This window comes from Treponema bryantii (genome assembly GCF_900111035.1).
GTDB lineage: Bacteria > Spirochaetota > Spirochaetia > Treponematales > Treponemataceae > Treponema_D > Treponema_D bryantii_C.
Genome location: NZ_FOFU01000003.1, coordinates 1 through 115,343, shown reverse-complemented (window position 1 = coordinate 115,343; position 115,343 = coordinate 1). Strand labels below are relative to the sequence as shown.

Here is a 115,343-nt window from a genome sequence, read left to right as displayed (position 1 = left end):
TCTTGTAGTAACACTTATAAACAACGGAATAAGTGCTGCAAAAAAATATTTAATTAAATGGAATTATTGATTCTAAAGGAGGTAAATTATGAATCGATTATCTAAAAGAAGAAAGACTGGCTTTATTATCTGCTTGATTACAATGGCAATGTTATTGTGCTCTTGTTCGAAAGAAAAAAAAGATTCTGAATACCTTTCTCTATTAATAGGAAAGGATGCTTCTTCTAACACAATCGTTCCAATAAACGAGCTTGCAGTAGCAAGAGGCTACATTGATAAATATGGTCTTAAAGTTAAATTTCAGCCGGTTGCCCGCAGTGGTCTTTTTGAATCTGTTGCCTTAGGAAAACTCGACGCTTCTACACAAGACGTAATGGCAAACCTTAGTCTTGGAGCCCGGGGTGGAGACATTGTTCTTTACGGAGGAACAATGGCCGGTGGACAGGCTGTTATGGCCTACAAAGATTTTGCAGCCGTAGCAGGTGATGTAAATAACTGGAAAGGCAGAACAGTTGGCTGTTTGATGGGCGGAACTGCAGAAATGATTTCTAAACGCGCACTGCTTGAAATCTATGGTCTTGATCCGGAAAAAGATGTTCATATTAAACTTTTTGATTCTTATGAATCATTACTTGCAGGAGCAAGCAAAGGCGTTGTTGATATTGCCCTTATGTACAACTCTTATGTAGACACAGCTAAAAAGCTTGGACTTGTATACCTCTTCCCTGTAACAGATTGGAAAGAAGATTTTGTTTGCTGCCGTCAGATGGCTTATGGAAAAAAATTCCGCGAAAATACTGAACCTTATAAAAGATGGCTTAAAGCATTAATTCTAAGTTACAAGGATTACCGTTATGACGAAGAAGGAACTAAGAAGCTTTTGAATAAAGTTACAGGACAGGATGAAGCCTGGCTTAATGCAACAATCTATGACAAAGAGACAACTCAAAATCTTTCATATAATCCTGACCCTAACTTCAACGGTGTTAATGAGTATTATGACACTATGATTAAATATGGAATTCTAAAATCTGACCGTCCGCTTACAGACTTCTTTAATATTTCTCTTTACGCTCAAGCATTAAAAGAAGTAATTCAGGAATTCCCGGATGAGCAGATTTACAAAGATATGTGGACATATTTTAGAAAGCATAATAATCAATATCCAGGTTTTGAATCTGACTATCCTGAAAAAATCTAAATAAGAAATTCTAAAAAGGAAAGAAAAATGGGAAATATCAATTTAAATACAACCAGTGTAGAAGTTCGAGATCACCGTATAGGAACAATTATTTCTTACCACGGAAGTGCTTCCCAGCTTGTTGAAGAATCTCGCGGTAAGTCAGTAAGAGAGCCTAAAAGAACTTTTACTCAGTGCAGCGACTGTTCCCAGGGCTGTGCAGAAACTCTTACTTACATGATTCGCGGAGCTGCTGTTGTAATTCACTCTCCACTTGGATGCTGTAACCCGGCTGTGCAGTATGTTGCAGGACAGGCAGGAACGCAGGTAAGAAATCTGCCTCCTCAAAAAGTTCAGGCAATCTCTACAAACATTTCGATAAAAGAAACAGTTTACGGTGGTGTTGCAAAACTAAGAACAGCAGTACTTGAAGCTTACAAAAGATTTTCACCTTCTGCAATTTTTGTTCAGTCATCATGTGCTGCAGGTATTATTGGAGATGACATTGAAAGCGTAGCTGATGAACTTGAACCGGAGCTTAATATTCCAATTATTCCGATTTATTGTGAAGGCTTTAAATCTAAAACCTGGGCCTCTGGTTTTGATGCTGTTTTCCACGGTGTTTTACGTAAGATTGTTAAAGAACCAAAAACAAAAGACAAAGACCTTGTAAATGTTTTCAACTTCCAGGGTTGCGATGCCTTTACCCCATTTTTTGAAAAACTTGGATTAAAGCCAAATCTTGTTGTTCCACTTTCAACTGTAGAAATGCTTGCACGCATGTCAGAAGCAGTCTGCTCTACACATATTTGTGAGACACTTGGAACCTATGTTTCAGAAGCGCTGGAAAAGAAATATGGAGTCGTTCAGGTAAAAGCTCCTTCCCCATATGGAATCGACTGGACAGACCAGTGGGTACGAGCCCTTTGCGAAGCTACAGGCAGAAAAGAAGCCGGCGAAAAACTGATTGCTGCAGAACATGAAAGAATTAAAGAGCCATTAAAAAAGTTGCGTGAAAAATTAAGCGGAAAGAAAGCCTACATTTTTGCAGGCCATTCTTACGCCCATAATCTTGCAAATATCGCAAGAGATTTAGGAATGGAAGTTATTGGTGTAACTACCCTTCACCACGACCAGATTACAGACTCAGATTCCGAAGAATTAAACACTCTCGATAAACTGGTAAAATCTGGTGGAGACATTAAGAACTTTTCAGTCTGCAACCGTCAGCCTTACATCATGGTAAAGTTATTAAAGAAAATTAAACCAGATGTACTGCTCACAAGACACAATAATATTGCCGTTGTTGGAACAAAGGTTGGAATTGCATCTATTCGAGCAACTGATGCAAATGTCATTGCCTTATATGACGGAGTAATAAATCTTGGAAACAGAATCCTTGAAGGACTTTCTTCACAAAAGTTTTATGACAATGTAGCAGCCCATGTAAAACTGCCTTATACACAGTGGTGGCTGCAAAACGAAGATCCTTTCCTTTTTGAAACACGATAATTCAGGAGTATAAAAGTGAGTCAAATAATTGAACAACCACGATTTTCTTGTGCATTAGCAGCACAGCAAACAGTACATGCAATTCCGGGTGCCCTCCCAATTGCACATGCAGGACCAGGCTGTATTTCTAAAACCTTTGCATATCTTGGAGAAGAAGCCGGAAATCAGGGAGAAGGTTTTGGAGGCGGCGGACAGGTTGCCTGCACAAACACCAGCGAAAAAGAAGTTGTATTTGGTGGCGAAGATAAACTGCGTGCTTTAATTAAAAATTCTTTTAAGGTTCTTAATGCAGATCTCTTTGTTGTACTGGCCGGCTGTACATCTGGAATTGTCGGAGATGATGTTGTAACTGTTGCAAAAGAATTCCGGGACCAGGGCTTTCCAATTGTCGGAGTAGAAACTTCGGGCTTTAAGGGCAATAACTATTATGGACATGAACTTGTTGTAAATGCAATTATTAATCAGTTTTTGCCTGCTGAAAAAGTTGAAGTAGAAAAAGGTCTTGTAAATGTCTTTTCTGTAGTGCCTAACCAGGATCCGTTATGGAGAGGCGACCTTGAAGAAATCAAAAGAATTCTTTCCCTCCTTGGCTTGAAAGTGAACATTCTTTTTGGAAAAGGTTCTAAAGGAATTGAAGAGTGGAAAAGCATTCCTAAGGCAGAATACAATCTTGTTATTTCGCCTTGGGTTGGCCTCAGTATTGCTGAAAATCTAAAGAAGAAATACGGTACACCATATCTCCACTACCCTGAGCTTCCTGTTGGAGCAAAATCCACAAGTGCATTTTTGAAAACAGTAGGAGAAACATTAAAACTGGATAAAAGCCTTGTTGAAAAGGTAATCAAAGAAGAAGAAGAACGCTTCTATTCTTATTTTCTTTCTGTTGTAGATTTTACCAGCGACTTTAGAACAAATCTGCCAAATGAACATTACATTGTTGGAGATGCATCATATACACTCGGAATTACAAACTTTCTTGTGAACGAACTTGGCTTTACAACAAAAGGAATTTACATCGATGATGATCCTCCAACCCAGCAGATTCAGGAAAAGCTTATCAGCTATGGAGAAAAAATTCAGGAGGGAACAGGAAGTCTGATTCACATAGAGTCAGATGGAGGTCTGATTCAAAAACATATAAAAGAAAACCTAAAAGGGTCAAAACGAGCAGTTATTTTTGGAAGCACATGGGAAGGCCTTATAGCAAATGAAAACAAAAATCTTTTGATTTACATCAGTATGCCTATAACTGATGACGTAATAATCACAAGAAGCTATGTTGGTTACAACGGTGGTCTTCGCCTGCTTGAAGAAATATACTCCGGAATGTTTAAAAAAGTAAAAATTACTCGCTCAACACAAACCTTATAAAATGCCATATTTTCCTCTTTAAGTTTTTAGGTGACTGCCGACAACAGTCACCTTTTTTAGTTATAACTTTTTCCTATACCTATTATAAAAAAAATATATTTGTGAAAAAGGCCAAAAACATATATAACCTAGTAAGATACTAGGTTATATATAAGAGGTAATTAATGAAATCATCGGCAAAAATTAAATACACCATAAAATCACTTCTCTACAGGGCATTTCCAATTCTTGGAGTTATTATTGCCCTTGCAGTTCATAACCTTATTCCAAACAGCAGTCTTCATCCAGTAGCAAAAGTTTCATATTATAACAGGCTTCTGCTTATCCTCCTGGCGCTGGCTTCAATCTTTTTTATTCTTTCTTTTTTCGTAAAAAAACTTCGCTCTTCTCTTGAATACAAGGGGCCTTTCCTTTTAGGAACAGCAGGCCTTGTAATTGTCATCAATTTAATAACTGCAAAGTTTGCTCTGCTTCCTGTAATCTTTTTTCCAAGCTTCGACAACATTCTTGCAGTCTTTATAGAGCAGACAGCCCTTCTTGGAAAATGTATCTGGTATTCCTTCCGCCTGCTTTTACTTGGAGTTTTCTGGGGGGTTCTTATTGGCTTTATTACAGGAGTTCTTCTTGGTTTTTCAAAGAAAGTTTATTACTGGATCAATCCATATATCAAACTGATAGGTCCAATTCCGGCAACAGCCTGGATCCCACTTGTTCTTACAACCTTCCCTACTCCTTTTGGAGCAAGCGTTTTTATCATCGCTCTGGCAGTATGGTTCCCGGTTCAGTTGATGACAAGCTCGGGTATTCAGAATACAAGCAAGGTTTATTTTGAAGTCGGCAAAACCCTTGGAGCAAGAACCTTCTTTCAGGTTTTCCGAATTGCAGTTCCGGCCGCCCTGCCAAATATTTTCCAGGGAACTTTCAACGGAATCTGTGCCGCATTTATTGCCCTTATGACTGCCGAAATGTTCGGTGCAAAATATGGAATCGGCTGGTACATCAGTTACCAGAAAGCAATGATGCTTTACAGCGGAGTTTACGCCGGCCTGCTTATGATTGCAGTTTTCTGTACTGTGATTATTACAGTGCTCTTTAAGGTAAGAGGTAAGCTGCTCAACTGGCAGAAGGGATTAATAAAGTGGTAATCAGGTTATAGGTACTAGGTTATAGGTTATAGGTTTTAGGAGGAGGGGGAAGCATCCCCCTCGCTTCAGCCTCCTCGGCTTCGCCTGCGGTGGCTTCCGCTACCCCTTCTCCTAGGGGCTTTGCCCCTAAAACCCTCTAACCTAAAACCTATCACCTAAAACCTTACTAAAGGAGGAAACAATGTCTGGAGAAATTAAATTAAACAATATAACAAAAATCTTTAATCAGGGAGAAGCCGAAGAAGTAACTGCGCTCAATGGAGTTGACTTTACAATTCCTGCAGGAAGCTTTGTTTCACTTATCGGCCCATCAGGCTGTGGAAAGACTACCCTGCTCCGCTGTATCGCAGGACTCGAAACACCAACTTCAGGAGAAGTCAGCGTAGACGGCACAAAAATAACAAAACCTGGCAGCGACCGTGGCTTTGCTTTTCAGCAGGCAAATCTTTTTCCCTGGCTCACAATCCGCGACAACGTGGCCTTTGGCTTAAAGGCGCGTCACATATATAAAGAGCGTAAAAAGGACGTTGATGAGTTCATAAAACTTGTTGGTCTCGAAGGTTTTGAAAAATCCTATCCCCATCAGCTTTCGGGCGGTATGAATCAGAGAGCAAGTCTTGCCCGAGCCCTTGTAGGTCACCCAAAAATTCTTTTGCTGGACGAGCCTCTTGGAGCCCTCGATGCCTTTACCCGCATGACCATGCAGGACGAAATTATCCGCCTTTGGAAAGAGCACAACACAACAATGGTTATGGTAACCCATGATGTTGACGAAGCTGTTTATCTGAGCGATTATGTAGTAGTAATGTCACCACGCCCGGCAAAGGTTGAAAAAATCATTAAGATTGATTTGAGCCATCCTCGCGCACGTGGACAAGACGTGTTCTTAAAATATAGAACACAGATTCTTGAGATTCTGAACTATGCAGGAAAGGTTCAGGAAGCAGAATACGCAATTTAAATTTACCTACCTTTTTGTAGGTATAAAAAATAAAAGAGGTGTTATATGGCAGATAACAAAGGAAAATCAGTTATTCGTCAGGTTGTAGCAATCGGTATTGGTGCTGCAATTTTTGTTGCTTTAACAACAGTTCAGATTCCAATCGGATTCGTTCCTAATACAGCTTTGCAGGTACGTGCCGCTGTTTTGACTTTCTTTGCAGCAGTATTCGGCCCTATAGCAGGCTTTGCAATAGGTTTGATTGGACATGCTTTAGGAGATGCACTTTTCTATGGAAGTGTATGGTGGTCATGGGTTTTTCCGGATGCAATCTTTGGTTTGCTCGTTGGTCTTTTTGCAAAAAAATATGCAATTGAAGAAGGTGGATTCGGTTTTAAACAGTGCCTCGGATTCAATCTTGTTCAAGTTCTTTCAAACTTAATTGCATGGGCTTTGATTGCTCCAGTTCTTGATATTGTAATCTACAAGGAACCTGCAAACAAAGTTTTCATTCAGGGAATCACAGCTGCAATCACAAACCTTGTAATTGTTGCAATTCTCGGAAGCCTTCTTGCTTTTGGTTATTCAAAAATCAAAACAAAATCCGGTTCATTGAAAGAAGAAGAATAGTTTTTTATATACGGTCGTCATCCCGATTTCTGGAAGACGACCTTTTTTTTTCATCTTAATCTTGTTATAATCATTCCAAAATGGAATCCATCATTAGTTTTAGAAACGTAAGTTTCCAATATCGGACTAAATCAACTCCTACTCTAAAAAATATAAATCTCGAAATCAAAAAAGGCGAAAAAATATTAATTATAGGTTCTTCCGGTTCTGGAAAATCAACAATAGCTAAATGTATAAATGGACTCATTCCATCAACTTATACCGGAAAACTCGAAGGCGAAATTTCTGTCTGTGGAGAAAATCCGGCTAAAGCTGGAATTTTTGGAATCTCAAAACATGTAGGAACAGTTTTACAAGATACAGACGGACAATTTATTGGTCTTACCGTTGCAGAAGATATTGCCTTTGCACTTGAAAACGACAACGTTCCTAGCAAAGAAATGCACGAAAAAGTTCTTGAAGCGGCAAAAACTGTTGATGTAGAAAAGCTCTTAAAAGCAGTTCCTGCTACTTTAAGCGGCGGTCAGAAACAGCGTGTTTCACTCGCCGGTATTCTTGTGGACAATGTAGAAGTCCTTCTTTTTGATGAGCCTCTTGCAAATCTTGATCCGGCAGCCGGAAAACGTATTATTTCACTTATAGATAAAATCAATGCCCAAACAGATAAAACTGTAATCATAATTGAACACCGCCTCGAAGATGTTTTATACAAAAAGGTCGACAGGATTATTGTAGTTGAAGACGGTCAGATTGCCATCGATACAACTCCTAACGAACTTTTGAGTACAGACATTCTCCCTCAAAAAGGAATCAGAGAACCTCTATACATTGCCGCCCTCAAACACGCCGGCTGTAAACTTCACGCCCAGGATAATCTTGAAAATATTGAAACAATGAATCTTGAGCCTTATAAAGAAAATCTAAAAAAATGGTTCCAGCAGATTCAGATTCCGGCATCACAACCGTCAGAAGAAATTGCCCTTGAATTAAAAAATGTTTCCTTTGCTTATGATAAATCAAAAACGAATACTGTCGAAAACATCAGTTTTAAAATTCACAAGGGAGAGATGGTCAGCATCGTTGGAACAAATGGTGCCGGCAAATCTACAATAGCATCTTTAATCTGCGGTTTTAACAAACAGGATTCCGGAGAGATTTTCTTAAACGGTCAGGAGATTTCAAATCTTTCTATTAAACAACGCGGCGAAAAAATCGGCTTTGTAATGCAGAACCAGAATCAAATGATCTGCAAATCTATAATATATGATGAAACTGCCCTTGGTCTTGCCGTGCGAAAAGTACCGAAAGACAAAATTAAAGAAGAAGTTTATAAGGCTTTGAAAATCTGCGGAATGTATCCTTACAGAAACTGGCCGGTAAATGCAGTGAGTTTCGGTCAGAAAAAGCGTGTCACAATTGCATCAATTCTTGTTATGAATCCGGAAGTGATTATTCTTGATGAACCAACTGCCGGCCAGGATTACGCGCATTACACAGAAATCATGGAGTTCCTTCGTAAATTAAACCGCGAGCTCGGAATCACAATCATCATGATTACTCACGACATGCACCTTATGCTCGAATACACAGACCGCGCAATTGTGCTTTCAAACGGTCACATAATTGCAGATGATAAAAGTTCTAAAATTCTTACAGACGAAAAAATTACAGAACAGGCCAGTCTTAAAAAAACAAGCCTTTATGATTTAGCAGTAAAATGTGATTTTGAAAATCCTTTCAGTCTGGTCGACGCCTTTATTTATTATGAACGAGGAGGCATAAGTTCATGGCAAAAATAATTTCTTACGTTGAAAAAGATTGCTTTATTCACCGGCTCAGCGGCCTTACAAAACTGATTTTCTTTCTTCTGTGGACAATTACCAGCATGCTCACTTATGACACCAGAGTTCTGGCGGCAATGCTTGTAATCAGCATAATCTGTTTTAAGCTTTCAAAAACAGACTGGAAACAGGTGCGCTCAATTTTTATTTTTATTCTTGTCTTTTTGATTTTAAATGTACTTGCAATTTTTCTTTTTTCACCTTATGAGGGCTGTAAGATTTATGGAAGCAGAACAGAGCTTTTTCATATTGCAGGAAATTACACTCTGACTTTCGAACAGCTCTTTTATGAACTGAATATAATCTTAAAATACTTAACGATTGTGCCTTCTGTTTTTATGTTTATTACCTCTACAAATCCAAGTGAATTTGCGGCAAGCCTGAACAGAATAAAACTCCCCTACACAATCTGCTATTCAGTTGCAATTTCTTTACGATATGTTCCTGACGTTCAGTCTGATTTCAACAAAATCAAAAATGCCCAGGAAGCACGCGGTATTGAAATGTCTTCTAAGGCTAATATTTTTTCAAGACTCTTCAATATGAGTGCAATTTTATTTCCCCTGATTTTCAGCAGCATGGAGAAAATAGATTCTGTAAGCAATGCCATGGAGCTTCGTGGTTTTGGAAAAGAAAAAAAACGCAGCTGGTATTCTGCAAAAGAACTTAAGTCTTCGGATTGGATTATTATAATTCTTACAATTCTTTTATCAGGTCTTGCTTTATTTGTCACCTATTTTGATGGCAGCAGATTCTGGTATCCTTCTACATTTTGGTAATCGGATATAGATTTTTCCTATAGTTAAGATAAGAAATAAATATTACTCAGCCTCCTTTCTTTCTGTTATAACATACTAAGATAGTAGGTAATTAAGTTATTATTGTCCATTTTATGCGAACAATAATACTGGAGGTATTTATGAAACATCTATCAAAAATTGCGGGAATGACACTTGCAGCACTCGCATTAGCAGGCGCATTAACATCATGCTCAAAAAAACAGGTAGCAAACAGCGCACCTGAACAGAAGGTTGTAAGAATCAACTATCAGACAGGTAACCTTTGTGGTGCCCCTGTTCATGTGGCATGGAAACTTGGTCTTTTTGATGAAGAACTGGCAAAAATCGGACAGAAGGCAGAGTATGTTGTTGTAGTTGAAGGTGGAGCAACTCTTGCAGAAATGATTGCTTCTGGTAAAGTAGATGCAGGTTACGGTCTTTATGCAACTCAATTGCAGGCGATTGAAAACGGTCTTCCAATTTCCTTTACATCTGGAATCCATATCGGTTGTACAAAGTATTATGTTCGCGCAGACAGCGATATTCAGTCGGTTGCAGACCTTCGCGGAAAAACAATCGGTGTTCCAGGACTTGCAGACTCTGCAGTTATGAATCTTAAACGTAAACTGATGGACGTAGGAATTGGTGTTACTGCAGAAAATAATGAAGTTGAATTTGTTGCTTATGCATCTGCCGACCTTGCAATTGCCCTTAATAATGGAGCAGTAGATGTAATAGGAGCTCATGATCCTGTTGCGACAAAAGGCGAACTTGCATACGGCTTTAGAAAGATTCTGGATACCGGCACTGATGAAAAGTTTGTAAAAGAATATTGCTGCCAGCAGTTTGTAACTCACAAATTACTCAGTGAAAACCCAGCGGGTGCTGCAGCTGTTACCCGCGCTTTGCAAAAGGCAGCTGCTTATGTTGAAGCAGAACCTCGGGCAGCCGCACAGCTTCAGATTGAAAACGATTTGGTTGCGGGCGATCTCGACTTTAATGCAGCCCTTCTCGAAGAACTGAACTATCAGCCAAGCCGCTCACTCGGAAAGAAAACCTTTGATGCTGCAGCACGTCAGTTGCAGACAGCTGGAATCCTGAAAAAGACAACTGATATTGAAAAATTAATTGAACAGGGCTACATCGAACTCTTTGGAGTTCCAGACGGCTACATCTACGATAGCGCGACAAAAACTTATAAGGAAATTAACGGCTCAAGAGCCTAGGAGAAACATCATGAAAAACATCAACATTATTTTATCATCACTCATTGCATTGCTCGGTTTACTCGTTGGCATTGCACCTTACACATTCGCTAAGGTTTGCGGCATGGCCAGCATGCACTGCCACAAGGTAACAGCACCTGTAGTATTAGTTTTTGGAATTGTGATTTTCGTTATCTCGTTAGCACAGACTATCATCTTATGGAAAAAGCGATAACAACAAAAATACTTGCGCTTGAAAATATCAGGCGCAAGCCTTTCCGAACGGCAGCCCTCATCACACTGACTTCACTTTCAGCAGCCGTACTTTTTGGAAGTCTGATTATAACCTCAAGCCTAAAAGGCGGCATCAAGGGATTCAAAAATCGTCTTGGCGCAGACCTTATGATTGTTCCAAAAGGTTATGAAGGTCAGATGGAAAATATTCTTCTGAATGGAGAACCAAATTATTTTTACATGGATAAAAGTGCCGAAGAAATTGTCCGCACTGTCCAAGGAGTAAAAGAAGCAAGCGGTCAGTTTTATCTGACAAGCCTGAGTGAAAGCTGCTGCGATTTCCCGATTCAGATTATCGGCTTTGAGCCAGATACAGACTTTTTAATTCAAAACTGGGCCAGAACAAAAGTCCGACCTCAGAAAGGAAGCGAATATATTTTCGCAGGAAGCAATATCTCAACTCCAAATAAAGAAGTAAAGTTTTTCGGACAGCAGCACAAAATAACCTCCCGCCTTTCTAAAAGCAGCACAGGTATGGATAACGCAATCTACACCGACCTCAATACCCTGCAGAATATTTTTGAGGATGCAAAAAGCAAGGGCTTTGGTTTTATTTCTGATGGAGACACAAACACAAAAATCTCTTCTATTTTTGTAAAGTTGCAGCCAGATGCAAAACCAGACAGTACTGCCCTTCGCATAAAAACAGCTCTACCAGACGTTCAGGTAATTACAGGTTCATCTTTCATTTCAAATCTTGCAGAACGAATTTCAGCCTTTGTGATTTTTCCTCAGGCATTAAGTTTATTTATTCTTTTAGTTACAATTTTTACACTGGGAGTTGTTTTCTCCCTAATTGCAAATGAACGCTTCAAGGAATATTCCATTTTGAGAGTTCTTGGAGCCGACAGTGACACTCTTAAAAAGCTTCTTTTATTTGAAGCAGGCAGCATAGGATTTTTTGGAGCAATAATCGGAATCTTTATTTCGGCCCTTATAGTCCTGCCATTTAACCTTTTGATTTCAGAAAAAATCGGATTACCATTTTCACTGTCAAATCCGCTTGTAATTACAGGCTTTGCCTTAATCAGCTTTGCAATAATAGTTTTAGCAGCATTAATTTCTGCCCTTTACAGCGCAATTAAAATTTCGAAAAAGGAAGTGATTTTCAAATGATAGATATAAAGCATCTTACAAAAAGTTTTCAAACCCCAGGAGGAAAAATTACAGTCCTGAATGATTTTTCCCTCACAGCTCTAAACGGCACTTTTCTTGGAATTGCCGGAAAATCTGGAGCTGGAAAAAGCACTCTCCTTTCTTTAATTGCAGGTCTGCAAAAACCAGACAGCGGTTCCATTAAAATTGATACAAATGAATACGAAAACTCCCCTACAGAAATCACTTCCCTTTCAGAAAAAGAACTGTCTGCCTTCAGAAATAAAAACATAGGCTTTGTTTCTCAGGAACAGAGCTTCCTTGAAAATCTTACCGTGCTGGATAATGTAAGGCTGCCGTCTTATCTTTCAAAAGGAAAAGCTAGTTCTGACACCGATACAAAAATCACCGAACATGCCCGCAGTCTGCTTGAGGCATTTGATATCGCCCATCTTGCAGATCAATACCCGCAAAATCTTTCCGGTGGCGAAAATCACCGGGTTCTCATAGCCCGAGCCCTCATTAATAATCCACAGATTATTCTCGCTGATGAACCGACTGATTCCGTAGACTCCGAACGAACAGAAGAAATAATCCACATCTTCCGCAGTCTGGCAAATCAAGGAAAAATCGTAATCCTCGTGAGCCACGATAAGGAAGCACTCAAACTTTGTGATAAGATAATAACTATATAAATTAAATACTTAAAAAGTTCTGCAAAGCTTCTTAAAAAGCTCTTTATCACTTTTTATTGAAGTCCCGGTGGTAGTAAGCATATTCCCGGTGATTGTAGCATTTGCGCCGGCATTAAAAGCTCTTTCTCCACCATTAGAAAGATGGCAACGCCCGGCTGCCAGTCTTATCATAGCAGTTGGATTAAAATAACGGAAAACTGCCACAGTACGCAACACTTCATCTTCTGCTAAGGCAGGAAGATTTTCCAGAGGACTTCCCTTAATTGGACTAAGAACATTTATCGGGATTGAATCAACAGCGATTTCACTCAAAGAAAGAGCCATATCGATTCTGTCTTCAAACGTTTCTCCCATACCAATAATTCCACCAGAACAGGCACGCAGTCCCACTTCCTTAACAAGCTTAAGAGTATTCAGTTTCATCTCGTAAGTGTGAGTTGTACAGATGTTTGGAAAATTTCTGCGGGAAGTTTCTATATTGTGATGATAATTTCTTACACCTGCGGCCTTCAACTGCAAAAGCTGCTCCTTTGTTAAAAAGCCCATTGAAGCACACAAGTCAATATTTACACTTTCATGCATTTTTTTGTAAGCCGATAAGGCCTTCTGAAACTCTTCTCCACTCAAGGCCTTTCCTGCTGTTACGATAGCAAAACGATGTATACCTTCTTTCTGATTTTCTTTTGCTGCCTGAATTATTTTTTCTTCATTAAGAAAATCATATACTTCGCAATTTGTATGATTAAAGGAACTCTGTGCGCAGAATTTACAGTTTTCGCTGCATCTGCCACTGCGACCATTAATAATTGAACATAAATCAACACGGTCTCCACAAAGCTCTTTTCTTATATAATCTGCACCCTGACAAAGCTGATTGAGATCACAATCCTTAAAAAACGAAAAATCTTCACCGCGCTGTAAACGACGGCCTTTTACAATTTCTTCTGCAAGTGTTTTTAAATCCATGCACACAGTATATTATAATCCGTTTATATTGTAAACCTACATTCAAACATCAGGTTTACAATATAATAAATTATAAAGCCTGTTTCAGATCAGCAATAAGGTCTTCAACATTTTCTATACCAACCGAAAGCCGCAGAGTTTCCGGGGTGATTCCATTCTTAAGACGGAGCTCTTCCGGAACATCTGCGTGTGTCTGGGTTGTCGGATAAGTAATCAGAGTTTCAACGCCGCCAAGACTTTCGGCATATTTTATTAGACGAACTTTTTCCAGAATGCTCAGAGCTTTTTCTGTACTGGACAAGCGGAAAGTTACCATCGATCCAAAACCACGAGACTGTCCCTGCATAATTTTGTGCCCCGGATGTTCTTCAAGCCCCGGATAAATTACTTTTGTAACAACCTTCTGAGTTTTAAGCCAGCGGGCAATTTTATCTGCATTTGACTGAGCTTTTTCCATTCGGATTCCAAGAGTTTTTATTCCGCGAAGAACCAGCCAGCTGTCAAATGGAGCAAGACCAGAACCTGTTGTTTTTATGAGGAAGCGCAGTCTTTCATTGATTTCAGAATTTTTTGTGATTATAAAACCTGCCAGTGTATCGTTGTGGCCGGCAAGAAATTTTGTACCGCTGTGAACAACGACATCTGCTCCAAGAGCAAGCGGGTTCTGGAAATATGGAGACATAAAAGTGTTATCTACAATCAAGAGAAGTTTATGAGCGTGTGCGATTTTTGCCATTGCGGCAATATCGGTTACGTTCATCATCGGGTTGGTTGGAGTTTCGACATAAATTGCTTTTGTAGCCGGAGTGATTATACTTTCCACGTCATCGCCGGAACAATTAGCACGGGTAAACTGAATTCCATTTTTTGAAGAAACATTATCAAAGAGACGGATTGTGCCGCCGTATAAATCTGAATCTACAATCAGGTGATCGCCGGGCTTAAAGAGCTCCATGAGCAGAGTAATTGCCGCCATGCCGGAAGAAAGGGCAAAGGCATCGGTGCCGCCTTCCAGCTGGCAGACAATTTTTTCCAGCTGTTCACGGGTAGGGTTTTGCAGTCTGGAATAATCAAAGCCTGTGCTTTTTCCTACTCCAGGATGGGCATAGGTTGCTGTCTGATAAATAGGGAAGCTGATTGAACCATAGTGATTACAGTTTTCACGACAGGCAGGCTGCCCGTCATTATTCTGACTATCTTCTTCAAGATGAAGACATTTTGTTTCTATTGAAAATGACATACTATTCTCCAAACTTCAAATAATAAGCGGCAAGTTTTTCCAGAGCTTCACTTATCGGCAGCTCTATATCAAATACGCTGATTGCATTACGCTGGAACTGTCGTCCCATTCCCTGGCCTATCTGAGCCGCAACTACCGATCGGCAGTCTAATAGAAGTTCTACGGCCGGTGCGAGTGGACCGGTAGCACCGCCGCCGCAACCACCACCTGAACCGCCGCAGCCCGAGCCGCTTCCGCAGCCAAAGCCACCACCGCCACAGCCGCCGCCGAAGTTTAACTCAGTCGCTGCATCTGGCGATGTCGATTCATTTTCAAGAACCGGCACCTCACGTTTTTCAATAAAACAAAACTTACTTCCCTTCAGTTCATAAATTAAAAAAGACTTAGCCTGACCAAAATGTAAATCAACATTGAGACCGTCGGATGATGCAATTGCAACTTTTATGCTCATTTGTATTCCTTATTAAATGGATTGCTTCGCTTCGCTCGCAATGACAAACTGTACGCTGCACTCCTCGCGATGTTACAAGGGGGGGGGGCGTTGCGGGGGTCTCCCCCGCAGAAGGGGTAGTGAAAGACCGCAAAGCGGGCTGGAACGAGGGGAAGGCCTTCCCCTCCCAACTATTCCCTATTTACTATCCCCTAAAACCTAAAAACTAGATCTTATAATCATCCTCAAGAGCTTCCATGAGACCGTACTCAAGAAGGATTTCCTCGAGGCGTTCCTGGGTCATTGGAGTTGGAATTGTGAAGTTTGTATTATTAATTACGGCTTCTGCAAGGTTGCGGTATTCCTGAGCCTGTGCTGAATCCGGCTTATATTCAATTACAGTTTTGCGGTTGATTTCTGCACGCTGTACGATGTTGTCGCGAGGAACGAAATACAAAAGCTGTGTTCCAAGTTCCTTTGAGAAAGCACGGAGCAGATCAAGCTCACGGTCTACGTTACGGCTGTTACAGATGATTCCACCAAGACGAACACCGCCGGCCTTTGCATAACGGCTGATACCCTTTGCAATATTGTTAGCAGCGTAAAGGGCCATCATTTCACCAGAAGCTACGATATAAATTTCCTTAGCCTTACCTTCGCGGATTGGCATAGCAAAACCACCACAAACTACGTCACCAAGTACATCGTAGAAAACAAAATCAAGGTCGTCTGTGTAAGCGCCAAGATTTTCAAGCATGCTGATAGAAGTGATGATACCACGTCCTGCACAACCTACTCCCGGCTCTGGTCCACCTGATTCAACACAGCGTGTTCCACCAAAACCTGTTCTCATGATACGGTCGAGTTCAACGTTTTCACCCTCGTCGCGGATTGTATCCAAAACTGTTTTCTGTGCCAGTCCTCCAAGCAAAAGTCGTGTAGAGTCTGCTTTAGGGTCACATCCTACAACCATTACTTTTTTTCCATGCTCAACAAGTCCTGCTGTCAAATTCTGTGTGGTGGTTGATTTTCCGATTCCACCCTTTCCATAAATTGCTATCTGTCTGATTTCGCCCATAAGAAGCTCCTCTGCACGGATGTCCGTACCATAAAATAAAAATATTATTGTTATATACCTATCTATTTACTAGGTAATAACAATATACTTTTATTTACCTACTATGTCAATAGGTTTAATTAAAATAATCCCTGAATTCGATTGTATTTCCACACTTTAAGGATGGCGTCGTCAATGCTGCCGGGAAGTTCCATTGCTGTAATTCCTTGTGTAGTAAGAGATTGGATTGCTCCATCGCCGATGCGGCTGGCTATTACGTATTTGCAGTCGGTGAACTGCTGGACGTGGATGTCCATTGCGGACTTGTCGTGTATGCCATCCTGGCACACAGGTTTTAAGCTGCGTTTTTCCAGGAGGTCATAGCCTTCATCATCGTCGACGATATAGATATAGAAGATTTCTGATTTTCCGTAGTGAGTGTTTACTGTTTCGCCGTCTGTGCTGGCTATGGCAACGCGGTATTTATCAGCCATGGGAGAAATTTTCTCCATAACTGCCCGGGCCAATTTTTGCATAAAGCTGGCGGGTAATATCTGATTTTCCCGGTACACCTGCTGCGTCTGCACGACAGTGATTACAATGCAGGAAGAGTTCGATATATTCACCGGCGGCACGGCGTGCTGCCTCGATTTCTGCACAGTTTGGAGCCGGCTCGTCCTTGAGTTTTGCAGAAGGAATTAGCGGTATGATGTTATACTTTTCAGCTCCGGCTTCTGCGACCGCCGCGGCGATCTCGGAAATGTGAGCGCCGTTTATGCGCGGAACTAATACCGTATTTACTTTTACGGTAATTCCCGCTTCGGCAATTTTTCTGATTCCGGCAAGCTGATTTTCTATGAGGATTTTTGCGCCCTCTACCCCGTCGATTTTTTTGCCGTGCCAGATTATGTAATCGTTGAGCTGAGCTTCAATTTCCGGATCTACGGCATTTACGGTAACGGTAAGACTGTCGATTCCGGCAGCAATTACTTCATCGGCACGTTCGTTGAGAAGCAGGCCGTTTGTACTCATACACTTTATGAGCTGCGGATACTGCTGCCCTATCAGATTGAAAGTTTTGAAAGCATTATCGCTGGCAAGGGTATCGCCAGGACCGGCAATTCCTGCCACTTTGATTTCGGGACTGATCTGAATTGCCTTTCCTACAATTTCTGCTGCTTCTTCTGGCTTAAGAACATGAGCTGTTACGCCTGGTCTGTTTTCTGTTGTGTTGATTGAACGCTCGCAGAAGCGGCACGCGATGTTACAGCCTGGACATACAGGAAGATGTATGCGGCCTGTTGTAGCTCCGTGGCTACCAAAACATGGATGTGATTTTTCAAGTTCGGAAAACGATTTTGGCATGGGCAGACTCCTGGGGGTGCTACGGGGGCGAAGCCCCCGTAGAAGGGGTAGCGGAAAACCGCAGGTTTGAAGCGAGGGGAAGGCTTTCCCCTCCTCTATTTTAGTTATCGCTGAACAATGGTGTAGAAAGGTAGCGGTCGCCTGAATCAGGAAGAAGAACTACGATTGTCTTTCCCTTGTTTTCAGGACGCTTTGCAAGAATGCTTGCTGCCTTAAGAGCGGCACCACTTGAGATTCCTACAAGGATACCTTCGCTGCGGGCAAATGCACGGCCCTCTGTGAAAGCATCTTCATTTTCAATTGGAAGAATCTCGTCGTAAATCTTTGTGTTGAGAACGTCTGGAACGAATCCAGCACCGATTCCCTGAATCTTATGTGCACCGGCTGTTCCCTTTGAAAGAACAGGGCTTGTTGCAGGTTCAACTGCTACGATTTTTACGTTTGGATTCTGTGACTTAAGATATTCACCAACACCTGTCAAAGTACCACCTGTACCAACACCAGCTACAAAGATATCAACTTTTCCGTCTGTCTGTTCCCAGATTTCTGGTCCAGTTGTCTTTTTATGAATTGCAGGATTTGCAGGGTTTACGAACTGTCCTGGAATGATGCTGCCTGGTGTTGCTTTCTGTAACTCCTCGGCCTTTGCAATAGCTCCCTTCATTCCTTTTGCGCCTTCTGTAAGAACAAGCTCAGCACCATAAGCTTTAAGAAGATTGCGGCGTTCAACACTCATGGTGTCTGGCAAAGTAAGGATTGCTTTATATCCCTTAGCTGCGGCAACTGCTGCAAGTCCGATTCCTGTATTACCAGAAGTTGGCTCGATAATTGTTGCACCTGGCTTTAAGATTCCTTTTTCTTCTGCATCTTCAATCATTGCAAGAGCGATACGGTCTTTTACGCTTCCTGCCGGATTTAAATATTCGAGTTTAGCAAGAATTGTTGCGTCTTTTACTCCTGCTGTCTTTGAATATCCGTTCAACTGTAAAAGCGGTGTTCCGCCTATCAATTCCAATGCACTCTGTTTAATATTACTCATTTTTGATCTCCTATTACTTTAGTAGGTTTTACAACTTCAATATAAATCCAATTACCTACTCTGTCAATAGGTAATTGCAAAAAAAGAGGATTTTCTTCACGATTTTTGATGTTATTTTTTCCTTATTTAAGAAGCATTTTTTCTTTATATAGGGGGTTTTCCACTTGACAATTTTTGCAAGTGGAAATAACATTTATGCTATGGACTTAAGAACAGTATTAACAACAGACACCGTGAACCTTCATCTGAAAGGCACAACAAAAGAAGAAATCGTTGATGAGATGATTGATGTTTTGTTCAAGGCTGGAAAGGTTACAGACAAGGATGCAGCACGCGAATGTGTTTTGGATCGCGAGCGCAAAATGTCTACAGGTATGAAGCACGGAATCGCTATTCCTCATGGAAAAACTGACACAGTAAAAGATTTGGTTGCTTGCATTGGTATTTCTGATAATCCTGTAGATTTTGATTCTCTGGATCAGGAACCTTGCCGCATTTTTATTATGACTTTGTCTCCAGTAAACAAGACAGGTCCACATCTTCAGTTCCTTGCAGAAGTAAGTCTTTTGTTCAAGAGTCCTGAAAAACGTCAGGAAATTCTTGACACTCAGGATAAGGCTGAAGTAATCCGTATTCTGACTGAATAGAAAAGATCCGGGGTTTACCCCTGATATAACATACTCATCAGATAAAACCGGGTCTTTAAAGCCCGGTTATTTTTTTATTTGAAGGAAAAATATGAAACTTGATCCAATTTTTACAGTAAAGAATAAGAAGCTCTACACTATTTCTGATAACAGCGAGGTTGATACAGCTACCCTTAAACGTATTGATATTCTATGGAGCACTGTAGAACTGGATGAAGAAATCTATAATGAAGAATTCCTCGCTCAACTTAGAGATCAGTTGAAAGCAATGGAAGAAACAAACACATTCGCCGTTCTTGTTCCAGTTGCTGACAAACCTCTTTATACTCCAGAGCAGGAAGAAGCCTTCATAAACACTTATAACCACACTGCCCGCCGCGTAAAAGACTGTACCAGCGTAGCCGGATTTGAACTCATTCCTCAGCTAAAAGATAAACAGGCTTTTATGGACACTCTGGCTAAAAAACACGCGCAGTACGTCTATTTCACAAAGGCAGAAAATCCTCTGTCAGACGACATTGTGTTATACTAACCGCACAATTTTACAACAAACCGCACTATTTGCGAAGAAAATGTAAATTTTTCACAAAAATTCACAAATTTTCTTCAAAATCACTTGCATATATTTATCATTTGTGGCATTATACACCGCGACAACGAGAGAGCAAGAGGGAAAAAAGTATGCAGTCTAAAGAGAATCAGAACAGACTTGCAGGTACGTGGTTCCTCACCGCATTTTTGTGCATCGTTTTAGCTTCTGCAGCCGTTCTAGTTTATTTTTTGCTGCCTAATGCATCGGAACCGGTTCAGCCTGTAACTGAGCCTTTGACTATAATTGATTTGTCAGAAGAAACTGAAGAAGAGCTTTCAGCAGCTTTTCAGGATTATTTTACTGAAGTTTCTCTGAATCGTCTTACAGACGACTACGATAATGGATTGAACTTATATCGTCAGCCATTATCTCGCACAGCAGTAGAGTGGTTTTACTTTCAGATTACTGGAAGTAAAGAGGTAACTCAGGCCATTCTTACAGAAGCTGAGAAAAATGATATTCCGCTTTCTTTGGCATTTTCACTTGCCCACACAGAAAGCAATTATAATACAAGCGCGACCAACAGAAACGCTAACACTACGATTGACCGGGGCTTGTTCCAGTTGAACAGCAACTCCTTTCCCGAGCTTTCGGAGCCAGATTTCTTTGATCCGTTTGTAAGTTCAAAATATGGTATGGCGCACCTTAAGTTTTGCCTGAATACTGCCGGAAACGAAGTTTCTGCACTTGCAATGTACAATGCAGGAACCGGCCGTGTTCGTTCAAATAAGACTCCTTTGTCTACTTTGAACTACGTTGGCAAAATCATGTCATACCAGAAGATGCTTGATCAGCTGTTTGATGAACAGGTTGCGTCTTACTTTGAGACATCAATGACACCTGGAATCGCAGTTGCTTATGCACACTAATTAATTTGCCTCCTAATTTTTTTGAGGATCCGGTTTTTATAGTTTTTCCGGATCCTCTTTTTTTTAAAGATTCCCGGGTTTGACTCGACAACCCATTTTTATTGTTATAATTTTAACAATATTTGCAAATTTCCCCGAATTCTGCTAAAATTCCCCTAAAATTCAACATCTTTTGTTCTAAATTCAATTCCCACTATATAAGAGGAACTTTATAATGCAAGCATTAAATGATCTGCCGCCTGCAACAAGAAAAAGACTTGTCCAGCTGGAAGAACTTTTGAAATCCTGGAGCGGAGAGAAAATTACTTCCGCTAAGATTTGTGAATTGACCGGTTGGAAAGATTCTCTTGTTCGGCATGATTTATGGCTGATTAAAAATACAGCCCGCGGCTGGAAGAACGGGTACGATACGGCTACTCTTCTTCAGACGATTCGCAATGCACTTCATGGAGAAGTTCAGAACGAAAAACAGAACGTCTGCATCGCAGGCCTTGGCCGCCTTGGAGCAGCACTTCTTGATGACGGCTTATTCAGCGACAGTCAGTTTGTAATAAAAGCAGGATTTGATTCAAACGTGAACAGGGTAGAAATCCTTCGTTCAACGTTTCCGCTCTACCCTGCAGCAGAAATGAACTGGGTGATAAAACAGGAAAAAATCACCCTTGCAATTCTGGCAGTTGCAGACAAAGATGCACAGACAATGTGCGACAGGCTTATAAAGGCCGGAATTACAGGAATTGTAAATATGACCCGAATGGTACTGAGTGTACCGGAAGGCATAAAAATAGAAAATTTAAGCGTATTGAATGCGCTGAAAATGATAACTTAAAAAAAAGACAAAGGAGTCGTTGTATGGCAAGAGTGTACAATTTTAGTGCGGGACCTAGCTGCCTGCCGGAAGAAGTTTTGCAGGCATGTGCTGCAGAGATGATGGATTATAATGGAACTGGTCAGTCAGTAATGGAAATGAGTCACCGCTCTAAGGCTTATGAGCCAATCATTCAGGATGCTGAAGCTATGGTTCGCAAGTTGATGAACGTGCCAGACAACTACAAGGTTCTTTTTGTTCAGGGTGGTGGTTCTACTCAGTTCGCAATGGTTGCTGAAAACCTCGGGATCCACACTGGAAAAGCTGCTTACATCGAAACTGGTGTTTGGGCAAAAAAAGCTGCTGCTGAAGCTAAAAAACTTGGCGTAGAAGTTGATATCATCGCTTCTTCAAAAGACAAGAACTACTCTTATATTCCAAAGGTTGAAAAGATTGAAGGCGACTATGATTACGCTTACATCTGCTTCAACAACACAATCATGGGAACACACTACGAGTACATTCCAGATACTGGAAACATTCCACTCGTTGCTGATATTTCTTCATGCGTTTTGAGCGAACCACTCGACGTAAGCAAGTTCGGACTCTTGTTCGCAGGTGCTCAGAAGAACCTCGCTCCAGCTGGTGTTACACTCGTAATCATCCGCGAAGATTTGATTCCTGAAGTTGAAAACTGCCGTGCCGGTACACCAACTATGCTCGCTTACAAGACACATGCAGACAACGATTCTATGTACAATACCCCTCCATGCTACACAATCTACGTACTTGGAAAGGTTCTTCACTGGATCGAAGCAAACGGCGGAGCAGAAGGAATGCTCAAGCGCAATAAGGAAAAGGCTGATTACCTTTACAACTACCTCGACAACAACGAAGGAAACTTCTATCACGCAACAACAGAAATCGGAAGCCGCTCTTTGATGAACGTTCCATTCCTTACAAAATACTCTACAGGAGCAACTGACGAAGCTTCTTTGGCAAAAGAAAAGGAAATCAACGACAAGTTCGTAAAAGAAGCTGCTGCAGCAGGTCTCGTAAACCTCAAGGGCCACAGACTTGTTGGTGGTATGCGCGCATCAATCTACAATGCTATGACTCTCGACGGAGTTAAAGCTCTCGTAGACTTCATGAAGAAATTCGCTAAGGAGAATGCATAATGAGTTTCAAGATTCAGACATTAAATAAGATTGCTTCAGTTGGTCTCAACCAGCTCGACCGCGACAATTATGAAATCGCATCAGAAATCAACAATCCGGATGCTATTCTTGTACGTTCTGCAGATATGCACGAAATGCAGCTTTCAGACAATGTAAAGGCTGTTGCACGCGCAGGTGCAGGTACAAACAACATCCCAATTCCAGAGCTTACAGAAAAAGGTGTTGTTGTATTCAACACTCCTGGAGCTAACGCAAACGCAGTAAAAGAACTTGTAATTCTTTCACTTTTGCTTTCTAGCCGCCCTGTAATCGATGCTAACAAATGGGCAAAAGGTCTTTCTGGAAAAGGCGACGAGATTCCTGATCTCGCAGAAAAAGGAAAGAGCCAGTTTGTTGGTCCAGAATTGATGGGAAAAACACTCGGTGTAATCGGTCTTGGTGCTATCGGTGCTATGGTTGCTAACCTCGCCCTCCACTTTGGTATGGACGTTTGGGGTTACGACCCATTCCTTTCTGTAAACGCAGCTCTTAAGCTCGACAAGAAAGTTAAGATTGCTGAAACACTCGACAGCCTCTATGCTAAGTGTGATTACCTTACAATCCACGTTCCACAGACAAACGACACAAAGGGAATGATAAACGCTTCTTCTATTAAGAACATGAAAGACGGTGTAAGAATCATCAACATCGCTCGTGGTGGACTTGTAAACAATGCAGACATCATCGCAGCTCTCGACAGCGGAAAAGTTTCTGCTCTCATTACAGACTTCGCTGCAGAAGAACTCTTGAACCATCCAAAGGTTGTTTGTATGCCACACCTTGGAGCTTCAACTCCAGAAGCAGAAGACAACTGTGCTATCATGGCAGCTGCTCAGCTCAAGGACTTCCTCGAGAACGGAAATATCGTAAACTCTGTAAACTTCCCTAAGACAGTTACAGACAACCCAATTCCAGCAGGTGGAACTCGTCTTTGTATCAGCCACAAAAACATTCCAGATACAATCTCTAAGTTCACAACAATCCTTGGTGAAGCAAAGTTGAACATTTCTTCTTTCATCAACCAGGCCCGCGGCGACGTAGCTTACAACATTATCGACGTAGACGGTGTTGTAACAGACGACATCATTGCTAAACTCGCAGCATGTGACACTGTAAACAGAGTTCGCCCAATTTTCGGCTAACCGTCATTGCGAGGCCATAGGCCGAAGCAATCCATTTAAAAAAGGTATAAAGTCATATAAAACCTTAACAGCAGAGCCGCAAGACTCTGCTGTTTTTTTTCCTGAAAAACTATTCCTTTTTATACCATCCGTTTATCGAATCCATAACAAAATCTTCAGGTCCAGAAATGATGATACGTGTATTTTTACCATGCTTTTCATATTTTAAGACAGCATCGGCACAGTTGTTCATCGCATTGCAAAAATACTCGGAAAGTTCACCAGCTTCATCATCTTCCATTACAAAATCCAGAATAGAACAGATTCTGTTAGTTTTCTTTTCTGTATCTGCCATAAAATCATAAACTACAGCATTTGCCTTTGATTTTATACCGGGTACAACATTCGGATTTGAAAGAAATGCGCCTATTTCTTCAGGGGTAAACTGCCAGATTCCATCAATTTTTTCACCCTTAAGATGCCCCATCGAAATAAAGTTTCTGAGAGAACGGGTTGTAAAACCAGAAATAACCGCCAGTTCATTGATATTATAATAATTCTTTTCCATAGTGATTCTCCTTTGCCCGCTTTTTTTTTGCGAGCCGTTTTGTCCCGGGAACTACATTTAGTATAATTCAGACACACACTGGAATCAATTTGAAATATGACGAGTTTTTCATAGCAAAAGGCGCCACCCTATTTCAGCTCCTTTCCAAGACAGATTATCATTGCAGGAACCGGCTCATTATTGCTGGCAAACTCATTTTTATACCAGCGGTTCCAGGCCCCCTGATAGAGCAGTGCCATAACAAAGGCATCTGCACATTGCTGATATTTCATATAATCAGGAATCAGTTTCTTTAAGTGATTTGGAACTTCAACAGGCTTTACAAAAAGTTCTTCTAATTCTGAATGAAACTTTTTGCAGAAATCCAGAATTGATTCATGGAAAATTGTTTTGAATAAAACTTCTCGATCTTTATAAGATAAAACAGGTATATTCAAAACTTGAGTATAGTGCCCTTCTCCAGAATTATCTGAATCAATTTCTTTTCCAATAAAATTATATTTTTCATAGTTTTCAATGACTTTCGTATCGAAGAATCTTGGCTCTATCAAAGGAATATCACTTTCTTCTTTAGCATAAAGAGCATAACACATCTGCAAAAATTGTAACTCATTTAAAGGCCAGCATTGGCTATAAGTCCAGCCGGCTGCTACATCATAACCATATAATCTGATATCTTCAAAGTTCTTATACTGATCAATAATAACCGTATGAGGACCATTTAATTTACAAAGAGTATGTCCTGTAACATAATCCCAGTCAGTTTTGTAATCAATTGAAGTTTGAAAACCATAAGCATAGCCTCGCCACTTTGCATCATGCAATACTTTCATTGTATCAAGTTCTGATGTTATTTGAGCTGAAATTTCGCGGACAGCTTCATGAATAATAAAGATAGCAGAAAACTGAATAAAACTAGCTTTTTGTCGTTCATTCATCTTTTTATAACAATCTAACTGACGAATTCGGTCAAGATATGTTTCAAGCTCACACCACATTTTCTGTGCATTTTTTTCTGCAAGAGCTTTATCATGATCATAAGCATTATCTTTTTCTTCTTGAGTAATAATAATAAAGCTTGTGTAAACCTTATCTCCCTTGCGTGCCATTAAATCATATGAAATCAGTTCTTCAACAATAGGCTCAATATAAGCTGCAGAAATACCCAGTCCCTGTGAAAGTTCAGTAATTGTCAATGGTTTCTTATAAGCCATAATCAGAATATTCTGATGAATTAGATGGGAACTGTTATTTATATAGCTGATAGGACACCCTGCCTCTGTTTCTCCATACACCCACACATGCAGCAACTCCGGCTCATAACTCTGTTTTTCGTACTTTTCCATTTCATTCTCCAGTTTGGTTTTAACATTCATACGAGCGGTGTTCAGGCGGGATTTTACCGTGTTGGCATTTACGTCCAGTTCGTCTGCAATTGACTGCAAATCCTGGCCATGGATAAAATGACGAACTAAAACTTCACGGAAATTTTTAGAAAGCTGAGCAATTATGTGGCGGACATTTTCTTCATCTTCTTTTCTGATGATTTTTTCCAGTGCAGTCTCCTGCCCTTCTTCCTTGCCGGCAATTTCAAAATCCGGAATTACACCATAAGAAATGACAGGCTTTGAATATTTTGAACGCAGAAAATCATTAAACTTATGATTCAAAATGCCAGAAAGATAAGTCTTCAGATTTTCAATTTTCGTACCCTTTTTCAACGCAACGATAGCACTTATCAGAGTCTCCGAAACAAGATCCTCCGCCTGCTCAAAGTTATTAGTTTTCCCTAGAGCAAGCTTCAGAAGATATTCGCCATGATCAAATAAGTGCATTTCGTTGTTGCTGTTCATAATCTCAGTCTACCATTTTTCTCGTATATAATGGTAGTCGTGAAAAAGAGAAAATGGGTCGGTGAATTATAATTTTTTTCTATCACATCAACCTTACATCAAAAGAAAAATCATGCACCTCATTGATAAAAACCTTTTTAAAATCATCATGAAGCGGATTCAAAATCAGATTATATTCGCCTTCATATTCATAGGGAAGAATAACTGAAGGAACTTTGAGCATGAGACTGCTTTTTTCTTTGAGCCAGTTTGTACCATATTCTACTTCAGTTGTATCAGGAGGAAGTTTTAAGATTTTCATTGATAGAATGGAATCTGGAACATATATAGAGGCATAAGCCATGTTTACAGGAGGCATTGATTTGTCTGTATGAACAAGAATTTCAAGAGCAGCAAGAGACAGTGAAGATGAGGTATACAACGCTGGATAACCTTTTTCATTCCAGCGCCCGCCAAAAAGCTCTGCACCTCTACCCGATAAATTTTCTATGCGTTCTTTGCGTGCAATTCTGAATACAATCATGAGAACACACCGTATTCAATACGGCCAAGAATATCCATTACTTCTTCTGCACCAAAGCGGGAACTCATTGCCTGTACAGGAGTTATCCCACCCAGAACATTATTCGGTGATTTCAGCCATTTTACGGCATTTTCCTGAGAGCCAAAAATCTCCTTTGCTTTTTCGTAAGCTCTCATGAGGGAAATAGTTACTTCTGCTGCCTGCTGAGGAATATTCTGATCTGGTTTTAGTCGTGAAAGAGTTCGTGCACTTGTACCTGCAATACCTGCAAAATCTTTATCTGTGTACTTAAAAATTACATGAACAAAGCTGTTGTATTCATTTTTTTGAACTCCATTAACTGCCATCATACGACAATTTACAGGTGTATATTGTTTTGGTTTATTCATAAGCACCTCCAGACAAAAAAAACGCCAACTGACGTCTATTATAACGCCAATTGACGCTTATAAGCAAGTTATTTATTTTTCAAAAAAAAACAATCTTTATATCTAAACAAGGCAGAGTTCCCTTGCGGGTATGTTTCCTTTTTTGTATAGTAGAATTAAAAAGGAGATTTAGAAAATGAAAAACTATTTCAAAAATTTCGCCGCACTTGCCCTAAGTGTTTTGCTGGTTGCCGGAATTACAGCTTGTAATAATGAGTTTGAATCAGGCAATATTAACGAAGCCCAAAAAGTTCAGATAATCCTCGACAACGACTTTGTTACCATCAGAATGGTAAATAATGACGCCCGAGCCATAACAGAGCAGGTTCCCTACACAAAAAAGGACTGGGCCTACAGTACCACAACAGTTACCTATGGCGGAGTTAGTGACACAACAGAGTTTTACAGCAAAAACTCAAGCATTAATGTAGAATGTAAAAAAGAAGGCGAATACACCTTTAAATCTACAGCCTACAAGACAGACAAAGAGACTATTATTGCCACCTCTGATCCAGTAATTAAAAATATTACCACTGCCAATGGTAATTCTGATTTGACCATAACCTATACAAATTTCGAAAGTTATGAAGTAACCATCGGCGTAACAGGGACAATTGAAAACCAGTGGGGGGAACAGAAAGAAAACATCGCTGCTTTATCTAAAGATTGGTTCGAAAATGAAAATGCACCTTCAAAAGACAAAGTTAAATCTATCACTTTTATCAAAAATGCAAATACCGTATCCTTCACAAAAGCATGGTCTGGAGGAGAATACGTTACAGTTTATTATAATTCAAATAATGAAAGCATAGTTATTTCTGCTGCAGAACGTACTATTGCTGCGCCAAAAGATTGTTCATTACTTTTTCGTGGTTTTAACTACGCAAAATCTATAGATTTGAAAAATTTTGATACATCAAATGTAACTAACATGCGTGGTATGTTTATCAACTGCTATAGACTTACTACTCTTGATGTAAGTAATTTTGACACATCAAAGGTTACTAATATGGATAGTATGTTTTACGGTTGCTCAGAACTTACTACTCTTGATGTAAGTAATTTTGACACTTCAAAAGTTAGCAATATGTACAACATGTTTTACGATTGCTCAAATCTTACTACTCTTGATTTAAGAAATTTTGATACTTCTAATGTTACCAATATGAGCAGCATGTTCATGCATTGTCGTAATTTAAAAACTCTTGACGTAAGCAACTTTGACACTTCAAAAGTTACCTATATGGGTTATATGTTCAAATGCTGTCATAATATTAAAACTCTTGATTTAAGAAATTTTGATACTTCAAATGTTACTAGTTATGTTTCAATGTTTGAGGAATGCTCTAGTCTTGACGTAACTTACAATCCAGCCACATGGACACTAAGCACAGACTGGGCAGGAGTAACCTTCACAGAAGAATAGTACAATTTGTATAGCAGTATTAAAAAGGAGATTTAGAAAATGAAAAACTATTTCAAAAATTTTGCCGCACTTGTCCTAAGTGTTTTGCTGGTTGCCGGAATTACAGCTTGTAATAATGAGTTTGACTCAGGTAATATCAACGAATCCCCAAAAGGTCAGATAATCCTCGACAACGACTTTGTTACTATCAGAATGGTAAATAATGAAGCCCGCGCCATAACAGAGCAGATTCCTTATACAAAAGAGGACTGGGCCTACAACACCACAACAGTTACCTATGGCGGAGTTAGTGACACAACCGAGTTTTACAGCAAAAACTCAAGCATTAATGTAGAATGTAAAAAAGAAGGCGAATACACCTTTAAGTCTACAGCCTACAAGGCAGATAAAGAGACTATTATTGCCACCTCTGATCCAGTAATTAAAAATGTTACCTTTGCCAATGGCGATTTTGATCTGACCATAACCTATACAAATTTCGAAAGTTATGAAGTTACAGCAGGCGTAACAGTAACAATAGAAAACAAGTGGGAGAAAGAAACTGCAATTTTATCTAAAAACTGGTTTAATAACAAAAATGCACCTTCAAAATCGAGTGTAAAGTCTATCAGTTTTATCAAAAAAGCTTATACAGGTCCCTTTACCAAAACATGGTCTGGAGGAGAAAACGTTACAGTTTATTATAATTCAAATGATGGAAGTATAGTTGTTTCTGCTGCAGGTCTTACTATTTTTGCGCCAAAAGATTGTTCAGGATTTTTTAATGCTTTTCAATGCGTAGAATCTATAGATTTGAAAAATTTTGATACTTCTAATGTTACTAGTATGAGAAGAATGTTCGGTTCATCTAATGATTTGAGTTGCATAAATCTTACAACTCTTGATGTAAGCAATTTTGATACTTTTAATGTTACTGATATGAGCGAAATGTTCTATAAATGCAAAAAACTTACAACCCTTGACATAAGCAGCTTTGATACTTCTAATGTTACCAATATGTCAAGCATGTTTTCTATGTCAAATCTTGCTAATCTTGACTTAAGTAATTTTAATACTTCTAAGGTTACCAATATGTTCTGCATGTTTGAATTCTGTTCAAATCTTACTAGTCTTGACTTAAGTAATTTTGACACCTCTAATGTTACCAATATGGCCCGCATGTTTTTTATGTGTTCAAATCTTGTTAATCTTGACATAAGTAATTTTGATACTTTTAATGTTACCAATATGGCCGAAATGTTTAACTATTGTCGAAATCTTGCCAGTCTTGACTTAAGTAATTTTGATACTTCTAATGTTACCAATATGACTGGTATGTTTGGCCAATGTGATAAACTTGCTAGTCTTGCCTTAAGTAATTTTGATACTTCTAATGTTACCAATATGTCAAGCATGTTTTCCAATTGCCACAATCTTGCTAGTCTTGACTTAAGAAATTTTGATACCTCTAATGTTACCAACATGTCCAACATGTTTTGCCAATGTGGTATTGCCAGTCTTGACTTAAGTAATTTTGACACTTCTAATGTTACCAATATGGCCTACATGTTTTTCCAATGTGATATTGCTAGTCTTGACGTAAGCAACTTTGACACTTCAAAAGTTACCGATATGAGTTATATGTTCTATAACTGTTATAATATTAGAACTCTTGATTTAAGAAATTTTGATACTTCTAGTGTTACACGTAAAGATTCGATGTTTTATTTAACCATTAGTACCTTAAAAGTAATTTACACCCCAGCCACTTGGACATTAGGCACAGACTGGCCATCAGGAATTACTTTTACAACAAAATAGGACAATCATCTATTAATTCGATTCAAAATCGCAAACGGGCAAGAACTCTGTTCTTGCCCGTTTCATTTACCCTCTAATAACTAATATAATCCACAGCCGTTTTTTCTTTCTTCCGGATGTGCAACCTCGAAGCCACACTTTGCTTCGGCATTCAAGTCACGGAGTTCCTTCTTACCATCAATGTAAAGTTGGTAGTCAATGCCGGTTCCTTCATAGCCGCAGCCTACGTCCCAGTCGTCGCCGAGGGAGTCTTTTATAATCTGTTCGCGTTCTTCGCGGGTGGTATCTTTAATTAATATGCTTTTCATAAAATTGCCTCATTTTAATATGCCGGTAAAATTATTTCAATTCCCGAATATTATCAATTGACTTCTTTATAAAGGCAATATCTCGTTTTCCGGAAGTAGCAATAGGAAATGAAAGCCAGGAACAGAATAAATGAGGAACTGCATCAGGAAGAACAAGAAGATTCTTTAGGCTGCTTTGCAGTTCCCTCAAATATTCCATTTCTTTAGCAGGATTATTATTTATAATGTCAGCTGCTTCATTTTCCCAAACTATATGAGCAACTAATTCATTAATATTATTCGGGTGTGTCTGAACTTCACATATTTTTACATTTTTTGATGACTGTATTGCAGCCTCTACATCAAAATTATAAATTGTCTTACCGTTTATTACAGAGCAGTCACTCTTGCGCCCCAAAACAACAAGGCTCCCATCCGGATTAATATATCCTATATCTCCAGTCTTACACCATTTTTCTCCATTTTCATCAATATAAAAATAGTCTTCTGTTGCTTCTTTGTTATTCAGATACTCGAGCATGCAAACTTCCGATTTTACCATTATGTTTCCACGCTCTTTGTACTTTAATTCTTTATGATTTTCATCAAAGACTCCTATGATTGCAATATCACGTAAAGGAATGCCTGATGCACTGTTAGAAAATTTATAATTTGTTATATCAGTTGTTACTGTAGTTCCACTCTCACATTGTCCATATCCACTTAACATACGAGCCTTACAGCCATGAGTTTTAAGAACAGACTCAATCTGCTCAACATCTTTTGCTGTTAGAACTTCTCCTCCACTAAATGGATATTTTAAGAAACTTAAAGATTTTCCTTTCAGTTTTTTCAGACTTTTTTCAAGTGTAAAGCCCTGATACATTATTGCACTGGTAAGTATATATTCAGGCTTAAATTTCAGTACATTTTTGACAAATAAATATTGATCAAAACGAGGATCTATACAGATTTTGACGCCATAAGATAACGGAAAATTTATACTGAGGCTTAAACCTGTCAAATGCCATGGCGGAACATTCTGGTAAATAGACTTTCCTCTTGTAATTTCAAAGCCTGAATTACCATACGCATTAATCAATTTTTGAAAACTATCTACAGATAAAACAATTCCCTTTGACGCTCCTGTTGTTCCACTTGAATAAACCATTGCTAAAGGCTTATGAACCTCATAAGGACAAACCGAAGTTTCTTTCTGATTATTTCCAATTTTGATAAATGTATTCCAGCTGATTTCATTGCTTTTATTAATCTTAATACGTTTTGAAAAAAATCTGAGAACTGTAGAATTCATCAAAGGAAGAATTACAACTTTTTTATCTGGATGCTCTGAAAATATTTCCCGATATTTTGGAAAAAATCTGTCTGCAAAAATGATAACCTTGCTTTTACACTCATCAATACGCATCAGAAAATCTTTTTCAGAAAAAAAAGGAGATATAATATTAGCAGCGGCCCCAATCTTACTTAATGCATAAAATGTATAGATTACCTCAGGAGTTGTTGTAGAACATATTGTTACAAAATCTCCATTCTTTACACCGAGTTTTTCCAGAGATTTTGCAACTCTATTTATATTCTCAAATAATTTGCCATAAGAAATTTTTGCACCAAAATATTCAATAGCAGTCTCGGAAAGATGATTTTTATTATTCTTTATCAGACCAATATATGGAGTTGTATTCAGAAATAAATCTTTTCGTTCAGCTCCTTCGTAAAACTGATTCCAAGGTTTATCAATACTTGGATATCCGGTTTTTATAGACTGAGAATTCTCTTGTGAAAACATTTTTTATATCTCCAGCTATATTTTAAAATTTTAAGGTTCCGACTACTGTAGTTTCGTCATCATCATAAGAAGGAGTTTTATTCTTTTTATTTCTAGGACTCTGACTGTCGATTTCTTCAGCGTAGGCTATTTTTTCAGCACGACTTAAAAGACCACCCGATGTCTTTTTCGAAGCTTTAACTTTAGGAGATGTAAGGAATGCAAAAAGACTGCCGCACAAACCTCCGGCAATACAGATGATAATTTTTACAGCACCCGCCCCAGTAAAAATTTCAAGAAAAATAAATAGAATTATTACTGCAGCAAAAGAAAGAGGAAAAGTCTTTTTGGAAAAGGACATAAAGGCATTAAGAAAAATCATCATGCAGACAACAGGAACCGCACCTTGAAGACTTTCTACACAGAAGCAGGCATTCAAAACTCCGGCAAATAAAGCCGACACAAAAATCATAATTCCTATAATTACAGAACCATAACGCTCTTCCATTGCTGGTCCCAGAAGCATTATAAGAATCAGATTGGTAATAAGGACAGAGCCGTCTCCTGCTCCAAAGATATATAATAGAAGACGAATATACGATAAAGGCTGTTTTACAATAAAGGGCAGCGCTCCAGCCTGAGTTGTCGGAGACGCCAGAATCTTTTCCATTGAGCCGTTTTTTATTACAAAACTATTTAATAGAAAGAGAACTGCACAGATTATTACAAATGAAAGAGTAACCGGAGCATCATACGAAACTTTAAGATTTATTTTAAACTTCTTTTTACTCATAAATAGAGTATAGCATGAAATCTGTAAAAAACGTATGAATTTTCAGTAATTTTACAGCATCCTGGTGCTTTTCTTATATTCTTCAAAACCTGGTTTTCGCGCCTGATGTTTATCTGCCAGAGGAATACTTACAAAAAGGAACATAAGAGTATTTACAGTTGCTCCTGTTAGAAGTATAAGATTTCCACCCAGTGCTACAACACTTGCAAGTCCAATACCCCACCACATAAGAATCTCGCAGGCATAGTTTGGATGGCGGGATTTTTTCCATAAACCGGTATGAATAAAACCTGCTGTACCGGAATTTCTGAACGCATGCATCTGGATATCTGCTATTCCCTGGAATATAACTGCAAGAAAGCTTATAGCTATAAACACTATACACCACGGCTGAAAAACAGCACCTTCATGTACTACAGTAACAGCAGGAAGAATACAAAGATAAACAACAATAGTTGGAAACAGATGAATTCCAAAAAAGTTTACAAAACCATAGAGTTTTCCAGATTTCTGACGTAACATTACATAACGCCAGTCCTGATATTCAAAACTTTCAAAATTATAAGCCCAGTTTGCAGTCAGGCGGAATGCCCAGAAAGCTACGACAGCAAAAAGAAGCAGAGAAAGAACGAGACTGCCTGACAATTCAGAAAAATCACAAACCTTAGCAATTGTAGCTGCTAGAATTACAGGCGGTTGTACACTCCAGTATGGATCATATACAGAAGCATTATTAAATACGAGACTAAAAATAAAGACAATTACAGTTGCTGTAATATCAGCCAGTAAAAGTGAAATCTGATAGGAATAAGTCGCATTGAAAAACTCATAAGCGAAAATTCCGCCGAATACAGCAAGAATATAAACTAAAATAATCACAGCAAGAGCTGCAAATCTGTTTTTAATCATAATTCAATTATACACGCAAATTTACTTTTTATCTTCTTTTTTTGCCTTTTTTGTGCTATATTATACGTATGAGCGATTACAGCAATCAGATATCACAGGCAGGAAGCGGTGTTGCAGAAGATGCCTCTATCACACTTCCTCCAGAACGAAAGGTTGTCTTCTATAATGATGACTTTACGACAATGGAATTTGTCGTAGACGTTCTTGTATCTATTTTTAACAAGTCTCATAGCGAAGCAGAAGAGTTGATGCAGACTGTGCATCAGGAAGGATCTTCTGTTGTAGGCGTTTATACTTATGATATTGCTGTCTCACGCACAAACCTTACTATACAGGCAGCACGAAAAAACGGATTTCCGTTAAGGGTAGAAGTTGAGTAATCAGGAAAAACCACAGGGCAGCGTAAAACAGATGAAGGTGAGCACCATGCTCAGCCGAATTCTGTCTGAGTCGCTCTTAGTTGCAAAAGATTTTCATCACGAATTTTTCACCCCCGAGCATGTGCTTGCCACTGCCATTAGAGATGAATTTGTTGAACAGCTGCTTGCAAATAGTGGTGGTGATACAAAAGAACTCAAAAGTGAAGTAAGCAATTATCTCACAACCAAACTTCCTGTAATTTCCGAAAATGCAAATCCTGAAATAATTAAAGCTCCTGTTGAATCAGCTGGTTTTCAGGCTATGATGAACCGCGCCGTTTTCCACTGTATTTCGTGCGATTCAGACATGATTGATATTACCGATATTCTTTTGAGTATGTTCGACGAAAGCAAGAACTACAGTTCTTATTTTTTGAAAACCTGTGGTGTTGAACGACTCAAGCTAATGGAGAATATTACAAAGGTTAGACCTCCTAAAAAGAATCCGCAAAATCAAAATCAGATTCCTGGTGATATGCCGGGCTCAAATAATCAGGGCGGTCTAAAACGTTTCGCAGTTAATATGACAGAACAGGCCGCAAAAGGCGCTTATGATGTTCTTGTTGGCCGCGAAGCCGAACTTGAACGTACAATCCAGATTCTTTGCCGCCGTTCAAAAAATAACCCGCTGCATGTTGGTGATGCAGGTGTTGGTAAAACAGCAATTACACAGGGACTCGCACAGCGCATTGTAAATGGTCAGGTTCCAGACCTTCTTAAAGGCTACACTATCTATGCGCTTGATATCGGACTTCTTCTTGCTGGTTCTAAGTTCCGCGGTGATTTTGAAGAGCGATTACATTCTGTAATTGACGAACTCAAAGAAAAGAAGAAATCAATCTTATTTATAGATGAAATTCATATGATTATGGGAGCAGGTTCTAACGGATCAACTCAGGTTGATGCAGCTAATCTTTTAAAGCCTGTTCTTGCAAGCGGTGAAATTAAGTGTATCGGCTCTACAACTTTTGAAGAGTTTTCAAAGAACTTTGAAAAAGACCGAGCCCTCGCCCGTCGTTTCCAGAAGATTGATATTCTTGAACCTTCTCAGAAAGAAACTGTTCAGATTGTAAAAGGTCTGATTCCTAAATTCGAAAAACATCATAATGCGGTATATTCAGACGGCGCTGTAGAAGAAGCTGTAAAACTTTCGATTCAGTTTATGCCGGACCGCCGCCTTCCAGACAAGGCAATTGATATTATTGATGAAGCCGGCTCATACCAGCACATCCTGAAATCAGGCGGCTTCACCGGTAGGCGCGACTCACGCACCGGCACCGTCTCACACCCCGGTCTCGTCGCAACCGCGCCACAGCCGGTCCGTGTTACCACAGACATTATCCGCCGCGTTACGTCCCGCATCGCAAAAGTTCCGCTGGACACTCTCCGCGGCGAAGAAAAAGATTCACTGCGAACAATAGAAGCTACACTCTCTCAGAGTATTTTCGGTCAGGATACTGCCGTCACAACTCTTGGAAAAGCCGTTAAACGAGCCCGCGCCGGATTCCGTAATCCGGAAAAACCTGAAGCCTGCTATCTTTTTGTAGGACCTACAGGCTGCGGAAAAACAGAGCTTGCCCGCACCTTAGCCGCCATCCTCAAGGAACCACTTCTCCGCTACGACATGAGTGAGTATCAGGAAAAGCATACTGTAAGCCGTCTCGTCGGCTCTCCTCCAGGATACGTTGGTTTTGAAGAAGGCGGACAGCTTGTAAAAGACGTCCGCAAAAATCCGCATGCAGTAATTCTCTTTGACGAAATTGAAAAGGCAAACGAAGATATATACAATGTTCTGCTTCAGGTAATGGACTACGGTCAGCTTACCGATAATCAGGGACGCAAGGCAGACTTCCGCTCATGCATTATCATCATGACAAGTAATGCCGGTGCCCGCGAACTTGAAAAAGGCAGTATTGGTTTTGGCGATGCCACACCTGCAAATATAGAAGCTTCACTCAAGGACGCAGTAAGCCGCGAGTTCCCTCCGGAATTCCGTAACCGTCTCGATGCCGTAATTCCATTTAATTATCTGGATATTGAAGTTGCAAAGAAGGTTTGCCGCAAGGAAATCGACCGCCTTGCTCAGCGCATGAAGGAAAAGAAAGTTCAGCTCACTGTTACAGATCGCGCCGTTCAGTACATTACAGAACTCGGCTATTCAAAGGAATTCGGAGCACGCAATATTGCCCGTACTGTTGAAGATGAAATTGCCGACCGCCTTGTAGATGAAGTTCTTTTTGGAAAGCTCGAAAAGGGCGGTGCAGTAACTGCAGATTATAAAAACTCCGGCAAAACAACCCTCTCATCAAAATCTCAAAATGGTATAACTTTCACTTATGGAAAAGAAAACAACTAGGCTCATAAAATGGATTCTGCTGATTTCTTCATTCATCGCACTTCTCGTTTTTGCCATTTTGTTCTATGCCGTTTTTCTTTCTGCCCGAGCCAGAATCCAGAATCAAAGTGATTATAATCCATCAGATACTTGTCTGTATCATGTAATCATAACAGGAACCTACGAAAATCAGAGCTTTCTTTCTGAAGTATATAAGGGAGCAGCCAGACTTGCAGGCGCTTACAAAACGATTGTAGACCTGCATGTTCCAAACTCACAGGCAGACACAGAATCTCTACAGAGCCTTCTGGATTACTGTTCATTTATGAACGCAGACGGAATCATTATCTATATGGATTCTGCAGAAGAACCACCTGTTCTCCTTACACGTTCCGATTCTCCAGAAATTCCGATTATCACAGTTGGACAGTTTTCTCCAAATATGCAGCAGATTTCTTTTATCGGAACCAACAACTGGCAGCTTGGAAAAAAAATCGCAGATGAATCTCAGACACTTTTACCAAATGGTGGAAATGTTTACATTCTCGAAGAATCTGCAAACCAAAGCTCAAACAGCCTCATAAACAGTATTCATGCTGCCTTACAGGATAATTACAATATTACGACAACAGTAATTGATAAACTATCTTCAGAAATTCAGCTTCAAGGTACAAACAATATCTTCATTTCACTTACAGAAGATGACACCATTACATCTGCTCAGATTCTTTCTGAACAGTTTAATATGACTCAATATAAGCTTATTGGCTTTGGCGGTAACGAAGTATGCCAGCTCTATCTTCAAAAGGGCTGGATAGAAAAACTTGTTTCTCTGGATCCTGAAAAAATCGGAGAAACTGCAATTCGTGAATTATTTGAATACCGCACAAAGGGTTACGCAAACAGTTACATTACAGCAGATGTAAAAATCAGCACGGCACTGAGGTAAAAGTTATGATGAAGTTAAATCTAATCAACTACATCAGAAACAAAAGCCTCCGCTGGCGAATTATGATCTGTATCGCAATTGCGACTCTCATACTTTTTGCCAGTCTGCTTACTACAATGCGTCTCTCGCTTTATTCAATGAATAACCTTGGAGCTTCATATAAATCCAACTCTGAACTTACACATTTCTCACAGGCTGTTACTACAACAGAAAAAGCCATGGAAGATTATGTAAGCTACCGTACCTTTGAAAGTATTGATGCTTACTATAACTCACGCACAAAGGTTGAAGATTACTTTGAAAAGTTTCAGGAGTTCCCTTCAAAAAATGAAGTTGCTCATAAAGAATATATTGTTCATCAGCTAACTGAAGCATTTCTCTACTATAGTAATCTTGCAATTTCTGCACGACGTGCGAATAATGAAGATGAGATTTCGCTGAACTACAGTTATGCAATGGACAGTTATAACTATCTGCTTTCTCAGATTCTCGAACTGAACAATCTTCGCCTTCAACAGAATGCTGAGCGTTACGAAGCAAATCAATCAAAAATCGTAATCTCAAATACACTGGGTGTTGTTTTCTTCCTTATCTTTTCTATTTTAATTTTCTTTGTACTCTACTTCACTATCACTTCAATCATGGATCCACTTGTGGAAATTTCTGAAGTTGCACATAAAGTTGCCCGCCGTAATTTTGACGTTCCGCTTTTTAACCGTGAATCAAATGATGAAATCGGAAACATCTGTAAAGCTTTTGACCGAATGATTATCAGTATCCGCGAATACATCGATACAATCTGGGAAAAGGCCCGTACCGAAGCAGAACTAAAGGAAAAGGAAATTGAAATGCAGGCGCTTTATACAGATGCCCAACTCCGCGCCCTTCAGAATCAGATAAACCCGCACTTCCTTTTCAATACACTGAATACCGGTGCCCAGCTTGCCATGATGGAAAATGCCGACAAGACCTGTTACTTTATTGAACAGGTTGCAGATTTCTTCCGCTATAATATTCAGCAGCAGAGCCGCACAGTTTCAATTGACGAAGAACTCGCTTTGGTAGATAATTTTGTATATATAATGAAGGTGCGTTTTGGTAACCGCCTTGAATTTATAAAAAAGATTCCCGAAGGTTCTTTCCCTCAGCAGATTCCTTCAATGACATTACAGCCTCTTGTTGAAAACTGTATTAAGCACGGACTCAAAAATTCAAAAGGAAAAGTCTGCCTTGAAGTTTCAATTGAAGACAAATATATCGTCATAAGTATTTCTGATAATGGAGAAGGAATGCCTGAACAGACTCGAAAAGCTGTTTTTGAAGCTGTTGCTTCCGGAACTACAAGACTTGCACCAGAAGTGCTGGATGATAATTCTACACATAATGGAACAGGTCTTATCAGTGTTTTCCTGAGACTTCGACTTCAGTTTCATAGGGATGATCTTTTTGATATTACTGATGCAGAGGGAACTTCAGAAACCCCTGGCACAAAGTTTATAATCAGGATTCCAAAGCATGTTTAATATATTAGTAACAGATGATGAACAGATTGTAATCGATTCTCTTTCCTTCATAATCAACAAAAACTTTGCTGATGAAGCCCGTGTATTTACTGCACTTTCCGGCACAGAAGCAATTGAAATTGTTATGAAAGAAAATATCGACATTATGTTCATGGACATCAACATGCCTGGACTCAGCGGACTTGAAACTGTAAGTGTAATCACAAAGCTCAAACCGAATATTGTTTTTGTGATTTTAAGTGCTTTTGACCGCTTCCAGTATGCACAGGAAGCAATCAATCTTGGAGCCTATAAATATATAACAAAGCCGGTAAACAGAAATGTTGTAATAGAAACTATCAGAGGCGCAATGCAGCTGGTTCAGGAAAAACAGGGTAAGCTTTCTGCCGATATGGAGCTTCACAAAAAACTCGACCTTGTTTCTCCAATGATTGAAAATGATTTTATCTATGCCTGTATCTACAACAATGATAAATCTATAGATCTATCTTCTTACCTCGATTATTTTAATCTTACCGATAATCCGTGGGTTTTCTGCTGTTTTGAGTTCCCAAACATCAATTCAGATAACCAGTACAGCACATACTTAAAGATTCATGAACTTTTAAATACAGAGCACCGCTGTCTTGTAAGCAGCTTTATCATGAACCGTATTGTAGTATTTTTCCCCATTTTTTCTGTTACCCCTGAATATTCAGAAATCCAGGAACAGATTAAAAAATTCTACACTACCCTCAGCTATAATATTACAACAGGAATCCGTGCCGGAGTAAGCACAATCTTTTCTGATAAAACAAAACTTCAGGCTTCTTACAGTGAAGCACTTTCTGCGCTTAATAAATCAGCATCAGGCGGCGGACTTATCTTTTCTGATGGAATGAGTTTTACCGGTGAGCAGGAATCAACCTTAAAGAAATCAAGTACCGGAGAATTCAAAAATCAGATTATAAACAAACTTTCATCTGGAGATTCAAATGGAGTAAAATCTTTCCTTGAACTCTTTACTTCTGAATTGATTTCCCAGCAGCTTCCTGGAGATAAAATCAAAAATTCATTCTTTGAATTAATTGTTACGGCAAACAATGCAACAAAAGAACAGAACAAAGCTTTTTCAAGCGATACTTTCGATAATGCATTTGCAACGCTCAGTACAGAAAATGATATTAAACTGATAAAAGAGTTTGCCCAGAAATTCCTTATGGAATGTACACAGGCAGTTTCCAGTGTTAAAAAGGCAGAAGAAAATCCTATCATTAAGAAAGTGTGCACATATGTTGATGAAAATCTTTCACAGGATATTTCACTCGAAACTGCTGCAGACTTTGCAGGTGTAAGTTCCTTCTATTTAAGTAAGCTTTTCAAAGAAGAAAAAGGTGAAACTTTCATCAATTTTATTTCTGACAAGAGGCTTGAAAAATCACGTCAGCTTCTGTCTGAAACCAATCTTTCTATTAAAGAGATTACTGCTGAGGTTGGTTATAATGACCAGAACTACTTCAGCCGAATATTTAAAACAAAGTACGGCCTTTCACCAAAGGAATACAGGAAGGTAAAATAAAATGTTAAAAAAGTTTCGTTATGTGCTGACAGTAACACTCTGTCTCTCAACTATTTATTTTGTTTCCTGTAAAAAACAGGAAGCCTCTTCTACAATCCGACAGCCTTCTGCTGCACCGGCAAAGTCTCTGACTATAGGATTTTCCATTGATACGCTTGCAATCGAACGCTGGCAGCGCGACATGGATGTTTTTATTAACAAGGTAAAGGAAATGGGCGCGGACGTAATTGTCCAGAATGCCGGCAACAGCATTGAAGAGCAGAACCGTCAGCTTATGTATCTGCTCGAACGCAATGTTGATTGTGTTGTTGTTCTTCCTAAAGATGCTGCATCTATTACAGAAAGCGTACAGAAGCTTCGCGCAAAAAATATTCCTGTTATTTCTTATGACCGCCTTGCTCTTAATGCCGATGTAAACCTTTATCTCACTATCGACAGTGAGAAGGTTGGCGAGCAGATGGCCCAGGAAATGCTCAGATGCACAAAGGGACAAAACTGGTATTGCATTCTTGGACCTTCAGAAGATTATAATATGACTCTTATTATGGATGGAATAAAACGTATTTTGCGAAACACATCCGTTCATATTAATCATACTTTCTATACCGACGGCTGGAATTACGATCTTTCTTATCAGGAAATGGTTAGAATTCTTAAAAGTGATATTTTCCCAGATGCCATTATATGCGGAAACGATGCGGTTGCAGCCAGCGTCATTCAGGCAATTAACCGCTACTATCCGGATACACATATTCCTGTATGCGGACAGGATGCTGATATTTCAGCCTGTCAGTATATTATTCAGGGAAAACAGGACTTTACCATCTACAAACCAATCATTCAGCTTGCAGAAGTTGCAGCAGAATGCGCAGTTCACCTTGCCCGCAAGGAAGATATATCTGAAAACCGCTTCAGAATCCGCCCTATCAACAATGGTTTTGCTGAAATTCCTGCAATCTGGCTCGAACCAACCCATGTTGATAAATATAATCTGGATAAAGTAATTATAGAATCCGGCTTCCATAGTGCTGCTTCTATCTATAAAAATTAGCACAATTTAAACCACAAAAAAATCTAGATTTAACATATTTTCCTAGTACAAATCCCCTAAACAAAATAAGAAAATAGCAAAATTCTTAAGATTTTGCGTGAATTTCAGGACTTTTAATACGCTATACTCCTATATGTATAAAAGAGCCGTTGGCTCTAATAAAAAAAAATTTAGGAGTGTTTTTTTCTATGAAAAAAATTATCGCTATTCTTTTGGCAGTTGCTACATTATCAACTGCAGTATTTGCAAAAGCAAAAGCAAAAGTAGGTGTTTCAATGCCTACAAAAGACCTTCAGCGCTGGAACCAGGATGGTGCAAACATGAAAGCTCAGCTCGAAAAAGCTGGTTATGATGTAGACCTCCAGTATGCAGCAAACGATATCCCAACACAGATATCTCAGCTCGAAAACATGATTACAGGAAAATGTAAGGTTCTCGTAATCGCATCTATCGATGGATCTGCTCTTTCTAACGTTCTTGCAACAGCTAAGAAAAAGAAGATTCAGGTAATTGCTTACGACCGCCTTATTATGGATACAGATGCAGTTACATACTATGCAACATTCGATAACTACAAAGTAGGTACTCTCCAGGGTGACTACCTTGTTGACAAGCTCGGACTCAAGAGCCGCTCAGCTTCTGACCCAGTTTATATGGAATTCTTCACTGGTGACCCAGGTGACAACAACATCAACTTCTTCTTCGGTGGTGCTATGGACGTTCTTAGACCATACCTCGAGAAGGGTGTAATCGTTTGCCGCTCAGGACAGACAGAAAAAGCACAGGCTGCTACTCTTAACTGGTCTACAGAAGAAGCTCAGAAGAGAATGGAAAACCTTATTACATCTAACAAGTACGGTCCAAAGGGAACAAAACTTGACGCTGTATACTGCTCTAACGACTCTACAGCTAACGGTGTAACAAACGCTCTCCTTTCTGCTGGTTATACAGCTGCTAACTTCCCAATCATCACTGGTCAGGACTGTGATATCATTTCTGTAAAGAACATGCTTAAGGGAACCCAGGCTATGTCTGTATTCAAGGATACACGTACACTCGCTTCAAAAGTATCTGAAATGGTTGACGCTATCCTCTCAGGAAAGAAAGCTCCTGTAAATGATACAAAGACATACAACAACAACGTAAAGGTTGTTCCATCATATCTTTGTGAACCAGTATTCGGTGATATCAATAACTACAAGACATTGCTTATTGATTCAGGATACTACAAGGAATCTGAACTTAAATAGTCAGACATGACTTGATTAAAGGGCTGTTCCTTCCGGTGGTGGAGTTAATCGAAACCACCAGACAGCCCTTTTTTTTAATCATCTACAAATTATTAATTAAAGAGGGTTCCAATGGCTAAAACATTATTGGAAATGAAAAATATTACCAAGTTATTTCCTGGCGTAAAAGCTCTGGATAACGTAAATCTGACCGTTGAAGAAGGTGAGATTCATGCTATTTGTGGTGAAAATGGTGCCGGAAAATCAACTTTGATGAATGTTCTGAGCGGTATTTATCCATATGGAACATACACAGGCGACATTGTATACGATGGTGAAATCTGTAAGTTCCAGACAATCAGGGACAGTGAGGCAAAAGGTATTGTAATCATTCATCAGGAGCTTGCCCTTGTTCCACTTCTCACAATCGGTGAGAATATGTTCCTCGGAAACGAAAGAGGATCTAAAGCAAAAATCAACTGGTCCGAGACCTTTGATAAATCAGATGAACTCTTAAGAATGGTTGGTCTTAAAGATTCATCAAAAACCTTAATTAAGGATATTGGTGTAGGTAAACAGCAGCTTGTAGAAATTGCAAAAGCACTCGGTAAGAACGTAAGACTTCTTATTCTTGACGAACCTACAGCATCTTTGAACGATACAGAAGCTAAGCATCTTCTTGACCTGCTTCTGGAATTCAAAAAACAGGGAATGACTTCAATTATCATTTCTCATAAATTGAACGAAGTTTCATATGTAGCTGATAAAATTACAGTTATTCGTGATGGTACATCTATCACATCCCTTGATAAAGCAAAAGATAACTTTACTGAAGATACTATTATTTCGGCCATGGTAGGACGTTCTCTTACAGACCGATTCCCTAAGCGCGAACCTCACATTGGTGAAGTTTGTTTTGAAGTTAAAAACTGGTGCGTAGACCATCCTGTATTTGATGGAATTAAGGTTTGCGATAACATCAACTTTAATCTTCGCAAAGGTGAAGTTCTTGGTATCTCAGGACTTATGGGTGCAGGACGTACAGAACTTGCAATGAGTATTTTCGGACACTCTTACGGTACAAACATCCATGGTCAAATATATATGAACGGAAAGGAAGTTTCCTTCCCTAATGTAAAATCTGCAATTAAAGCCGGCCTTGCTTATGTAACAGAAGACCGAAAAGGTAACGGACTTATTCTTACTGAATCAATCTGTAAGAATACAACTGCTGCAAAACCTGAAAAGATTTCAAAGCACTTTGTACTCGACTTTGATAAAGAGCGTCAGTATTCAGAACAGATGGCAAAAGAAATGCATACTAAGTGTGCAACTGTAATGGAAGATGTAGGAAACCTTTCCGGTGGTAACATGCAGAAGGTTCTTCTCGGAAAATGGCTTTTTGCAGAACCTGATATTCTGATTCTTGATGAACCTACACGAGGTATCGACGTAGGTGCTAAGTATGAAATCTACTGTATCATCAACAGAATGGTTGCTGAAGGTAAATCTGTAATTATGATTTCTTCTGAAATGCCTGAAATTCTTGGTATGTGTGACCGCATTTACGTAATGAATGAAGGTAAAATGATTGCAGAAATGAATGGTAAAGATGCAACTCAGGAAAAGATTATGACTGAGATTATTAACTCAGGTAAGACTGAGAACTTAGGAGAATAAAATGGAAAACAAAGCTAGAGTTAGCAATAAACTTAAGTCAGTGTTGAAAGGCAACACTATGATTTTTATTCTTGTAGGAGTAATGCTTTTGTTCGAAATCCTTATTAGAATTTCTGGACACGGCTCTTTGTTTGCTCCTGCAAACATCACAAACATTATTCGTCAGAATGCTTACGTAGCTATTCTTGCTACAGGTATGCTGCTTTGTATTCTTACCGGTGGTAACATCGATTTGTCTGTTGGTTCTGTAGTTGCCCTTGTTGGTGCTCTTGCAGGTGTATTCATTGTAAATCTTGGAATGCCTATCTGGCTTGCAATCTGTCTCTGTCTCCTTATGGGTACATTGATTGGTGCTTTCCATGGTTTCTTCATTGCTTATATCCACATTCCACCGTTCATCACTACCCTCGCTGGTATGCTTTTGTGGCGTGGTGTTGCAACAATCATCCTTGATGGTAAACCAATTGCTCCATTCCCACAGAAATATCTTAACCTTTTTGAAAGCTTCATCCCTAGCCCAAGTGATGAAACAATGGAAAAGTTCGGTGAACTTGATCTCTTTGATGAATGGGTAGATAAATATACTTTGATGGTAACTCTTATCATCACTCTCGTATGTATTCTTGCATTCGTAATTATGGAAATCATCAGCCGCCGCAAGAAGATTAAGAACAATTACACAGTTTCTTCAACAGGATCTTTTGTTTCTAAACTTGTAATTCTTTCAATCGTAATCTTGATTTTGGGTCAGTTCCTTGCACGTGACCGTGGTCTTCCAGTAGTTCTTATTCTGATGGGTGTAATCATCGCAGTATATTCATACTTCACACAGAATACAGTTCCTGGCCGCTACCTCTATGCAATTGGTGGTAACGCAAAGGCTGCTAAACTTTCTGGTGTAAACACAGATAACGTAATGTTCTTTGCTTACACAAACATGGGATTCATTTCTGCAGTTGCTGCTCTTGTAACAATTGCCCGCTTGAACTCTGCTCAGCCAACAGCCGGACAGAACTACGAAATGGATGCTATCGCTTCCTGCTTCATCGGAGGTGCTTCAGCTTATGGTGGAACAGGTACAGTTTCAGGTGCTGTAATCGGTGCTATCTTCATGGGTGTATTGAACAATGGTATGTCAATCCTCGGTGTAGATATGAACTGGCAGCGTGCTGTTAAGGGTCTGGTACTTCTTGGTGCTGTAATCTTTGACGTTGTTTCAAAGAGAAAGAAAACAAGCAAATAAATTGCCTATTAAAAGTTTCATTTAAGTCCTTCTTGTAAACTTTACTGCCGAAGTGTAAGACACTTCGGCAGTTTTTTGTTATAATATAGTTATGAATAAGTCTGAATTATTTGTTGAATTATATAATCGCTATGGTGCTGTAAAACGCGCACGGGGATGCTTTTTATATACAGCAAAAAATATGCGCGTAACTGACATGTATCAGGAAGAAGGCCGTGCAATTCTTGGCTGGGAAGGTGGAAGTGCTTTCACACTGATGAAGAACACTATTTCCCGCGGACAGACAGGAAGTTTTATCTGTGAAGATAAGCCATCATTAAAACTTCAGAAGGTAGTAAGCGAGCTGTTTGCTTCAGACAGAACAGTATTATGTTTTTCATCTCAAAAAGCAGCTTTAGCTGCAGGTCTTTCAATATTTCCGGAAGGTACAAGTGTTTACCGGCCATGGAATATTCAAAACGAAAAAATCAATATTTCAGAAATACCAGCTCTTATTCTGAGTCCTCCCCTTCCCTGGGCAGAAACAGTTTATCTTTTGGCCTTGGATACCAAAAAACTCAATGAGAATCCTGATGCTTTACTTCTTGTTCGCGGTGCAATTAAACTTCCTTTTGCAATGGAAGTAGCTTATACCCGTGCAATCTACAATCTGATAAAGGCACTCCAAGAACGTGAAGAAAAAAACTGGTTCATTTATGATCCTGTTCTTACAAAATACTGGGAACGCAGAGGCCCTTATCTTTTCCCTAAACTTCCAGAGGATGAATACCACAAGTTCGTACTTCACTGTCTGGATTGTGGAATATTGATAAGTCCAGAATATAATATTCCTTCTATAGTTCCTTTTGGTGCAGACAAGGGTGTTTTTACAAAATTAAAAAACTCACCTTTTGAGTATTAACAGTCGAAAATTACAATAGAAAGGGATAATTATATGGATCCACATATTTTATTGTTTATTATCAAACTGATTACCGGCGGAATAGTTGCTTTTCTCGCTATTCTTTTGATGTCCAAAAAACGGACAGCAGCCTGGTCTTTCATGGTTTCTGGATTTCTTCTAAACTATGCAGCTTTAGTATACGAACTATTGATTGAACTTGGTGTACTTACTGCCACAAAATACAATTTATGGGGAATTCCTGTTTCTACTTTAATCTGTGCCGTACTACCGGCTCTTTGCTATATAATAGCATTTATTATTATGCTTGCTAAACGGAATTAAGAAAATGACAAATATTGATGAATACTGGAATAAATTTATAAAAGATACTGGTCGCAGTGAAGAAGACCGCTGTGCCGGAGACTTAAACTTTGAAGCAAAAGGTTTTGTTGGTGATGAACTGATTACTCTTGTCCTCACAGACAGAAAAACTGCTTTTTTTACAAGCTGGGCTACTTATGCAATTGATCAGGAACCGCTTCCTGTTTCCGGGGAATTATATGTAGTTTTAGACCGCGCAGATAATCCTCGCTGTGTAATTGAAACTCAGAGTGTAGAAATTGTTCCTTTCAATGAAGTTACCTGGGAAATGGCTCGACTTGAAGGCGAAGACGAAGATCTTGGACAGTGGAAAGAAAGAAAACAGGAATATCTTGAAGATGAAGGTGCAGTTCTTGGTTTTGAATTCACACCAGATATAAAACTTGTTTTCCAGACTTTTAAGGTTGTGTATAAAGCCTAAAATTTACAATCCCTTATAAAGGAGTTAGAAGTGAAGAAATTAGCTATTATCTTTTTTTTAATATTTACTTTCTGCTTTACTCTTTCTGCTAAAGAAGATTTCTTCAGTTTTTCAGCAGGGCTTTCATCTGGAGTTCCAGTTTACGGAAGAAACTCTGTTGTTTCTACAGGTAGTGAAATAGAAAAAGGAAACAGAGTAATTCTTGGAAGTACAATAGCAGCAAATCTGAATGTCTTAAAGCAGATAAGTTTCTATCTTGGAAATGATATTCTCTGGGATATAACCTGGAATGCATCAGATAAATCAAGCAAACTTCATGTAAGTTTTCCTCTTGGAATAAAAATATATCCTGGAATCGGCGGATTAAATGCCGGACTTGCTTATACTCTTGGTTTTAGGGCAGATAATATTACGGTACAAGAACTTGGTGATTATAACGCTATTACACCATGGGGAAACGGCTTTAAGTTTCAGGTTGAATACAATTTTGCGCATGAAGGAAAATCTAAATACTATCCGAGTATAGGCGGCTACTGGAATCTGATGCCGCGTGGAAATAATTCTTATGATAATCTGATTGTGCTGTACGTGGCAGCAAACTTCTAAATAAATATTGTACACAGGACAAAAAAAATGACCGCTCAAAGCGGTCATTTTTTTTATTAGCGGGCGTATTCCACGATTCGTGTCTCGCGGATCATTGTAAGTCTTATTCTTCCAGGATATCGCAGGTCAGTTTCAATCTGTTTAGCGATATTTCTTGCAAGCTCTTTTACATCGCCATCGGCAATCTTTTCGTTATTAACGAGGATACGGAGCTCACGGCCGGCCTGAATAGCGTAAGCTTTTTCAACACCGTTGAAGCTTTCTGCAATCTGCTCAAGATTCTCAAGACGCTTAACGTAATTATCAATTGTTTCGCGGCGTGCACCAGGACGTGCAGCAGAAATTGCATCTGCAATCTGAACAACAACAGCTTCAAGTGATTCTGTTGGAACGTCGTTGTGGTGTGCTGCAATTGCATTAACAATAACTGGATTTTCACCCATCTTGCGTGCCATTTCAGCACCAACTTCTGCGTGGTTCTGATCGCTGTCTGTTTCAGCTCCCTTACCAATATCATGAAGAATAGCAGCGCGCTTGGCAACTTCGCGGTCTGCACCAATTTCTGCAGCAATCATGCTTGCAGCCATTGCAACTTCTTTAGAATGGTAAAGAACGTTCTGTCCGTAACTTGTACGGAAGTAAAGGCGTCCAAGAGCGCGGATTCCGTCGGTATTCATATTGTGGATACCAAGATCGAAAAGCGCACGTTCACCTTCTTCGTAAATCTTGTTCTGAATTTCGTGAGTAACCTTCTGAACAATTTCCTCGATTCTTGCCGGATGAATACGTCCGTCAGAAATAAGGCGTTCAAGAGATTCCTTTGCAATTTCCTTGCGAACCGGGTCAAAACAAGAGATTACAACAGCTTCTGGAGTATCATCAATAATAATATCTACACCAGTAAGAGTTTCAAGGGTACGGATGTTACGTCCTTCACGGCCGATAATACGTCCTTTCATCTCATCACTTGGTAATGATACTGTGGCTACTGTAATGTCACTGGTAGTTTCCGGCGCAATTCTCTGAATTGTGGTAACAAGAATGTCTTTTGCTTTCTTTTCTGCAGTAAGTTGAGCTTCCTGCTCGATTTTGTTGATAAGAGCCTGTGCATCATGACGAGCATCATTCTCAAGATTCTTGATAATCAAATCTTTTGCTTCCTGCTGAGAAAGTCCTGAGATTTTTTCAAGTTCCTGACGATAAAGCTCTTCCTGTTTAGAAAGTTCTTCTTCTCTTTTTACCATTGCAGCTTTCTTATCTGCAAGTTCTTTTTCGTTTTTTTCAAATTCCGCTGCACGCTGATCAAGGAGTTCTTCTTTCTTGTTTACCCTTGCCTCGAAGCGCTGCACTTCGGCTCTGCGTTCACGGTTTTCCCGCTCCTGCTGATTTCGTTCACGAATGAGCTCATCTTTTGCATTTAACAAAATTTCTTTTTTCTGTGCTTCTGCTTCCCGAATAGCGTCCTGTTTAACGCGCTCGGCTTTCTGTTCAGAAGCTGTTAATTGAAATCTGGCATAAATCCAGCGAATAATCCATCCAAGAACAATTCCAGCAACAGGGAGAACTATGTACAACACGATGTTCATACTTCACTCCTATTGAAAATTTTTAGAATAGTTCAAACTTAATAATACTATAAGAAGAGTCAGATGTCAAATTGAAAATATAGAGACACCTGTATCGCCTACATGCTAAAATCTTTACCAAGATAAATCTCGCGGGCTACTTCGCTTTCGAGAATCTGCTGCTTTGAGCCCTGAGTCATGATAGTTCCCTGATTTATGATAATTGCACGGTCTGTAATTTCAAGAGTATCGCGGACATTATGGTCTGTAATGAGGATTCCAATGCCTCTTTTTGCAAGAAGGCGGATCATGCTCTTGATATCAGCTACGGCAATAGGGTCAATTCCAGCAAAAGGCTCGTCCAAGAGAAGGAATTTCGGCTCCATGGCAAGGGAACGGGCAATTTCTGTACGGCGACGTTCACCACCAGACAAGGTAAAGGCCTTCTGCTTGCGGATGCGGCCAATAGAAAACTCTTCGATAAGTGATTCAAGCCGCTGTTTCTTTTCTTCTTTTGTAAGATCCTTACGGGTTTCAAGGATTGACCAGATATTTTCTTCTACTGTGAATTTTCTGAATACAGAAGGTTCCTGTGGAAGGTATGCAATTCCAAGACGGGCTCGTTTATACATAGGAAGTCCAGTTATTCGCTGATCATCAAGAAAAACCTCTCCCGCTGTAGGCTTATAAAAACCTACTACCATATAGAAAGTAGTTGTTTTTCCAGCACCGTTCGGACCGAGAAGCCCTAAAACCTCGCCCATCTGCATGGAAAATTCAACACCGCGGACAACTTTTTTGTGACCGAACTGTTTATAAAGACTGGTTACACGAAGAGTGTGGGTATCTGGAGTAATTATTTTTTCTTCAGCTGGAGTAATAATTATTCCCTCTGTTTCGTTGATTTCATTCTCCATCTTTTACCTCAGTTTTCTTCATTTCAAATTCTGTAGTCTGATTTTCTGTTTCAGGGTCTTTAGATTCCGGTTCAGACTCTGTTGTCTTAGGCTCTGGCTTTGATTCTTTTGTATCAGTTACCTTACCCTTTACATTTCCACCAAGAGTGATATCCTGAGTATCCATGTTTAAAGTGATATTCTGAGCTCTGAATACATCATCCTTCTGCTTTACCTGAGCATTTCCAGATAATTCAAGCAGCTGTGAATTTTTATAATAAACTGCATAAGAGCCAGAACAGACATTTTCTTTTTGGGTCAACTTTATTTGAATCTGAAGTACAGCAATTTCTGTATCCTGATTATATTCGATTATCTGAGCCTCTGCCCTTACATCATTATCTTTATCATCAAGTTTTACATTACCTTTAAGTAACGCAATTTTAGTGTTACGGTCATATTCAAGGGAATCACAGGTAAAATCCATGTGTGTTTCAAGATTTTTTCCAGAAATACTTCCAGTTGCTTTTATATAACGGTAATCATCTCCAGAAAGCTCTACATCTTCTGCCTGAATTTCCATTGTGTCAGTTTTGATGTAAGCATTTCCAGAAAGGGTTGTTGTTGTATTAGTATTTCCTGCCCTTCCCGTCATTCTGTTAGCAGAAAAGATGATTTTTTCAGCACACAAAGGCATCAGAAAAGAAAATAACAGAGAAAAAAAAGTCAGTTTATGTTTATTCAACTTTATTTGTATCATCAGAGGTCTCTATTGTACCGGTAATATTTCCTCGGAAAGAGAAAGTTTTACTAACTCCACTAGCAGAAAAACCACTTCCTCTCATTATTGTATCATCTTTTTCAATTTTTACCATATCGCTGCGGCCACTTGTGAGCTGTTCAGTTTTATCGTTCCATTTCAGCATATTAGCCTGAAAACGCATTTTTTCCGGCGCATTATACAGCTCTATATCATCATAAAGCTCATAGATTTTCTTTCCGGTATCAGCAAAAATAATACCGCAACTGCCTTCGGTCTCTGCCTTTCCTTCATCATCGTATGAAATAAAAGAAATATCTTTGCCGTAAGTTTCGTTGTTATTTTTGTATTGCTCAAGAGTTCCAGCCGTAACTTCCAGAGTAGGCTTCATATTTTCATAGCGAACTAGTTTTGTATCTTCAAATACAAATTCTGGAACCTTATCTTCAGCATTTACGGTCTCGGCATATTTGAGAGAACAGGAGAATGATAAAACTGTAATCAGGAAAACACTAAAAATCCTGTTTGATTTTTTCAAGATCCTTACCCTTGTCTTTTTCACGAATCTCAACACGTCTGATCTTTCCGCTTATAGTCTTAGGCAGTTCATTTACGAATTCATAAATTCGAGGAATCTTATACATTGCAGTGTTTTCTTTTGCAAAGGTAGAGATTTCAACTTCCATTTCTTTCTTGTCTTTGTCTGCATAAGCAGGAACAAGAACAATAGTAGCTTTTACAATCTGACCACGTTTTGCATCTTCAACACCAGTAACGGCACATTCCATAACAGCAGGATGCTTCTGGAGAACTGACTCAACCTCGAACGGACTGATTCGGTAGCCTGACGATTTAATAATATCATCCTTTCGGCCGACAAACCAGATATAACCGTCATCATCGCGATAAACATTATCACCAGTATGATAGAAACCACCGTCAAAGGCTTCAGCGGTAAGAGAAATATCCTTGTGATAACCGGTAAGGAGTCCATAAGGGTGGCCCTGATCTACATGAATACAAAGTTCACCTACTTCTCCATTTGGAACAGGCTTATCGTTTGGATTTAAGATTTCTACATCATAAGCAGGAGAAGGACGTCCCATAGAACCAGGTTTTACAGGAGAATCCATAAAGTTTCCACAGATAACTGCTGATTCAGACTGACCATAACCTTCGTAGATACGCTTTCCAGTCTGTTCAAGCCACTTATCGTAAACTTCACCATTCAAAGCTTCACCGGCAGTTGAGAAACGCTGACACTTGCTGAGATCGTATTTAGAAAGATCCTGACGAACAAGGAAGCGGTAAACAGTTGGAGGTGCACAGAAAGTTGTAAGGCCGTATTTTGAAATAAGAGTAAGCATCTTATCCGGCTTGAGCATGTTCATATCATAAACGAACTGTGCAGTACCGCAGATCCACTGACCGTAGATTTTACCCCAGCTTGCTTTAGCCCAACCGGTTTCTGCAATTGTAAGATGAAGACCATCGTCTACAACACAGTGCCAGTATTTTGCAGTAATAATATGTCCAATAGGATAAGTAAAATCGTGAAGAACCATTTTTGGATAACCCGAAGTACCAGATGTAAAGTACATAAGCATAGGGTCATTGTTATGAGTTGCAGCTTCTCCTACAGGACGAGGGAATTCTGGATCGATTTTTTCATATTCTTCGTGGAAATTTACCCAGCCTTCGCGGCTTGGTCCAACTGTTACAAGATACTGAACAGAAGGTGATTTTTCCATTGCCTTTTCGATTTCTTCCTGAACATGTGGATTATCATATGAAATAATCATTTTAACATCAGCAGCATTAGTGCGGTATTCAATATCAGTTTTCAAAAGCTGATCTGAAGCTGCAATTGCAACAGCACCAATTCTGTGAAGAGCTGGAAGAAGGAACCACCATTCATAACGACGGCGGAGCATAAGCATTACCATATCACCCTTTTTAATTCCTTTGAGGGTGAGCCAGTATGCAGCTCTTTTTGATTCACGGGAAATATCAGCAAAAGTAAAAACCTTTGCTTCATCTGAATTATCATCTATCCATACAAGAGCTCTTTTTTCAGGAGTCTCACGTGCATAGCGGTCTACAATATCATATGCAAAATTAAAATCTTCTGGAGCTGTAAGACGGCAGTTTGCCTTAAGGTCTTCATAGGAAGTATATTCGCGATAATCTTTAATATATTCATGGGCAAGATTCATTGTGCCACCTCTAAAAAAAACTATCCCCTATTATGACAGTTATGATATTTTTGTCAATGACTGTAGTTTATTAAAGAACAGAAAACGTGTAGCAGTTCCTATCCTTTAATAATATCTTGAAATTTGATAATATTTGTACAATTTTATGAGTGAACTCTGTTATAATTGTTTTAAACCAAAATCAGCATGTCTCTGCTCTTACACAAAAGAAATTGATCCCGGCATTAAATTTGTTTTATTGATGCATCAAAAAGAAGCAAAAAGACAGCGCACTGGTACAGGCCACATTGCAAAGATTTCTCTAAAGGATTCTGAAATTCTTGTAGGTTTTGAATTTGAACATAATAAAAGACTTCAGGAGCTGCTTTCAGATCCTCAGTATTTTCCAGTTATGATGTATCCGGGAGAAGAAGCCTGGACTGCAAAAAAAGAAGGCTTTGGAGATGTATTAAAAGGAAAAAAGCTTCTTGTTCTGATTCTTGATTCTACCTGGTTTTGTGCGCGTAAGCTGATCGAACATAATCCTTTTTTACTGAAACTTCCACGACTTTCGTTTTATGGAGATTACCGTTCTATCTTTACATTCAAGCATGAACCGCGCCCAGAATATATTTCTACTATAGAAAGCTGTTATTATCTGATTAAAGAAATGCAGGAGAACGGACTTTGTCCGGCAGATGTTGATCCGGAACCTATGATGAATGCATTTAAGCAAATGATTAAGTTTCAGCTGCAGGCAGAAAATGAACGTATTCTTGGAATAAGGCCGAACAGTCACAGCTATGATGCAAAGTATAATAAGCTGAGAGAAATTCCGACCTTTGACTAATTATACGGTTTTGTTCCCGTTGGCACATACTCGCCATTAACTGCACCAAGCATTGCCTTTAATGAATAATCGCAACGCCAGCTGTAGCCAAGGAGAATTGAATCTGCCCACTGAAGTTTTTCTGTAAGTGTCGGAGTCATATTACAGAGAATTACAACTTTCTTACCCGACCCCTTAAAATATTCAGCAATCTTCACATGATTTTCGCTTGAAACACTGATGATTACAGTGTCATATCCAGGTGCAACAGACGGAAGGTTATCAAGAACCCACTGAGTTTCGTTAGGACCAGTTTCGTATGTGTAATGGAACTCGCCTGCATCTGGCCAGCGCTGTTTTCCGGCTTTGAAGAAACTTGTAAGAGACCCCATCAAAAGAACGCGGCCAGCTTTATCTGCAGTAAGAGGAAGACTTCCTTGCTTTTCTACAGTAACAGAACGACATGCCTGTTCAAGGAAGAATTTTTCTCCTTCACGGTCAGGAATATGAGAATCAATTGTATTTGGATCTGGATAAAGAGGTGCCGCATTACCAGACTTAAAATAATCAAGTTTTGCCTTTATTACACGACAGGCAGCATCTTTTACACGCTCGCGGAAATTCTTATCCAGAGTCATCAGCTCAAGATTCTTATACCAGAGCGCTTCATTAAGTTTTGCAGTTGTTGATGAAAGAATGATATCGTTACCTGCTTCCAGTGCCATCTTAAAGGCATTAGACATAGTTCCCGCATAAACGGTTGCACCAACCATCATCATATCATCAGTGATAATAAGACCTTCATAACCAAGCTGATTTCTCAAAAGATCTGTAAGGAAATAATGAGAAAGCGAAGCTGGTGCACCTGAAGTTTCAATAAGCGGGAAGCTCAAGTGACCAGACATAACTGCAGGCACTTTTTCTTTTATGAGATAAAGATATGGTGTAAGTTCGCGGCTTTTAAAAGTATTAAAATCAATATTGATTACAGGAAGTTTTCCGTGAGAGTCCAGGCTTGTATCGCCATGTCCAGGGAAATGTTTTGCTGTTGAAAGAACTCCGGCTGCTTCTGAACCTGAAACAAAAGCGGCTCCAAGAATTCCGGTTTTATCAGGATCATCACCAAAAGAACGTGTACCTATAATAGAAGAATCATGATCTGTAAAAAGATCTACAGTTGGCGCAAAGTTCATATTGATGCCGAGAGTTTTAATCTCACGGCTTATATAATAGGCAGATTTCCAGGAATCAACGGGATAACCACCAGCACCAATTGCCATATTACCCGGAGTGATAGAAGTATCGCCCTTTACATGGCGAATCCACCCACCTTCTTGATCAGTTGCTACAAATAATGGAATCTGAAAACGTCCTTCTGCTGCTTCATGCTGTAAACTGGAAACTGATTTTGCAACAAGATAAATATCATCTGTGTTCCAGCCAAAAACTTTAACACTGCCAAGGCCTCGTTCTACCCACTGATATAAAAGCTCAGGAGGTTCTGCACCTGCCCAGCCAAACATAAAGGTTTGAGAAAGGAGTTCTGCATCAGTCATTTCATCAGTAATCTGACGCGCTAACTGATCATTTGGCATTTGAGTCCAGAAATTTACAGAATTCCTTTCATTCTGAGACCAGAGAAAATTACAGCCGGCAGCGGCAAGAAGTACAGCAAGAAGTAGACGTCGTTTAAGCATTTCTGATTCTTTCGCTGGCTACATGAGCAGCGATTGCTCCATCTGAAACTGCTGTAACTACCTGACGGAACGGCTTGCTGCGTACATCTCCGGCAGCAAAAAGACCAGGTACAGAAGTTTCCATATTTTCATCAGTAATAATATATCCGGCAGGATCCTTTGGAAGCATGTCTACAAGCTCTGTCTGAGGAAGCATTCCGGTAAAGATAAATACTGCATCTGTTGTAAGCTCTGTCTGTTCTCCTGTTTTTACATTTTCTACAATAACAGACTGAACACGTCCTTCGCCCTTAATTTCTTTTACAACTGAATCGTAAACAGGCTTTACTCCGGCATTAAGCATTTTGTCGATAACAGCCTGCTGAGCACGGAACTTATCGCGGCGATGAATAATTGAAACATCGCTTGAAAGAGTTGAAAGATAGATTGCTTCACTGCAGGCAGAATCTCCTCCTCCTACAACAACAATCTTTTTATTTCTGAAGAATGGACCATCACATGTAGCACAGTAAGATACACCACGACCAGAAAGTTCTTTCTCGCCTGGAACTTCAAGATTTCTGTGAATAGCACCGGTAGCAATACAAAGACAGGTTGCTTCATAAGCAGCCTTCTTAGTTTTAATCATAAAATTGCCGCCAGTTTTATCTATAGAAATAACCTGTGCCTGAACAACCTTTGCACCAAAAGCTTCTGCCTGTTTCTGCATAGTCATCATATAAGTAGCGCCATCAACAGCTGGGAATACTCCCGGATAATTTTCCAGTTCAGATATCTGGAGAACCTGTCCACCAGCGCCCGCAACATCAAGCACAAGAACAGAAAGTCCGCCTCTAGCAGCATACTGTGCAGAAGCAAGCCCCGCACAACCAGCACCAATAATTACATAATCGAATTTTTCGCAGTCTATATTTTCCATAGATACCTCAATTGTAACAAAATTTATGCTATTACTCTAGCATATTGCGGCCAGCAGTTTGGAGTATATAATCTCTATACAGGAGTGTCAATAGATTGTGCACAATCTAATTTATATTATTCAGATAAAAATCTCTTTTTATTTCAAGAAATTCCTGTAAACGTTCCAGCAGAGTAAACAGATTTGCACGGTCTTCAAACTCTGCCCTATGTACTGGAAGTGGCACAGTTTTCATTTTGTTTCGGATTTCTTCAAGCTCTGTGAGCAAAGATTGAACATCATTATCCTTGTGATATTCAACAGAAACCTTTTCCAGAAAATCAGCAACCATCTGAGCTGTTCCAGGAACAGTTTTTATATGACGCACACATTTGAACATTTCATACAGAACTTTTGTCTGATTTTCGCGCATTAAAAGATAACGGGTATCAAAAGTATCACGACTTGTAAACTGATTATTGAAGTTTTCTTCTGCCTGTTTTTTGGCAATAAAAAGATTTTGATTTAAGGAATCAAAACAGGTTCCGTCATAATCTGCAAAAGAAGGATTGAGAATGCGAAGTGACATACGGTGTAATACAAGCTTTATTTTTTCATCAGTCTGATTTTTCAGTTCTTCGATATAATCTGTTTTTTTATGTAAAAAGATATTTACAAGTATGCCAAAACCAACTCCGACAACAAACAGAAGTACTTCATTTAGGATTTCTGACGGACCAGTTTTTCCCAGACTTAAGAAATGTGAAATCAAAACTGAATCCATTGCCATGGAAGAAATCCAGCCGCGCCACTGACAGATTAAAATAAAAACAGCAAGGTAAATAAAGAAAACCGGAACAGTAAAACCACAGAAATTAAACAGCAAGCCGGAGATAACAAGTGCAACGGCAAAAGCCAGAAAACGAGAAAAAGCAGTTTTTAAGGTTTCCTTTTTTGTAGGTTGAACAGAGAGGATTGCAACAATTCCTGCCGATACAGCAAACTCCAGTTTTAATAAACGGGCTATAAGAATTGCCATAACTGCTGCAAATGTAATTTTCAAAGTGTTCAAGAAAATCTGCTTCATTCTATCTACCAGTTTATTATTCCATTGCTTTACTTATAGCTTGCAGAAGTTCTGACTTCATATCATGTCCATATTCCCAATACATAATTCCTGCAAGCTGATTTTCTTTAACATAGGCTGCAGCGGCTTTCATAAACTTTTCAGATGGATAATTTACAAAAATCTTTTCTTTTGAATTATATCTGTAAGACTGTTTTGATATTTCATCAAAATAATCTTCAAAGCCGACGCTAAATTTTGTTTCCAATTCTGTGTAATCAAAATTACCAAGAAATACACCCTTTTTCTGGAATAAACCGTGTGTTCCGTTATCAACAATACCACTCCAGGCAAAACCATAGGTTGGAACACCAAGGACTATTTTTTCTGCAGGAATTCCTTTTTTAATGTAAAGCTTAAAACAGGTATCTGAACTCCAGCCTACTGGATCATAAGGATTGGTATACAGACTTGCATTAAAGCCTGTTGTATCAGTCCAATCTCCATAATAGTCATAACACATAAGATTTATATAATCACAAATCCTGCTTACTGCTTTTACATTATTTTTTTCTATAAACCACATATTAGATGGAATTGCTGTAGTTAGAATAAATTGTTTGCCGGTTAATTTTTCTTCACCATCTAAAGCTTTTTTCAGATCTTCAAGAAGGTAAACATAATTCTCTTTGTCCTTTGGACTGGATTTTATTGGCTGTCCCCAGTCTGGACCAACAGGAAACTCCCAGTCTATATCTACACCATTTAAATCCATTTCTTTAATGAGTTTTAATGTACTTTGAACAAAAACGCTGCGTTTCTTCTCATTACTTGCCGCATCAGAAAAACCTTCTGCACCCCATCCGCCTATTGAAATGTTAATTCGTAAATCAGGATATATCTCATGGAGTTTTGCAATCTGCTTTTTTATATATTCTTTATTCTCTAACTGAACCTGTCCTTTTCTATCTATATGTGCAAAAGAAATATTCAGATCCGTAAGCAAGTTGCCTTTTATATCTTCTGCTTTCCAATATTGTCCATTATCCAATTCCCATGTACTTCGAATGTACGCCAGTTTTACTTTTTTCATCGACTTTGCCTCTGCATTAAACAGACATAAAATAAGAATTAAAATACCAATTATCTTTTTCATTATATAAATTATAACACAGATTCATTGCTTTGTGGAAACTAACAAATTGGAACCTGCTATGTTGTTATTGTAAATTTTATTGTGTAGAATAAAAACATAGGAGGATTAAAAATGCCATTAGTAAAAGTTGAATTAAGAAAAGGAAAGAGCGCAGAGTTTAAGAAGACTGTCCTCGAAAGCATTCACACAGGTCTCATCAGTTCACTTGGAATTGAAGACTGGGACAGATTCCAGAGAATCATCGAAATTGAACCTGAAGATTTTGAAACAGCTTCAGGTAAAACTGATAATTTTATGATTATCGAACTGACAATTTTCCCGGGTCGTACAAAAGAACAGAAAAAGAATGCTATTGAAATGATTACAGCAAATCTGAATAAAAATCTTAATATAGAACCAACTGATATTTTTATTATTATGAATGAAACTCCTCTTGAAAACTGGGGTATGGGAGGCAGACAGAAATGTTAGAACTCAAATTAAAATTGCGTTAGCGCGAGGACTGTGATCGTTCACGAAAGGCGGATATAGCAGCCTCACACGAAACGAAGTTCGTGTGAGGAAACGCCCTAAAAATTATTCACTAATTCACGACACAACATCACAAGATTATAACGGATACCTTTGCGACTATTCCATGAACGGGTATCCCAATCATCATGCGAAACGTCATCGCCACCATAAATGATGGCTGCATAATCAAACTTGCGGAACTGTGCAATGGCAATACAACCAGCCTGCTCCATCTCAACGATTTTTGCACCTTCTGCTTTACGCTGTTCTACGAGAGCTTTTGTTTCACGGAACATTGCATCTGTAGTCCAGGTAATTCCAGTAAGATATGAAATCTTATGTTCATCAAGATAATCTGTTACTTTTTTTGTAACAGCCTTATCTGTATAAATATATCGGGACGGATCAATATAGTGATATGAAAAACCTTCATCGCGGATTGCACCTTCTACAACAAGCAGTTCTCCAACTTTGATTGACTTATCAAGTACACCACCACCGCCGCAGAACATAACTTTTGTAAGACCGCAGGCAGCGAAGACTTCGAGATTTCCTGCACAGGCAGGACAGCCAACATAACCGAGTGTAATGAGAATATCTGGGGCATCGGTGAAACGGTAAATATCAACCGGATTTTCACCACCAAACTGACGCTCAATTTCAATAAGTCCGTCCTTTTTTAGAGACTCCATGACCTCTGGAAAGAAAGTAATAATCAGTTTGTCCGTTTTAAACTTCTCAAGATTCCATTTGAATGGATTAACAACTGCATCCTGGTCTGAATCAAATTCCAGTACCGGATATTCACTAGCTCGTACCATGGCAAACCTCCTGTACACATTTTAATTTCTGAAAACCTACCACACATTTGGTTATGTTGCAAGATAAATTCACTTTTAATAAACTTCAACTTCCGTTAAAATAGTTACCATGAATCAGATACAACAAGAAATTGCAAAAGCACTAATTCAACTTTCAGAAAAAAACTTGATAACAGAAGCAACTGTTGCTAAAAAAATACGAGAAAACCTGAAATTTCATGGAAAGCAAAAAGCTGGTTTATGCTTTCAGGATATTGAAGAAGCCGCTTTTAATATAGAAGAAACAAACAATCTGCATTATTCTGTTCACCTCAATTCTGCAAATGATCTTCTCCTCAAACAATCAGAAAAAGCGGAAGGTCTTAATGCGGATGCAAGAAAACGCCGCCTTGCCAGTGAAAAGTCAATGAGTGTTCTTACAAACGGCGATGTAAAATCTGCGCTTTCAGGTAAAGCAGAAGGATCAAAGCCCTACAAAAAACGTACCGAAAAAAAGCATATGAATGTAAACAAAAATTACGACGACTGGGAATAAATCGAAAACCATTTTTAGAACAAGGAGCTTAAAATGAATAAGATTACAGCAGAAGAATTAAACGAAAATCCATTCAAACTGATTGATAAAGACTGGATGCTTATTACAGCAGAAAAGGAAGGCCGCACAAATATGATGACGGCTTCATGGGGCGGACTTGGTATTCTTTGGGGAAAGAAGGTTGCAACAATTTATATCCGTCGTTCACGCTTTACAAAAGGATTTGTTGATGATGGTGACAGTTTCTCACTTTGCGTTCTCGGCGAAGAATATAGAAAGCAGCTTTCATACTGTGGAACAGCCAGCGGCCGTAATGAAGATAAGATTGCTGCAAGTGGTCTTACAGTTGAACACTCAGATTTTGAATCAGATGGAAATAATTTTTCAGTTCCATATTTTGCAGAATCCCGACTTGTCCTGGTTTGCAAAAAACTCTATGCACAGGAAATGAAACCGGAATGCTTTACAAAATATGGAAAAGATATTCCATCAAAAATGTACGCTGACGATGACTGGCACACAATTTATGTTGCAGAAATCGAACAGGTACTTGTGAAATAATAAAGTCCTGGATTAGAACTTAACAACCTTAGGCGCACCACCGAAACTGTAAATTGTTGCTACAGCGTTCTTGAAATAAAGAACTTCGGTGTTGTCGTCATCTGCTGAGTACATATTCTTCAAATCAGGATAGTGCTCAAGCATATCAACCTTAGCCTCGCGGCGGTCATCACGAACAAGCTCGCCTGCGAGACGAAGCCACTGTCCAGTTGAACCGTCAAAGCAGCAGATTTCTACCTTTGGATTTTTCTGAATCTGCTTTGAAACATCCTTGCTCTTTCCTGTCTGAATGTAGAGCTTGTTGTCAAAAATATTTACAGTTCCAAACGGTCTGTTTCTAGGCTGTCCGTCCTCAACAGTTGCAAGATAGTAAGTTCCGCACTTTTTGATAAATTCGTAGATTTCGTTCATAATGTTTTTATACTCCTTATGTATTTACGGTGATTTTATTATAACACATTTCAGATAGTATGAGTAATACAGAAAAACTATATGGGCGTTACCGAACAGCTGCCTGTGGCATCTGTTCGGTCGCTATGTTCCGGGTTCCGCTATCGCTCCAGCCGCTTCCCTCGCGGTGGTTTCGACAAGCTCAACCACCACTCAGTCCAGTGGCAGCCTTCGGCTCCCTTCACAGCGCTAACGCACCTAAACCGCCGTATAAACTTCAATATGATTTCCTTCTGAATCAACAAACTCAGCAACCCAATTTTTACCAATCTGTGTTAACGGAAAACAAAGTTCTTTGCCAAGAAGTTTTTTCTTCATATTCTCAAGAGAATCAAAATGAATACTCGGAAGACAATTACTACCGAACGTATGTTTTTCTTTCACTTCGTTATAAGCAAACAGATTAAACCTGAAACCATCTATTTCAAAACGACTTCCAACTACACCTTTTTCGGTCACCTTCTGTTCAAAGAAATCTTCATAAAACTGAACAGCATGATCCATATCATCAACACAAATATATAAAGAATCTACACAACAACTCATTTTTCACCTACCTTTTTTATTGGATGTCTTATTACTGTTTTACATTTTTCAGGTACTGTTTTCCGCGGATCACTAAGATATATTTCGTGATGATAACGGTTTTCTGAAAAGTCCAGAGCATAACCGTTTGCTGCTGCAAAATCATCCATTAGCTTTACCGAAGCAGGTTCGTCGTCATACGAACCTAAGTGCATAAGCTGGACACACTCCCCTTCTTCAAAAGGAAAGATCTCTGCACGAGATACATCCAGCCCCTTCTTGTGCACAACACTTTCCTTCGCCCATTCAAAATCTTTATTAGTTACAAAGTCCGGAAGTCTGATCAGCGAAATCCACTGAAACTCTTCCTTAAGAGAATAATTAATTCCAGGCATTCTCACGCCGTTTTTATCCTGCCACCAGAAGCCTTCCAGCGGCGGAACGACATAATCAAAATAGCCTTCAATTCTATGATCACCCATTTTGCTCATTTTTATTGTGTACGAAATTGCATAAAGAAGCTCCAGTGCACTTTTATATCCTCCGCCTTCTTCATTCGGATTTCCCTTACCACGAACCGCCACAAACTGCATCTTTGGAATTTTAACAATCTGTGGTTTTGCTTTTGGAAGATAAAATTCTTTGTATTCTTTTTTGTAGTCAAACGTCATCGTAACCTCCTGATTTCTTCATAAATTATAGAATACAAAATATGACATCAGGATGTCATATTTTTCTCTTATTAACAGATTTTGTTTTCCCTAGTATACTTGAACATTATGAAGAAATTATTCAATGATGGCTGGCATTTTGCCGAGCTTGCTTTAGACGAAGCTTCTATGTATAATGATGAAAAACCGGTTTTCTTTACTCCGGAGCAGTTTTATGATTCAGCTGCAGCGCAAAGTTTTGCGCCGGTGCGTGTGCCTCATGACTGGCAGATTCATCATGTAAATGAACTGTATAAAAACAGCGTGGGCTTCTATAAAAAGAGTTTTTCACTAAGCGCAGAAGAAGTTAACGGCCGTCATTGTGCAATTCGTTTTGAAGCTGTTTATATGAACAGTGCTGTATGGGTAAACGGCAAGAAGGCCGGTGAATGGAAATACGGCTACTCTACTTTTGAACTTGATATTTCTTCATTAGTTCACGAGGGCGATAATGAAGTGCTCGTGATTGCAGTTTATCAGAACTGTAACACCCGCTGGTATTCCGGTGCTGGAATTATCCGCGATGTTTATTTTATAAATACATACCGTGTTTACCTTCCGACAGACGGAGTATATTTTACAGCGACTCCGGCTGAATCAACGGACCTCGCAGGCGAATGGAATATCAAAATTTCTGTAGAAGTTTCTGGTGCAATCAGCGGTCACAAGATTGAAAATATTATTTCAACTACAGACGGAAAAGAATTTGCAAAATCTGAATTTCCTCTATCGCCGGTTCCAGTTCGCGATGAAGAATCAGACTGGCTTCATCAGAATGTGCCATCTCTTGCAACCACTTCTGTTTCGCGTGCACAAGAAGAACTTGCCGTTGAAGCTCCGGTTCTCTGGGAACTCAACGCTCCATTCTTCTATATATTAACTACAAAACTTATGGATAAAAACAATGTTGTAATTGATGAGATTCAGCAGCATTGTGGTTTTAAACTTGCAGAGTTTACAGCAGACAAAGGCTTTTTCTTAAATGGCCGACATCAGAAAATTTACGGTGCCTGTCAGCATCATGATCAGGGCGCACTTGGAGCTGCTTTTCATATTGATGCACTACGTCGTCAGTTCAGAAAACTCAAGGACATGGGGGTAAACTCTGTGCGCTGTTCTCATAATCCGCCGCCATCTGCCTGGATGGACCTTTGTGATGAAATGGGACTTCTTGTTGATGATGAGATTTTTGATATGTGGGAAAAGCCAAAGACCACTTTTGATTACGGAAACTATTTCAACGAATGGTGTGAACGCGATGTTACAAACTGGGTGCGTCGAGACCGAAATCATCCGAGCCTTATCATGTGGTCAGTTGGAAATGAGATTTATGATACTCACATGGGAAACGGTTTTGAAATCACAAAGCGACTTTACACCGCAGTTGTAAAAAGCGACCCGAACAAAAATGCGCAGATTACCATTGCGTCAAATTATATGATGACAGAAGGTGCGCAGAAATGTGCAACTCAAATCGATACAGTCGGCTACAATTATCTGGAACGGCTTTACAACGAACACCATCAGAAAAATCCTGACTGGAAAATCTACGGAAGCGAAACCGGTTCAACTGTTCAAAGCCGCGGAATCTATCACTTCCCTGATTCGCTTAAGCTCGTTACCTTCAGTGACGGACAGTGTTCAACACTAGGGAACTGTACAACTCCATGGGGCTGCGCAAACACACAGACTGTAATTGCAAATGACCGTGACTGCCCGTTCAGTGCAGGCCAGTATATCTGGACAGGCTGGGACTACATTGGTGAACCTACTCCGTATCACACAAAATCTTCTTTCTTCGGTCAGATTGATACCGCAGGCTTCCCTAAAGACACCTTCTATCTTTTCAAATCTGAATGGGCCGGCAACAATACAAAACCTTTCGTTCATATTCTCCCTTACTGGGACTGGAATGAAGGTCAGATGATTGATGTAAAAGCCTACACAAACGGTGAAAGCGTTGAACTTTTCTTTAACGGAACCTCACTCGGCCGCCAGAACATAAATCACAAAGACGGTGCAGAACCGTTTGGTCACTGGATTGTAGAATATCACAAAGGCGAAATCAAAACCATTGCCTACGACAAAGATGGAAAAGCAATTGCTGAAGATATAAAGAAATCCTTTGACGATCCTGCAAAAATTGTACTCAATCCTGAGACCGAAGACGAAACTGGAAAAGCAGGTTCGCTCCACTTCATTCAGATTATGCTCGCAGACAAGGATGGAACACTTGTTGAAAACGCCCGAAACTATATTACCTTCAACGTAGCAGGAGATGCAGAACTTGTTGGCATGGATAATGGTGACTCAACAGATTATGAGGAATACGTTAGTGCAACCGGCCGAAGCCAGACAAGAAGACTTTTTGCAAACAGACTGATTGCAATTGTCCGCTCAAAAAACAACAACTCAAGTTTTGTAATCACAGCCGCTAGTGCAGGTCTTCAGAATGTTTCCCTCAAGTTTGACGGCAAGGAATGGAAGGAAGCTGCACCATATTTTGCAATCCGTCCGGAAAAGGATTTTATTCCAACCCGCAAAATTGAACTGATTGCAGACGGCTCAACAAAACTCGATGCAGCACACCGAGAAGTGCACGTTACCGCAAAAGTTCTCCCGGAAAATGCAAGCATCAAAGAAATAAAATGGAATCCGGTACTCAAGGAATGCGTTGCGAGTGATAATATTGAGGTGTGTGATGGCCTCATCCGTGCCGCCGGCGACGGCGAATGTATTCTCCGGTGCACAGCCCGCAATAACACAGAGTATGACGAAGTAATCAGCGACCTGCCGTTCACCGTAAGCGGCATCGGAACTCAGAAGCGAAATCCTTACACACTCATAGAAGCCTGCCGCTTCGATAAGTATGACGACACAAACAATAAGTCAAAACCTGAAATGTCTCTCGAAAGCGGAATCTCAAACCGTAAGTGCGGCGCAACCTGGGTTAGTTTTGATAAGGTAGATTTTGGTGCAGATGGCGCCGACACTATTCATCTTCCTATTTTCAGTTTCTCAACAGAGTTCCCTATTGAAATCTGGGATGGCACCGGCACAAAGCCCGACACCTCAAAACTCCTCGGCCGCTTCACCTACAAACACGAATCGATCTACAACACATATTCAGAAAATGTGTTTACACTGGATTGCCGACTGTTCGGAGTTCACACAATCACAATTGCCTTTGACTATGATCTCTATCTGCATGGCTTTTATTTTGAAAAGTCACAAAAGGCTTTTGCAAAACTGGCAGCCCTCGACGCAGACTTAATCGCCGGTGACTCATTCACAAAGACCGATATCGCAGTAGAGAAAATCGGAAACAACGTAAATCTTGATTTTGCGAATATGGATTTTGGAGACAAATCAGCCACCTCAATCACAATCTGCGGAAAGTCAAACACCGAGAACAATACAATCAACATCAAGTTCTTTGGCGCAGACGGTACAACATCAACTCAGGTAATCGAGTTTACACATACAGATGATTATGAGGAAAAGACGTTTGAAATTGCACCAGTAACAGGCTTACAGAAAATCAGTTTTGTTTTTCTCCCTGGCAGCAACTTCGACTTCAAGTGGTTCAGATTTAGATAAGATAAACAATTACGCCTAAGATCACCAGCAGCACGACATTATACGCAGTAAATACTGCAAAGTAATTGTCGTGCTGTTCTGCTGTATACAGCTTAAACGAAATCACACTCGCCATAGATGCAATCAGAGTTCCAAGTCCACCTACGTTTACAGCAAGCAGCAGCATCGCACCATTCTGTGTAAAGCCACTCAAAAGCAGGGCAGCAGGAACATTACTTATAACCTGACTAGCTGCAATTCCCGTAATATAAGTCTTAAGCGGAGACGACAAAAGCGACTGAATAAAATTAGAAAACGCCGGCACCGTAGAAATAGTCTTAGTAAAAATAAAGAAGCCCGCAAAAGTCAAAAGCAGACTGTAATCAACCTTCTTGAAAAGTCTCCAGTTGCAGAGTACCATCACAACAACCGTAATGCCCAGCATAATCAGATAATTCACAACATGGAAAACTGTAAGCAGACAAAGGATAAAATCTGTAAAATAAAAGAAAGTGCGGAAATCAACCTTAAGACTTGCCCTCTGAGTCTGCAGTGCGTTACCAGATAATTCATGAGGCTCTTCAAATCCGCCGTGCTCAACAACCTTCCTGCGAGTCAAAAAGATAATAATCACAGCAAGAATAAAAAGCGACGGTACCGCAATTTTTGCTGTCAAAGCAAAAAACTCTAGCGCTGAAAATCCGTAATACGAAAACAGAAAAAGATTCTGCGGATTTCCCATCGGAGTAATGCACGAACCAAGATTTGCCGCCAGAGTCTCCAGTACAATCAGATGCAGCGAAGAAAGATTTATGCGCTTAAAAATCAACAGTGAAATCGGCACAAAGGTCAAAAGTGCAACATCGTTAGTTACAAACATAGAGCTGAAAAACACAAGATATGTCAAAAGAAAATAAAGAGAGCGACGGGTCTTACAAAGACGCAAAAGTCTTGCTGCAATCACATCCAGAAAATTCTGACTCTGGAACGCCTTAATCACAATCATCAAAGAAAAAAGAATTGCAATCGTACGAAAATCAATAGCCTGATAGCAGACAATAGGCGCCGGCCGAATCACACAAACAGAAATCACCGCCAGCAGCAGAGCCGCAAAAAGCACAGTCTCCTTCTTTATAAAATTAACAAAAATTCCAACTGCTTTTTTCATAGTATAAAGAGAATATCACAAACGCATTTTACGAGCAACGGATGTTTTTTTTCATTTGCCGAAACCTTTCTCTTGTTAGTATATTTTATATATAGAGACAAAATTTTTGAGTAACAATTATGAGCGACGAAATTCTTGAAGAAACGATAATTGATGAGGCGACAGCGCTTCCGCCGTCATTGATGAATAACATGGCTGTTTCTGGCGATTTTTATAAGATAGCCTTCCAGTTTCAGCAGATTATGATGATTTATGAAAGCGCAATTAAACAGATTGAAACAAAACTCGACATTCTTAATAAAGAAAGCAGCGTAAACAGAACACGTAACCCTATCAGCACAGTAAAAAGCCGCCTGAAAAGTCCGGAAAGCATTGCAAAAAAGCTTGAAAAAAAGGGCTTCGACATCAGTTTTGATTCCATGATGAAAAATCTCAACGATATTGCTGGAGTTCGTGTTATCTGTCCTTATATTTCCGACATTTACACAGTGCGGGACATGCTTCTCAAGCAGCCAGACCTTAAGCTTATCGTACAGAACGATTATATCGAAAATCCAAAAGAATCCGGTTACCGAAGCCTTCACCTTGTAATGGAGATTCCCGTTTACCTTTCAAAGACCGAACACCATGTCCGCGTTGAAATCCAGCTCCGTACAATTGCCATGGATTTCTGGGCCAGCCTTGAACATCAGCTGCATTACAAAAACGACGCCGAGGTTCCAGACAGTATCCGCCGCGAGCTTTTCCGTGTTGCAGAAACAATCGCCATGACCGACCGTGAGATGGAAGAGATTGCGATTGAGCTTCAGGCGCTGGATTAACGCAAATCTCCAAAACCTCCGATAATCAAATCATGAAACGTTTTTCCCTTTTGATTATCGCGACACTCCTCCTCACTCCGTTATTTTCCGAAGTCTACAAAACCGGCGTAACTGCTTCATACTACGCAGAAGACTTCCACGGTAAACGAACCTCAAACGGAGAGCGCTTTAATATGAACGATTACACCTGCGCTCATAAATCTCTTCCTTTCAATACAGTCCTAAAAGTAACTAATTTAGCAAATGGAAAAACCTGCGAAGTCCGCGTGAATGACCGAGGCCCCTTCGTCGCATCCCGCGAAATAGACCTTTCAAAAGCCGCTGCAATTAAACTTGGAATGATAGGCAGCGGAACAACAAAAGTAAAACTGGAAATTATAAAAAAAGGCGCAAACACAAAAATAAGTCAGCAAACCGCTGCATGCGCCTCAAAGATAATGGCAAAACTCAGCGGCGGCTTCCCGTCAAACAGCAAGACCTCAGCAAACTCAAAAAAGCCCGCCAACATCGCCCCAGGCACATACTGGGATATCCAGCTCGGCGCCTTCAGCTCAAAAGAAAATGCAAAAGAATTCGCCCGCAAAGTTTCCCACGCCGGCTTTAAGAACATAGTTCTCCAGACCTCCGCAAGTAAAGGCATAACCCGCGTAGCCATAAAAAAAGTGCCGGCCAGCAAGGTGACCGACACTCAAAATAAACTGACCGCCGCAGGCTTCACCGAGCAAACCCTGCGACAGCGTAAAGATTAAGCCGAGCCGAAACCCGGCGAATATTAAGATTATACCAATCCCTGAGCAACCATTGCATTTGCGACTTTAACAAATCCTGCAATATTAGCGCCAGCAACGTAGTTAACCCAGTTGCCTTCCTTAGCACCAAACTTAACAGCTGTATCATAAGCGTTGTTATGGATGTTGATCATGATGTTGTGGAGCTTCTCGTCAACTTCTTCAGCAGACCAAGCGAGGCGTTCTGAGTTCTGAGACATTTCGAGACCAGATGTAGCTACACCACCAGCATTTGAAGCTTTTCCTGGAGCATAGAGAATCTTTGCAGCAAGGAACTTGTTTACAGCATCGATGTTAGATGGCATGTTAGCACCTTCAGCAACAAGTTTTACACCGTTCTTCAAGAGCTTATCTGCATCTTCACCAAGAAGTTCGTTCTGTGTAGCACATGGGAATGCACAGTCAACTTTAACTTCCCAAACTTTCTTTCCAGCGAAGTATTTAGCTTCTGGGAACTTCTTAACATATTCAGAGATACGACCGCGTTTTTCACCCTTGAGCTTCTTAACCCAGTCAAGTTTCTTCTGTGTAATACCAGTTTCGTCGTAGATATATCCATCAGAGTCAGAAAGTGTAACAACCTTAGCACCAAGCTGAATAAGTTTTTCAGCAGCGTACTGAGCAACGTTTCCTGAACCAGAAACTGAACATACTTTTCCTTCGAAGCTGTCGCCAACTTTCTTGAGCATTTCCTGAGCGAAGTAGATAAGACCATAACCAGTAGCTTCTGTACGAATCAAAGAACCACCGAATGTAAGTCCCTTACCTGTGAGAACTCCAGTGTACTCGTCGCGGATTCTCTTGTACTGACCAAAGAGGTAACCAATTTCGCGACCACCAACGTTCTTATCACCAGCTGGAACGTCAGTATCAGCACCAATGTGGCGGTAAAGCTCAGTCATGAAAGACTGACAGAAACGCATAACTTCTTTATCTGATTTTCCATGTGGATCGAAGTCAGAACCACCCTTTCCACCACCCATTGGGAGAGTTGTAAGAGAGTTCTTGAGAACCTGTTCAAATCCAAGGAACTTAAGTACTGAAAGGTTTACTTCCTTAGAGAAGCGGAGACCTCCTTTGTAAGGTCCAATTGCACTGTTGTACTGTACGCGGAATCCACGATTTACGTGATACTTACCTTTGTCGTCCATCCAAGGTACTCTGAACTGAATAACGCGCTCTGGCTCTACAAGTCTTTCGAGAATTGCGTTTGGCTCAAGCTCTGGCATTTTTGCAACTACTGGATCGAGAGTTGTCAAAACTTCCTCAACTGCCTGAAGGAATTCAGGTTCGTTAGCGTTCTTTGCTTTTACTTCTTCCCATACACGGTTTACGTAAGCATTTTTCATTTCTATTTACTCCTCGGCAAACACAAAATCTGCATTTAGACATCATTCTGCATAATTATGCATTTCCAAGGTATAAATATACCACAAACCGCGTTTCTATGAAAAGTAGTAAAACCCAAATTCAGCCCGAATTTCGTTAATTTTTATTAAAGTTTTGAAGTAAAAATGAAGACAAAAAAAAGGAGGGGAAAATCTTCCCCCGCTCTTATCGACAAAGGGGTCACCCCTTAAAAACCCCTTCTCCACTCCGGAGGTTCGCCGTCATCAGCCCAGTATTCATCGAGCTCTGCAATTTTATCATTTTTCAATTTTATAAAGCTCACTACATGAAAAGAAGACCCGTCGTCAGCAGAAACAACATGACCTGCAAGAATTATTGTCTCGCCTGCTTTTTCAATACGTTCAATTTCACCTTTCCATTTTCCAGGATAATCACAATTCACCCGAACATATTCCAAAACAGAAAACTGCTCATTAGTACAATGCCATCTGATAACCGCATCATCTGTAAAAAAAGATGGAAGTTTTTCTCTGTTCTGAAGAATCACAGCATTCCAAAACTCTTCAACTTTCAATCTTTCACCCCTCTATCCGTCCAGATGTGCGCTCAATATACCGCTCCAGTCCAGACCGGCCGTCGGCATTCAAAGCTGTAACTTTTTCATTTTTTATTCTATCATCTGAATCCAATTTAAACAATCTGCATTCATTTTTTGAATGTGTTCGTATGCATTAACTTTCTGGCGTTTGCCACTGAGCAGTGTTGTCAAAACTGGAGAAATCAAAGAAATATCGCAAAGTCCCATGTGAACTGTCCCTTCATAATAAATATTTGTATACAAAGGATTATTGCTTTCTAAGAACTTTGCATTATTTTTGTAATCTTTTCTTTGCTTTAAGATCGAATAACTTGAATCAGAATATACATTCAAAAGAGGAACTGTATAATCGCTGTCATCAAAAACAATTTCACCTTCCGAGTTTTCATAAACATCTGCCATAAAAGGAGACTCAAGTGCAATAGCCCCAATAACATCAGTTCTTGAACGAGCCATAGCATATGCTGCAGAACCACCAAGAGAATGGCCGAACATAATAAAATTAACAGGACCATTCTTTTCCAGGTAGTCATCCATAACTGCATTCAAATCTGCTTTTCTGATTCTCATCCATTCTGAAAAGACTTTATATGTAGTTTTCCAGTCTTTATCCGGGTCAATTGAAGATGACTGTTTTAGAAACTCTTTACTCAAACCCGTTTTTCTTCCATCTTCATAAACCATGCTGGAAGCCTGGCCCGGATGCACAACAGCAAGAACTGTATATCCATGACTGGCGAGTTCTTTATAAAATGTACCGTTATTATCCACAGTTCCGCCTGAACCATGAGTCGCAATTACAACAGGATGATTTTCACTGCATTCAAGAGGCTGCCATTTTCTAACCTGAAGCTGACGCAGACTTCCATCATTCAAATATGGATCAGCCTGATTTTCAGTTACCCAATAATCAGTCGAGGAAAACTGATATTTTCCTGTTACAGAAATTTGTTTTGCAGGTGGAAAAATTGCAAAGAAAATAGTCAGAATAAATATTATTATAAAAGAAAAAACAAAAAGAACCTGACAACTCTTTTTAACATTCTTTTTTTTCAGACTTTTCTTTACAAGAAAAAAGAGAACCAGTTCAACAATAAGTAACAGTAAAAAAACAATCATGTTATGCACCTTTTTTAATAGCTATTTACTATTATAACACCTGATGCATAGCAATTTGTTACATATTGAAATTAAAAAGCAAAAATTAACTTTCAAACACCAGTCGGCCATCTATAAAGAGATATTTTACTTTACCAGTAAGTGTACGGCCTTCAAATGGAGTTGCCTTTCCTTTACTGTAGAATTTAGAACTGTCTACTGTCCATTCTTCATCCGGGTCTACAATTGTGAGATCTGCATCGTAGCCAGCTCTCAAAAGTCCCTTATGAAGTCCAAGCAGACGAGCCGGAGCAGCCGACATCAGCTGACTTAAGCGGCGTGGATTAAACTGATTGTCTTTTACGAGAACGCTGTTACATACGCCGTAAGCAGTTTCAAGACCAGTGAAACCAGGAGCACCTGCAGCTTTATCGTCCAGAGTATGAGGAGCATGATCAGTAGAAATTACATCGACAGTTCCATCGCGGAGTGCTTCAAGTACAGCAACGCGGTCATCCTCGCTGCGCAATGGTGGATTTACAAGAGCTCTGATATATGGTTCATCTGTTCCACAAAGAGCAAGATGATGTGGTGTTACTTCACAGGAAACAGAAAAGCCTTTTTCGGTTCTTGTAGTTGGAGCAAACTTTTCGCCGTCTTCAAATGCCTGATATGCAGCATCTGCTTCGTCTGCGTTATAATCCATTTCTTCATCATAAAGTTCATTCTTTGCTTCACGAACTGCATTGATAGAAACTGCTGTACTTACGTGAGCAATATGAACATGGCAGTCAGCCTCTTTTGCAAGCATGATGTTACGAACTGTTGCTACATCTTCAGCAAGGGCAAGGATTTCGTTTGCTTTAGTCAAAGCTAAATCAATGCGGTCCAAAGCTTCTGCATTTGCTTCGTCATCAGCATCAAAATCTTCATCGCCGGTTCCCCATGCAGAAAGACCAACGCCCTTCATAATTTCAAGAGCTTCTGCACGGAATGGTTTTGCCAGTGGACCGAGAGTCATATCTTCACTGTGACAGCTTACAATCAGACCCTTTTCACCAGCCTTAGTCATTGCTTCAAGCATAACACCAGAAGTTGGAACATCACGGCCATCTTCGGTAATTACCGGAACATATTGTTTTTCTACAAAATCAAGATGAGAAGTATCTGTGCCTTCAAAATTCTTTGTAAGACTTACTGTCTGAAAAAGATGTGTAAGCCCGATTGCTGCAGCTTCCCGCTCAATCTTCATTGCCATTTCAATAGAAGAAACAACAGGATTTGTATTTGGCATTGCAACGATGGTACCGTAACCACCAGCAGCAGCTGCGTGAAGTCCGGAGGTCAAATCCTCTTTCTGAGTTTGTCCCGGATAACGCAGATGTACATGCATATCAATAAAAGCAGGAGTCAGAGTAAGTCCATGCGCATTATGGAGTTCGATTGAAGTCTTTTCATCAACTCCGTCTTCGGCAAGTACTGAGTGTGCCATTTTTTCGAGAGTCTCTGAATTGGTGTAATAGCCCTGAAATACAGAACGAATCTTTCCGTCCATTACAAGAACAGCACCTGGAGTGTCCATACTTTCGTCCAGAAGACGCGCATTATAAATTAAAACTACTCTGCTCATATTTTTTCCTTATTTATTCTTGCCACCAGCCAAATATAATGTATCGCAATATTCGCAGCGGTAAACACCTTTTGATTTATCTGTAAGAATAAAAGTTGGTTTTACATAATGCTCAGTCTGTGTAATACAGCGTGGATTCTTGCATTTGAAAACACCCTGTACACGACTTGGAAGTTCCATGTTGATTTTGCGTACGATTTTTTCGTTTTCAATTACGTTTACGCAGATATCCGGATCAATAAAACCGAGCACTGAATAATCAATATTGATAATATTATCGATTTTGATGATATCCTTTTTGCCAGACTTTTCAGAAGAAACATTCTGAATGAGGCAGGATGTAAAAGGAGCTTTATCGAGTCCGAGCCACTGGTAGATTTCCCAGCCAGAACCGGCATGAATGTGATCAATAACAAGTCCGTTTTTAATTGTATTTACGTTCAACATTTTCCCCTCCTCCTTAATCAATAGCTCCAGTTATCTTCGCAATCAAAGCCATTCTTGCGTACATACCGTACTTAACCTGCTTAAAGTAAGCGGCACGTGGGTCGTTATCAACTTCTGGTGTAATTTCGTTTACACGAGGAAGTGGATGAAGAACGATCATATTCTTGCGTGCAAGCTTCATTTTCTCTGAATCAAGAATGTAGCTGTCCTTAAGACGGATATAATCCTGTTCGTTGAAGAAGCGCTCCTTTTGAACGCGGGTCATGTAAAGCACGTCGAGCTGGTCGATTACGGCGTCGAGGCTCTCAACAATTTCATACTGAACGCCGGCCGGCTCAAGAACGTTTGTAATCAGATAGTCCGGAACGCTGAGCTCCTTTGGACTGATGAAGATGTATTTATTTCCCTTAAAGTGACGGAGTGCTTCGGCAAGTGAGTGAACTGTACGTCCAAACTTAAGGTCGCCGCAGAAGCCGACTGTATGATTTTCAAGGCCACCAAGCAACTGACGGATTGTTACAAGGTCGGTAAGGGTTTGTGTCGGGTGATAGTGTCCACCGTCGCCAGCATTGATAATCGGGCAGGCAGAATACTTACTTGCGAGCAGAGCAGCCCCCTCTTTTGGAGTACGCATTGCAATTACATCTGCATAGCTTGAAACTACGCGGATTGTGTCGGCAAGAGTTTCTCCCTTTACTGTCGAAGTATTGTCGGCATCAGAAAAGCCTTCAACTGAACCGCCAAGTCTGAGCATAGCAGCTTCGAAAGAAAGTCGGGTTCTAGTACTCGGCTCAAAAAAAAGTGTCGCAAGAATTTTCCCGCGACACACGTCTTGAAATGATTTAGGATCAACAATAATCTGTTCAGCCAAAGAACAAATTTCTTCGATTTCAGAAACCGAAAGATCATCCGGCTGAATTAAATGACGACCAGTTAGCATTGGTTACTCCGTATAAATTTTCTTAGATATTATCAAAAAACGGGGAATGTTACAATAATATTTCCATGCATGTTTACTGATTATCCAACTCTACGTTGAGAGTTTTCCAAAAATAAATTGTTAGGATTTTTCACCATCTTCTGATAGTATACAATTACCGCGCGGAATTAAAGGCACTCAAAAGATAAGTGCCCCTAAGGAGATAAAAAAATGAAAAACTCAATTGGAAGCAACATCAAATATTACAGAAAGCAGCTTGGTCTTACTCAGGAAGAACTGGCAGGACAGTTGTTTGTAACATCTCAAGCGGTCAGCAAATGGGAAAGTGACGCAGGATTGCCAGATACAGCACAGATTGTTCCACTTGCAAAAGTCCTTAATATCTCAACTGATGCGATTTTTGGACTTGAGCAGGGAAATTACGATGATCTTGCAGCAGCAAAGGTGCATGAAAAATTCCGCGAACTTCGCAGTCAGATTGATAAAAGAAAGGGTGCGCTTGAATCCTGCGAATATCTTCTTTCTGAATGTGAGGCAAATCCTCTGAACTTTGAAATCTATACGAACTTTGTTCAGAGTGTTGCAAACCTCAGCCGTAACATAGAAAACTTCGGCGAATACAAAAAGGGTATGAACGAAACCTTTGATAAATATTTTGATGAAGCCCTGAAGAAATCAGTTCAGGTAATCAGATACTGCAAAGACAGCAACTGTGTTGAAAAGACTCACTTTGCCCTTTCCTGGCTTTATATACAAAGAAAGGAATATGAAAAGGCCCGCGAACATATTGCAAAGCTTCCGAGTGCAAATTCAAATATGCTGCGCGAAAGTATTCTTGCCAAGCTCGAAGGTTTTGAAAACGGCATAGAAGCCCAGCTCAAGGCACAGCATAATAACTCGCAGTCGCTTTGTCTTCCTTTCAACAAGGAGTTTGTATATTCTGCCGAGACCTATTTCTGGAATAAAACAGAAAGCACTCCAGCCTATTGTGAATGGGCATTGAACATCATTTTTGCAGTCTGCAAGGATCCGACAATGAAGCCATACTGCCAGGGCTTTGTAAAAGATTTGTATGCCTTTAAGATTTGTGCAGAACTCAAGACAGGTGCCGACGACGCTGCCCGCAAGGATTTCGCAGAAGTTAAAAAGCTGATTCTGGATTATGTTGATTTCTGTGCAGCCGAGCTCGAACGGGAAGACCTTCTTGCCTGCTACGATGAAAAGGGACTTCTTAATATGAAGCTCTACACAAAAGAAGATGCCGACCGCCGCATTAAAGAACTTGAAGAAAAAATCAAAAACTGGTGCGGCGAAGACGCTTTGAAAAAAGTGTTGTAAAAAAAAAACATCATTGCGAGGAGCGATAGCGACGTGGCAATCCATTAAAGAGATTGCTTCGTCGTTGCACTCCTCGCAATGACGTATATATTCACGTTATGACGTGTGAATTAAATCTGATCCATTCTGGCAACGTCAGCTGTGTAGTCGATTCCTTCTACATCGAAACCGTTTGTTGCGTAGAAATCGTGCTTGTAACCAACAAGGTCACAGATTTCCTTAATATTGTCGTTGTTTACTTTAGCCATCAGCTTATCAACTTCAGCCTGAACATCTGCCTGCATTTCCCAGTCATCAACACGGATGCGGTTTTCTTCATCAACTGGAACTTTACCAGCAGATGCATTATCACCAGTGTAAAGGCGCTCAGCAAAGAGACGCTCCATCTGTTCGATACAGCCTTCGTGAGTTCCCTTTTCCTTCATAACCTTGAAAAGGATAGAAAGGTAAAGTGAAATGATAGGGATAACAGCAGAAGAACGAGTTACGAGTCCCTTGTTTACAGAAACGTAAGCAGCACCACCGAGTTCCTTAGAAAGCTTCTCATTTAAAGCATGGGCAGTAGCTTCAAGGTGCTTTTTAGCCTGCCCAATAGTTCCGTCGCGGTAAATAGCGTGGCTCAACTCTGGTCCGATGTACGAATAAGCAACTGTACGGCAACCTTCTGCAAGAACACCAGCGGCAGCAAGCTGGTCAATCCAAAGCTGCCAGTCTTCGCCACCCATTACTTTTACAGTGTTTGCAATTTCTTCGTCATTTGCAGGTTCAGCAGCAGACTCTTTAAGAGTGTCTGTAAGAATATCGATTCCAAGACCTGCGTATGTTTTACCAATTGGTTTAATAACTGATTTATAAAGTACGTGAGCACCAGTTTCGCTGTTAGGGTCAATCTTATCCGGGTCGCTGCGCACCGGTGAAGCCAAACTGTATACGATAAGGTCGAACTTCTTTCCAGCCTTCTTTGCTTCATCAATAATCATTTTGCGTGTTTCGTGACTGAAAGCATCTGCAGAGAAAGTCTCTGTAAACAAGCCTTCTGCCTTAGCAGCGCGGTCGAATGCGAGGTTGTTATACCAGCCTGGAGTTCCACCCTTAGTCTCTGTTCCGGCCTTTTCAAAAGAAACACCGATAGTATCTGCACCGTATTCGAAAGCTGCAGAGATGCGTGAAGCAAGTCCGTAACCTGTAGAACATCCCAAAACAAGAACGAACTTAGGACCGTTTCCGCCCTCTTTCAAGCTCTTTGTTCCGCGCTTAGCCTTCTGTGCTTTTACATAAGCAATCTGATTTTCAACTTCCTTAGCGCATCCAAGAGGATGAGCGTTAAGACACATGTTAGAACGAACCATTGGTTTGATTATCATAATTTACCTCTATATCTTCTTTAATATAATACATCCGTTATGACCGCCAAAGCCGAGTGAACAGCTGGCAGTTGCATTGATTTCACAAGACACGCCTTTGTTTGGTGTGTAGTCCAGGTCGCAGCCATGCTCTAAGTCCGGCTCGTCCAGGTTGATTGTCGGCGGAACAAAATTATCTTCCATTGCCTTGATACACATAATTGCTTCAATAGAACCAGCTGAACCAACCATGTGGCCAATCTCACTCTTAGTAGAAGAGATGTGGAGCTTCTTTGCATCGTCGCCGAACACGCTCTTAATCATCAAAGTTTCTGCAGTATCATTTGCAGAAGTAGAAGTTCCATGAGCATTGTAGTACTGAATATCAGATGGCTTCATGCCGGCATCTTCAAAAGCACGCTTCATGGCAAGAGCACCACCGCTTCCATCCTCACGAGGAGCAGTAATGTGGTAAGCATCAGAACTTGCACCGTAACCAGCAACTTCAGCATAAATCTTAGCACCGCGAGCCTTTGCGTGCTCATACTCTTCAAGAATTAAAACAGCAGAACCTTCAGCCATTACAAAACCGCTGCGGTTCTTATCGAATGGACGGCTTGCCTTTTCCGGCTCATCATTAAAACTTCTTGTCAAAGCAGAAAGTGCCTGATAACAGCCGATATTAAAACCTGTAATATTAGCATCAACACCGCCAGCAAAACAAACGTCGAGACGGCCGCTGCGAATCATATCAAGTGAAAGTCCAAGAGCATCAGTTCCAGAAGCACAAGCTGTAGACAAAGTCCATGAAGGACCGTAAATCTGAAAGTGCATTGCAACACCGGCAGAAGCTTCGTTATTCAAAACAAAAGGAGCTGTTAAAGGTGGAATGCGGTCTACACCACTTGCAGGATCCAGATATTTTTTATAAGCAGTTTCCAAGTCATCAGAAAGACCAATACCAACGCCAGTTACAATACCCGCTTTTTCATCTTTAAGATTATCAGCAGTAAGTCCAGCATCTGCAGCAGCTTCAATACTTGCACCCAACAGGAACTTGCTCATGCGGCTCATCTTGCGAGCCAGTTTGCGGTCTACACCATAATTATTTATATCAAAATCTTTAACTTCACCTGCAATCTGCACCTGATGTTTAGAAGCATCAAAAAGTGTGATTTTTGTAATTCCACTTTTTCCGTTCTTTACATTTTCCCATGCAGTTTTTACATCGTTTCCAACAGAAGAAACGCAACCCAATCCTGTTACAACAACTCTGCGTTGTGCCATTTAATACCTCAAAAAATAAAAAAGATGAATTAGTATAGCATATAAGATGAGATAATAAAACAGTACATTTCTTTGACATTTTTGTCAATAATGTCAAGATAAATCCCCCAATAATTCAAAAGGAGATTTATCTTGTCTTTATTTACAATATGAGCCTATAATTAACATATGACCACAACTGTGGCGCTGCAAAGATGCGCGGAATATGATTTTGATAAGGTTCTCGAATGTATTCATGTGATGTTTGAACTTGTTCCGCCTCCAGATGTCCGTGGCAAAACAGTTCTTCTAAAACCGAATATTCTTTATCCAAAGTCTCCGGACCTTGCAGTGTGTACGCATCCGGTTGTAGTTGGTGCTGTGGTCCAGGCTTTTAAAGATCTCGGCGCTGCCCGCGTAATTGCCGGGGAATCCCCTGCTATAGCTAATTCTACAATGGCCGCAAAGGTTACCGGCATGTACGATCAGGTTGTCATCAATGGCGGAGAATGGGCTGATTTTAAGACGCCCGCCGTAGCAGCCTGTCAAGACGGTAAAATAGTAAAAAGCCTTAATTTTGCAAAACAATTTCTCGAAGCCGATATTATAGTTTCAGTTGCAAAGCTAAAAAGCCATCAGCTTATGGCTTATACCGGCGCAATGAAAAATCTTTTCGGGCTTATGATAGGACTTGAAAAAGCAGAACAGCACTACCGTTTTTCCAACAAAGCTGATTTTGCAGCTTTTCTTACAGACCTCAATATTGCTGCAAAACCTCAGTATGCAATTATGGATGCAATAGTGGGAATGGAAGGGCCCGGCGGACCTGGTGGTGGAGACCCGATAAATCTTGGGTTCCTCGCCGCCTCGGACAATATTTTAGCCCTGGACTGGAAATGTTCGGAACTCGTAGGCTATAATCCTCATCTCATTGCAAATCTCGAAGATGCCCTAAAACGCAGCCTCTGGCTCAAATCAGAAAAAGAAATAAAAACAGCAGGAGCCTCAGAAGACACTTGCCGCTGTACAACCTTCAAAATAGTAAAAGAACCAAGCGAAACACTACAGAAAATGATGCCTCGCTGGCTCAACCTTATTGCAACTCCACTTCTCACAAAAACACCGCGTTTTAATGCCCGCAAGTGTAAAAAATGCGGACGCTGCGAACAGATTTGCCCGGCACACCTCATAAAAATGAATGGGCCGGACGATTCCGCCCAGCTGAACGACAAACAAAAATGTCTGCACTGCTTCTGCTGCCACGAAATCTGCCCGGCCGACGCAATAAAACTTAAGCGCTTTTAGATATTTGCCAGTTCGTCCTGACCAATCATTCTGATACCGTTCTGCTCACAAACCTTTTCAGTTTCAGGAACATCAGTACAGCGGATAATCATATAAGCCGAACCAGACTTACGTCCAGTAAAGCCGTACATATATTCAACGTTGCGTCCGTTATCAGCAAGAATCTTAAGAATCTTATTCAAACTTCCAGCCTCATCCGGAATCTCAACGGCAATTACCGGAGTAGATTTTACGATATAGTGAGAACGCTCAAGCGCCCCCATAACCTGCTCTACGTTTTCTACAATAATACGTGCAATTCCAAAGTCGTTAGTATCTGCAAGGCTGATAGCACGAATATTAATATTATGAGTTGCCAGAACGTTAGTAAGCTCCGACAGCGCATTCTTTCTGTTTTCGATAAAAATTGAAATCTGGTTAATAGTCATAGTTTATTCTCCTTATGTAGGGGAAAGCCTTCCCCTCGCTCGCACTTGCGTTGCTCGCTACCCCTTCTAGCGGGGACACCCCGCAACGCCCCGCCGTTAATCATGAAGCTTACGTGTATCAATTACACGCTTAGCCTTACCTTCACTTCTTGCGATAGACTTCGGTGCCACCAATGTAACCTTAGCCTTAATCTGAAGAACACTCAAGAGTGCACTCTCAAGCTGCTTTTCCTGCTTATTGATTTCAGAAACAACGTCGCTGAACTTCTCAGCTGTCATCTCAACCTTAATTTCGAATGTATCAGTGTTGTTTACGCGGCCAACATGAATCTCGTAGTTTGCAGGGTAACCGTTCTGCATGAGAACACCCTCAATCTGACTTGGGAATACGTTTACACCACGGATAATAAGCATATCGTCTGTACGTCCCATAGGCTTACTCATACGAACGAAAGTACGTCCGCAGGCACAAGGAGCACGGTTCAAAACGCCGATATCCTTTGTACGGAAGCGCATCAATGGGAATGCCTGCTTTGTGATTGCTGTGAATACAAGCTCACCCTTCTCGCCATCTGGAAGTCTCTTTCCAGTTTTTGGATCAATAGTTTCGATAATGAAGTGGTCTTCGTTTACGTGCATACCAGCCTGTTCCTGACACTCATAAGCAACGCCAGGTCCCATAACTTCAGTAAGACCGTAAATATCATAAGCCTTAAGACCGAGAGATTTTTCAATGTCGCGGCGCATTTCTTCAGTCCAAGGCTCAGCACCAAAAATACCAGCCTTAAGATGAATATCATCTGGAGTGAGTCCCATATCCTTAAGGGTTTCGCCAAGGTATGCAGCATAGCTTGGAGTACAGAACAGAATTGTAGATTTCAAATCCTGCATAAAAGTAATCTGGCGCTGTGTGTTACCAGATGAAATTGGAATAACCTGAATACCAAGTTTTGTTGCACCACCATGAACACCAAAGCCACCAGTGAAAAGTCCGTAGCCGTAAGCGTTCTGTGCAATATCATTTTCATCACAGCCGATTGCTACGAGCTGACGTGCTGTACAGTCATCCCAAATGTCGAGATCTTCTTTTGTATAACCTACAACAATCTGCTTACCAGTAGTTCCAGAGGAAGCATGAATACGAACAACTTTGCTCATTGGAACAGCGAAAAGTCCATATGGATAAGTTGCACGGAGGTCGTCCTTACATGTAAACGGAATCTTATCAAGGTCATCGAGTCCCTTAATATCGTCTGGAGTTACACCTGCTTCCTCGCAGCGCTTTCTGTAATATTCAACATTCTCATAAACATGGCGGAAATTTTTAGCCAGTCTTTCGCCCTGAAGCTTACGAAGCTCCTCAAGCGGCATACATTCTGATTCTTTCTGATAATATTTTAAATTCATAGAATTCTCCTGATAATGGATTGTTTCGCTTCGTTCGCAATGACGGGCATTCCCGTCACGCAATGACGCTACGTCATTGCGAGGTGCGTAGCACCGAAGCAATCTATATTGTTATTTATACTGCAATTGATTAATTACCGTGCACGGCACATCGTACGCATTGCACAAAAAAAATAGAGAAGTTCGCCCTTAGGCGAAAAAGAAATAAAAGGAAAAGAAGCGGCTCTTAAGTAGGCCTGTAATTCTTAACATATACTGAATATTACCACGCTTAGAGCCGCTTGTAAAGATTAAAACAAAAAATTATTAGAATCTGATATTCATAACTGTAATATCATCTGGCAGCAGTGAATGCTGAATCCAGTCTGTTACAGCTTTTTCGATAGCCTTTTCTGCAGAATAAACATCAGTATTGAACAACTCTCCAAAGAATGCCTTTGTACGAGCCTCATCATAACGCTCACCATCATCGCTCTGCATATCAGTAAAACCATCTGAATACAAATCTATCTGAAGACCGTTTTTCAGTGGCATCTTATAAGGACCTTTCTTATCTCCTGTAATTGCATCAGCAACTGCGCCCATTCCAAACGGAGGAAGTGTTGGAACAAGAGTAGCAACACGGCCTTTTCCTGCTTCATCTTTCAAATATGCAAAAACATTTGTATGTCCACAGTTAAATACGTTTACTGATTTTGCTTTATAATCTACACAACAAATTGCGCCAGTAATAAAATTACCAACCGGAACAATTTCTTTTAAGAAGTTATCCAGCATTACAACAAGCTGACTCGCATTCAGCTTTGAACAATCCTGCATTGCAAGCATAGAAAAAATCGAACCGAGAGTAACTGTCAAAAGAGCTGCAGAAACATTCTTTCCAGAAACATCAAAACTTCCAATCAGATATCGGCCTTCACAAAGCTCCTGAGCAATATAATAATCGCCACCAACAGCATTTGCCATTTTGTTCCATATACATACATCAAAAGGAAACTTCTTTGTATCAGAATTCTTTTTAAGCATATTCTGCTGAATGGCGGCAGCCTTTTCAAGATCCTGAGCACGAAGTTCTTCAAGCTTTGCATTCATTTTGGCAATAGATACAATGCCATAAAAGCTTCTGTTATTTATGAGAACAATAATATGTTTGATTTCAACACTGATTGCAGTTTCATTTACCTTAGCCGCAACCTTTTCAATAAAGTCACTGCAATTTAAGGTAAACGGACATTCCTTTACATAATCACCACAAGTCTTTGAACCAAATAGTTTAAAACCAGAACCAGAGCTGCGTTCAAGAGCATCTCGTTCAACAACACCTATTACAGCATCATCTTTTTCAATTGGAACCGCCGTTAGATCCGGCTGCTGCTCAAACATTTCGAGCACAGTATCAAGGCTTGCTCTGCTGCTTACAGGCTCAATCGCCATTGCAATTGAACCGACCTGTCTCTCATTAAAACTATTTTCAAAACCTGTTTTTTTAACGTCTACTGAACTTTTTTCTTCTAAATCCTCAGAAAAAAAAGAACTGTCTATAACTTCTTCTTCCATCAGAGTTTTCCCCTACAACGTTTTCATTAATTATAGCACAGTTCTTTTGATTTGCAATTTATTTTTCTGCTATACATGCTTTAATACTCTCATTGAACCCTTAACTATTTTCTTTTCATAATGCATAATTGAATTAAATTAAAAATTTTTATTTCATAAAAAGGAGACAAATTTATGAAAAAACTAACTATTTTAAGTGTATTGTTTATAACATTCGCTTTATTTTTTACTGGATGTAACCACACTATTAGTACACCACCACAAAGTAATGATTTTAATGCACAATTACCAGCTAGAATTGGTACCGATGAATTCACAGGAAAATCCATTACAAGAATTTCAAATTATGCCCATGGAAAATATGTTTTTAATGATGATAATACAGTCGATTATTATTCATATCAAAACGACAATTATTTAAAGAGCATTAAATTAGAGTACTCATACAATTCTGAAGATAAGATTCTTTATCTCGCATACAGAGGATTCTATCGCAATAATATTTTGATTACTAAAATAGAAGATTATCTTTCTAATATAATACACCCAACTGATGGTTATACCTATACTGAAGAATATATTAACCTATTCCGCGGTTTATACAGACTTTATGCAAAACAAATCATTAAATACTATTATGCATTTTCTAACAACGACAATAACTGTTCTTTACCCCCAACCTTGGGAACGAGTTTAGATACGTCTTCAAGTTTTGAATATTATGGCTCTACAACTGTCCTAAACAATAATCAGGGAGACTCACTTACATTGGATTTTCCAATAATATATTTCAACTCTCATTATTATGCATTTCAGGCTAATTATTCTGTTTCAAGTATGTCACCTTCGAGCTATAATTACAATCAAGCTTATCTTACCAATATTACGGAGTCTACTGCAGATTTATACTTTACAAATCAAAATGAAACAACATCAACAACTATAGAAGTTTTTGGTAAAGCAAAGATTCATTACACAATAACAAAAATATCTGATACAGAAGGATCAGCAACCATTCATCTCTCAGATTTTGATAATGGCCTAAAAGAATATTATAGAAATTTCTTTATAAGCACTCTTGTAGAAGACTACTCTGACATGCTTTTTGATTACTTACAAAAGGATATTTCAATAGATTTCCAGAATACTCCAGAAGAATATACAGTTCAGACAAATCAAGAATAGTTAAAAAAAAAGATTTCCGTTTTTTGCGGAAATCTTTTTTTTACTAACAATATTTGTTGTTTTTATTCGCCTCGTCCAAGCTTAAATGCCTTTTTGTTCATTTCAAGGAACTGAGGCTTAACCAGCTTTTCAATTGCAGCAAGCCATGCGTCCTCCGGGAAGTCCATATATTTAGAAAGAAGTCCCATCAGAACAATGTTTACAGACTTTGCAGTTCCTGCCTGCTCAGCGAGAGTAAGACAATCCAGAGCATCAACTTTAAGACCTGCCGCTGTCATTTTTCCAACCAGGTCGTCAGGATATTCAGCCGCGCCGGTAATTACAGGCATCGGGTCAATCTTCTGAGTGTTTACAACAATCTGTCCGCCCTTGCGGAGGTATTCTGTATAGCGTGCAGCCTCAAGCAATTCAAAAGAAACAATAAAATCAGCCTCACCCTTATCAACGATTGGTGAATAAACCTTGTCTCCATAACGAACATATGTTACAACCGAACCACCGCGCTGGCTCATTCCGTGAACCTCGCTAACCTTTACATCATAACCTGCATCAAGCAGAACCTGTCCCAAAGTTTTAGACGCAAGCAAAGCACCCTGGCCACCCACGCCAACTATCATTATATTTTTTACCATATTAATTATTCCGCCTTCAATGCATCGAACTTACACATCTGTGAACAAACGCCACAGCCAACACATAATGTTGTATCAATCTTTGCCTTGCCGTTCTTCATTGCGATGGCAGGACAACCAATCTTCATACACATCTTACAGCTCTTACATTTTGCTTCATCAACCTTGAGCGGAGGATTGTGCTTAACTTCTTTGAGCAGTGCACATGGACGGCGGCTGATAATAAGGCTTGGCTCTTCAACTTCGAGTTCTTCCTTAACAGCAGCTTCACACTCAGCAATGTTATATGGATCAACAACACGAACGCGGTTAATTCCCATTGCCTTAGCCAATGCTTCAAGGTCTACGCGGCCTGCAGGATCACCATAAAGGTTCTTTCCTGTTGTAGGATTCTGCTGATGTCCTGTCATACCTGTAATTGAGTTATCAAGAACGATTACTGTAGATTTAGACTGATTATAAGCAATTGTTGCAAGACCTGTCATACCAGAGTGCATGAATGTTGAGTCACCAATTACAGCAACAGATTTCTTTTCATTCTCTGCTCCACCAGCCTTGTTCCAGCCGTGAAGTCCGCTGAAGCTTGCACCCATACAAAGAGTAACATCCATTGCGCTGAGCGGTGCAACTGAACCCAAAGTATAACATCCGATATCACCAAATACAGTTACCTTAAGCTTGTTCAAAGCGTAGAACATACCGCGGTGTGGACAACCTGCACACATAATAGGCGGGCGAACAGGAATTGCAGTATCAAGTTTTGTACCCTGTGGAACTTCTTTTCCAAATGCAGCAGCTACAAGATTCTGGCTGAATTCACCGCAGATTGGGAACATATCTTTTCCGTGAATCTCAACTGAAAGTCCAAGTCCACGAACAAAAGTTTCAATAACCGGATCAAGCTCTTCAACAACAATCAGCTTTTCAAGGCCTTCAGCAAACTTGCGGATCATATCGCCAGGCAGTGGATTTACCATTCCAAGCTTCAAAATATTTACTGAATCGCCAAGAACTTCCTTTACATACTGATAGCTTGTAGATGAAGTGATGATACCAGTTTTAGCACCAACATCTTCTATCTTATTAATACCAGAAGTCTCACTCCACTTGGCAAGATCAGCCATTCTCTGCTCAACAAAAGGATGGCGGCGGATAGCATTTGCAGGAGCCATAACGTACTTGCTGATATTCTTTTCATAAGTCTTGTGCTCAGGAACAACACGTTCAGCTGGCTCAGTAATACTCTGGCTGTGAGCAACGCGTGTACACATCTTGTACAAAACAGGAGTATCAAATTTTTCACTGATTTCAAAAGCCATAGCGGCAAAGCGGCGTGCCTCATCAGCATCACTTGGCTCAATCATAGGAACCTTAGATGCAATAGCGTGATGGCGGCTGTCCTGTTCATTCTGAGAAGAATGCATTCCAGGGTCATCTGCAACACCAATAACAAGACCGGCATTAACGCCAGTATAGCTCATTGTGTAAAGAGGATCGGCAGCAACGTTCAAACCAACGTGCTTCATACCACAGAATGCGCGTCGTCCAGCCAGACACGCACCAAAAGCCGACTCAAGAGCAACCTTTTCATTCGGTGCCCATTCACAATAGATTTCCTTAAATCTTGCTGCTTCTTCAGTAATCTCCGTACTTGGAGTTCCCGGATAACTTGAAATAACTTCACAGCCCGCTTCAAACAAACCACGCGCAGCTGCGGCATTTCCTAACATCAGTTGTTTCATTGTATTCCCTTATAAAATATTTTTTTAAGTGAGAATGTAATTTTACAGCGATTTTAAAGAATGGTAAATAGTCGACTACCCTGTCTATATAGCTATTTAACCTTGATTCTATAGCTATCTGAATTTATAATAACCTTGCAAAGGAGGCTATCATGAATACAGTTCCTATGTACGAAGCAAAAAACAAATTGCCGCTATTTATGCATCAGGCAGAAGAATCGGGCCCGGTTTTTATCTCTCGCAGAAACAAAACTGTGGGCGTTATTCTTTCTTTTGATGATTACAACAAACTGATTTCAAAGCAGCCAAAAAGAACAATTCTTGAAGCTGCAGAAGAATTCCGCAGAAAAACCGCCGGCATGTTTACCAACGAGGATATTGATAAGATTTTTGATGTGAGGGATCATACGCCCGACTCCTATGAGAGCCATGTTTTTGACGGAGTGTTTGACGACGAATGAATTATGAAGAAGAAGCTCATTATCTTTTAGACTCAAATATAGTTTCGGAAATTATAAAACCGGAGCCAGATTTTAATGTGATTTCTAAAATTGCTGAACATAATTCTGATTGCGCAATCTGCGCCCCTGTCTGGCAGGAAATTCTTTACGGCTTATACAGGCAGCCAGAAGGAATGAATAAAAAATATCTTGATAAATTCATTAATGATGATGTTCATGAAAATTTCAAGATTAAGAATTTTACGGAAAAGGCCGCTGCAATTCAGGCTGACTTGAGGGCAAAACTCGAAAAAACAGGCGCCCCAACTCAAAAAGAAGACAGCATGATTGCCGCCATCGCACTTGCAAACCACATGGTTCTGGTAACCCGCAACACTAAGCACTTCTCAGCAATTCAGCAGGTCAGCGACCTGCTGATTGAAAACTGGTTTGAAGCTTAGAATTCATTTCCAGGGAAACGAGGAATCATATCTGTTGCCTTTTTGATTTCTTCGTCGCTTGGAATATAGTCGCTCATTTCGCCGTCGTTGAAGGCCTTGTATGCATACATATCAAAATAACCGGTACCTGTAAGACCGAATACGATGTTCTTTGCCTCGCCGGTCTCCTTGCACTTCATTGCTTCGTCAATTGCAACGCGGATTGCGTGGCTGCTTTCCGGAGCCGGCAAAATACCTTCAATGCGGGCAAAATCTTCTGCGGCCTGGAAAACCGAAGTTTGTTCTACAGAGCGGGCTTCCATAAGCCCCTGGTCGTAAAGTTCACTTACAATACTGCTCATTCCGTGGTAGCGAAGACCGCCGGCGTGACTTGCAGAAGGCATAAAGCCGCTTCCTAAAGTATACATTTTCTGAAGAGGGCAAACCTTACCTGTGTCACAATAGTCATAAGCATAAACACCGCGGGTCAGGCTTGGGCAGGATGCAGGCTCAACCGCAATAATCTTATAATCAGCCTCTCCACGGAGCATTTCGCCCGCAAATGGAGAAATCAAACCGCCGAGGTTACTTCCACCGCCCGCACAGCCAATGATGATATCAGCTTTTACGCCGTACTTGTCCAGGGCGGCCTTAGTTTCAAGACCAATCACACTCTGGTGCAGGAGAACCTGGTTCAAAACAGAACCAAGCACATAGCGGTAACCTTCGTGGGTCATTGCGTGTTCAACGGCCTCGGAAATTGCACAGCCTAGTGAGCCGTTAGTTCCCGGGAACTCGGCATTTATGCGGCGACCAACCTCAGTATTCATAGAAGGAGATGGAGTTACGTTTGCCCCATAAGTACGGATTACTTCGCGGCGGAAAGGCTTCTGCTCATAAGAACACTTTACCATATACACTACGCAGTCCAGGCCAAAGTAAGAGCTTGCCATAGAAAGGGCTGTTCCCCACTGGCCGGCACCGGTCTCAGTTGTCACACCCTTGAGGCCCTGTTTTTTTGCGTAGTAAGCCTGGGCAATGGCAGAGTTCAGTTTATGGCTGCCCGAAGTATTATTGCCTTCAAACTTGTAGTAAATGTGAGCCGGAGTTCCAAGCTTCTTTTCCAGACAGTAAGCGCGGACAAGAGGTGCCGGGCGGTACATTTTATAGAAGTTTCTGATTTCTTCCGGGATTTCGATATAAGCGTCAGTTTCGTTGAGTTCCTGGGCCACCAGCTCCTTACAGAAAACCTTTTCCAGTTCTTCTGCAGTACAAGGCTTATGATTTTCAGGATTCAAAAGCGGAGCCGGTTTCTTTTTCATATCTGCGCGGACGTTATACCAGGCCTTAGGCATCTCCGATTCTTCAAGATAAATTTTATAAGGAATTTCCTTTGCCATAATATAACCTCCGTTGGCACAAATTGTTGAGAAAAATGAAAGTGTTTCTTTTTAGAGAAACAAATAACAATTTGTAATATATAACAGGAAGTTTTTTCTGTCAATATTTTTTGAATATCACCAGTTTAAAATACAAAAGGCGGCACAAAGCCGCCCTGTTTTTATAAGTTTTCTTACTAAGAATCAGCCTGCATAACCTTGAATGGGTCTTCTGTGCGGTACATTTCGCGCAGCTTTGGCTTTTCGATTTTGCCGGTTGGGTTACGAGGGACCGGTGCAAAAATGATTTTGCGCGGTCTCTTGTACTTTGGAAGTTCCATACAGAAGTTGTTTACATCTTCTTCAGTACAGGTGTAGCCCTGCTTTACTTCGATGATTGCTGCCGCAATTTCTCCAAGACGCTTATCAGCAAGACCAATAACGGCAACGTCCTTAATTGCTTCCATTTTGTGAAGGAAGTCTTCAATCTGAACTGGGTAAAGGTTTTCACCACCTGTAATGATAACGTCCTTCTTGCGGTCTACAAGGTAGATAAATCCATCAGGATCCATCATTGCCATATCACCTGTGTAAAGCCAGCCTTCGTCATCCATAACTTCTGCAGTAGCTTCAGGGTTTTTATAGTAGCAAACCATTACACCAGGACCGAATACTGCAAGTTCGCCTACATCACCCTGTTTAACTTCCTTGCGGTGCTCGTCCACAATCTTAACCTTCCAGCCGTAGCCAGGAATACCGATTGCACCGATTTTGTTGTCGTTGCCAACTCCCAGGTGAACACAACCAGGTCCGATACTTTCTGAAAGTCCGTAGTTTGTGTCGTAGTCGTGGTGTGGGAAGTATTTTTTCCAGTCTTCAATCAGCTTCTTTGGAACAGGCTGAGCACCAATGTGCATAAGGCGCCACTGATCAAGATGGAAGTCAGAAATCTTAAGGTCACCTCGGTCAAGGCTGTCGAGAATATCCTGAGCCCAAGGAACAAGAAGCCATACAATAGTACAAAGTTCATCAGAAACAGCCTTAAGAACTGTCTCAGGTTTTGTACCACGAAGAAGTACAGCCTTACTTCCAGAAATCAAAGAACCAAACCAGTGCATCTTTGCACCTGTGTGGTAAAGAGGTGGAATACAAAGGAATACATCATCCTTTTTCTGACCGTGATGCTGCTGCTCAACTGCGGCAGAGTGCATAAGAGCACGATGCTTATGAAGAATAGCTTTAGGGAAACCTGTTGTTCCCGAACTGAAATAGATTGCAGCTTCATCATCATCTGTAAGTTCAATGTCCAGATTTTCAGAAGAATAGTTCATTACAGATGAAATGTAGTTTTCTGAGAAAGTTGGAGTAAGACCTTCGCCAACGTAAATGAGAAGGCGGCGGTTCATGATTTTTTCTGAAATTGTTTCAAGACGGCCGATAAACTCAGGGCCAAAGAAAAGAACAGAAATATCTGCAAGGTTCAGACAGTAGTCAATTTCATCAGATGCATAGCGGAAGTTGAGAGGAACCGCGAGGGCACCTGTCTTCAAAATACCAAAATAAATAGGAAGCCACTCAAGGCAGTTCATAAGAAGAATACCTACTTTGTCCCCTTTGCGAACACCACGCTCCAAAAGATAGTGAGCACAACGGTTAGCCTTTTCGTTAAAAATGCGCCAGCTGATTTCGCGGCGGTAAGGAAGATTAGGCTCCGGCTGGGTAAGGTCAAATTCCTTCCAGGTCATGCGGCGGGTGTCTTTTACTTCCGGGTTTAATTCTACAAGCGCGCAGTCATTTGCATATTTTTCTGCGTTGCTTTCAAGATATTTAGTGATTGGCATAGTTTTTACCTCTAACGTCATCCTGAACTTGATTCAGGATCTTTTATAAATAGTAAAGAAAATTATAAAGGATAAAGTTGAAAAATAAAAGTGGAAAATCTCATCTATTTTTTCTTTACATTTAGAAATTCAGTGTTATAATTTATAAATATAAAACTTGTTAGATGAGGTGGAGACATGGAAAGAATGCAATGCGATAACTGCGGACACGTTTACGATAAAGACGAAGGCGATCCAAAGAATAATGTAGCCCCAGGAACAGCATGGGCTGATGTACCAGCTGATTATAAGTGTCCTGAATGTGGTGCTGGAAAAGACAAGTTCATTATTGAATAGGAATAAATCTTTTGATTTATATAAATTAGGGGGAAAGAGCGTTTCGAAAGAAACGCTCTTTTTTTTATCTGAAGAAGCTAATCACAAATACCCAGATAAAGCCAAGTACTGTAATCATCTTAAGGCCCGTACCAAGCAGAAATCCCATAAAAGCACCAAAGGCAGCCTTAAACACACCTTCGCTTCTGCCCTCTTTATTAATAAACTCACCAATCAAAGCACCAAAGAAAGGGCCAAGAATAATTCCCCATGGACCTGTAAAGAATCCTACGATAAGACCAATTGTAGCTCCCGTAGTAGCATATTTACTGCCACCAAATTTCTTAGTCATCGTAACCGGGAAGAAATTATCAGCAATTGAAACAACAACCGCAATAATTCCCGTTATCACAAGACACAAAAGCGAAATCGAATTGTATTCAGAAAAATAAGCCGCCAGCAGCCCTGCCCAGGCAAGCGGTGCACCAGGAAGAACCGGCACAAAAGTTCCCAAAAAACCGACCAGAAGTAAAACTCCTGCAACAATACATAAAATTACACTAATTCCAGTACTCATTTTCCTGCCTTCCCAAAGTTTTTTAATTCAGGATGGTATTTTTTCCATCTTGCAAGTTCATCATCAAATTTTGCGCCCTCAAAGGTTTTAAAGTCGCGGTCTATTTTGATAATCTCATCTTTAAAACTCACTACCGCATCTGCAATACAAGGTTCAAAAGCTTTACCCTTCTCCGCTTCAAAAACCTTAACAGCATCAGCAATAGACATAGGTTCTTTATATAATCTTGGACTAATCAGAGCATCAAGAACATCAGCTGCCCCAAGAATCCGTGCACAAAGAGGAATTGTATCTCCGGTAACCCCATATGGATAACCGCTTCCGTCCCATCTTTCATGATGATAAAGTGCCATTTCTTTTGCCGTTACATTAAAAGTTCCATCATCTATAGGAGGCATACCTTCAAGAATCTTTCTGCCTTCCATTGGATGAGTTTTCATAATTTCATATTCTTCATCAGTATACTTTCCAAACTTATTTACAATATCCTGAGGAATCCTGATTTTACCAGCATCATGTAAAAGGGCTGCTAACATAAACTCATCTATCTTTGCATCAGTTAACTCCTGCGCATAATAGCCATTTGACCTCAACTGCTTACAGATTTCCTGAACATACTTGCCGGTATGATAATTATGAGTAACTCCAAATATATCAAAAGCACCAAAACTGCCGACAACAAATTCAATAATCTTATGCTGATTTTCATTAAGATTTACGTTACGTGATTTTAGTTCGTTATTCAGCTTTTCAATGTACTCATTCTTTTCCTGAAGTTCTTTATTAGTATTAAACTGCTCAAGAGTTTTTTCATTCAGGCGTTTATAGGCACCATCTTTATCTACATTTATAGACATAAGACGACGGAATGTTTCATAAGTTCTCTTTGAAAGCAAGTCAGTAACCAGAAAAACAAATATAAATTCAACAATTACACCAGGAACATTTTCTATAAACCAGCGCTCCTGAGTTTTTACACCGCTGAGAACCAGAGTTACAGCCGAAGAACGAAGCCAGTAAGCAATTATTGTAAGAAAAAAATTGATAGTTGTAGTGATTCGAGTAAGCTTGCGGTTATAATAAAGACAGCTGATAAACGGAGCAAAAGCCCATGAAATAGTAAGAACAATTACACCTTTCATACCCAGTAGGAACACAAATCCGGAAATAGCTAAAAGTCCAAGGTACATGGAAACATACTGAAGCTTTTTATTCCAGGTTTTATTCAGTATAAAGCACGTAAAAGCCATTACCAGAGTGTATATCAAAATCATAAACGCATAAGGAGTTGGTACATACCATACACCTACATGAGTAAGAATAACAAATGTAATAGGAACTATAAGAGCGCAAAAAAGAATTGTATAGATTTTCTTATTGATATTTACAATATTCTCTGTAAAAAATGAGTCTTCTTCGGTAATCGGCATAAGAAAAGTATAACATGTGGGTATTGATTTAGCAAATTCTTGAATTAACCTAAATACTTCTATATACTTAAGTTATACTAAAAAAAAGTGGTGATGCTAAAAAAGCTTCGCACACAGGAGAATGGAAAATGGACAAACTAAAAATCTTATTGGCTAAAGGCCGCATCTACGAGTCAGTTTATGAACTTTTAAGTGACGTAGGTATTTCAATCCATCTTCCTGACCGCACATACTTCCCGACAACAAATCAGGAAGACCTCGCATTCCAGGTAGTAAAGCCACAGATTACAAGCCTTCTTCTTGCAAATAACAAGGCAGATGTTGGATTTTCTGGAAAAGACTGGGTTTATGAAAATCAGGTAGAAAACGACGTTGTAGAAATTATGGATCTGGGCTTTGACCCTGTACGCATTGTAGCTGCAATTCCTGAAGCACGCGATTTTGACAAGCTTCTTAAAGGACAGGTTACAATTGCAACAGAATATCAGGTTTTGAGCCGCAAATGGGTTGAAAACAAAAAAATCGACGGAACAATCTTCCGCACCTGGGGAACTTCAGAAGGTTTCGTTCAGGACACAGATGATTCAATCGCACAGATTCTTATCGACAACACTTCAACAGGTTCTTCACTCAAAGCAAACCGCCTCAAGATTGTAGACACTCTTATGGAATCTTCTACAAGAATGTATGCAAGCAAGGCTGCAATGGAAGATCCTGCAAAGAAGCAGAAAATCATGGAGCTCAAAATGCTCTTCGAAACAGTTTTGAACGCACGCAACCGCGTAATGCTCGAAATGAACTGTGCAGAAGACAAGTTCGACACCCTCATCAAGGGAATCCCAAGCATGAAGAGCCCAACCGTTTCCCCACTTTTCGGCGGCAACGGCTACGCAATCAAAATTGCAGTTAAGAAGTCTGAAGTACCAACTCTCCTGCCAAAGCTCCAGAGCCTCGGTGCCACAGACATTGTTGAATATGAACTTAGAAAGGTAATGCTCTAGAAGGTAAAAGGTGCTAGGTTTTAGGTTCTAGGGTATGAGGGGGAAGTCTCCCCCTCGCTCCAACCACCTGCGGTGTTTTCCGCTACCCCTTCTGCGGGGCACATCCCCGCAACGCCCCTATAACCTAACACCTAAAACCTGAAACCTAAAAATGGAGGATACTATGAGAACCGCAACAGTAAAACGCGTAACTGGTGAAACACAGATTGAACTCACCCTGAACCTCGACGGTACAGGTAAATACGATGTTGAAAACCCAATCGGCTTTTTCGACCACATGCTCCGCAGCTTCTGCAAGCACGGACTCTTTGACCTGAGCGGAACAATCAAGGGCGACCTCAACGTAGACCAGCACCATACAATCGAAGATACAGGAATCGTACTTGGCGAATGTTTCAAAAAAGCACTCGGCGACTGTGCAGGTATTTTCCGCAGCGGTTTCTTTATTTACCCTATGGACGAAACTCTCGCTCAGGCCGCAGTAGATTTTGGCGGACGTCCTTACCTCGTTTGCAACTCACAGCTCACAGGTATGCCGCTTGTAAGCATACAGAATGGCAAAGAAGGTTCTTTCCAGACAGACTGCTTTGAAGACTTCTGGCAGGGCTTTGCTAATGCTGCACTCTGCAACTTACACATCGACGTTATCCGTGGACGCAGTGATCACCACAAAATTGAAGCCTGCTTTAAAGCTGTAAGCCGCGCCATTCGCAGCGCAACAGAAATAGATGCCCGCCGCGGCGGCACCGTCCCAAGCACAAAGGGCGTTATCGTTTAATAAAAACGCAGGAGGTCCCCATGAAACTCGTAGTCTTCGGCGATTCTATCCTTAAAGGCGTAATCACAATTCCCGGTTCTGGAAAACTCTTTGACATAGCCGAAATTGATTCACTTACCCTGGCACAGCAAAAACTTGGATTCGAGCTGGATAACCGTTCACTATACGGCAACATCACAAGCAAGGGCCTCCTCAAACTCCAGAACTTTTTTGAAAAAGGCGGTGAAGCAGATTTTTGTATAATTGAGTTTGGTTCAAACGACTGCGACTATGACTGGGGAACTTTTGTGCAAAAGGTTCCAATGACAGAGTATCTGGACAATCTTTCTCAGATGGTAAATCTCTGCCGCGCCAATAAGGTTACCCCTCTTATGATGGGACTCATTCCTTATGTATGCGACAACTGGTTCAAAACAATCATAAAGGGCCACAATGAAGCAGCCATTCTGAAGTTCCTTGGCGGCACCTCAGAAACACTCGGTAAAAATCAGCTTGCCTATAAAAATGCACAGGCAGACTTTGTAAATAAAAATAATGTGCAGTTCTTAGATCCATGGCCAATCTTTGAAGGTCACAAAGAACTTATGTGCTATGACGGAATTCATCCGAATGAAAATGGCTATAAACTTCTTGGATATGCCTGGATTAAATTCCTGTCAGAAGTAAAAAAGGAATTCTAATGAAAGAAATAACCATATACACAGATGGCGGATGCCACGGAAATCCTGGCCCTGGTGGCTGGGGAATTGTTGTAATTGCAGACGGAGTTGCAAAGCAGCTTTCCGGCGGTGAAAAAATGACAACAAACAACCGCATGGAACTTATGGCAGCAATTACAGCTCTCACCGTAGTTCACAACACTCCCGATTTTGCAGGCAGCCATGTTACTGTAAACATCGACAGTCAGTATGTAAAAAACGGAATCACAACCTGGATAAAAAGCTGGAAAGCAAAGGGCTGGAAAACTGCCGATAAAAAGCCTGTAAAAAATCAGGACCTGTGGGTACAGCTCGACAGTCTCAACGCTGGTCTCAATGTAACCTGGAACTGGGTAAAAGGCCATGCAGGAATCGAATACAACGAAATCTGTGATCAGCTTTGTCAGTCAGAAATCGCTAAATTCGAATAGCCGGAAAATCTCAAAAAAATCATTTTTCTCTCTAAAAACTTCCTAAAAACTTCTATCTGATACTATTTATATAGTATGAGAAATTTGATTTTTTATACTATGATTTTCACTCTGGTGCTCGCAACCAGTTCCTGTTCACAGGCAATGACACAACCGGCGGAAGAAACTCTGGAAATCAGTTTACCAGACTGGCCTCCAGATGGCTGTTACACTGACCACTATCCTCAACTTTCCCACTGGTATATCCAGATTGCCGGAGCCGGGTTTCAGAAATCTTTTTATTCAGCGCAATCACAAATATCTGTTCAAATCAAAAAGAACCGTCCACTCTGCATAACCGCAAAGCCGATAACGCTGCTTTATGACGGAAGCGAGAGTGACTATTTTAAGCCGGCCGGCTATATGTATCCTTTTTCAGAAGACTCCTCATCAAACACTGCGCCCACACTAAATTGGGAACAGGGATATCTTGCAAATCTTATGCAAAAACTTTTTAAGCGCTGTAACACAGAGGGATTGTCTCAAATTGATACTGAATATCTCATATGCACCTTTAATTGGAGAAAAGCACAGACATCTATCGAACAGAAAATCCATATCGACTCAGAAATCTTTTATAATCCCTGGCTTATTCCAGAGTCGCCTGTTCTTGAAGCCGTCAGTTCACATAGTTTTAAATCCTCTCTGCTTACACCTGCGGGAATACTTTCTATAACGACCGATCAGCTTAAAAATTCCTTTATAACCTCAGATTCTCCCCTTCTTTCCTCTTTTATTCCTGAAAATTTCTGTATAGAGCAAAAAAATCAGTTTACTGTTATGAAAAATTCCCCCATAATAATAGGCGACGGCAATAAATACGCACTTTACATCACCTGTAAAAGCGCAAAAAATATATCACTTGAGCATATTTATCTGCCGATATACATTGAAGATATATGAAAATTTTTAAACTGGCATTATTGTTCACCATTTTCTCTGTTTCTCTTTTTGTCTGTGGCTGTAAGAAAAAAACTGCTCAGATTCCAGTTCAGAATGCAATCACTGTTGAAATCACAAAAACAAATCATGCATGGTATTATTTTTCTAACTATACTTACCATTTTGTAGACCGCCCGCAGAATGCACCTCTGCAGGCTCAAAAGCCCTGGACAGAAAGCATAAGAATCTCTTCTGCAAATAACGAGGCATGTACACAATATTCTGAATCAAAAGCCTTTGCTGTTGTGAACCGTCTTGGCATTCTTTCCTTTAATGATGAAGCAATTACTCTTTCACAGGATGCAAGTTTATTTACAGACCGAACTGCAGGAAATCTTGTTTTTCTGAACAATGTTCCGGTTTACTCAGTTTATAAAAGTGCATTCTTCAATGATACAATTCTTGCACCGGATTATAAGAACGACAGTTCATCACATCTTTTCCTTTTACAGTTTGATTCACATGCAAAGATTTCATATCCTATTCTGAATTGTAATAACATCACAGACAAAACAAATTCTGAAGTAACAGATTTTTACTGGAATGGACTTGAATGGTGCTGCAGTATAAAAACTATTTCAGATATTAAAAATGAATTTTCTTATATCAGATTCAAACCTTTAATCCCACTTCTCGCCCTTTCACCTTCAACTGCAGAAGGTAAGATTGATATTGAAGAATGCGATGCTGATTTTTTCAGAAGCTGCAGAGTACATCACAATTATACTGATGCTCCAGATAGAATTAAAAAACTGCTTTCAGGTTTTGATACAAAACTTCCTTTTATAATCGAAGTAAAAAATGCAGGCGGCAGTTCACCTCGTATTTATGAAAATACAGTAACAAACTCAAAAGAAAAAGAACTTAACGCAAAGGCTATTCTTTCTGCAAACTGGAGCGCTGCTTTGTTTGAAGATGGAACTCTTTTCCTAGAGGGCGCACTTCCAGGAAAACATATTCTTCGCAGTGGGAAAGCTGTTGCAATTCGGCTTCCAAAGCTTCCTGTAGGTTTTATATATTCTGATTTTGTAATTTCAGGAACAACTCTTTATGCAGCATGGGAAGAATCTTCGTTCTATAAAACAGGACGTGCCGGCTTCCTTCAGGTAAATCTTGAAAGAACCCTTTACAGCAGAATGATTTAGAGGTATTTGTGAAACCTATTAGAAAAATCCTTTTGATTTTTGCAAGTTTATTTCTGCTGTCTTCAATTTCTGCTCAAGAAGAGTCAGAAGTTCCGGCAGATATTTCTTCTTCAGAAGAAACTGCAAAATCCATTCAACCTGCAGATTTTGTCCTTCAATTTGAACCTGGCATTTATATAAATACAGAAAGCAAACTTGTAAGTGCACCTTCTCCTGTAGTTTATCCTATTTCTGTAGGTTTTCTCTGGCCGGAACATTCAGTGTTTGCCATTCAGCCAACCTTAAGCTTTTTTATGATGCATCATCTTTTATATGAAGATAAGGCTCTGCCTGCTGAGATAGAAAACCGTACTACAACTACCCTTTCATTCATGCTGAATATTCCGGCAGTTTATTCAATTTATCTTTCCAACAGCAATTTTCAAATTACTGCAGGGCTTGGAATTTTCATGAGATTCGGGATTCTTTCACCTGGTGTGAAGGAAGGAGATTCCGGCTGGTCAGGAAGTGCCGGCAGTGATGTAAAAAAAATAAACAGTTATTTCTGGGGAAATTTGCGCTGGCTCTACCTTACTTTGGGTGGTAGCTGGCTATATAATTTGACCCCGCAGCTAAAGGCGGGGCCAACATTGAATATTTATCTGCCTGCGGGAGGTCTCATAAGCGACGGTTCCGCACAGGCATTGTTGATTTCGGCAGGTATTAAAATCTGCCGGTAATCTACTAATACATACCGCCCATATCAGGAGCTGGGGCAGCAGGAGCCTTAGGTTCAGGAATATCAGTAATTGCACATTCTGTTGTGAGGAGAGTTCCTGCTACAGATGCTGCGTTCTTCAAAGCAGAGCAGGTAACCTTAGCTGGGTCGATGATTCCGGCCTCAAGCATATTTACCCATTCACCAGTGCGAGCATTGTAACCAATACCCTTCTTTTCTGTCTTAGCGCGTTCAGCAATTACGCTTCCGTCAAGACCAGCATTTTCTGCAATCTGGCGCATTGGTTCTTCAAGAGCGCGGCGTACAATCTTAAATCCAACCTTTTCATCTTCTGTAAGGTCAGCTGGGATTTCGTTCAAAGCCTTAGAAGCTTCGATGAGTGCAAGTCCACCACCAGATACGATACCTTCTTCAAGAGCGGCACGTGTAGCAGCGATTGTATCTTCAACACGGAACTTCATTTCTTTCATTTCAGTTTCTGTGTTAGCACCAACGTTGATTACAGCAACACCACCAGCGAGCTTAGCAAGTCTCTTCTGGAGCTGTTCCTTGTCGTAAGATGATGTAGACTTTTCGATAGCAGTCTTGATTTCTGCAACACGGTCTTTAATAGCCTTAGAAGCTCCGGCACCACCAACGATTGTTGTGTTGTCCTTGTCAATCTTAATAGACTTAGCCTTACCAAGAACTTCAGTTCCGCAAGTTTCAAGCTTAAGTCCAACTTCTTCAGAAACTACAGTACCACCAGTCAAAATAGCGATATCCTGGAGCATATCCTTTCTGCGGTCACCAAAGCCTGGAGCCTTAACAGCACAAACTTTGATTGTTCCACGGATTGTGTTCAAAACGAGAGTTGTAAGAGCTTCACCTTCAACATCTTCACAGATGATTACGAGAGCCTTACCAGCGTTTGCTACCTTTTCAAGAATTGGAAGAAGATCCTTCATTGCAGAAATCTTCTTGTCGTAAATCAAAACGTAAGCGTCATCAAAATCAGCTTCCATGCGCTCGCGGTCTGTTACAAAGTAAGAAGAAATATATCCGCGGTCAAACTGCATACCTTCTACAGTATCAACAGTCATTTCCATGTTCTTTGATTCTTCTACAGTGATAACACCGTCTTTTCCTACCTTTTCGATAGCGTCAGCAAGCATCTTACCAATTTCTGGATCGTTGTTAGCAGAAATTGTTGCGATGTTTGTAATATCATCAGCGCCCTTTACAGGCTTTGCATTCTTTTTGATTTCTTCAACTGCAAGTTTAACAGCCTTATCCATACCGCGCTTAATTTCGATTGGTCTCATACCAGCGGCTACAGATTTAATTCCTTCGCGTACAAGTGCGTAAGAAAGAACAGTTGCAGTAGTTGTACCATCACCGGCATCATCGTTAGTTTTGCTTGCTACTTCGCGTACGAACTGAGCTCCCATATTCTCATAAGGATCCTGGAGTTCAATTTCCTTTGCTACAGAAACACCGTCCTTTGTAATTACTGGTGAACCGTATTTCTTGTCCATCATAACCATACGTCCACAAGGTCCGAGAGTTGTCTTTACAGCTTTCGAAATCTGCTCAACGCCACTCAAAAGCTTTTTTCTAGCATCTTCACTAAACAATAACTGTTTTGCCATTTCTATATACCTCTTTTATTAGTTTAAAATTTAATCTTATAGTATAAAATATAGAAATTTCCGCCAAACGGCAAGGAAATTCGTATTCTTATTCTTCTGCTGTAATATTAGTCTGTCGGAACTTTGCAAACTGAAAATCGTCAAGTTTTACAAGCAGGCGGTAAAGTCCAAAGCCAGCGAAAGTACAGATAAGACGGTCATTTACAGTTAAAGGAATTCGGGGAACCAGATATGAAAAGAAAGTTCCCATTTTCAACTGACGCATAACCTCTGAAAAATTATCAAAAGCAGAAAAGCCTGTTGAAGTCTGGAAAAGAGGAAGCACAAATGTATCCAGTAAACTTGCAGAAGTAAAACTGAAAACAGAAGAGACTACAACAATAATCAAAAGATATAAAACAGTCATAATACGACTGTACAGGAACTCTCTTTTATTTCTGGAAAATAGCCAGGTAACAAATACAATCAGCATTCCACAAATTGCATAAAGGCAATCATAAAAAGAAAAAGGAGTACCTGTATACCGGCACAGCAAGACAATCATCAGCGGATTAAAACTCGCAGCAACTATAAGACCGGGAATAAGACCCATATAAAGTGTTATTGCAACAGCAAATTCTGTATCAAGAAAACATGGCAACTGCAATTTATAAGCCATAAATGATGTAAAAAGATCTCCAAGTATTGCAATTACACAGAAAAGGATGTTTTTCACAAACGGTTTCATGGTTAGTATATCCTACACGATAATCAAATTTATTATAACATGAATCAAAAAAAATCTCACTTTTCGTTTAGAAAAATCTATGTTATTATATAAGTATGAAAAAGGTATTGATTGCAGACAGTCATCCGTTATTCCGTGATTTTCTTAAACAGAAGCTTTCGGAAGACCAGATTGAAGTTATTACAACCCAGGAAAACCGCGATATTTATACAAAGGTTATTACCTCACTTCCAAACCTGATTATTCTGGATATGGAAGAAGATAACTCTATGGAAATGGAGTTTCTTGAAAAGAAGATGCACGATACAAACTGTGCAGATATCCCTGTCATCATTACCGGTCCAAAACAGGATCGCTCAAATATCGCAGCCTACGCAAAATACGGTGTAATTAAATACTTTGAAAAACCTGTTCAGTTTGACATGTTCTTTAAATCAATCGGCCTTGTTGTACGCGTTCCGCTTTCAATGGATACAACACCTTGTATTCTGGACCTTCACCGTAACAACAACATAATCTTTATTGAACTTGCACTTGGACTCAACCGTGAAAAGATAGCACTTCTTCAGTTCAAGCTTTCAGAAATGATTGAACGTGAAAAGCTGGAAAATCCTAAGGTAATCATCATGCTTACAAACCTTGAGCTTACTTTTGTAGACGGTTATAACCTTGAATTTCTGATTGATAATGTCCTTGCCAGTTCAAAAATTCATGCAAAAAATGTTAAGATTCTTTCTCTAAGTAATTTTGTAAAGGAACTTGTAAACGGACATACAAATTATGCCGGCGTAGAAATTTCTTCTAACCTTTCAAGAATTCTTAATGACCTTGTAGATACCTCTGTTACTTCAGATATTTCAGACCTTATTACAAACCGCTTCCTTACCCCTTCATACGAAGCTGAAGATTCAGCATCTATTGCTACACGCTTTTCTTCAGATGGGCTTGAATATTCAGGAAAACCTCAAAAAACTGGAACTGTTCTTACAATTGCAATTATTGACAGTGATGAATCCAGTCTGGAAATCACAAAGAATTATTTTGAACAGGCCGGTGCTGCCTGCTTTACATATACAAAAGGTCAGGAATTCTTAAATAACTATGACGACGGAAAGTTTGATCTTATTCTGCTGGATGTACTTTTAAATGATCAGACCGGGCTTTCTCTTTTACAGAGACTTCATGGAATGCCTCATTCGCCTCCAATTGTTATTTATTCACAGAGTCTTCAGAAGGATATCATTGTAAAGGTTTTGAGTGCCGGAGCTGCAAGCTATCTGGTAAAACCTCAAAAGCCAAATGTTCTTATACAGAAATGTCTTTCAATTCTTAAAACAAAGGAATAAGTTGTGTCTTTACAAAAAGTTAATTTTCATACTCATTGCACTTTCTGCGATGGAAAAAACACCGCAGAAGAACATGTAATTTCAGCCATTGAAAAAGGGTTTACAGCTCTCGGCTTTTCAAGTCATTGTTTTCATCCGTTAAATCCTGAGTTTTATAAACCCGTAGACAGTATCTGGCACATTCCTTCTGAAAACATAAAAAGCTATACACAGGAAATAAATCGCCTCAAAGCAAAATATGCAGATCAGATTAAGATTTTTCTTGGCTTTGAAGCTGATTATTTTGATTCTCCGATATATGGAACTGCAATTCCAGACAAAGCAAAATACGCTGAGTTCTCGCCAGATTACCTCATTGGAGCCGTGCATTACATCAATACAGACAAAGGCTTTTTCACAGTTGATCACAAAACAGAAATTGTAAAAGAAAATATCGAACGCTTTTACACAAAGGCTGACGGCTCAATTGATGGAAAACAGGTAGTTTGTGATTATTTTGCAGCTGAACGAGAAATGCTGCAGAAAGGTAACTTTGATATTCTTGCACATTCAGATTTGATTCGTATAAGAAATACAGTTTTACATTTCTTTGATGAAGAAGATACCTGGTATAAAGATGAATTAAAAGCTACTGCGAAGGTTATTGCAAAGGCTGGTGTTATCACAGAAATAAATACCGGGGCAATTGCCCGCGGTAATATGGATGATACATATCCGTCCCAGTATTTTCTGGAACTTTTACATAATAACGGGGTACCAGTATGTATCAATTCTGATGCCCACACTGTAAGTAATCTGGATGCAGCCTTTGACCGCGCAGCAGATAATGCCCGCCGCGCCGGCTACACAGAACTTGTTTACCCACAGAACATTGTTATTAAACTATAGGTTAGCGGTTCTTTCTCTCCTGTGCACTTGCGCAGTTAATACACATAAGTGCATAAGGAAGAACTTCAAGTCTTTCCTGAGGAATTTCTTTACCACATTTTACACAGCGGCCGTAAGTTCCCTGATTGATTCTGTCGAGAGCACTGTCAATCTGCTGAAGTCTATTTGCATCCTGAGTTCCAAGAGCAGTAAGAAGAGTTCTATCAATTACATCAGCAGCAACATCTGCTTCATCTCCAGATTCAACGGTTTTAATAAGGCCACGCATATCTTCACTCTGATCAGCTAATGAAGCAAGAAGAGTTTTTCTCTGTTCAAGTAAATATTCCTTCATTTTTTTAAGAAAAGCTTTGTCCATATTTATAAATCCTCCCAAAACCATTTTTTACTTGTGTTGTCAAGTTATGCTGTTTTGTATATAATAACTAATATAAATGCAAATCGGCAAAAAGACAAATTCTTTTTTGCAAATTTTTTTAAATTTTTTATTATAAAGGGAACCTATGGCAAAAGAAGAAGCTATTGAAGTACAGGGCGTAGTAAAAGAGGCCCTTCCTAACACAACTTTCCGCGTAGAACTTGAAGGCGGACACATTATTCTCGCACACCTTTCTGGAAAAATGAGAAAGCACTACATCAGAATCGTTCCTGGCGACAGTGTAAAAGTTGAGCTTTCTCCATATGATTTGAACAAGGGACGTATCGTTTTCCGCGAGCGCTAATAAACTGCTGTCAGCCTTTGTTGACAGATAAAACAATATCTGATAAGGTTTACACACTATGGAACACATTGTCCGTTGGGCACAGAAAATCAATTCCTCTACGTTGGCTTACCTTTATTATAGCTATGATTTTCTCTCTACTTATGCGGAAACAGCACGCTAGTGTGATTGTGTTTTACTGATTAAGGTAATTACAAGGCTTTCCGTAAAAAGGAAAGCCTTTTTTTATTGCAGGTTGATAATATTTTTATCAACCTGCAAAACGGCTGAGTCAAGGCTTTAAGCGAAGCGTGCCTTGACCAGACGTATATCACGATTTTGTAAATAAGGAGATTATACTACTATGACATTATTCGAAGATCTAAAATGGCGAGGTCTTATTAAAGACGTTGCAGGCGAAGAAGCTGATTTGCAGAAAGTTTTGGACGGAGCTCCATTCGCTTTTTACTGGGGAACAGACCCAACTGCCGATTCCCTTCACCTCGGCCACTATTCTTCTCTTTGTATGGCAAAACGCCTCGCTAATGCAGGACATCACCCGGTTCTTTTGTGCGGTGGTGCCACAGGCCGCATTGGTGACCCACGCCCTACAGCAGAACGCGAAATTATTTCAGAAGAAGCTGTAAACGCAAATATCGGTGGAATCCGTGAGCAGATTAAGCGCCTCGTTCCAACTGCAGAACTCGTAGATAACTACGACTGGTGGAAAGACCGCTCATTCCTCGATACACTCCGCGACATTGGTAAATATATCAGCTTGAACTACATGCTCGACAAGGATATCATCCGCCGCCGCCTTGAAACTGGAATTACCTTTGCAGAGTTCTCATACATGCTTCTCCAGGGCTTTGACTTTGTTCACCTCTTCCAGGAAAAGAAATGTATCATGCAGGTTGCAGGTTCTGACCAGTGGGGAAACATCACAACTGGTGTAGACCTTATCCGCAAAATGCTCGACGGACAGGCATATGCCTTCACAATGCCACTGATTCTTGACGCAACAGGAAAGAAGTTCGGTAAGTCAGAAGGAAATGCTCTCTGGCTCAACAAGGACAAAACTTCTCCATACGCAATCTACCAGTACCTCATCAACGCTGATGATAATCTGGTTCTTGATTACCTCAAGGTATTCACATTCCTTACAAAGGAACAGATTGAAGAAGTTTACGCTCAGCAGCAGGCTGCTCCAGAAACCCGTATTGCACAGAAAACTCTTGCTTGGGAAGTTGTTAAAGACCTCCACGGAAAAGAAGAAGCAGACAATGCCGTTATGGTTTCTGAAAAGCTTTTCAAAGGTGAATTCAAAGGTCTTTCTGTAAATGATATTCTGATGGGACTTAAGGGAGTTCCAAACTTTGAGTTTAAGGAAGAACTTCCACTCGTAGACGTACTCGTAAACAACGGTATGGCAAGCTCAAAGCGTGAAGCACGTGAATTCATTAAGAATAATGCTATCTCTATCAATGGTGAAACTGTAAATGATGAAACAAAAGTTATCACTAAAGATATGGCACTCGAAGGAAAGATAATTATCTTCCGCCGTGGAAAGAAGAAGTACTATATAGGACTTATCTAGTTCTTAAAAAACGGTTGCGAAATTCGCAACCGTTTTTTATTGTACCGGGGATTATCTAGATGTCTTAAATAATCCTTTCAAAGATCTTATTATTCCAGTTATACCATTAATAATCACACCAATACAGATAATCGGGCCGAATGGTATAATAAACCATGAAAATCTAAAGAACATCATACCAACTAAAGTCTGAAGTACCTTTAAAACAAGGTTTGAAAAATATGAACTTCTGGTCTGATTTTCTTCCTCACGTGAATAATTATAATTATATTGAGAATAATTTCCTCTTGAATTCTGAGTCTGCTGATTATAGCTGCGTCTCTGAGCACCGTTAAACCATTCCCAGAAATTATCATCACCAAAAGGATTTGAATAAGTATACTGATATTGTCTCTGATACTGCTGCTGAGTAGAACTGTTGCTATAAGCGTTTTCTGAAGAATAACCACCAAGGTCATAATTACGACGTTTTGCTTCGTCTCCAAGAACATCATAAGCAGCACTTATCTGCTTGAATTTTTCTTCTGCTTCTGCATTTCCAGGATTCCTATCCGGGTGATATTTAAATGCAAGAGTTCTATACGCCTTTTTTATTTCATCAGCCGTAGCATTTTTAGAAACGCCAAGTATCTCATAATAGTTGCTCATACTTATAAAATAATAAAAAACTTCATACGTTACAAGGTTAAAATTAAAGAACCGTTAAAATAATAAACGAGACAACCTTAAAAGGCTGTCTCGTTTTCAGATCATATCAACCAGAAAATACTATTAAATTGTGAATTTAACACCAACAGAAATAGTACAAATTCCTATAAGAGTACATAATAATGCTCCCTGATAGTTTGTAATATTAAAGTATTCTCCTCCACCTCCCATAAACAATGGAAGTCTAACCCGCCATGTCAGCCCAAAAACATTATTGAAATTAAAGCCACCACGGTAATATAAAGAAAGTGCATGAATCGCAGGTATATTCACGTAAGAAGCATCTTCAGAAAAGTTATTTAGCATATTTATATAAGAAGAAGTAAGAATTAAATACTCTAAACCAAAGGTTGCTACAATTCCCTGATCAAAAGGATTTGTACAATAACCAACAGAAATTGCAGGAGCAATACCAAAACCTTCACCAGCAATACCGGTACTAATAGCAGCACTAAGTTCAGTATCCAGATTATAGATATTAAATCCAATAGTTGGTTCAAGTCCAAGAATAGACAATCTTACACCAGGCACAACAGCAAAAATCTTTTCTGATTTTGGTTCATCATCAAAATCATTTGCTTTTGCAAAGAGAGATGGAATAAATGCTGCACATATAAGAATACACAAAATCAATTTTTTCATGAGACACCTCCTCGTATAATTAAATTATCGGTATAAAAACTGATTTCCCGTTTAGTTTATACTGACTTTAAAAAAATGTCCAACACTATTATTTTACGAAGAAAGTTTCTGGCGCACCAAGATAAGACTTTGGCATAGCCTGATTTGCCTCATGAATAACAATCTTCTCAAGAACAATATTTGGAGTCACAGGACTTACCTTAAGAGAATTCAGACCTGCATGGCAATCAGCATAAACAGTTGCGATACGAATATGATTTGTAACATCTGTACTCCATGGCTCCTGATTATCACCTACAGCAAACTTTTCTGAATCTACTACATCCTTCAAAAGTTTTTCACCATTTATCTCAGCGACAAACTGCAGTTTATTATCTTTATAAGCAGGATTTGTAGGATTCAGATAAAAATCAAATGCCATAAGTCCACCTGTTTTTTCAGCAAAGTCCTTATCCAAAGCAAAAGCATACTCTACAAATGGAGCAGCATCAGAGCCTGGAGCAAAACTTTCTGTAACAGCTTTAGCCTTTACAGCACCAAGTGTTTTACCATATCCATCCAGAACATCAAAATCAGCAGAACGAACAAAATGAGGTGCTTCAATACTGATATAATCTTCAGTCTGAACAAAAGTACCTGCAGGGAAATTACAGTCAGGAACAGAAGCATCAACATGAATATTTACAAGAATACGGGCTCCATGACCGTCATTTCCTTCTATTTTGACTATTGCTTTTTTATCAGCGGAAGCAGAAAGTTTTTCGCGGTCAATTATAATTTTGATTGTATTAAGTCCACTCTTACCGTCTGCAGTCAGTTTTTCAACATCATGCTCAACAGTAAACGACAGCCAGTTACATTCTGTAGAAGTATTAAGTTCAACGCCTTCAGAATTACAGCAGGCAATTTTTACACAAGCTTCATTCACATCAGGATTTCTGAAGGCTGTAAGCTGAAGGTCTCGTATAGTCCAATCCTGACCTGTTGTATAGAATGAACTGCCTTCCACCCATACTACAGCACGCTTTTTTCGTGTAGGCTCAACATACATATAAACCGGATACTGGTTATTAGCCTCACACCAGTTACGGAAACCGAAATGCTCGGACCATCCCATTCCATAGAAGCGTCCGCCTCCTACCTTATCACAGGCATCAACAATAGCCTTATCATAGGCATAGCATTCCTTCATTTTATCTGCATAATTATTTGCAACAAGTGCATTACGTTCAGCAAAAAAGCGGTTCTTTCCACTGTAAAGCTGCATTCTTAGAACATTCAGGTCACCACAAACAGGAAGATAAACCTGACTGTAGAAGCCAGCCTCCTGTTCTGCAGGGACTGCTTTTAGCAGGGCTTCTGTACGTGAAATCAAATTGTTTGCAGCAGTAAGCATTCGGTTTCCTTCACTAAAGTTTTCTGCTGCAAATGTATCCGGCTGAATGCACTCTGTACGGCGCATATTAGCTATCTTTGTTGCATTAATAAGGATATCAGCAACCTCTGCTTTCTGTTCATCATTAAAATAATTGAACTGGGCATTAACCCACTGACGGGTATACTCAACAGTTGTAAACTCAGGCTTACTGTAAGTCTCGTAGTCATAAGCAAGATTTAAGAAATATGAAAGAGGGAATTCATTTGTAAGAACGTCTCCCATATTTACAATCCAAAGCTCTCGGATTCCAAACTCGTAGGCAGCAGTCATCTGCTCTTTTACCTTTGGCAGATAGTTAGTATTAAACCATTCATAGCTGTAAGGAGAACCATGATAATCAAAATGATAGTACATACCGTAGCCACCCTTATGAGAGCGCATGTGCTCAGTAGGAACTGTACGGAGATTTCCATGATTATCGTCACAGAGCATAAGAGTTACACCATCAAGCTCAGGATCATCCATAAGCCCCTTTGTGTGCTTATCACCATAGAAATATGGTTCAACCTCTTTGTAGAGAGCAAGCATGCGAGGCACTTTCATTACATCTTCATTTACATTTTCACGAATAAGACAGTTCTGAGTTTTTATAACATCACGAAGAAGATTGATATTATCAGCAAGAGTTGCATTCTGCATGATAGCTGTATCAGCTTCACCACGCATACCAACAGTAATAACGTTTTCAAACTTACCGTTGCGCTTTAAGCCGTCTTCCCAGAACTTTGTGATTCCTTCACGATTTTTCCAGAAGTTCCACGCATCACCATAAATTGATCCAGGTCCGCGAACATAACGATATTCCTCACCATTACGGCAGCAAGGTTCATGATGACTAGCCCCCATAATTACACCCATTTCATCCGCAAGTTCAGCATTTGCAAGCCCTGGACCATCAAGGCTGAACTGAGCAGACCACATAGCCGGCCAGAGATAGTTTCCCTTTAAGCGGAGAAGAAGTTCAAAAATATGCTCATACATTTTGGCATTAAAACCGCCAAAATTATGAGTTGTAAAATTACCGTAAGCAGGCCATTCGTCGTTAATAAAGAAACCGCGGAACTTTACAGAAGGCTCTTTTGAAACAGTTACACCTTCTTCGAGCTCTACAGCATCGCGGTGAACAGGAAGCACACCAGCCCAGTCAACAAGAGGCGATACTCCCATAAGTTCAGAAAGATGGAAAAGTCCGTAAATTGTACCGCGCTTGTCACTTCCGATAATTATCAGGCGATCAGAACGAACAGCAAAAATGTAAGATTCGCGTTTACCTGTGATTTTTGAAAGTTCTGCAGAAAGTCCGTTTTCTTCAGCAATTTTTTCTGCAAGCGGAGATTTCCCGAGAGTTGCAAAATATACATCACCCTCACCCACTGATAGAGAAGGCTTCTTTCCCGTCACCCGCTCCACATCGAGACATACTTTATCAGCAATTTTTTTTACACCGGAAAATTCACTTTCATCACAAATAAAAACATTCTTACCATCAATTTTGAACATACATACCTCTAAAATAATAATGCCCGGTCTATTCGCAGCAAAGCTTTAGCGAGCCGGGCAATGACACAAGTAATATTATATCACAAGGTTACACACTAGTATATCACATATTTACCACTTAATGCCAGAATTGCAAAGAAATACAGACAGTTATCGTAGTAGCGGCGGCGGCCAGTGCGCATCGGTGTATTCCACAGACGTCTAACCGCACGTTCAGCAGCAGCCCTGGCTTCTTTATCATCACTCTTAACCGCCGCCGCAGCCTCGGCCACAGTAGCAATTAAACCGATAGGATGCCTTGCGTTTTTCTTCAATTCAGTTCCATCAATCAGATAATCTTTAAGATCATCAGCTTCCTTACCATCAAAGAAATTGATTATATTAGCCGCAATCTTAGAAAGTGCTGCATTACCGCCAAACCACAGTGCATCAAGACCAACATTTGCAGCAACGCGGTAAGAATCACTAAAGAAAGTTCCGTGATATTTAGGAGGAAGCGGTTCTCCATCATCATTCGCATATTCAGAAGCAAGCCCTGTTTCCGGATGACATGCCTTTACAAGATATTTACGACTGGCTTTTGCAGCAGCCTTCCAGTAATCCTTATCACAAGGATCAGCATATTCAGCAAATAGCTCATAGAAATGAGGAAGATGATAAGAAGGATCTGTAAACGGACAGTTTGGAACAAAACGGATGTGGTGATTTTCTTCAAACCACATTTTATTTTCACTATGAATGGCAACACGAAGAATAGCACGTCCCTCTTCAGTATAATTGAAGATACCTTCACCATTACCCCAGCGGCGTGCAGCAAAGAAAAGAGCCATTGCAAAATATTCTTCACCATCCGGAGCCGGACCATCAGCATTTTTAGTGCCGTCAGGTTTGTTAGACCAGCAGAAATATCCTGCATTAGGTCCAGTTTCCATATACATATTCTTTTTCGACCATTTCCAGATCCGGTCAAAAATATCCTTACGGTTCATCTGTACGGCCATCATCATGCCATAAGACATACCTTCAGTACGTGCGTCATCATTACCGGTATCTTCCATATAGCCGGTATTGTCTTCTGCTTCAAAATAAAAATGATTTGGATTCTTCTGGTCAAAAATATTATTCCAGCATTCAATTACACGGTTTTCTATATCAAATTTAGAAAAGCCGAACTCTTCCAATATACTTTTCATAATTAAAAGCATATACCCGAAAAGTCCGGCCGTCCATAAAGGGAAATTCTTATTATCTATATAGAAAAAAAGACCCCGAAACGAGTTCGGGGTGACTTTAACTATTTTGCTTTTTTCTGTTCGCTTGGCTTAGACTTAGCACCAGCAACAGCAGCAGCCATCTTTTCGAGGGCCTTATCCTTATCATTAACCATAAGAATTGGCTGTCCAGTAGCATCCAGAGTATCGCGCCAGAGAGATCCTTCAGGATCAACAGCGTTACGATGAGCAGTTACAGCCTTAATTGGAAGGTGAACGAACTTGTCATGAACAAGACCAATTACACACTTTGTCTTTCCAGCCATAGCAGCGTGAACAGCATTGTTACCAAGACGCTCACAGTAAATAGAGTCACTTGCAGTTGTAACAGAAGCACGAACCTGATATGAAGGATCGATATATTTAAGGTTGATTTCGATATTCTTAGCCTTGAAGTATTTTTCAATTTCGCTCTTCAAGAATACACCAATGTCAGAAAGCTTCTTGTTTCCAGAAGCATCTGTAGCACCAGTAGCCTGGAGAAGATCCTGACCGGCACCTTCAGAAACTACGATTACAGCGTGACCACGCTTAGCAAGACGGCGCTCAAGACAAGCAAGGAAGCCGTTCTCACCTTCCATTTCAAAAGGAACTTCAGGAATAAGACAGAAGTTAGTCTCGTGGCTTGAAAGAGCTGCAGCTGCGGCAATAAAACCAGCCTCGCGTCCCATAAGCTTTACAAGACCAATACCGTTAATCTGAGAAGCTGCTTCCATATGAACAGCAGCAACAGTTTCCTTAGCGCGCTGAACAGCAGTTTCAAAACCGAATGAACGGTCAATAAACATAAGGTCATTATCTACAGTCTTAGGAACACCAACAACAGCGCACTTAAGACCACGTTTTTCAACTTCGCATGCGATATCATAAGAACCGCGCTGAGTACCATCACCACCAAGGATGAAAAGCATATTGATACCGTCGCGTTCAATACAGTCTACGATTTCGCTTACACGCTGACCGCCACCGCGGCTAGTTCCGAGGTATGTACCACCAATCTTGTGGATTTCATCAATCAGATATCTGTCCAGCTCAAGTGGCTCATAGCCGCTCTCAGGGAAGAATCCGCGGAAACCGTACTGATATCCTTTAATAGTCTTAACGCCGTAGCGTGTGTTCAAACAGCGAACAATAGCGCGAATAACATCGTTCAAACCAGGGCAGAGACCACCACAAGTACAGATACCAGCCTTAGCGTGAGTAGGATCAAAATAAATCTTCTCACGAGGACCAGCCTTCTCCATAAGATTAGATGAATCAAGCACAACCGGCTTAGTTTTATCGAAAACGTTTACGTTAGAAATAACATAAGAATCGTCGCTTACATAGTTAGCAGTGTAGTCACCGTGAACAGTAGAAAGCTTAATCGGAGACGGAATAGTACAAGGTCCCAGATTATCAATTGTGAAATCGAATTTTTCTTCAGACATAACACACCTCAAAAAAATAGATATTATAGAATATAATGAATATCATAAATTTACAATAGGTTTTTAAGGCGCAAATTCACATTCCAACACGAGTTCCCCCTTGATAGGAGTTCCGTTAAAAACGACAGTCCATCGGGACTGTCGTTTAGGAACATCCTCAAAATGGGTGGAGCGAGATTTATCGAGCCGTAGCTGCCGCTCGGCCTCCTCGGCTCCGCCTGCGGTGGTTGCCTGCGGCACCCCTCCATGCTTGGCGCGCATTACGGTTAAATAAAAAAAGCCGGCAGCTATCTACTTTCCCGGAACGAATCCAGTATCATCGACGTAAGAGAGCTTGACTTCCGTGTTCGGAATGGGAACGGGTATTACCTCTCCACTATGGCCACCGGCATTATTAACAATGCAGAGTTACGAAGTGTGTAAGACGATTTCTCGTGCACACAGGACGGATTATTCAGAAGTGTTCGTTTTGAACGGAAACGATGATATGGCCAAGTCTCACGACTTATTAGTAATGCTCGGCTGAACGCCTCACGACGCTTACACCTGCATCCTATCAACCTGGTAGTCTCCCAGGAGTCTTCAGGGAACTTAAAGTTCCAGGGAAGTCTAATCTTGAGGTGGGCTTCCCGCTTAGATGCTTTCAGCGGTTATCCCTTCCGGACTTAGATACCCAGCACTTACCCTTGGCAGGATAACTGGTAAACCAGAGGTTCGTCCACTTCGGTCCTCTCGTACTAAAAGCAGCTCCTCTCAAACTTCCATCGCCCATAACAGATAGGGACCGAACTGTCTCGCG

The 115,343-nt window shown here is 40.1% G+C and carries 112 protein-coding genes and 2 rRNA genes (1 of these 114 running past the window's edge); 58 read left to right on the top strand and 56 right to left on the bottom strand.

The window, feature by feature from the left end; translation table 11 throughout:
• The 13 genes from BMY21_RS06995 to BMY21_RS06935 all read left to right on the top strand — a co-directional run.
• Nucleotides 1-70, top strand: partial view of an ABC transporter permease gene (locus tag BMY21_RS06995; RefSeq protein ID WP_074642182.1) — the 3' portion only. 860 nt of this gene lie to the left of the window's left edge; only the last 70 of its 930 coding nucleotides appear in the window; its start codon lies off the left edge, out of view; the stop codon is at nt 68-70.
• Nucleotides 71-88: 18 nt separating this feature from the next.
• Nucleotides 89-1,201: an ABC transporter substrate-binding protein gene (locus BMY21_RS06990; protein WP_074642179.1), complete on the top strand. Its 1,113-nt coding sequence runs from the start codon at nt 89-91 to the stop codon at nt 1,199-1,201.
• Nucleotides 1,202-1,228: 27 nt separating this feature from the next.
• A complete protein-coding gene (locus BMY21_RS06985; RefSeq protein ID WP_074642177.1) occupies nt 1,229-2,692 on the top strand; it encodes a nitrogenase component 1 in 1,464 nt (487 codons plus the stop codon).
• Nucleotides 2,693-2,707: 15 nt separating this feature from the next.
• A complete protein-coding gene (locus BMY21_RS06980) occupies nt 2,708-4,063 on the top strand; it encodes a nitrogenase component 1 (RefSeq protein ID WP_074642175.1) in 1,356 nt (451 codons plus the stop codon).
• 164 nt (nt 4,064-4,227) lie between these two features.
• A complete protein-coding gene (locus BMY21_RS06975; RefSeq protein ID WP_074642173.1) occupies nt 4,228-5,208 on the top strand; it encodes an ABC transporter permease in 981 nt (326 codons plus the stop codon).
• Between the two features lie 181 nt (nt 5,209-5,389).
• Nucleotides 5,390-6,169 carry an ABC transporter ATP-binding protein gene (locus BMY21_RS06970; protein ID WP_074642171.1) on the top strand — a complete coding sequence of 260 codons (780 nt, stop codon included), beginning with the start codon at nt 5,390-5,392 and terminating at the stop codon, nt 6,167-6,169.
• Between the two features lie 45 nt (nt 6,170-6,214).
• On the top strand, nt 6,215-6,778 hold the full coding sequence (locus tag BMY21_RS06965) for an ECF-type riboflavin transporter substrate-binding protein (RefSeq protein ID WP_074642169.1): 564 nt from the start codon (nt 6,215-6,217) through the stop codon (nt 6,776-6,778).
• Between the two features lie 80 nt (nt 6,779-6,858).
• Complete coding sequence (locus tag BMY21_RS06960; RefSeq protein WP_074642167.1) at nt 6,859-8,577, top strand: ABC transporter ATP-binding protein; 1,719 nt, start codon at nt 6,859-6,861, stop codon at nt 8,575-8,577.
• Entirely contained in the window at nt 8,565-9,398 is an 834-nt protein-coding gene (locus BMY21_RS06955; protein ID WP_074642165.1) for an energy-coupling factor transporter transmembrane component T family protein, read from the top strand. The genes BMY21_RS06960 and BMY21_RS06955 overlap by 13 nt, the downstream gene beginning before the upstream one ends.
• A gap of 140 nt (nt 9,399-9,538) precedes the next feature.
• Nucleotides 9,539-10,624: an ABC transporter substrate-binding protein gene (locus BMY21_RS06950; protein WP_074642162.1), complete on the top strand. Its 1,086-nt coding sequence runs from the start codon at nt 9,539-9,541 to the stop codon at nt 10,622-10,624.
• A 10-nt stretch (nt 10,625-10,634) separates the two neighbouring features.
• Entirely contained in the window at nt 10,635-10,838 is a 204-nt protein-coding gene (locus tag BMY21_RS15695) for a DUF4418 family protein (RefSeq protein ID WP_074642160.1), read from the top strand.
• Nucleotides 10,823-12,013, top strand: coding sequence for an ABC transporter permease (locus tag BMY21_RS06940; RefSeq protein WP_074642159.1), 1,191 nt, complete (start codon nt 10,823-10,825; stop codon nt 12,011-12,013). Before BMY21_RS15695 ends, BMY21_RS06940 begins: the two co-directional genes overlap by 16 nt.
• Entirely contained in the window at nt 12,010-12,687 is a 678-nt protein-coding gene (locus tag BMY21_RS06935) for an ABC transporter ATP-binding protein (protein WP_074642157.1), read from the top strand. Before BMY21_RS06940 ends, BMY21_RS06935 begins: the two co-directional genes overlap by 4 nt.
• Nucleotides 12,688-12,696: 9 nt before the next feature.
• On the opposite strand, the gene bioB is transcribed toward BMY21_RS06935, so the two are convergent.
• From bioB to cysK, 7 genes are all read right to left on the bottom strand, one after another.
• Nucleotides 12,697-13,653, bottom strand: coding sequence for a biotin synthase BioB (bioB, locus tag BMY21_RS06930; RefSeq protein ID WP_074642156.1), 957 nt, complete (start codon nt 13,651-13,653; stop codon nt 12,697-12,699).
• 70 nt (nt 13,654-13,723) lie between these two features.
• On the bottom strand, nt 13,724-14,893 hold the full coding sequence (locus tag BMY21_RS06925; protein WP_083379769.1) for a trans-sulfuration enzyme family protein: 1,170 nt from the start codon (nt 14,891-14,893) through the stop codon (nt 13,724-13,726).
• 1 nt (nt 14,894) lies between these two features.
• Nucleotides 14,895-15,344: a NifB/NifX family molybdenum-iron cluster-binding protein gene (locus BMY21_RS06920; RefSeq protein ID WP_074642154.1), complete on the bottom strand. Its 450-nt coding sequence runs from the start codon at nt 15,342-15,344 to the stop codon at nt 14,895-14,897.
• A gap of 205 nt (nt 15,345-15,549) precedes the next feature.
• Nucleotides 15,550-16,401 (bottom strand): nitrogenase iron protein, encoded by an 852-nt coding sequence (nifH, locus tag BMY21_RS06915; RefSeq protein WP_074642152.1) that lies wholly within the window; start codon nt 16,399-16,401, stop codon nt 15,550-15,552.
• A 119-nt stretch (nt 16,402-16,520) separates the two neighbouring features.
• A complete protein-coding gene (locus tag BMY21_RS06910; RefSeq protein ID WP_074642151.1) occupies nt 16,521-16,874 on the bottom strand; it encodes a NifB/NifX family molybdenum-iron cluster-binding protein in 354 nt (117 codons plus the stop codon).
• The gene (locus tag BMY21_RS06905; protein WP_074642149.1) at nt 16,867-17,745 is read right to left on the bottom strand and encodes a radical SAM protein; all 879 of its coding nucleotides are present in this window, start codon (nt 17,743-17,745) and stop codon (nt 16,867-16,869) included. Before BMY21_RS06905 ends, BMY21_RS06910 begins: the two co-directional genes overlap by 8 nt.
• Before the next feature lie 100 nt (nt 17,746-17,845).
• On the bottom strand, nt 17,846-18,784 hold the full coding sequence (gene cysK, locus BMY21_RS06900; RefSeq protein ID WP_074642148.1) for a cysteine synthase A: 939 nt from the start codon (nt 18,782-18,784) through the stop codon (nt 17,846-17,848).
• 200 nt (nt 18,785-18,984) lie between these two features.
• Here cysK and BMY21_RS06895 point away from each other — a divergent pair, with 200 nt between their 5' ends.
• The 6 genes from BMY21_RS06895 (at nt 18,985) to BMY21_RS06870 (ending at nt 24,059) form a co-directional block, all read left to right on the top strand.
• Nucleotides 18,985-19,431 (top strand): PTS sugar transporter subunit IIA, encoded by a 447-nt coding sequence (locus tag BMY21_RS06895; RefSeq protein ID WP_022932533.1) that lies wholly within the window; start codon nt 18,985-18,987, stop codon nt 19,429-19,431.
• Between the two features lie 91 nt (nt 19,432-19,522).
• Nucleotides 19,523-19,963: a hypothetical protein gene (locus BMY21_RS06890; RefSeq protein ID WP_074642146.1), complete on the top strand. Its 441-nt coding sequence runs from the start codon at nt 19,523-19,525 to the stop codon at nt 19,961-19,963.
• A gap of 149 nt (nt 19,964-20,112) precedes the next feature.
• Nucleotides 20,113-20,892, top strand: coding sequence for a transglycosylase SLT domain-containing protein (locus BMY21_RS06885; RefSeq protein WP_143064184.1), 780 nt, complete (start codon nt 20,113-20,115; stop codon nt 20,890-20,892).
• Nucleotides 20,893-21,106: 214 nt separating this feature from the next.
• Complete coding sequence (locus tag BMY21_RS06880; RefSeq protein ID WP_083379767.1) at nt 21,107-21,721, top strand: hypothetical protein; 615 nt, start codon at nt 21,107-21,109, stop codon at nt 21,719-21,721.
• Nucleotides 21,722-21,744: 23 nt separating this feature from the next.
• Nucleotides 21,745-22,878, top strand: coding sequence for a 3-phosphoserine/phosphohydroxythreonine transaminase (gene serC / locus BMY21_RS06875; RefSeq protein WP_074642144.1), 1,134 nt, complete (start codon nt 21,745-21,747; stop codon nt 22,876-22,878).
• A complete protein-coding gene (locus BMY21_RS06870; RefSeq protein WP_074642143.1) occupies nt 22,878-24,059 on the top strand; it encodes a 3-phosphoglycerate dehydrogenase family protein in 1,182 nt (393 codons plus the stop codon). Before serC ends, BMY21_RS06870 begins: the two co-directional genes overlap by 1 nt.
• A 109-nt stretch (nt 24,060-24,168) precedes the next feature.
• On the opposite strand, the gene BMY21_RS06865 is transcribed toward BMY21_RS06870, so the two are convergent.
• From BMY21_RS06865 to BMY21_RS06850, 4 genes are all read right to left on the bottom strand, one after another.
• Nucleotides 24,169-24,606 carry a helix-turn-helix domain-containing protein gene (locus BMY21_RS06865; RefSeq protein ID WP_074642141.1) on the bottom strand — a complete coding sequence of 146 codons (438 nt, stop codon included), beginning with the start codon at nt 24,604-24,606 and terminating at the stop codon, nt 24,169-24,171.
• Between the two features lie 128 nt (nt 24,607-24,734).
• Complete coding sequence (locus BMY21_RS06860; protein WP_074642140.1) at nt 24,735-26,459, bottom strand: RNA polymerase sigma factor; 1,725 nt, start codon at nt 26,457-26,459, stop codon at nt 24,735-24,737.
• A gap of 82 nt (nt 26,460-26,541) precedes the next feature.
• Nucleotides 26,542-26,982 carry an RES family NAD+ phosphorylase gene (locus BMY21_RS06855; protein ID WP_074642138.1) on the bottom strand — a complete coding sequence of 147 codons (441 nt, stop codon included), beginning with the start codon at nt 26,980-26,982 and terminating at the stop codon, nt 26,542-26,544.
• Complete coding sequence (locus BMY21_RS06850; RefSeq protein WP_074642136.1) at nt 26,979-27,371, bottom strand: Xre family toxin-antitoxin system antitoxin; 393 nt, start codon at nt 27,369-27,371, stop codon at nt 26,979-26,981. The genes BMY21_RS06855 and BMY21_RS06850 overlap by 4 nt, the downstream gene beginning before the upstream one ends.
• 175 nt (nt 27,372-27,546) lie before the next feature.
• Here BMY21_RS06850 and BMY21_RS06845 point away from each other — a divergent pair, with 175 nt between their 5' ends.
• Both BMY21_RS06845 and BMY21_RS06840 read left to right on the top strand, forming a co-directional pair.
• Complete coding sequence (locus tag BMY21_RS06845; protein WP_074642135.1) at nt 27,547-28,836, top strand: BspA family leucine-rich repeat surface protein; 1,290 nt, start codon at nt 27,547-27,549, stop codon at nt 28,834-28,836.
• A 39-nt stretch (nt 28,837-28,875) separates the two neighbouring features.
• Complete coding sequence (locus BMY21_RS06840) at nt 28,876-30,636, top strand: BspA family leucine-rich repeat surface protein (RefSeq protein WP_074642133.1); 1,761 nt, start codon at nt 28,876-28,878, stop codon at nt 30,634-30,636.
• A gap of 80 nt (nt 30,637-30,716) precedes the next feature.
• Here the strand turns inward: BMY21_RS06840 and BMY21_RS06835 are convergent, their stop codons facing one another.
• From BMY21_RS06835 to BMY21_RS06820, 4 genes are read right to left on the bottom strand one after another with little or no spacing between them, the layout of a single operon-like run.
• Entirely contained in the window at nt 30,717-30,944 is a 228-nt protein-coding gene (locus tag BMY21_RS06835; RefSeq protein ID WP_074642132.1) for a hypothetical protein, read from the bottom strand.
• Between the two features lie 31 nt (nt 30,945-30,975).
• Entirely contained in the window at nt 30,976-32,733 is a 1,758-nt protein-coding gene (locus tag BMY21_RS06830) for a class I adenylate-forming enzyme family protein (protein WP_074642130.1), read from the bottom strand.
• A gap of 22 nt (nt 32,734-32,755) precedes the next feature.
• On the bottom strand, nt 32,756-33,505 hold the full coding sequence (locus BMY21_RS06825) for a rhomboid family intramembrane serine protease (RefSeq protein ID WP_074642128.1): 750 nt from the start codon (nt 33,503-33,505) through the stop codon (nt 32,756-32,758).
• A 51-nt stretch (nt 33,506-33,556) separates the two neighbouring features.
• Nucleotides 33,557-34,414, bottom strand: a complete 858-nt coding sequence (locus tag BMY21_RS06820) for a DUF1295 domain-containing protein (protein ID WP_074642127.1) — start codon at nt 34,412-34,414, stop codon at nt 33,557-33,559.
• A 68-nt stretch (nt 34,415-34,482) separates the two neighbouring features.
• Here BMY21_RS06820 and BMY21_RS06815 point away from each other — a divergent pair, with 68 nt between their 5' ends.
• The 13 genes from BMY21_RS06815 to BMY21_RS06755 all read left to right on the top strand — a co-directional run bounded on the left by BMY21_RS06815 (nt 34,483) and on the right by BMY21_RS06755 (nt 48,692).
• Entirely contained in the window at nt 34,483-34,794 is a 312-nt protein-coding gene (locus BMY21_RS06815) for an ATP-dependent Clp protease adaptor ClpS (protein WP_074642125.1), read from the top strand.
• Nucleotides 34,787-37,189, top strand: coding sequence for an AAA family ATPase (locus tag BMY21_RS06810; RefSeq protein ID WP_369665168.1), 2,403 nt, complete (start codon nt 34,787-34,789; stop codon nt 37,187-37,189). Before BMY21_RS06815 ends, BMY21_RS06810 begins: the two co-directional genes overlap by 8 nt.
• Nucleotides 37,170-38,117, top strand: coding sequence for a sugar ABC transporter substrate-binding protein (locus tag BMY21_RS06805; protein WP_074642123.1), 948 nt, complete (start codon nt 37,170-37,172; stop codon nt 38,115-38,117). The genes BMY21_RS06810 and BMY21_RS06805 overlap by 20 nt, the downstream gene beginning before the upstream one ends.
• 5 nt (nt 38,118-38,122) lie before the next feature.
• Nucleotides 38,123-39,640: a sensor histidine kinase gene (locus BMY21_RS06800; RefSeq protein ID WP_074642121.1), complete on the top strand. Its 1,518-nt coding sequence runs from the start codon at nt 38,123-38,125 to the stop codon at nt 39,638-39,640.
• Entirely contained in the window at nt 39,633-41,198 is a 1,566-nt protein-coding gene (locus BMY21_RS06795) for a response regulator (protein WP_074642120.1), read from the top strand. Before BMY21_RS06800 ends, BMY21_RS06795 begins: the two co-directional genes overlap by 8 nt.
• Before the next feature lies 1 nt (nt 41,199).
• Nucleotides 41,200-42,249 carry a sugar ABC transporter substrate-binding protein gene (locus BMY21_RS06790; protein WP_074642118.1) on the top strand — a complete coding sequence of 350 codons (1,050 nt, stop codon included), beginning with the start codon at nt 41,200-41,202 and terminating at the stop codon, nt 42,247-42,249.
• A 188-nt stretch (nt 42,250-42,437) separates the two neighbouring features.
• Nucleotides 42,438-43,499, top strand: a complete 1,062-nt coding sequence (chvE, locus tag BMY21_RS06785) for a multiple monosaccharide ABC transporter substrate-binding protein (RefSeq protein WP_074642117.1) — start codon at nt 42,438-42,440, stop codon at nt 43,497-43,499.
• Between the two features lie 111 nt (nt 43,500-43,610).
• Nucleotides 43,611-45,158, top strand: coding sequence for a multiple monosaccharide ABC transporter ATP-binding protein (gene mmsA, locus BMY21_RS06780; protein WP_074642115.1), 1,548 nt, complete (start codon nt 43,611-43,613; stop codon nt 45,156-45,158).
• 1 nt (nt 45,159) lies between these two features.
• Complete coding sequence (mmsB, locus tag BMY21_RS06775) at nt 45,160-46,401, top strand: multiple monosaccharide ABC transporter permease (RefSeq protein WP_074642113.1); 1,242 nt, start codon at nt 45,160-45,162, stop codon at nt 46,399-46,401.
• A 91-nt stretch (nt 46,402-46,492) separates the two neighbouring features.
• Nucleotides 46,493-47,302, top strand: a complete 810-nt coding sequence (locus BMY21_RS06770; RefSeq protein ID WP_074642112.1) for a hypothetical protein — start codon at nt 46,493-46,495, stop codon at nt 47,300-47,302.
• Between the two features lie 33 nt (nt 47,303-47,335).
• Entirely contained in the window at nt 47,336-47,626 is a 291-nt protein-coding gene (locus BMY21_RS06765; RefSeq protein ID WP_074642110.1) for a hypothetical protein, read from the top strand.
• Between the two features lie 4 nt (nt 47,627-47,630).
• Entirely contained in the window at nt 47,631-48,086 is a 456-nt protein-coding gene (locus tag BMY21_RS06760) for an ASCH domain-containing protein (RefSeq protein WP_074642108.1), read from the top strand.
• Nucleotides 48,087-48,116: 30 nt separating this feature from the next.
• Nucleotides 48,117-48,692 (top strand): hypothetical protein, encoded by a 576-nt coding sequence (locus tag BMY21_RS06755; protein ID WP_074642106.1) that lies wholly within the window; start codon nt 48,117-48,119, stop codon nt 48,690-48,692.
• A gap of 56 nt (nt 48,693-48,748) precedes the next feature.
• Here BMY21_RS06755 and rny read toward each other — a convergent pair whose 3' ends face one another.
• The 5 genes from rny to BMY21_RS06730 form a co-directional block, all read right to left on the bottom strand.
• Nucleotides 48,749-50,278 (bottom strand): ribonuclease Y, encoded by a 1,530-nt coding sequence (gene rny, locus BMY21_RS06750; protein WP_074642104.1) that lies wholly within the window; start codon nt 50,276-50,278, stop codon nt 48,749-48,751.
• A 98-nt stretch (nt 50,279-50,376) separates the two neighbouring features.
• Nucleotides 50,377-51,174: an LPS export ABC transporter ATP-binding protein gene (gene lptB, locus BMY21_RS06745; protein ID WP_083379765.1), complete on the bottom strand. Its 798-nt coding sequence runs from the start codon at nt 51,172-51,174 to the stop codon at nt 50,377-50,379.
• Nucleotides 51,164-51,850 (bottom strand): LptA/OstA family protein, encoded by a 687-nt coding sequence (locus BMY21_RS06740; RefSeq protein ID WP_083379789.1) that lies wholly within the window; start codon nt 51,848-51,850, stop codon nt 51,164-51,166. Before BMY21_RS06740 ends, lptB begins: the two co-directional genes overlap by 11 nt.
• A 40-nt stretch (nt 51,851-51,890) precedes the next feature.
• On the bottom strand, nt 51,891-52,451 hold the full coding sequence (lptC, locus tag BMY21_RS06735) for an LPS export ABC transporter periplasmic protein LptC (RefSeq protein ID WP_074642100.1): 561 nt from the start codon (nt 52,449-52,451) through the stop codon (nt 51,891-51,893).
• Entirely contained in the window at nt 52,426-54,129 is a 1,704-nt protein-coding gene (locus tag BMY21_RS06730; RefSeq protein ID WP_074642098.1) for an AMP-binding protein, read from the bottom strand. The genes lptC and BMY21_RS06730 overlap by 26 nt, the downstream gene beginning before the upstream one ends.
• Nucleotides 54,130-54,274: 145 nt before the next feature.
• Between BMY21_RS06730 and BMY21_RS06725 the strand changes: the two genes are divergently transcribed.
• Entirely contained in the window at nt 54,275-54,958 is a 684-nt protein-coding gene (locus BMY21_RS06725; protein WP_074642096.1) for a tRNA-uridine aminocarboxypropyltransferase, read from the top strand.
• Here BMY21_RS06725 and BMY21_RS06720 read toward each other — a convergent pair.
• The 4 genes from BMY21_RS06720 to BMY21_RS06705 form a co-directional block, all read right to left on the bottom strand.
• Complete coding sequence (locus BMY21_RS06720) at nt 54,955-56,634, bottom strand: glycoside hydrolase family 3 protein (RefSeq protein WP_074642095.1); 1,680 nt, start codon at nt 56,632-56,634, stop codon at nt 54,955-54,957. The two genes, BMY21_RS06725 and BMY21_RS06720, sit on opposite strands and share 4 nt — an antisense overlap.
• Nucleotides 56,627-57,553: a thioredoxin-disulfide reductase gene (gene trxB, locus BMY21_RS06715; RefSeq protein ID WP_074642093.1), complete on the bottom strand. Its 927-nt coding sequence runs from the start codon at nt 57,551-57,553 to the stop codon at nt 56,627-56,629. Before trxB ends, BMY21_RS06720 begins: the two co-directional genes overlap by 8 nt.
• Before the next feature lie 106 nt (nt 57,554-57,659).
• The gene (locus tag BMY21_RS06710) at nt 57,660-58,619 is read right to left on the bottom strand and encodes an aromatic acid exporter family protein (RefSeq protein WP_074642091.1); all 960 of its coding nucleotides are present in this window, start codon (nt 58,617-58,619) and stop codon (nt 57,660-57,662) included.
• 16 nt (nt 58,620-58,635) lie between these two features.
• Nucleotides 58,636-59,754, bottom strand: a complete 1,119-nt coding sequence (locus tag BMY21_RS06705; RefSeq protein WP_074642089.1) for a glycoside hydrolase family 18 protein — start codon at nt 59,752-59,754, stop codon at nt 58,636-58,638.
• 111 nt (nt 59,755-59,865) lie between these two features.
• Here BMY21_RS06705 and BMY21_RS06700 point away from each other — a divergent pair, with 111 nt between their 5' ends.
• Complete coding sequence (locus BMY21_RS06700; RefSeq protein WP_074642087.1) at nt 59,866-60,225, top strand: tautomerase family protein; 360 nt, start codon at nt 59,866-59,868, stop codon at nt 60,223-60,225.
• A gap of 98 nt (nt 60,226-60,323) precedes the next feature.
• On the opposite strand, the gene BMY21_RS06695 is transcribed toward BMY21_RS06700, so the two are convergent.
• Entirely contained in the window at nt 60,324-61,088 is a 765-nt protein-coding gene (locus tag BMY21_RS06695) for a nucleoside phosphorylase (RefSeq protein ID WP_074642085.1), read from the bottom strand.
• Nucleotides 61,089-61,197: 109 nt separating this feature from the next.
• Here BMY21_RS06695 and BMY21_RS06690 point away from each other — a divergent pair, with 109 nt between their 5' ends.
• Both BMY21_RS06690 and BMY21_RS06685 read left to right on the top strand, forming a co-directional pair.
• Entirely contained in the window at nt 61,198-61,623 is a 426-nt protein-coding gene (locus BMY21_RS06690; RefSeq protein WP_074642083.1) for a hypothetical protein, read from the top strand.
• 33 nt (nt 61,624-61,656) lie between these two features.
• The gene (locus tag BMY21_RS06685) at nt 61,657-62,184 is read left to right on the top strand and encodes a flavin reductase family protein (protein WP_074642081.1); all 528 of its coding nucleotides are present in this window, start codon (nt 61,657-61,659) and stop codon (nt 62,182-62,184) included.
• A 12-nt stretch (nt 62,185-62,196) separates the two neighbouring features.
• Here the strand turns inward: BMY21_RS06685 and BMY21_RS06680 are convergent, their stop codons facing one another.
• From BMY21_RS06680 to BMY21_RS06670, 3 genes are all read right to left on the bottom strand, one after another.
• A complete protein-coding gene (locus tag BMY21_RS06680; RefSeq protein ID WP_074642079.1) occupies nt 62,197-62,595 on the bottom strand; it encodes a pyridoxamine 5'-phosphate oxidase family protein in 399 nt (132 codons plus the stop codon).
• A gap of 237 nt (nt 62,596-62,832) precedes the next feature.
• A complete protein-coding gene (locus BMY21_RS06675) occupies nt 62,833-63,180 on the bottom strand; it encodes a VOC family protein (RefSeq protein ID WP_074642077.1) in 348 nt (115 codons plus the stop codon).
• On the bottom strand, nt 63,177-63,830 hold the full coding sequence (locus tag BMY21_RS06670; protein WP_074642075.1) for a GyrI-like domain-containing protein: 654 nt from the start codon (nt 63,828-63,830) through the stop codon (nt 63,177-63,179). Before BMY21_RS06670 ends, BMY21_RS06675 begins: the two co-directional genes overlap by 4 nt.
• A 108-nt stretch (nt 63,831-63,938) precedes the next feature.
• Here BMY21_RS06670 and BMY21_RS06665 point away from each other — a divergent pair, with 108 nt between their 5' ends.
• Nucleotides 63,939-67,469 carry a glycoside hydrolase family 2 TIM barrel-domain containing protein gene (locus BMY21_RS06665; RefSeq protein ID WP_074642073.1) on the top strand — a complete coding sequence of 1,177 codons (3,531 nt, stop codon included), beginning with the start codon at nt 63,939-63,941 and terminating at the stop codon, nt 67,467-67,469.
• Here BMY21_RS06665 and BMY21_RS06660 read toward each other — a convergent pair.
• Nucleotides 67,462-68,616, bottom strand: coding sequence for an SLC13 family permease (locus BMY21_RS06660; RefSeq protein WP_074642071.1), 1,155 nt, complete (start codon nt 68,614-68,616; stop codon nt 67,462-67,464). The two genes, BMY21_RS06665 and BMY21_RS06660, sit on opposite strands and share 8 nt — an antisense overlap.
• 119 nt (nt 68,617-68,735) lie before the next feature.
• On the opposite strand from BMY21_RS06660, the gene BMY21_RS06655 reads away from it, so the two are divergent.
• Nucleotides 68,736-69,437, top strand: a complete 702-nt coding sequence (locus BMY21_RS06655; protein WP_074642069.1) for a GTP pyrophosphokinase — start codon at nt 68,736-68,738, stop codon at nt 69,435-69,437.
• A gap of 32 nt (nt 69,438-69,469) precedes the next feature.
• The gene (locus BMY21_RS06650) at nt 69,470-70,186 is read left to right on the top strand and encodes a septal ring lytic transglycosylase RlpA family protein (protein ID WP_074642067.1); all 717 of its coding nucleotides are present in this window, start codon (nt 69,470-69,472) and stop codon (nt 70,184-70,186) included.
• A gap of 29 nt (nt 70,187-70,215) precedes the next feature.
• On the opposite strand, the gene gdhA is transcribed toward BMY21_RS06650, so the two are convergent.
• The 6 genes from gdhA to pyrB all read right to left on the bottom strand — a co-directional run bounded on the left by gdhA (nt 70,216) and on the right by pyrB (nt 76,288).
• Nucleotides 70,216-71,574, bottom strand: coding sequence for an NADP-specific glutamate dehydrogenase (gene gdhA, locus BMY21_RS06645; protein ID WP_074642065.1), 1,359 nt, complete (start codon nt 71,572-71,574; stop codon nt 70,216-70,218).
• Nucleotides 71,575-71,801: 227 nt separating this feature from the next.
• The gene (locus BMY21_RS06640) at nt 71,802-72,149 is read right to left on the bottom strand and encodes a nuclear transport factor 2-like protein (protein ID WP_074642063.1); all 348 of its coding nucleotides are present in this window, start codon (nt 72,147-72,149) and stop codon (nt 71,802-71,804) included.
• A 93-nt stretch (nt 72,150-72,242) separates the two neighbouring features.
• The gene (locus BMY21_RS06635) at nt 72,243-73,292 is read right to left on the bottom strand and encodes an alpha/beta fold hydrolase (RefSeq protein WP_074642061.1); all 1,050 of its coding nucleotides are present in this window, start codon (nt 73,290-73,292) and stop codon (nt 72,243-72,245) included.
• 85 nt (nt 73,293-73,377) lie between these two features.
• Entirely contained in the window at nt 73,378-74,901 is a 1,524-nt protein-coding gene (locus BMY21_RS06630) for a dihydroorotase (protein WP_074642059.1), read from the bottom strand.
• A gap of 9 nt (nt 74,902-74,910) precedes the next feature.
• Nucleotides 74,911-75,348, bottom strand: a complete 438-nt coding sequence (locus BMY21_RS06625) for an aspartate carbamoyltransferase regulatory subunit (protein WP_074642057.1) — start codon at nt 75,346-75,348, stop codon at nt 74,911-74,913.
• Nucleotides 75,349-75,361: 13 nt separating this feature from the next.
• The gene (pyrB, locus tag BMY21_RS06620) at nt 75,362-76,288 is read right to left on the bottom strand and encodes an aspartate carbamoyltransferase (RefSeq protein WP_074642056.1); all 927 of its coding nucleotides are present in this window, start codon (nt 76,286-76,288) and stop codon (nt 75,362-75,364) included.
• 210 nt (nt 76,289-76,498) lie between these two features.
• On the opposite strand from pyrB, the gene BMY21_RS06615 reads away from it, so the two are divergent.
• Entirely contained in the window at nt 76,499-77,626 is a 1,128-nt protein-coding gene (locus BMY21_RS06615) for a helix-turn-helix transcriptional regulator (RefSeq protein WP_074642054.1), read from the top strand.
• 110 nt (nt 77,627-77,736) lie between these two features.
• Here BMY21_RS06615 and fabV read toward each other — a convergent pair whose 3' ends face one another.
• Together fabV and fabF are read right to left on the bottom strand one after the other, a co-directional pair.
• Nucleotides 77,737-78,990 (bottom strand): enoyl-ACP reductase FabV, encoded by a 1,254-nt coding sequence (gene fabV, locus BMY21_RS06610; protein WP_074642052.1) that lies wholly within the window; start codon nt 78,988-78,990, stop codon nt 77,737-77,739.
• 9 nt (nt 78,991-78,999) lie between these two features.
• Nucleotides 79,000-80,256: a beta-ketoacyl-ACP synthase II gene (gene fabF / locus BMY21_RS06605; protein ID WP_074642050.1), complete on the bottom strand. Its 1,257-nt coding sequence runs from the start codon at nt 80,254-80,256 to the stop codon at nt 79,000-79,002.
• A 168-nt stretch (nt 80,257-80,424) separates the two neighbouring features.
• On the opposite strand from fabF, the gene BMY21_RS06600 reads away from it, so the two are divergent.
• On the top strand, nt 80,425-81,540 hold the full coding sequence (locus BMY21_RS06600) for a DUF362 domain-containing protein (protein WP_074642048.1): 1,116 nt from the start codon (nt 80,425-80,427) through the stop codon (nt 81,538-81,540).
• On the opposite strand, the gene BMY21_RS06595 is transcribed toward BMY21_RS06600, so the two are convergent.
• The 3 genes from BMY21_RS06595 to BMY21_RS06585 form a co-directional block, all read right to left on the bottom strand.
• Entirely contained in the window at nt 81,537-81,968 is a 432-nt protein-coding gene (locus BMY21_RS06595) for an ACT domain-containing protein (protein ID WP_074642046.1), read from the bottom strand. The genes BMY21_RS06600 and BMY21_RS06595 overlap by 4 nt on opposite strands.
• A gap of 96 nt (nt 81,969-82,064) precedes the next feature.
• Nucleotides 82,065-83,375: a phenylacetate--CoA ligase family protein gene (locus tag BMY21_RS06590; RefSeq protein WP_074642045.1), complete on the bottom strand. Its 1,311-nt coding sequence runs from the start codon at nt 83,373-83,375 to the stop codon at nt 82,065-82,067.
• A gap of 306 nt (nt 83,376-83,681) precedes the next feature.
• Nucleotides 83,682-84,932 carry a SpoIIE family protein phosphatase gene (locus BMY21_RS06585; protein ID WP_074642043.1) on the bottom strand — a complete coding sequence of 417 codons (1,251 nt, stop codon included), beginning with the start codon at nt 84,930-84,932 and terminating at the stop codon, nt 83,682-83,684.
• A gap of 174 nt (nt 84,933-85,106) precedes the next feature.
• Here BMY21_RS06585 and BMY21_RS06580 point away from each other — a divergent pair, with 174 nt between their 5' ends.
• Nucleotides 85,107-86,117 carry a hypothetical protein gene (locus BMY21_RS06580; RefSeq protein ID WP_074642041.1) on the top strand — a complete coding sequence of 337 codons (1,011 nt, stop codon included), beginning with the start codon at nt 85,107-85,109 and terminating at the stop codon, nt 86,115-86,117.
• Between the two features lie 62 nt (nt 86,118-86,179).
• On the opposite strand, the gene BMY21_RS06575 is transcribed toward BMY21_RS06580, so the two are convergent.
• A complete protein-coding gene (locus tag BMY21_RS06575) occupies nt 86,180-86,749 on the bottom strand; it encodes an indolepyruvate oxidoreductase subunit beta (RefSeq protein WP_074642039.1) in 570 nt (189 codons plus the stop codon).
• A gap of 5 nt (nt 86,750-86,754) precedes the next feature.
• Nucleotides 86,755-88,491: an indolepyruvate ferredoxin oxidoreductase subunit alpha gene (iorA, locus tag BMY21_RS06570; protein ID WP_074642037.1), complete on the bottom strand. Its 1,737-nt coding sequence runs from the start codon at nt 88,489-88,491 to the stop codon at nt 86,755-86,757.
• A 152-nt stretch (nt 88,492-88,643) separates the two neighbouring features.
• Here iorA and BMY21_RS06565 point away from each other — a divergent pair, with 152 nt between their 5' ends.
• Nucleotides 88,644-88,952 carry a type II toxin-antitoxin system Phd/YefM family antitoxin gene (locus BMY21_RS06565; RefSeq protein ID WP_074642035.1) on the top strand — a complete coding sequence of 103 codons (309 nt, stop codon included), beginning with the start codon at nt 88,644-88,646 and terminating at the stop codon, nt 88,950-88,952.
• A complete protein-coding gene (locus BMY21_RS06560) occupies nt 88,949-89,392 on the top strand; it encodes a type II toxin-antitoxin system VapC family toxin (RefSeq protein ID WP_074642034.1) in 444 nt (147 codons plus the stop codon). The genes BMY21_RS06565 and BMY21_RS06560 overlap by 4 nt, the downstream gene beginning before the upstream one ends.
• Here BMY21_RS06560 and BMY21_RS06555 read toward each other — a convergent pair.
• Both BMY21_RS06555 and BMY21_RS06550 read right to left on the bottom strand, forming a co-directional pair.
• Nucleotides 89,389-90,771: a TrpB-like pyridoxal phosphate-dependent enzyme gene (locus tag BMY21_RS06555; RefSeq protein ID WP_074642032.1), complete on the bottom strand. Its 1,383-nt coding sequence runs from the start codon at nt 90,769-90,771 to the stop codon at nt 89,389-89,391. The two genes, BMY21_RS06560 and BMY21_RS06555, sit on opposite strands and share 4 nt — an antisense overlap.
• 176 nt (nt 90,772-90,947) lie before the next feature.
• Nucleotides 90,948-92,591 (bottom strand): class I adenylate-forming enzyme family protein, encoded by a 1,644-nt coding sequence (locus tag BMY21_RS06550; RefSeq protein WP_074642030.1) that lies wholly within the window; start codon nt 92,589-92,591, stop codon nt 90,948-90,950.
• Between the two features lie 177 nt (nt 92,592-92,768).
• Here BMY21_RS06550 and BMY21_RS06545 point away from each other — a divergent pair, with 177 nt between their 5' ends.
• A complete protein-coding gene (locus BMY21_RS06545; RefSeq protein ID WP_074642029.1) occupies nt 92,769-92,927 on the top strand; it encodes a rubredoxin in 159 nt (52 codons plus the stop codon).
• 64 nt (nt 92,928-92,991) lie between these two features.
• Here the strand turns inward: BMY21_RS06545 and BMY21_RS06540 are convergent, their stop codons facing one another.
• Together BMY21_RS06540 and BMY21_RS06535 are read right to left on the bottom strand one after the other, a co-directional pair.
• A complete protein-coding gene (locus BMY21_RS06540; RefSeq protein ID WP_083379762.1) occupies nt 92,992-93,483 on the bottom strand; it encodes a DUF456 domain-containing protein in 492 nt (163 codons plus the stop codon).
• Nucleotides 93,480-94,913: an HD-GYP domain-containing protein gene (locus BMY21_RS06535; protein ID WP_074642027.1), complete on the bottom strand. Its 1,434-nt coding sequence runs from the start codon at nt 94,911-94,913 to the stop codon at nt 93,480-93,482. The genes BMY21_RS06540 and BMY21_RS06535 overlap by 4 nt, the downstream gene beginning before the upstream one ends.
• Before the next feature lie 128 nt (nt 94,914-95,041).
• On the opposite strand from BMY21_RS06535, the gene hisG reads away from it, so the two are divergent.
• The 7 genes from hisG (at nt 95,042) to BMY21_RS06500 (ending at nt 100,666) form a co-directional block, all read left to right on the top strand.
• Complete coding sequence (gene hisG / locus BMY21_RS06530; protein ID WP_074642025.1) at nt 95,042-95,914, top strand: ATP phosphoribosyltransferase; 873 nt, start codon at nt 95,042-95,044, stop codon at nt 95,912-95,914.
• A gap of 163 nt (nt 95,915-96,077) precedes the next feature.
• Nucleotides 96,078-96,692 carry an imidazoleglycerol-phosphate dehydratase HisB gene (gene hisB, locus BMY21_RS06525; protein ID WP_074642024.1) on the top strand — a complete coding sequence of 205 codons (615 nt, stop codon included), beginning with the start codon at nt 96,078-96,080 and terminating at the stop codon, nt 96,690-96,692.
• A 20-nt stretch (nt 96,693-96,712) separates the two neighbouring features.
• The gene (locus tag BMY21_RS06520) at nt 96,713-97,372 is read left to right on the top strand and encodes an SGNH/GDSL hydrolase family protein (protein ID WP_074642022.1); all 660 of its coding nucleotides are present in this window, start codon (nt 96,713-96,715) and stop codon (nt 97,370-97,372) included.
• Entirely contained in the window at nt 97,372-97,821 is a 450-nt protein-coding gene (gene rnhA, locus BMY21_RS06515; RefSeq protein ID WP_074642020.1) for a ribonuclease HI, read from the top strand. The genes BMY21_RS06520 and rnhA overlap by 1 nt, the downstream gene beginning before the upstream one ends.
• 75 nt (nt 97,822-97,896) lie before the next feature.
• Complete coding sequence (locus tag BMY21_RS06510; RefSeq protein ID WP_143064182.1) at nt 97,897-98,763, top strand: hypothetical protein; 867 nt, start codon at nt 97,897-97,899, stop codon at nt 98,761-98,763.
• Nucleotides 98,760-99,947, top strand: coding sequence for a DUF8086 family protein (locus tag BMY21_RS06505; protein WP_074642017.1), 1,188 nt, complete (start codon nt 98,760-98,762; stop codon nt 99,945-99,947). The genes BMY21_RS06510 and BMY21_RS06505 overlap by 4 nt, the downstream gene beginning before the upstream one ends.
• A gap of 8 nt (nt 99,948-99,955) precedes the next feature.
• The gene (locus BMY21_RS06500; protein ID WP_074642016.1) at nt 99,956-100,666 is read left to right on the top strand and encodes a hypothetical protein; all 711 of its coding nucleotides are present in this window, start codon (nt 99,956-99,958) and stop codon (nt 100,664-100,666) included.
• A 4-nt stretch (nt 100,667-100,670) separates the two neighbouring features.
• Here BMY21_RS06500 and groL read toward each other — a convergent pair whose 3' ends face one another.
• Both groL and BMY21_RS06490 read right to left on the bottom strand, forming a co-directional pair.
• On the bottom strand, nt 100,671-102,296 hold the full coding sequence (gene groL / locus BMY21_RS06495) for a chaperonin GroEL (protein ID WP_074642014.1): 1,626 nt from the start codon (nt 102,294-102,296) through the stop codon (nt 100,671-100,673).
• 88 nt (nt 102,297-102,384) lie between these two features.
• Nucleotides 102,385-103,023: a hypothetical protein gene (locus tag BMY21_RS06490; protein WP_074642013.1), complete on the bottom strand. Its 639-nt coding sequence runs from the start codon at nt 103,021-103,023 to the stop codon at nt 102,385-102,387.
• 95 nt (nt 103,024-103,118) lie between these two features.
• Between BMY21_RS06490 and BMY21_RS06485 the strand changes: the two genes are divergently transcribed.
• Complete coding sequence (locus BMY21_RS06485) at nt 103,119-104,369, top strand: response regulator (protein WP_074642011.1); 1,251 nt, start codon at nt 103,119-103,121, stop codon at nt 104,367-104,369.
• 3 nt (nt 104,370-104,372) lie between these two features.
• A complete protein-coding gene (locus BMY21_RS06480; protein ID WP_074642009.1) occupies nt 104,373-105,257 on the top strand; it encodes a histidinol-phosphatase in 885 nt (294 codons plus the stop codon).
• A gap of 1 nt (nt 105,258) precedes the next feature.
• Here the strand turns inward: BMY21_RS06480 and BMY21_RS06475 are convergent, their stop codons facing one another.
• Complete coding sequence (locus BMY21_RS06475; protein WP_074642008.1) at nt 105,259-105,615, bottom strand: TraR/DksA family transcriptional regulator; 357 nt, start codon at nt 105,613-105,615, stop codon at nt 105,259-105,261.
• Nucleotides 105,616-105,760: 145 nt separating this feature from the next.
• Between BMY21_RS06475 and infA the strand changes: the two genes are divergently transcribed.
• Nucleotides 105,761-105,979, top strand: a complete 219-nt coding sequence (gene infA, locus BMY21_RS06470) for a translation initiation factor IF-1 (protein ID WP_074642006.1) — start codon at nt 105,761-105,763, stop codon at nt 105,977-105,979.
• Between the two features lie 343 nt (nt 105,980-106,322).
• Nucleotides 106,323-107,555 (top strand): tyrosine--tRNA ligase, encoded by a 1,233-nt coding sequence (gene tyrS, locus BMY21_RS06465; protein ID WP_074642005.1) that lies wholly within the window; start codon nt 106,323-106,325, stop codon nt 107,553-107,555.
• Nucleotides 107,556-107,606: 51 nt separating this feature from the next.
• On the opposite strand, the gene BMY21_RS16105 is transcribed toward tyrS, so the two are convergent.
• The 7 genes from BMY21_RS16105 to BMY21_RS06430 form a co-directional block, all read right to left on the bottom strand.
• Nucleotides 107,607-108,203 (bottom strand): J domain-containing protein, encoded by a 597-nt coding sequence (locus BMY21_RS16105; RefSeq protein ID WP_074642003.1) that lies wholly within the window; start codon nt 108,201-108,203, stop codon nt 107,607-107,609.
• 123 nt (nt 108,204-108,326) lie between these two features.
• The gene (locus BMY21_RS06455; protein WP_074642001.1) at nt 108,327-108,905 is read right to left on the bottom strand and encodes a hypothetical protein; all 579 of its coding nucleotides are present in this window, start codon (nt 108,903-108,905) and stop codon (nt 108,327-108,329) included.
• 88 nt (nt 108,906-108,993) lie between these two features.
• A complete protein-coding gene (locus tag BMY21_RS06450; protein ID WP_074642000.1) occupies nt 108,994-111,843 on the bottom strand; it encodes a glycosyl hydrolase 115 family protein in 2,850 nt (949 codons plus the stop codon).
• Between the two features lie 95 nt (nt 111,844-111,938).
• Complete coding sequence (locus tag BMY21_RS06445; RefSeq protein ID WP_218141036.1) at nt 111,939-113,036, bottom strand: family 8 glycosyl hydrolase; 1,098 nt, start codon at nt 113,034-113,036, stop codon at nt 111,939-111,941.
• A gap of 101 nt (nt 113,037-113,137) precedes the next feature.
• A complete protein-coding gene (locus BMY21_RS06440) occupies nt 113,138-114,544 on the bottom strand; it encodes an ATP-dependent 6-phosphofructokinase (RefSeq protein WP_074641996.1) in 1,407 nt (468 codons plus the stop codon).
• Between the two features lie 278 nt (nt 114,545-114,822).
• Nucleotides 114,823-114,934: ribosomal RNA gene (gene rrf, locus BMY21_RS06435) — 5S ribosomal RNA — on the bottom strand.
• Nucleotides 114,935-115,031: 97 nt separating this feature from the next.
• Nucleotides 115,032-115,343 (bottom strand): 23S ribosomal RNA (locus tag BMY21_RS06430); the annotation flags it as partial.

Bases quoted from the DNA above. Each gene is read 5' to 3' on its own strand.
- BMY21_RS06990 (WP_074642179.1), top strand. From the start codon at position 89: ATGAATCGATTATCTAAAAGAAGAAAGACTGGCTTTATTATCTGCTTG.
- BMY21_RS06985 (WP_074642177.1), top strand. From the start codon at position 1,229: ATGGGAAATATCAATTTAAATACAACCAGTGTAGAAGTTCGAGATCAC.
- BMY21_RS06975 (WP_074642173.1), top strand. From the start codon at position 4,228: ATGAAATCATCGGCAAAAATTAAATACACCATAAAATCACTTCTCTAC.
- BMY21_RS06970 (WP_074642171.1), top strand. From the start codon at position 5,390: ATGTCTGGAGAAATTAAATTAAACAATATAACAAAAATCTTTAATCAG.
- BMY21_RS06965 (WP_074642169.1), top strand. From the start codon at position 6,215: ATGGCAGATAACAAAGGAAAATCAGTTATTCGTCAGGTTGTAGCAATC.
- BMY21_RS06960 (WP_074642167.1), top strand. From the start codon at position 6,859: ATGGAATCCATCATTAGTTTTAGAAACGTAAGTTTCCAATATCGGACT.
- BMY21_RS06955 (WP_074642165.1), top strand. From the start codon at position 8,565: ATGGCAAAAATAATTTCTTACGTTGAAAAAGATTGCTTTATTCACCGG.
- BMY21_RS06950 (WP_074642162.1), top strand. From the start codon at position 9,539: ATGAAACATCTATCAAAAATTGCGGGAATGACACTTGCAGCACTCGCA.
- BMY21_RS15695 (WP_074642160.1), top strand. From the start codon at position 10,635: ATGAAAAACATCAACATTATTTTATCATCACTCATTGCATTGCTCGGT.
- BMY21_RS06940 (WP_074642159.1), top strand. From the start codon at position 10,823: ATGGAAAAAGCGATAACAACAAAAATACTTGCGCTTGAAAATATCAGG.
- BMY21_RS06935 (WP_074642157.1), top strand. From the start codon at position 12,010: ATGATAGATATAAAGCATCTTACAAAAAGTTTTCAAACCCCAGGAGGA.
- bioB (WP_074642156.1), bottom strand. From the start codon at position 13,653: ATGGATTTAAAAACACTTGCAGAAGAAATTGTAAAAGGCCGTCGTTTA.
- BMY21_RS06925 (WP_083379769.1), bottom strand. From the start codon at position 14,893: ATGTCATTTTCAATAGAAACAAAATGTCTTCATCTTGAAGAAGATAGT.
- BMY21_RS06920 (WP_074642154.1), bottom strand. From the start codon at position 15,344: ATGAGCATAAAAGTTGCAATTGCATCATCCGACGGTCTCAATGTTGAT.
- nifH (WP_074642152.1), bottom strand. From the start codon at position 16,401: ATGGGCGAAATCAGACAGATAGCAATTTATGGAAAGGGTGGAATCGGA.
- BMY21_RS06910 (WP_074642151.1), bottom strand. From the start codon at position 16,874: ATGGCTGATAAATACCGCGTTGCCATAGCCAGCACAGACGGCGAAACA.
- BMY21_RS06905 (WP_074642149.1), bottom strand. From the start codon at position 17,745: ATGCCAAAATCGTTTTCCGAACTTGAAAAATCACATCCATGTTTTGGT.
- cysK (WP_074642148.1), bottom strand. From the start codon at position 18,784: ATGAGTAATATTAAACAGAGTGCATTGGAATTGATAGGCGGAACACCG.
- BMY21_RS06895 (WP_022932533.1), top strand. From the start codon at position 18,985: ATGGACTTAAGAACAGTATTAACAACAGACACCGTGAACCTTCATCTG.
- BMY21_RS06890 (WP_074642146.1), top strand. From the start codon at position 19,523: ATGAAACTTGATCCAATTTTTACAGTAAAGAATAAGAAGCTCTACACT.
- BMY21_RS06885 (WP_143064184.1), top strand. From the start codon at position 20,113: ATGCAGTCTAAAGAGAATCAGAACAGACTTGCAGGTACGTGGTTCCTC.
- BMY21_RS06880 (WP_083379767.1), top strand. From the start codon at position 21,107: ATGCAAGCATTAAATGATCTGCCGCCTGCAACAAGAAAAAGACTTGTC.
- serC (WP_074642144.1), top strand. From the start codon at position 21,745: ATGGCAAGAGTGTACAATTTTAGTGCGGGACCTAGCTGCCTGCCGGAA.
- BMY21_RS06870 (WP_074642143.1), top strand. From the start codon at position 22,878: ATGAGTTTCAAGATTCAGACATTAAATAAGATTGCTTCAGTTGGTCTC.
- BMY21_RS06865 (WP_074642141.1), bottom strand. From the start codon at position 24,606: ATGGAAAAGAATTATTATAATATCAATGAACTGGCGGTTATTTCTGGT.
- BMY21_RS06860 (WP_074642140.1), bottom strand. From the start codon at position 26,459: ATGAACAGCAACAACGAAATGCACTTATTTGATCATGGCGAATATCTT.
- BMY21_RS06855 (WP_074642138.1), bottom strand. From the start codon at position 26,982: ATGATTGTATTCAGAATTGCACGCAAAGAACGCATAGAAAATTTATCG.
- BMY21_RS06850 (WP_074642136.1), bottom strand. From the start codon at position 27,371: ATGAATAAACCAAAACAATATACACCTGTAAATTGTCGTATGATGGCA.
- BMY21_RS06845 (WP_074642135.1), top strand. From the start codon at position 27,547: ATGAAAAACTATTTCAAAAATTTCGCCGCACTTGCCCTAAGTGTTTTG.
- BMY21_RS06840 (WP_074642133.1), top strand. From the start codon at position 28,876: ATGAAAAACTATTTCAAAAATTTTGCCGCACTTGTCCTAAGTGTTTTG.
- BMY21_RS06835 (WP_074642132.1), bottom strand. From the start codon at position 30,944: ATGAAAAGCATATTAATTAAAGATACCACCCGCGAAGAACGCGAACAG.
- BMY21_RS06830 (WP_074642130.1), bottom strand. From the start codon at position 32,733: ATGTTTTCACAAGAGAATTCTCAGTCTATAAAAACCGGATATCCAAGT.
- BMY21_RS06825 (WP_074642128.1), bottom strand. From the start codon at position 33,505: ATGAGTAAAAAGAAGTTTAAAATAAATCTTAAAGTTTCGTATGATGCT.
- BMY21_RS06820 (WP_074642127.1), bottom strand. From the start codon at position 34,414: ATGATTAAAAACAGATTTGCAGCTCTTGCTGTGATTATTTTAGTTTAT.
- BMY21_RS06815 (WP_074642125.1), top strand. From the start codon at position 34,483: ATGAGCGATTACAGCAATCAGATATCACAGGCAGGAAGCGGTGTTGCA.
- BMY21_RS06805 (WP_074642123.1), top strand. From the start codon at position 37,170: ATGGAAAAGAAAACAACTAGGCTCATAAAATGGATTCTGCTGATTTCT.
- BMY21_RS06800 (WP_074642121.1), top strand. From the start codon at position 38,123: ATGATGAAGTTAAATCTAATCAACTACATCAGAAACAAAAGCCTCCGC.
- BMY21_RS06795 (WP_074642120.1), top strand. From the start codon at position 39,633: ATGTTTAATATATTAGTAACAGATGATGAACAGATTGTAATCGATTCT.
- BMY21_RS06790 (WP_074642118.1), top strand. From the start codon at position 41,200: ATGTTAAAAAAGTTTCGTTATGTGCTGACAGTAACACTCTGTCTCTCA.
- chvE (WP_074642117.1), top strand. From the start codon at position 42,438: ATGAAAAAAATTATCGCTATTCTTTTGGCAGTTGCTACATTATCAACT.
- mmsA (WP_074642115.1), top strand. From the start codon at position 43,611: ATGGCTAAAACATTATTGGAAATGAAAAATATTACCAAGTTATTTCCT.
- mmsB (WP_074642113.1), top strand. From the start codon at position 45,160: ATGGAAAACAAAGCTAGAGTTAGCAATAAACTTAAGTCAGTGTTGAAA.
- BMY21_RS06770 (WP_074642112.1), top strand. From the start codon at position 46,493: ATGAATAAGTCTGAATTATTTGTTGAATTATATAATCGCTATGGTGCT.
- BMY21_RS06765 (WP_074642110.1), top strand. From the start codon at position 47,336: ATGGATCCACATATTTTATTGTTTATTATCAAACTGATTACCGGCGGA.
- BMY21_RS06760 (WP_074642108.1), top strand. From the start codon at position 47,631: ATGACAAATATTGATGAATACTGGAATAAATTTATAAAAGATACTGGT.
- rny (WP_074642104.1), bottom strand. From the start codon at position 50,278: ATGAACATCGTGTTGTACATAGTTCTCCCTGTTGCTGGAATTGTTCTT.
- lptB (WP_083379765.1), bottom strand. From the start codon at position 51,174: ATGGAGAATGAAATCAACGAAACAGAGGGAATAATTATTACTCCAGCT.
- BMY21_RS06740 (WP_083379789.1), bottom strand. From the start codon at position 51,850: ATGCCTTTGTGTGCTGAAAAAATCATCTTTTCTGCTAACAGAATGACG.
- BMY21_RS06730 (WP_074642098.1), bottom strand. From the start codon at position 54,129: ATGAATCTTGCCCATGAATATATTAAAGATTATCGCGAATATACTTCC.
- BMY21_RS06725 (WP_074642096.1), top strand. From the start codon at position 54,275: ATGAGTGAACTCTGTTATAATTGTTTTAAACCAAAATCAGCATGTCTC.
- BMY21_RS06720 (WP_074642095.1), bottom strand. From the start codon at position 56,634: ATGCTTAAACGACGTCTACTTCTTGCTGTACTTCTTGCCGCTGCCGGC.
- trxB (WP_074642093.1), bottom strand. From the start codon at position 57,553: ATGGAAAATATAGACTGCGAAAAATTCGATTATGTAATTATTGGTGCT.
- BMY21_RS06710 (WP_074642091.1), bottom strand. From the start codon at position 58,619: ATGAAGCAGATTTTCTTGAACACTTTGAAAATTACATTTGCAGCAGTT.
- BMY21_RS06705 (WP_074642089.1), bottom strand. From the start codon at position 59,754: ATGAAAAAGATAATTGGTATTTTAATTCTTATTTTATGTCTGTTTAAT.
- BMY21_RS06700 (WP_074642087.1), top strand. From the start codon at position 59,866: ATGCCATTAGTAAAAGTTGAATTAAGAAAAGGAAAGAGCGCAGAGTTT.
- BMY21_RS06695 (WP_074642085.1), bottom strand. From the start codon at position 61,088: ATGGTACGAGCTAGTGAATATCCGGTACTGGAATTTGATTCAGACCAG.
- BMY21_RS06690 (WP_074642083.1), top strand. From the start codon at position 61,198: ATGAATCAGATACAACAAGAAATTGCAAAAGCACTAATTCAACTTTCA.
- BMY21_RS06685 (WP_074642081.1), top strand. From the start codon at position 61,657: ATGAATAAGATTACAGCAGAAGAATTAAACGAAAATCCATTCAAACTG.
- BMY21_RS06680 (WP_074642079.1), bottom strand. From the start codon at position 62,595: ATGAACGAAATCTACGAATTTATCAAAAAGTGCGGAACTTACTATCTT.
- BMY21_RS06675 (WP_074642077.1), bottom strand. From the start codon at position 63,180: ATGAGTTGTTGTGTAGATTCTTTATATATTTGTGTTGATGATATGGAT.
- BMY21_RS06670 (WP_074642075.1), bottom strand. From the start codon at position 63,830: ATGACGTTTGACTACAAAAAAGAATACAAAGAATTTTATCTTCCAAAA.
- BMY21_RS06665 (WP_074642073.1), top strand. From the start codon at position 63,939: ATGAAGAAATTATTCAATGATGGCTGGCATTTTGCCGAGCTTGCTTTA.
- BMY21_RS06660 (WP_074642071.1), bottom strand. From the start codon at position 68,616: ATGAAAAAAGCAGTTGGAATTTTTGTTAATTTTATAAAGAAGGAGACT.
- BMY21_RS06655 (WP_074642069.1), top strand. From the start codon at position 68,736: ATGAGCGACGAAATTCTTGAAGAAACGATAATTGATGAGGCGACAGCG.
- BMY21_RS06650 (WP_074642067.1), top strand. From the start codon at position 69,470: ATGAAACGTTTTTCCCTTTTGATTATCGCGACACTCCTCCTCACTCCG.
- gdhA (WP_074642065.1), bottom strand. From the start codon at position 71,574: ATGAAAAATGCTTACGTAAACCGTGTATGGGAAGAAGTAAAAGCAAAG.
- BMY21_RS06635 (WP_074642061.1), bottom strand. From the start codon at position 73,292: ATGATTGTTTTTTTACTGTTACTTATTGTTGAACTGGTTCTCTTTTTT.
- BMY21_RS06630 (WP_074642059.1), bottom strand. From the start codon at position 74,901: ATGAGCAGAGTAGTTTTAATTTATAATGCGCGTCTTCTGGACGAAAGT.
- BMY21_RS06625 (WP_074642057.1), bottom strand. From the start codon at position 75,348: ATGTTGAACGTAAATACAATTAAAAACGGACTTGTTATTGATCACATT.
- pyrB (WP_074642056.1), bottom strand. From the start codon at position 76,288: ATGCTAACTGGTCGTCATTTAATTCAGCCGGATGATCTTTCGGTTTCT.
- BMY21_RS06615 (WP_074642054.1), top strand. From the start codon at position 76,499: ATGAAAAACTCAATTGGAAGCAACATCAAATATTACAGAAAGCAGCTT.
- fabV (WP_074642052.1), bottom strand. From the start codon at position 78,990: ATGATAATCAAACCAATGGTTCGTTCTAACATGTGTCTTAACGCTCAT.
- fabF (WP_074642050.1), bottom strand. From the start codon at position 80,256: ATGGCACAACGCAGAGTTGTTGTAACAGGATTGGGTTGCGTTTCTTCT.
- BMY21_RS06600 (WP_074642048.1), top strand. From the start codon at position 80,425: ATGACCACAACTGTGGCGCTGCAAAGATGCGCGGAATATGATTTTGAT.
- BMY21_RS06595 (WP_074642046.1), bottom strand. From the start codon at position 81,968: ATGACTATTAACCAGATTTCAATTTTTATCGAAAACAGAAAGAATGCG.
- BMY21_RS06590 (WP_074642045.1), bottom strand. From the start codon at position 83,375: ATGAATTTAAAATATTATCAGAAAGAATCAGAATGTATGCCGCTTGAG.
- BMY21_RS06585 (WP_074642043.1), bottom strand. From the start codon at position 84,932: ATGGAAGAAGAAGTTATAGACAGTTCTTTTTTTTCTGAGGATTTAGAA.
- BMY21_RS06580 (WP_074642041.1), top strand. From the start codon at position 85,107: ATGAAAAAACTAACTATTTTAAGTGTATTGTTTATAACATTCGCTTTA.
- BMY21_RS06575 (WP_074642039.1), bottom strand. From the start codon at position 86,749: ATGGTAAAAAATATAATGATAGTTGGCGTGGGTGGCCAGGGTGCTTTG.
- iorA (WP_074642037.1), bottom strand. From the start codon at position 88,491: ATGAAACAACTGATGTTAGGAAATGCCGCAGCTGCGCGTGGTTTGTTT.
- BMY21_RS06565 (WP_074642035.1), top strand. From the start codon at position 88,644: ATGAATACAGTTCCTATGTACGAAGCAAAAAACAAATTGCCGCTATTT.
- BMY21_RS06560 (WP_074642034.1), top strand. From the start codon at position 88,949: ATGAATTATGAAGAAGAAGCTCATTATCTTTTAGACTCAAATATAGTT.
- BMY21_RS06555 (WP_074642032.1), bottom strand. From the start codon at position 90,771: ATGGCAAAGGAAATTCCTTATAAAATTTATCTTGAAGAATCGGAGATG.
- BMY21_RS06550 (WP_074642030.1), bottom strand. From the start codon at position 92,591: ATGCCAATCACTAAATATCTTGAAAGCAACGCAGAAAAATATGCAAAT.
- BMY21_RS06545 (WP_074642029.1), top strand. From the start codon at position 92,769: ATGGAAAGAATGCAATGCGATAACTGCGGACACGTTTACGATAAAGAC.
- BMY21_RS06540 (WP_083379762.1), bottom strand. From the start codon at position 93,483: ATGAGTACTGGAATTAGTGTAATTTTATGTATTGTTGCAGGAGTTTTA.
- BMY21_RS06535 (WP_074642027.1), bottom strand. From the start codon at position 94,913: ATGCCGATTACCGAAGAAGACTCATTTTTTACAGAGAATATTGTAAAT.
- hisG (WP_074642025.1), top strand. From the start codon at position 95,042: ATGGACAAACTAAAAATCTTATTGGCTAAAGGCCGCATCTACGAGTCA.
- hisB (WP_074642024.1), top strand. From the start codon at position 96,078: ATGAGAACCGCAACAGTAAAACGCGTAACTGGTGAAACACAGATTGAA.
- BMY21_RS06520 (WP_074642022.1), top strand. From the start codon at position 96,713: ATGAAACTCGTAGTCTTCGGCGATTCTATCCTTAAAGGCGTAATCACA.
- rnhA (WP_074642020.1), top strand. From the start codon at position 97,372: ATGAAAGAAATAACCATATACACAGATGGCGGATGCCACGGAAATCCT.
- BMY21_RS06510 (WP_143064182.1), top strand. From the start codon at position 97,897: ATGAGAAATTTGATTTTTTATACTATGATTTTCACTCTGGTGCTCGCA.
- BMY21_RS06505 (WP_074642017.1), top strand. From the start codon at position 98,760: ATGAAAATTTTTAAACTGGCATTATTGTTCACCATTTTCTCTGTTTCT.
- groL (WP_074642014.1), bottom strand. From the start codon at position 102,296: ATGGCAAAACAGTTATTGTTTAGTGAAGATGCTAGAAAAAAGCTTTTG.
- BMY21_RS06490 (WP_074642013.1), bottom strand. From the start codon at position 103,023: ATGAAACCGTTTGTGAAAAACATCCTTTTCTGTGTAATTGCAATACTT.
- BMY21_RS06485 (WP_074642011.1), top strand. From the start codon at position 103,119: ATGAAAAAGGTATTGATTGCAGACAGTCATCCGTTATTCCGTGATTTT.
- BMY21_RS06475 (WP_074642008.1), bottom strand. From the start codon at position 105,615: ATGGACAAAGCTTTTCTTAAAAAAATGAAGGAATATTTACTTGAACAG.
- infA (WP_074642006.1), top strand. From the start codon at position 105,761: ATGGCAAAAGAAGAAGCTATTGAAGTACAGGGCGTAGTAAAAGAGGCC.
- tyrS (WP_074642005.1), top strand. From the start codon at position 106,323: ATGACATTATTCGAAGATCTAAAATGGCGAGGTCTTATTAAAGACGTT.
- BMY21_RS16105 (WP_074642003.1), bottom strand. From the start codon at position 108,203: ATGAGCAACTATTATGAGATACTTGGCGTTTCTAAAAATGCTACGGCT.
- BMY21_RS06455 (WP_074642001.1), bottom strand. From the start codon at position 108,905: ATGAAAAAATTGATTTTGTGTATTCTTATATGTGCAGCATTTATTCCA.
- BMY21_RS06450 (WP_074642000.1), bottom strand. From the start codon at position 111,843: ATGTTCAAAATTGATGGTAAGAATGTTTTTATTTGTGATGAAAGTGAA.
- BMY21_RS06445 (WP_218141036.1), bottom strand. From the start codon at position 113,036: ATGAAAAGTATATTGGAAGAGTTCGGCTTTTCTAAATTTGATATAGAA.
- BMY21_RS06440 (WP_074641996.1), bottom strand. From the start codon at position 114,544: ATGTCTGAAGAAAAATTCGATTTCACAATTGATAATCTGGGACCTTGT.